This window comes from Estrella lausannensis (genome assembly GCF_900000175.1).
Lineage (GTDB): Bacteria > Chlamydiota > Chlamydiia > Chlamydiales > Criblamydiaceae > Estrella > Estrella lausannensis.
The window spans coordinates 57,672-173,014 of the sequence record NZ_CWGJ01000001.1; the positions used below are offsets into that span (position 1 = coordinate 57,672).

89 protein-coding genes and 2 tRNA genes (2 of these 91 cut by a window edge) are annotated in these 115,343 nt (G+C 48.4%); 42 read left to right on the forward strand and 49 right to left on the reverse strand.

Annotated features, from left to right (window positions below; genetic code table 11):
- From ELAC_RS00235 to ELAC_RS00275, 9 genes are all read right to left on the reverse strand, one after another.
- Positions 1 to 323, reverse strand: the 5' portion of a protein-coding gene (locus tag ELAC_RS00235) for a hypothetical protein (RefSeq protein ID WP_098037266.1). It extends 541 nt beyond the left edge of the window; the window shows 323 of its 864 coding nt (coding positions 1-323); the start codon lies at positions 321 to 323; its stop codon lies off the left edge, out of view.
- Between the two features lie 5 nt (positions 324 to 328).
- Complete coding sequence (locus ELAC_RS00240; protein WP_158227762.1) at positions 329 to 1,081, reverse strand: PulJ/GspJ family protein; 753 nt, start codon at positions 1,079 to 1,081, stop codon at positions 329 to 331.
- The gene (locus tag ELAC_RS00245) at positions 1,068 to 1,613 is read right to left on the reverse strand and encodes a hypothetical protein (RefSeq protein ID WP_098037268.1); all 546 of its coding nucleotides are present in this window, start codon (positions 1,611 to 1,613) and stop codon (positions 1,068 to 1,070) included. Before ELAC_RS00245 ends, ELAC_RS00240 begins: the two co-directional genes overlap by 14 nt.
- Positions 1,594 to 2,271, reverse strand: coding sequence for a type II secretion system protein (locus ELAC_RS00250; RefSeq protein WP_098037269.1), 678 nt, complete (start codon positions 2,269 to 2,271; stop codon positions 1,594 to 1,596). The genes ELAC_RS00245 and ELAC_RS00250 overlap by 20 nt, the downstream gene beginning before the upstream one ends.
- A 3-nt stretch (positions 2,272 to 2,274) precedes the next feature.
- Positions 2,275 to 2,673: a type II secretion system protein gene (locus ELAC_RS00255; RefSeq protein WP_098037270.1), complete on the reverse strand. Its 399-nt coding sequence runs from the start codon at positions 2,671 to 2,673 to the stop codon at positions 2,275 to 2,277.
- Between the two features lie 21 nt (positions 2,674 to 2,694).
- Positions 2,695 to 3,876, reverse strand: coding sequence for a type II secretion system F family protein (locus tag ELAC_RS00260; protein ID WP_098037271.1), 1,182 nt, complete (start codon positions 3,874 to 3,876; stop codon positions 2,695 to 2,697).
- A 3-nt stretch (positions 3,877 to 3,879) separates the two neighbouring features.
- Positions 3,880 to 5,415 (reverse strand): type II secretion system ATPase GspE, encoded by a 1,536-nt coding sequence (gspE, locus tag ELAC_RS00265; RefSeq protein ID WP_420810319.1) that lies wholly within the window; start codon positions 5,413 to 5,415, stop codon positions 3,880 to 3,882.
- A 97-nt stretch (positions 5,416 to 5,512) separates the two neighbouring features.
- The gene (locus tag ELAC_RS00270; RefSeq protein ID WP_098037273.1) at positions 5,513 to 8,053 is read right to left on the reverse strand and encodes a type II secretion system protein GspD; all 2,541 of its coding nucleotides are present in this window, start codon (positions 8,051 to 8,053) and stop codon (positions 5,513 to 5,515) included.
- Positions 8,054 to 8,151: 98 nt separating this feature from the next.
- Positions 8,152 to 9,591 (reverse strand): hypothetical protein, encoded by a 1,440-nt coding sequence (locus tag ELAC_RS00275; protein WP_098037274.1) that lies wholly within the window; start codon positions 9,589 to 9,591, stop codon positions 8,152 to 8,154.
- A 401-nt stretch (positions 9,592 to 9,992) separates the two neighbouring features.
- Between ELAC_RS00275 and ELAC_RS00280 the strand changes: the two genes are divergently transcribed.
- Complete coding sequence (locus ELAC_RS00280; protein WP_098037275.1) at positions 9,993 to 10,391, forward strand: hypothetical protein; 399 nt, start codon at positions 9,993 to 9,995, stop codon at positions 10,389 to 10,391.
- Complete coding sequence (locus ELAC_RS00285) at positions 10,391 to 11,095, forward strand: hypothetical protein (RefSeq protein WP_098037276.1); 705 nt, start codon at positions 10,391 to 10,393, stop codon at positions 11,093 to 11,095. Before ELAC_RS00280 ends, ELAC_RS00285 begins: the two co-directional genes overlap by 1 nt.
- 74 nt (positions 11,096 to 11,169) lie before the next feature.
- On the opposite strand, the gene ELAC_RS00290 is transcribed toward ELAC_RS00285, so the two are convergent.
- Positions 11,170 to 12,816, reverse strand: a complete 1,647-nt coding sequence (locus tag ELAC_RS00290; protein WP_098037277.1) for a TrkH family potassium uptake protein — start codon at positions 12,814 to 12,816, stop codon at positions 11,170 to 11,172.
- A 12-nt stretch (positions 12,817 to 12,828) separates the two neighbouring features.
- Positions 12,829 to 14,202, reverse strand: a complete 1,374-nt coding sequence (gene trkA, locus ELAC_RS00295; protein ID WP_098037278.1) for a Trk system potassium transporter TrkA — start codon at positions 14,200 to 14,202, stop codon at positions 12,829 to 12,831.
- Between the two features lie 561 nt (positions 14,203 to 14,763).
- Between trkA and ELAC_RS00300 the strand changes: the two genes are divergently transcribed.
- Positions 14,764 to 19,872 carry an RHS repeat domain-containing protein gene (locus tag ELAC_RS00300; protein WP_098037279.1) on the forward strand — a complete coding sequence of 1,703 codons (5,109 nt, stop codon included), beginning with the start codon at positions 14,764 to 14,766 and terminating at the stop codon, positions 19,870 to 19,872.
- A 280-nt stretch (positions 19,873 to 20,152) separates the two neighbouring features.
- On the opposite strand, the gene ELAC_RS00305 is transcribed toward ELAC_RS00300, so the two are convergent.
- Complete coding sequence (locus ELAC_RS00305; protein WP_098037280.1) at positions 20,153 to 20,827, reverse strand: hypothetical protein; 675 nt, start codon at positions 20,825 to 20,827, stop codon at positions 20,153 to 20,155.
- Between the two features lie 197 nt (positions 20,828 to 21,024).
- Here ELAC_RS00305 and ELAC_RS00310 point away from each other — a divergent pair.
- From ELAC_RS00310 to ELAC_RS00320, 3 genes are all read left to right on the forward strand, one after another.
- Positions 21,025 to 21,098, forward strand: a tRNA-Arg gene (locus ELAC_RS00310).
- Positions 21,099 to 21,731 carry an MBL fold metallo-hydrolase gene (locus ELAC_RS00315; RefSeq protein WP_098037281.1) on the forward strand — a complete coding sequence of 211 codons (633 nt, stop codon included), beginning with the start codon at positions 21,099 to 21,101 and terminating at the stop codon, positions 21,729 to 21,731. It abuts the tRNA gene before it with no gap.
- Between the two features lie 103 nt (positions 21,732 to 21,834).
- Entirely contained in the window at positions 21,835 to 22,428 is a 594-nt protein-coding gene (locus ELAC_RS00320; protein WP_098037282.1) for a peroxiredoxin, read from the forward strand.
- Positions 22,429 to 22,437: 9 nt separating this feature from the next.
- Here the strand turns inward: ELAC_RS00320 and ELAC_RS00325 are convergent, their stop codons facing one another.
- From ELAC_RS00325 to ELAC_RS00355, 7 genes are all read right to left on the reverse strand, one after another.
- The gene (locus ELAC_RS00325; RefSeq protein WP_098037283.1) at positions 22,438 to 22,833 is read right to left on the reverse strand and encodes a hypothetical protein; all 396 of its coding nucleotides are present in this window, start codon (positions 22,831 to 22,833) and stop codon (positions 22,438 to 22,440) included.
- A gap of 101 nt (positions 22,834 to 22,934) precedes the next feature.
- The gene (locus tag ELAC_RS00330) at positions 22,935 to 23,591 is read right to left on the reverse strand and encodes a hypothetical protein (protein WP_098037284.1); all 657 of its coding nucleotides are present in this window, start codon (positions 23,589 to 23,591) and stop codon (positions 22,935 to 22,937) included.
- Positions 23,592 to 23,688: 97 nt separating this feature from the next.
- On the reverse strand, positions 23,689 to 24,258 hold the full coding sequence (locus tag ELAC_RS00335; protein ID WP_098037285.1) for a hypothetical protein: 570 nt from the start codon (positions 24,256 to 24,258) through the stop codon (positions 23,689 to 23,691).
- A gap of 222 nt (positions 24,259 to 24,480) precedes the next feature.
- Positions 24,481 to 25,767 (reverse strand): phosphopyruvate hydratase, encoded by a 1,287-nt coding sequence (gene eno / locus ELAC_RS00340; protein WP_098037286.1) that lies wholly within the window; start codon positions 25,765 to 25,767, stop codon positions 24,481 to 24,483.
- A 68-nt stretch (positions 25,768 to 25,835) separates the two neighbouring features.
- Positions 25,836 to 26,951, reverse strand: coding sequence for a ribosome small subunit-dependent GTPase A (gene rsgA / locus ELAC_RS00345; RefSeq protein ID WP_239414274.1), 1,116 nt, complete (start codon positions 26,949 to 26,951; stop codon positions 25,836 to 25,838).
- On the reverse strand, positions 26,948 to 27,694 hold the full coding sequence (locus ELAC_RS00350) for a TrmH family RNA methyltransferase (RefSeq protein WP_098037287.1): 747 nt from the start codon (positions 27,692 to 27,694) through the stop codon (positions 26,948 to 26,950). Before ELAC_RS00350 ends, rsgA begins: the two co-directional genes overlap by 4 nt.
- Positions 27,691 to 28,932 carry a CCA tRNA nucleotidyltransferase gene (locus ELAC_RS00355; protein WP_098037288.1) on the reverse strand — a complete coding sequence of 414 codons (1,242 nt, stop codon included), beginning with the start codon at positions 28,930 to 28,932 and terminating at the stop codon, positions 27,691 to 27,693. The genes ELAC_RS00350 and ELAC_RS00355 overlap by 4 nt, the downstream gene beginning before the upstream one ends.
- Before the next feature lie 99 nt (positions 28,933 to 29,031).
- Here ELAC_RS00355 and mutL point away from each other — a divergent pair, with 99 nt between their 5' ends.
- The 4 genes from mutL (at position 29,032) to ELAC_RS00375 (ending at position 34,760) form a co-directional block, all read left to right on the forward strand.
- Positions 29,032 to 30,831: a DNA mismatch repair endonuclease MutL gene (mutL, locus tag ELAC_RS00360; RefSeq protein WP_098037289.1), complete on the forward strand. Its 1,800-nt coding sequence runs from the start codon at positions 29,032 to 29,034 to the stop codon at positions 30,829 to 30,831.
- Between the two features lie 4 nt (positions 30,832 to 30,835).
- Positions 30,836 to 31,954, forward strand: a complete 1,119-nt coding sequence (locus tag ELAC_RS00365; protein WP_098037290.1) for a M24 family metallopeptidase — start codon at positions 30,836 to 30,838, stop codon at positions 31,952 to 31,954.
- A gap of 91 nt (positions 31,955 to 32,045) precedes the next feature.
- The gene (locus tag ELAC_RS00370) at positions 32,046 to 32,972 is read left to right on the forward strand and encodes a hypothetical protein (protein WP_098037291.1); all 927 of its coding nucleotides are present in this window, start codon (positions 32,046 to 32,048) and stop codon (positions 32,970 to 32,972) included.
- Between the two features lie 198 nt (positions 32,973 to 33,170).
- Positions 33,171 to 34,760 (forward strand): AAA family ATPase, encoded by a 1,590-nt coding sequence (locus ELAC_RS00375; RefSeq protein ID WP_098037292.1) that lies wholly within the window; start codon positions 33,171 to 33,173, stop codon positions 34,758 to 34,760.
- 12 nt (positions 34,761 to 34,772) lie between these two features.
- Here the strand turns inward: ELAC_RS00375 and ELAC_RS00380 are convergent, their stop codons facing one another.
- Together ELAC_RS00380 and ELAC_RS00385 are read right to left on the reverse strand one after the other, a co-directional pair.
- Entirely contained in the window at positions 34,773 to 36,899 is a 2,127-nt protein-coding gene (locus ELAC_RS00380; RefSeq protein WP_239414276.1) for an ATP-dependent helicase, read from the reverse strand.
- A gap of 351 nt (positions 36,900 to 37,250) precedes the next feature.
- A complete protein-coding gene (locus ELAC_RS00385) occupies positions 37,251 to 40,862 on the reverse strand; it encodes a proline dehydrogenase family protein (protein ID WP_098037293.1) in 3,612 nt (1,203 codons plus the stop codon).
- A 250-nt stretch (positions 40,863 to 41,112) separates the two neighbouring features.
- Between ELAC_RS00385 and ELAC_RS00395 the strand changes: the two genes are divergently transcribed.
- The 4 genes from ELAC_RS00395 to ELAC_RS00410 all read left to right on the forward strand — a co-directional run bounded on the left by ELAC_RS00395 (position 41,113) and on the right by ELAC_RS00410 (position 44,891).
- Positions 41,113 to 42,363, forward strand: coding sequence for an exo-beta-N-acetylmuramidase NamZ family protein (locus ELAC_RS00395; protein WP_098037295.1), 1,251 nt, complete (start codon positions 41,113 to 41,115; stop codon positions 42,361 to 42,363).
- Positions 42,364 to 42,506: 143 nt separating this feature from the next.
- The gene (locus ELAC_RS00400) at positions 42,507 to 42,800 is read left to right on the forward strand and encodes a co-chaperone GroES (RefSeq protein ID WP_098037296.1); all 294 of its coding nucleotides are present in this window, start codon (positions 42,507 to 42,509) and stop codon (positions 42,798 to 42,800) included.
- A gap of 22 nt (positions 42,801 to 42,822) precedes the next feature.
- Complete coding sequence (groL, locus tag ELAC_RS00405) at positions 42,823 to 44,505, forward strand: chaperonin GroEL (protein WP_098037297.1); 1,683 nt, start codon at positions 42,823 to 42,825, stop codon at positions 44,503 to 44,505.
- Between the two features lie 137 nt (positions 44,506 to 44,642).
- Positions 44,643 to 44,891: an FmdB family zinc ribbon protein gene (locus ELAC_RS00410; protein WP_098037414.1), complete on the forward strand. Its 249-nt coding sequence runs from the start codon at positions 44,643 to 44,645 to the stop codon at positions 44,889 to 44,891.
- Positions 44,892 to 44,894: 3 nt separating this feature from the next.
- Here ELAC_RS00410 and ELAC_RS00415 read toward each other — a convergent pair whose 3' ends face one another.
- Positions 44,895 to 47,822 carry a hypothetical protein gene (locus ELAC_RS00415; protein ID WP_098037298.1) on the reverse strand — a complete coding sequence of 976 codons (2,928 nt, stop codon included), beginning with the start codon at positions 47,820 to 47,822 and terminating at the stop codon, positions 44,895 to 44,897.
- Between the two features lie 181 nt (positions 47,823 to 48,003).
- Here ELAC_RS00415 and ELAC_RS00420 point away from each other — a divergent pair, with 181 nt between their 5' ends.
- Together ELAC_RS00420 and mntR are read left to right on the forward strand one after the other, a co-directional pair.
- Positions 48,004 to 49,089 carry a hypothetical protein gene (locus tag ELAC_RS00420; protein ID WP_098037299.1) on the forward strand — a complete coding sequence of 362 codons (1,086 nt, stop codon included), beginning with the start codon at positions 48,004 to 48,006 and terminating at the stop codon, positions 49,087 to 49,089.
- Complete coding sequence (gene mntR / locus ELAC_RS00425; protein ID WP_098037300.1) at positions 49,086 to 49,532, forward strand: manganese-binding transcriptional regulator MntR; 447 nt, start codon at positions 49,086 to 49,088, stop codon at positions 49,530 to 49,532. Before ELAC_RS00420 ends, mntR begins: the two co-directional genes overlap by 4 nt.
- On the opposite strand, the gene ELAC_RS00430 is transcribed toward mntR, so the two are convergent.
- Entirely contained in the window at positions 49,465 to 50,328 is an 864-nt protein-coding gene (locus tag ELAC_RS00430; RefSeq protein WP_098037301.1) for a 50S ribosomal protein L11 methyltransferase, read from the reverse strand. The genes mntR and ELAC_RS00430 overlap by 68 nt on opposite strands.
- Before the next feature lie 520 nt (positions 50,329 to 50,848).
- Here ELAC_RS00430 and ELAC_RS00435 point away from each other — a divergent pair.
- On the forward strand, positions 50,849 to 52,234 hold the full coding sequence (locus tag ELAC_RS00435) for a Na(+)-translocating NADH-quinone reductase subunit A (protein ID WP_239414278.1): 1,386 nt from the start codon (positions 50,849 to 50,851) through the stop codon (positions 52,232 to 52,234).
- 248 nt (positions 52,235 to 52,482) lie between these two features.
- Complete coding sequence (locus ELAC_RS00440; RefSeq protein ID WP_098037303.1) at positions 52,483 to 54,666, forward strand: YjbH domain-containing protein; 2,184 nt, start codon at positions 52,483 to 52,485, stop codon at positions 54,664 to 54,666.
- 51 nt (positions 54,667 to 54,717) lie between these two features.
- Here the strand turns inward: ELAC_RS00440 and hemB are convergent, their stop codons facing one another.
- Both hemB and ELAC_RS00450 read right to left on the reverse strand, forming a co-directional pair.
- The gene (hemB, locus tag ELAC_RS00445; protein ID WP_098037304.1) at positions 54,718 to 55,743 is read right to left on the reverse strand and encodes a porphobilinogen synthase; all 1,026 of its coding nucleotides are present in this window, start codon (positions 55,741 to 55,743) and stop codon (positions 54,718 to 54,720) included.
- Positions 55,744 to 55,973: 230 nt separating this feature from the next.
- Positions 55,974 to 57,542: a hypothetical protein gene (locus tag ELAC_RS00450; RefSeq protein ID WP_143406391.1), complete on the reverse strand. Its 1,569-nt coding sequence runs from the start codon at positions 57,540 to 57,542 to the stop codon at positions 55,974 to 55,976.
- A gap of 90 nt (positions 57,543 to 57,632) precedes the next feature.
- On the opposite strand from ELAC_RS00450, the gene ELAC_RS00455 reads away from it, so the two are divergent.
- Positions 57,633 to 58,394 (forward strand): glycosyltransferase family 2 protein, encoded by a 762-nt coding sequence (locus ELAC_RS00455; protein WP_098037306.1) that lies wholly within the window; start codon positions 57,633 to 57,635, stop codon positions 58,392 to 58,394.
- An 86-nt stretch (positions 58,395 to 58,480) separates the two neighbouring features.
- On the opposite strand, the gene ELAC_RS00460 is transcribed toward ELAC_RS00455, so the two are convergent.
- The 3 genes from ELAC_RS00460 to mutY form a co-directional block, all read right to left on the reverse strand.
- Entirely contained in the window at positions 58,481 to 59,590 is a 1,110-nt protein-coding gene (locus ELAC_RS00460) for a hypothetical protein (RefSeq protein WP_143406392.1), read from the reverse strand.
- Between the two features lie 323 nt (positions 59,591 to 59,913).
- Positions 59,914 to 60,996, reverse strand: a complete 1,083-nt coding sequence (locus ELAC_RS00465; RefSeq protein WP_098037308.1) for a hypothetical protein — start codon at positions 60,994 to 60,996, stop codon at positions 59,914 to 59,916.
- A gap of 101 nt (positions 60,997 to 61,097) precedes the next feature.
- A complete protein-coding gene (mutY, locus tag ELAC_RS00470; RefSeq protein WP_098037309.1) occupies positions 61,098 to 62,132 on the reverse strand; it encodes an A/G-specific adenine glycosylase in 1,035 nt (344 codons plus the stop codon).
- Positions 62,133 to 62,311: 179 nt separating this feature from the next.
- Between mutY and ELAC_RS00475 the strand changes: the two genes are divergently transcribed.
- On the forward strand, positions 62,312 to 62,728 hold the full coding sequence (locus tag ELAC_RS00475; RefSeq protein ID WP_143406393.1) for a hypothetical protein: 417 nt from the start codon (positions 62,312 to 62,314) through the stop codon (positions 62,726 to 62,728).
- Positions 62,729 to 62,803: 75 nt separating this feature from the next.
- Here ELAC_RS00475 and ELAC_RS00480 read toward each other — a convergent pair whose 3' ends face one another.
- The 3 genes from ELAC_RS00480 to ELAC_RS11965 form a co-directional block, all read right to left on the reverse strand.
- Positions 62,804 to 63,994: a glycosyltransferase family protein gene (locus tag ELAC_RS00480; RefSeq protein WP_098037311.1), complete on the reverse strand. Its 1,191-nt coding sequence runs from the start codon at positions 63,992 to 63,994 to the stop codon at positions 62,804 to 62,806.
- 164 nt (positions 63,995 to 64,158) lie between these two features.
- Positions 64,159 to 64,614: a hypothetical protein gene (locus ELAC_RS00485; RefSeq protein WP_098037312.1), complete on the reverse strand. Its 456-nt coding sequence runs from the start codon at positions 64,612 to 64,614 to the stop codon at positions 64,159 to 64,161.
- 386 nt (positions 64,615 to 65,000) lie between these two features.
- Positions 65,001 to 65,135, reverse strand: coding sequence for a hypothetical protein (locus ELAC_RS11965; RefSeq protein ID WP_275425079.1), 135 nt, complete (start codon positions 65,133 to 65,135; stop codon positions 65,001 to 65,003).
- Positions 65,136 to 65,655: 520 nt separating this feature from the next.
- Between ELAC_RS11965 and ELAC_RS00495 the strand changes: the two genes are divergently transcribed.
- Genes ELAC_RS00495 through ELAC_RS00505 form a run of 3 tightly spaced genes read left to right on the forward strand, consistent with a single transcriptional unit; the run spans position 65,656 to position 69,145 of the window.
- On the forward strand, positions 65,656 to 67,833 hold the full coding sequence (locus ELAC_RS00495; RefSeq protein ID WP_098037314.1) for a GreA/GreB family elongation factor: 2,178 nt from the start codon (positions 65,656 to 65,658) through the stop codon (positions 67,831 to 67,833).
- 8 nt (positions 67,834 to 67,841) lie between these two features.
- On the forward strand, positions 67,842 to 68,459 hold the full coding sequence (rdgB, locus tag ELAC_RS00500) for an RdgB/HAM1 family non-canonical purine NTP pyrophosphatase (RefSeq protein WP_098037315.1): 618 nt from the start codon (positions 67,842 to 67,844) through the stop codon (positions 68,457 to 68,459).
- Positions 68,447 to 69,145: an NYN domain-containing protein gene (locus ELAC_RS00505; RefSeq protein ID WP_098037316.1), complete on the forward strand. Its 699-nt coding sequence runs from the start codon at positions 68,447 to 68,449 to the stop codon at positions 69,143 to 69,145. The genes rdgB and ELAC_RS00505 overlap by 13 nt, the downstream gene beginning before the upstream one ends.
- Before the next feature lie 13 nt (positions 69,146 to 69,158).
- Here ELAC_RS00505 and ELAC_RS00510 read toward each other — a convergent pair.
- Positions 69,159 to 69,231 (reverse strand) — tRNA-Ala (locus ELAC_RS00510).
- A 254-nt stretch (positions 69,232 to 69,485) separates the two neighbouring features.
- Between ELAC_RS00510 and ELAC_RS00515 the strand changes: the two genes are divergently transcribed.
- Positions 69,486 to 70,691, forward strand: a complete 1,206-nt coding sequence (locus tag ELAC_RS00515) for an amino acid aminotransferase (RefSeq protein WP_158227763.1) — start codon at positions 69,486 to 69,488, stop codon at positions 70,689 to 70,691.
- Positions 70,688 to 71,758, forward strand: a complete 1,071-nt coding sequence (locus tag ELAC_RS00520; protein WP_098037318.1) for a rod shape-determining protein MreC — start codon at positions 70,688 to 70,690, stop codon at positions 71,756 to 71,758. Before ELAC_RS00515 ends, ELAC_RS00520 begins: the two co-directional genes overlap by 4 nt.
- Before the next feature lie 93 nt (positions 71,759 to 71,851).
- Here ELAC_RS00520 and ELAC_RS00525 read toward each other — a convergent pair whose 3' ends face one another.
- The 3 genes from ELAC_RS00525 to ELAC_RS00535 are packed head-to-tail and all read right to left on the reverse strand — an operon-like array spanning position 71,852 to position 75,245.
- Positions 71,852 to 72,979, reverse strand: a complete 1,128-nt coding sequence (locus tag ELAC_RS00525) for a hypothetical protein (protein ID WP_098037319.1) — start codon at positions 72,977 to 72,979, stop codon at positions 71,852 to 71,854.
- Between the two features lie 11 nt (positions 72,980 to 72,990).
- On the reverse strand, positions 72,991 to 73,389 hold the full coding sequence (locus ELAC_RS00530; protein WP_098037320.1) for a hypothetical protein: 399 nt from the start codon (positions 73,387 to 73,389) through the stop codon (positions 72,991 to 72,993).
- 41 nt (positions 73,390 to 73,430) lie between these two features.
- Positions 73,431 to 75,245 carry a hypothetical protein gene (locus tag ELAC_RS00535; protein WP_098037321.1) on the reverse strand — a complete coding sequence of 605 codons (1,815 nt, stop codon included), beginning with the start codon at positions 75,243 to 75,245 and terminating at the stop codon, positions 73,431 to 73,433.
- 123 nt (positions 75,246 to 75,368) lie between these two features.
- Between ELAC_RS00535 and ELAC_RS00540 the strand changes: the two genes are divergently transcribed.
- The gene (locus ELAC_RS00540) at positions 75,369 to 76,943 is read left to right on the forward strand and encodes an ADP-ribosylglycohydrolase family protein (RefSeq protein WP_098037322.1); all 1,575 of its coding nucleotides are present in this window, start codon (positions 75,369 to 75,371) and stop codon (positions 76,941 to 76,943) included.
- On the opposite strand, the gene ELAC_RS00545 is transcribed toward ELAC_RS00540, so the two are convergent.
- Positions 76,926 to 79,247: a nitric-oxide reductase large subunit gene (locus tag ELAC_RS00545; protein ID WP_098037415.1), complete on the reverse strand. Its 2,322-nt coding sequence runs from the start codon at positions 79,245 to 79,247 to the stop codon at positions 76,926 to 76,928. The two genes, ELAC_RS00540 and ELAC_RS00545, sit on opposite strands and share 18 nt — an antisense overlap.
- Positions 79,248 to 79,438: 191 nt before the next feature.
- Between ELAC_RS00545 and ELAC_RS00550 the strand changes: the two genes are divergently transcribed.
- The 5 genes from ELAC_RS00550 to ELAC_RS00570 are packed head-to-tail and all read left to right on the forward strand — an operon-like array spanning position 79,439 to position 83,850.
- Positions 79,439 to 80,308 carry a sugar phosphate nucleotidyltransferase gene (locus tag ELAC_RS00550; RefSeq protein ID WP_098037323.1) on the forward strand — a complete coding sequence of 290 codons (870 nt, stop codon included), beginning with the start codon at positions 79,439 to 79,441 and terminating at the stop codon, positions 80,306 to 80,308.
- Positions 80,293 to 81,402 (forward strand): CDP-glucose 4,6-dehydratase, encoded by a 1,110-nt coding sequence (rfbG, locus tag ELAC_RS00555; RefSeq protein WP_098037324.1) that lies wholly within the window; start codon positions 80,293 to 80,295, stop codon positions 81,400 to 81,402. The genes ELAC_RS00550 and rfbG overlap by 16 nt, the downstream gene beginning before the upstream one ends.
- A complete protein-coding gene (rfbC, locus tag ELAC_RS00560; protein WP_098037325.1) occupies positions 81,399 to 81,968 on the forward strand; it encodes a dTDP-4-dehydrorhamnose 3,5-epimerase in 570 nt (189 codons plus the stop codon). The genes rfbG and rfbC overlap by 4 nt, the downstream gene beginning before the upstream one ends.
- Positions 81,956 to 82,924 (forward strand): NAD-dependent epimerase/dehydratase family protein, encoded by a 969-nt coding sequence (locus ELAC_RS00565; RefSeq protein WP_098037326.1) that lies wholly within the window; start codon positions 81,956 to 81,958, stop codon positions 82,922 to 82,924. Before rfbC ends, ELAC_RS00565 begins: the two co-directional genes overlap by 13 nt.
- The gene (locus ELAC_RS00570; protein WP_098037327.1) at positions 82,903 to 83,850 is read left to right on the forward strand and encodes a glycosyltransferase family 2 protein; all 948 of its coding nucleotides are present in this window, start codon (positions 82,903 to 82,905) and stop codon (positions 83,848 to 83,850) included. Before ELAC_RS00565 ends, ELAC_RS00570 begins: the two co-directional genes overlap by 22 nt.
- A gap of 20 nt (positions 83,851 to 83,870) precedes the next feature.
- Here ELAC_RS00570 and ELAC_RS00575 read toward each other — a convergent pair whose 3' ends face one another.
- The gene (locus ELAC_RS00575; RefSeq protein WP_098037328.1) at positions 83,871 to 85,787 is read right to left on the reverse strand and encodes an acyl-CoA dehydrogenase family protein; all 1,917 of its coding nucleotides are present in this window, start codon (positions 85,785 to 85,787) and stop codon (positions 83,871 to 83,873) included.
- Positions 85,788 to 85,955: 168 nt separating this feature from the next.
- On the opposite strand from ELAC_RS00575, the gene ELAC_RS00580 reads away from it, so the two are divergent.
- Positions 85,956 to 87,284, forward strand: a complete 1,329-nt coding sequence (locus tag ELAC_RS00580) for an NFACT RNA binding domain-containing protein (protein ID WP_158227764.1) — start codon at positions 85,956 to 85,958, stop codon at positions 87,282 to 87,284.
- A 125-nt stretch (positions 87,285 to 87,409) separates the two neighbouring features.
- On the opposite strand, the gene ELAC_RS00585 is transcribed toward ELAC_RS00580, so the two are convergent.
- Positions 87,410 to 88,099, reverse strand: coding sequence for a response regulator (locus ELAC_RS00585; RefSeq protein ID WP_098037330.1), 690 nt, complete (start codon positions 88,097 to 88,099; stop codon positions 87,410 to 87,412).
- Positions 88,100 to 88,453: 354 nt separating this feature from the next.
- Between ELAC_RS00585 and ELAC_RS00590 the strand changes: the two genes are divergently transcribed.
- From ELAC_RS00590 to ELAC_RS00600, 3 genes are read left to right on the forward strand one after another with little or no spacing between them, the layout of a single operon-like run.
- Entirely contained in the window at positions 88,454 to 91,171 is a 2,718-nt protein-coding gene (locus ELAC_RS00590) for a bifunctional acetate--CoA ligase family protein/GNAT family N-acetyltransferase (protein WP_098037331.1), read from the forward strand.
- A 4-nt stretch (positions 91,172 to 91,175) separates the two neighbouring features.
- Positions 91,176 to 92,498 carry a tetratricopeptide repeat protein gene (locus tag ELAC_RS00595; protein WP_098037332.1) on the forward strand — a complete coding sequence of 441 codons (1,323 nt, stop codon included), beginning with the start codon at positions 91,176 to 91,178 and terminating at the stop codon, positions 92,496 to 92,498.
- Positions 92,495 to 92,827, forward strand: a complete 333-nt coding sequence (locus ELAC_RS00600) for a hypothetical protein (protein ID WP_098037333.1) — start codon at positions 92,495 to 92,497, stop codon at positions 92,825 to 92,827. Before ELAC_RS00595 ends, ELAC_RS00600 begins: the two co-directional genes overlap by 4 nt.
- A gap of 4 nt (positions 92,828 to 92,831) precedes the next feature.
- Here ELAC_RS00600 and rsmD read toward each other — a convergent pair whose 3' ends face one another.
- The 8 genes from rsmD to ELAC_RS00640 form a co-directional block, all read right to left on the reverse strand.
- Entirely contained in the window at positions 92,832 to 93,401 is a 570-nt protein-coding gene (gene rsmD, locus ELAC_RS00605; RefSeq protein ID WP_098037334.1) for a 16S rRNA (guanine(966)-N(2))-methyltransferase RsmD, read from the reverse strand.
- A gap of 101 nt (positions 93,402 to 93,502) precedes the next feature.
- Positions 93,503 to 93,952: a YiiD C-terminal domain-containing protein gene (locus ELAC_RS00610; protein WP_098037335.1), complete on the reverse strand. Its 450-nt coding sequence runs from the start codon at positions 93,950 to 93,952 to the stop codon at positions 93,503 to 93,505.
- 81 nt (positions 93,953 to 94,033) lie between these two features.
- Positions 94,034 to 94,456 carry a hypothetical protein gene (locus ELAC_RS00615; protein WP_098037336.1) on the reverse strand — a complete coding sequence of 141 codons (423 nt, stop codon included), beginning with the start codon at positions 94,454 to 94,456 and terminating at the stop codon, positions 94,034 to 94,036.
- Positions 94,457 to 94,470: 14 nt separating this feature from the next.
- Positions 94,471 to 96,312 (reverse strand): DUF4864 domain-containing protein, encoded by a 1,842-nt coding sequence (locus tag ELAC_RS00620; protein ID WP_098037337.1) that lies wholly within the window; start codon positions 96,310 to 96,312, stop codon positions 94,471 to 94,473.
- Positions 96,313 to 96,584: 272 nt separating this feature from the next.
- Positions 96,585 to 97,628 (reverse strand): tetratricopeptide repeat protein, encoded by a 1,044-nt coding sequence (locus ELAC_RS00625; protein WP_098037338.1) that lies wholly within the window; start codon positions 97,626 to 97,628, stop codon positions 96,585 to 96,587.
- A 193-nt stretch (positions 97,629 to 97,821) separates the two neighbouring features.
- The gene (locus ELAC_RS00630; protein ID WP_098037339.1) at positions 97,822 to 98,331 is read right to left on the reverse strand and encodes an NUDIX hydrolase; all 510 of its coding nucleotides are present in this window, start codon (positions 98,329 to 98,331) and stop codon (positions 97,822 to 97,824) included.
- Positions 98,332 to 98,443: 112 nt separating this feature from the next.
- Positions 98,444 to 99,373: a DMT family transporter gene (locus ELAC_RS00635; RefSeq protein WP_098037340.1), complete on the reverse strand. Its 930-nt coding sequence runs from the start codon at positions 99,371 to 99,373 to the stop codon at positions 98,444 to 98,446.
- A gap of 72 nt (positions 99,374 to 99,445) precedes the next feature.
- The gene (locus tag ELAC_RS00640) at positions 99,446 to 100,642 is read right to left on the reverse strand and encodes an MFS transporter (RefSeq protein ID WP_098037341.1); all 1,197 of its coding nucleotides are present in this window, start codon (positions 100,640 to 100,642) and stop codon (positions 99,446 to 99,448) included.
- Between the two features lie 613 nt (positions 100,643 to 101,255).
- Here ELAC_RS00640 and ELAC_RS00645 point away from each other — a divergent pair.
- The 6 genes from ELAC_RS00645 (at position 101,256) to ELAC_RS00670 (ending at position 107,278) form a co-directional block, all read left to right on the forward strand.
- Positions 101,256 to 102,902 (forward strand): glycoside hydrolase family 3 protein, encoded by a 1,647-nt coding sequence (locus ELAC_RS00645; protein ID WP_158227765.1) that lies wholly within the window; start codon positions 101,256 to 101,258, stop codon positions 102,900 to 102,902.
- Between the two features lie 172 nt (positions 102,903 to 103,074).
- Positions 103,075 to 103,530, forward strand: coding sequence for a hypothetical protein (locus tag ELAC_RS00650; protein WP_098037343.1), 456 nt, complete (start codon positions 103,075 to 103,077; stop codon positions 103,528 to 103,530).
- A gap of 76 nt (positions 103,531 to 103,606) precedes the next feature.
- A complete protein-coding gene (locus ELAC_RS00655) occupies positions 103,607 to 104,053 on the forward strand; it encodes a hypothetical protein (RefSeq protein WP_098037344.1) in 447 nt (148 codons plus the stop codon).
- Positions 104,054 to 104,337: 284 nt separating this feature from the next.
- Positions 104,338 to 105,204: an MNIO family bufferin maturase gene (gene bufB, locus ELAC_RS00660; RefSeq protein WP_098037345.1), complete on the forward strand. Its 867-nt coding sequence runs from the start codon at positions 104,338 to 104,340 to the stop codon at positions 105,202 to 105,204.
- Positions 105,198 to 106,082, forward strand: a complete 885-nt coding sequence (locus ELAC_RS00665; RefSeq protein WP_098037346.1) for an HvfC/BufC N-terminal domain-containing protein — start codon at positions 105,198 to 105,200, stop codon at positions 106,080 to 106,082. The genes bufB and ELAC_RS00665 overlap by 7 nt, the downstream gene beginning before the upstream one ends.
- Positions 106,079 to 107,278 (forward strand): MFS transporter, encoded by a 1,200-nt coding sequence (locus tag ELAC_RS00670; RefSeq protein WP_158227766.1) that lies wholly within the window; start codon positions 106,079 to 106,081, stop codon positions 107,276 to 107,278. Before ELAC_RS00665 ends, ELAC_RS00670 begins: the two co-directional genes overlap by 4 nt.
- 28 nt (positions 107,279 to 107,306) lie before the next feature.
- Here ELAC_RS00670 and ELAC_RS00675 read toward each other — a convergent pair whose 3' ends face one another.
- Positions 107,307 to 108,701, reverse strand: a complete 1,395-nt coding sequence (locus tag ELAC_RS00675; protein ID WP_098037348.1) for a hypothetical protein — start codon at positions 108,699 to 108,701, stop codon at positions 107,307 to 107,309.
- Positions 108,702 to 109,287: 586 nt separating this feature from the next.
- A complete protein-coding gene (locus tag ELAC_RS00680) occupies positions 109,288 to 110,535 on the reverse strand; it encodes a C45 family autoproteolytic acyltransferase/hydrolase (RefSeq protein ID WP_098037349.1) in 1,248 nt (415 codons plus the stop codon).
- Positions 110,536 to 110,668: 133 nt separating this feature from the next.
- Between ELAC_RS00680 and ELAC_RS00685 the strand changes: the two genes are divergently transcribed.
- Positions 110,669 to 115,030, forward strand: a complete 4,362-nt coding sequence (locus ELAC_RS00685) for a hypothetical protein (protein WP_098037350.1) — start codon at positions 110,669 to 110,671, stop codon at positions 115,028 to 115,030.
- 6 nt (positions 115,031 to 115,036) lie between these two features.
- Here the strand turns inward: ELAC_RS00685 and ELAC_RS00690 are convergent, their stop codons facing one another.
- Positions 115,037 to 115,343, reverse strand: the 3' end of a protein-coding gene (locus tag ELAC_RS00690) for a hypothetical protein (protein WP_098037351.1). 2,663 nt of this gene lie beyond the right edge of the window; 307 of the gene's 2,970 nt are visible here — the last part of the coding sequence; the start codon falls outside the window, past its right edge; its stop codon occupies positions 115,037 to 115,039.

Genomic DNA, 115,343 nt, shown 5'->3' on the forward strand with positions numbered 1-115,343 from the left:
AGAACCGGTATGATCTCTTTGAGAAGCTTCTTGCTGAAATTGCGATTTTCTTCTCCCTCAGGACTCTCGGTCAAAAGGGGTGTCAGCCCAATGAAAGCAAATCCCTCCCCTGAGTTCGCTTTAGTGCCTCCCTGCTTAGAATCCATCGAAGTCTCTTCATAGAGCGCATCGTAAAATCTCTCATCGAAGCGGTTTTTACTCACGTCGGAATAGGACTCCAGTTGATTTCTGAAAAGAACAACCGATTTATAGCTTTCCATCTTCGCGTATGTCATAGCGGCCAGGAGAAGAAGCATGGAAATGACAAAGAAAAGAATCTGCATCTCTTTTACCCTCCCCTGTCGTATACCACAACCTGCCTGGAGTAGGGCAAGGCGTAGGAGAGAGTCTTTTTCTCGGAAACATCCCCCTTTTTGGTCTCTAACTCAATCTTAAGGAGGGCGGGGAGCATTCCGTACTCATTTTTCCACTCCTTTAAAAACCCTCCCTTGACCTCGGGATCTTCGAGTATAACCCCTCGTAAAATACGAGGTTTGTTTTCTTTGAGGGGAGATCGGTCTTTCTCCGGAGGGTTGTAGAAGGAAAAGGAGATATTCTCCACGTTGCTAAGCAACATCTCTCGCTTGATGGGCAAAGCCCCCTGGCCCCATCTTGAAGGTGCCGGCACAGTAGCCAGCATCAACCTTCCTTTCTTGTCCACATAGAGCCTTCCGAGAACAATATTGGAAAATTGCGGTTCGATATCCACCCCTCTGTCATAGCTAAACAATAAGTAAGGGGTGCCGCTTTTGGAAATCTGATCCTGATACCCTGTAAGGAAGTAAAAATCTTTCTCTGCTTCTTTCGGAGATACAGCTCGAGGCACGATCTTCATCAAACGGCTCTGTAGGAGCCTGAGTGAAAAGACTTTTTCCTCCACCTTCTGGATCTCCGCATCCAGGCGAACGGCCTTTTGGTAGAAGTAAAACATGGCTGTCATAATGATCGACGACAGCGACAAGGCGATCAGCACTTCGATCAGAGTGAAAGAAAATTTGCGCTTTCCCGACAGTTTTCCAAGGAAGGTGCTATTGATTCTCATCGGTTGCCTCCTTGTCTTTTCCGCCAAACTCTTCATCCCTGCCGCTTACTTCAGGCACTTTCCTCAGGGCTAAAAAGCTAAAGGTGTAGGTAGCCTCGTTTCTTCGGATTCGCTCTTTATATAGGGGGGAATAAAGAATGTGAAGAGTGCCTTTTACATAGAAGAGTGTTGAAGACTTGGGAGGTTTGGGCTTGTGATTCTCTGTGAAGCGCACAAAGACCTTTTCTATAGCTTCAGGGGTAATTCCTGCTTTGGATATCTTCTCTTTGTTCATCTCAAAAATCCCTTCATCTTCTATCAGACGGAAGGGGACGCGATTTTCGTGAAGTTCTGTCAGAAGATCAACAATCAGATTCTGTGCGGCGAGGTCGACATCAAGCTCCAAAATCAGGGCTCTTTCCTCTTTCAAAATCAGCAGGTGGGGATACACGAGCGGGATCGCTGAAAGGGCGAGGATGCCAAACGCAATCATCACTTCCAGGAGCAAAAAGGGCAAACGCCGAAAGGGTCTTTTATGGAGAATTTTTCTCATCGGGCTTTTTGCTTTCGGATTTTCCTTCTACGGCAGTCCCTCTTTGACTCAACTGAGCGACCTCCTCCTGCATCATCCTTACGACCAATTCCCCCCCTTCGTTGTCTTCCTCAATGATCGAGCGTGCCTCCTCCATCGTCGAAACAGAACGTATGTAGGAAGGGTAGCCGGAGAAGGCAATATAGCGGCTGAGAGCTGAGTCTTCTTTTGAAGACAGCGCCGTCGAGATCCTTAATATACCCTTGGGTAGACTGGAGCCGGATGAGAGAAAATGCAGGGAAAGCTGCCCTTCCTCCCTGTCAGCCATGCCGTCATCGAATTCGACAACATGGATGCTTTTGAGCCGTCTTTTCTTATTTAAGTTACGCATGAAAGAATCCGCTTTTCCGCCCTCGACAGATATCCAATACAAGATACCTTCCTCATCGGCCTGGAATTTAAGAGTCGTGTCCGCGTCGAGTATGAGGAGGAGGTCTTGAGCCATCCTTGCCGCCTTTAGCACCTCTTCGGCTTCCGAGAGAAACAGTTGCTTTTGCCGGGCCGCATGAATGCCAAAAGCGACAAGAGAGCCAACAAACGAAAGGACGGCGATCACTATCAGCATCTCGATCAGCGTGAGACACCGCCTTCCAATTCGTTGACCGTTCCTGAAAATCATGCCTTATTTATTCTTGCTCTTATAAGCATCAAGATTTTTTGATTTCACACGGATGGCTTTGTTGTCATCCAAATCGACTTCCAGATCATCTCCCCAGCCGTCTTTAATCAGCGCTTCAGGATCCTTGACCAAGGAATCTTTCCTGATGATCTCTTTCCAGTCTTTTTCGATGTTGTCCAAAAGTTGCGGCTTTTCAGCAACCTGCAGGTTTAAAATCGTCTCTACCTTGTCGATGGATGTCTCTGTCTTGAAGGCCTTACCCTTTTCGAGTCCCCCCTGATATCTGAAGCCGATGACAGAAACGATGAGGCCGATGATGAAGATAACAACCATCATCTCGACCAAAGTGATGCATCGTTTGGTTTGTTTATATAGTTTCTTTTTAAAAAGTGACGAAGACATCTTCTTTTCTCCTCTAATGAATCAAGACAGATTGGGAATATCCGTAAGGGGCAGTAAAACAGCCAACATGATCAAGGCTACAATCGATCCCATCACAACCAAAATCGCAGGCTGGGAAAGGGCCATGATCCTGTCGATCAATTTTTCGACCTCATCTTCGTAGATATCCGCTATTTTATTAAACATCGTTTCCTGTGCGCCAGCCTCTTCCCCTACCGCCAGCATTTTCGCGACAAGTCCGGGCATCCATTGAATTTTCGCCAGTTCCCGGCTTAAGGAACCTCCCTGGACGATCCTCTCTTCTACCTTAAGCATATCCTCCTCAAGAGGCTTGCTTGCGAGAACCTTGGACGAGATGCGGAGCGACTCGATAATTGTCAGACCTCCCGCCATGAGAGTGGCCATCGTTCTTGAAAACCTGGCCAAAGCGGAATTGATGATCAACTTCCTCACGAGCGGTAAACGGATGGCAAGGCGCTCCATCGCAAGACGGCCCTGCTCTTTTCTAAGCTGCCTCCAGCCAATGAAAATGGCGGCACCGGAAAGAGGCAGATAAACCCACCACCAGTTAGTCAGAAAATGGCTGACTCCAATCACAGCCTCAGTAAACCCATTCATCTCCCTTCCCTCGAAAAGCCCTTCGATGGAGGGAACGACATAGCCAAGCAGCACCCCGATGACAATCAGCGAGAACATGGAGAGGACGACAGGGTAGATCATCGCGGTCATCAGCTGCCGCTGCAGCTTCTCTTTTTTTCCAAGGTAGGAGTTCAGCCGTTTAAAAACCGTCTCCAAAGAACCGGATTGCTCGCCAGCCTTGATCATCGCGACATAAAGGGTGTCGAAGCTTTTCGGATACTCAGACATCGCATCGGAGAGCGGAGTCCCCGACTTAATGCTTTCGCAGAGGGAGAGGAGGACCGGATGGTATTTCTCCCCGCGGGACTGCTCCTCTACGGTGCTTAAGCTATCATAAAGAGGCACTTTTGCGCTGACAAGCTCGCCCATTTCGAGGGTAAAAGTCTTCAGATCCGAAAGGGAGAAGTGGCTTTTGCTTGCTGTCTCTTTCTTCGCTTCCAGCTTAATCAAGACAAGCCCTTGAGCCCGGATTTTTTCGCGAGCCTCTTTTTCGTTCATTCCGTCCTGAACGCCGGATACTTTCTTTCCCTGAGAGTCAAGGGCTTGGTAGGTGAATAAAGGCATATGTTACCCCTCGCCTTCAACGCCACGTGTGGCACGCAACACTTCTGCAATGGTTGTAACACCTTGTCTGACGAGTTCAGCACCGTGCGCGAGGAGAGACACCATGCCGCTTTCCAAAGCCAGCCTTCTCAATTCGATAGCGTCAGGACTTGTCACGATTTGTTTATGAATCACGTTATTGACAACCATCAGTTCATAAATACCGTGCCTTCCCCGGTAGCCCGATCCATAACACCTCTCGCATCCGGCCCCCTCAGAAAAGTGAGCCCTATTCAGCTCGCTCTCTTTTAAACCGATGCTTTTAACCTCGCGAAGCGTAGGTTCGACTCTCCTCTTGCAGTTGTTGCAAATCGTTCTGACAAGTCGCTGAGCGAGTACGCCCGCGATAGACGACGAGAGAAGATAGGGCTCAATTCCCATGTCGACAAGCCTTGTGATGGCCGACGGTGCATCGTTGGTGTGGAGGGTGCTTAAAACAAGGTGACCCGTCAGTGATGCCTGAATGGAGATCTCCGCTGTTTCTGCGTCGCGGATTTCACCTATCATCACGACATCAGGATCCTGTCTCAAAATATGCCTTAAGCCCGAAGCGAAACTAAGTCCGATTTTGTGTCTGACTGCAATCTGTGCTATCCCTTTCAGGTTATACTCAACAGGATCCTCGACGGTCATAATATTGATTTCATCATCGGCCATCTCGCAAATGGCGCTATAGAGGGTCGTCGTTTTACCGCTTCCTGTCGGCCCTGTGACCAAGATGATTCCTTCCGGCAGCGAGATGAGCTTCTGAAACTCTTCGAGCACTTCGGGAAGCATCCCTATTTTGTCCAATCCAAGGACGACGTTTCCCTTATCAAGTATACGCAAGACGATGCGCTCGCCGCCGACTACAGGGACAGTACTCACCCTGAAGTCGATTTCCCTTGGCCCCATCTTTAACTTGATCCTGCCATCCTGGGGAAGGCGGTGCTCGGCGATATCAAGCTTTGCCATGACTTTAATACGGGTTAAAAGAGGAGCCTGAAACTCCTGGGAAGGAGCGTGCCGGCTCTGTAAAACACCGTCAATGCGATACCGCACTTTCAGGCCATCGGCTCCAGGCTCAAAATGAATATCGGAAGCCCCTTGCTGAATCGCCTCCGTCAAAATGAGGTTGAGCAGCTTGATGATAGGAGACTGCCCCAATTTACGGTCCAAAAGATCGTAGGATTCGATCTCTCCTTCCTTGACAAGATCCTCGCTATCGCCCCTAAGATCGGCGATCAGCTGGGAGGCGGCCCCCTTCTCCTGATTATAAAAATGCTGGATGGCGTGGAGTATAATCTCTTTCGGGGCAAAAACCGCCCTTACATCGAGGCCTAAAATAATTCGGATCTCCTCAAGAGGCTCTAAATGCAAAGGGTCATTGATCGCGACGATAACAGTTTCCTCTTCGACGGCAATCGGGAGCACCAAGTTTTTCTTGGCGAAGGCGTAAGAGACCTTTTCGTAATAGGATCTGGGCAGCGCGCTTAAAGGAAGGGTATCTAGCACCTCCATTCCGAATCTTTCGGCAAGGGCCCTTCCGCCGTCGTCGCTAGAAAGCATTCCTCGCTTGACAAGCTCATCTTTTCCTGCCGCTGTCTCGCTGGGTTCTTTAGTGGCCATAATACTCACCGGGCCTGTAATAGAACCGCTCTCTTTCCCTGCCAAAGAGCATAGTCATATACCCCTCCATGAGCCTGTTTTTTTCACACTCCCGCGCAAGAACAAGGCGCTTGAGAAATCCTGGAGTATCACCCGGACGGCGTGTCATCTCTTCGCAGCGGAGGCGTGCAAAATCTTCCTGAGGATCGGAAATAATTTTAGGTGTTAAGAATATAAACATCTCCACAGATGAGTCTTTCAAAACGGTGTTGCTGAAAAGCTTGCCGATACCCGGCAACTCACCGAAAAAGGGAATGCTGTCTTTTTGATCGGATGAGATTTTTCTGCGAAGTCCGCCTAAAATGACAGTCTGCCCATCGGGTATCCTGACAACGTTGTCAATATGCCTTGTGATCACATTCGGACGGGACGGGTCGGATCCGGGCTGTATCGTCTGGAAGAAGATATCGGTTTCCAAAGAAACGTAATCTGCTTCTTCGCCGAATGGGATGCCCTCTTCGTCGTTGCGCATATGGACGGTCGGCGTGACATCAATCGTAATACCGTACTGAGCACGCGTGAAAGCATCCTTCAGAGTCACACCCTTACTAGTCTCCACCTCGAAAATACCCGTGTTGAGCGAGATTTCTTCGTTGATGTTGATCGTCGCCTTGGTCTGGTTCATTGTAACAACGGACGGGCTGGCATTGATTGTGACGTCGTCGCACGACAGCAAAAATTTATAGGCCAGATCGTAAGCGGGCATCCAGGAGTGCTTCATCTGACTTAGGAAAAAGCGGAAAATGCCTTCGTTCGCAGTGCTTGTTTCAATATCGTTGAAACTCACTCCTGCCTTATTGGTTTGGGAGGCATTTGTCCCCATGCGCAAAAGCGTCATTCCAAAGGAGTTCTCCTTCTCCATCCTCTTCTCAAAAAGCAAAACTTCTACCTGAACCATCTTTTTAGGGACATCCAGCTTTCTGATCAGATCTTTCAACTTGGGAACGGCAAGAGCCTCCACGACCATGACAATAGCTCCGGTCTTCGGATCGACAAAAAAGTTCTCTCTGCCCTTATTGGGATCGGGTTTTGGCTCCCTCGGTCTATTCGGCTGCACCGGAGCCGGGTTGACGGCGTAGGTGCCTTCCTCAAAGAACTTCTCATGGTATAGCTGCTCCGGCAGCTTGTCGCGGTCAGGATTATTGATCTCGGTGATGGCGACATTCTGCCTTTGGCTGGCCTTTTGACTTGCGTCTCCACCGGCAGGATCTGTCAGAATGACGTTACTTGAAATCATCTGTAGATAGACTTTCTCTAAAATAGCGGCCAGTTCGCCCGGATCTGTGTGCTTGCAGTGGTAGGTAAAGACTATCTTCTCCAGCGACTCGCCAACCTCTGACTCCACCTGATAGATGATATCTTCGCCTTTTTTGATCTCCTCTTTGGTTCCGATCAAGATGATCGCCCGTGCAAGATGGGAGAGTCCAATCACTTTCAGGCCGGCAGAGTCCTGCCTTTCGGAGCGCCCTCCATCGTTTACGCCTTCTCCCTGGGAAATAGTATCGGGAATCACCGAAAACTGTCCGAAGATCTCCGTCAGAACTTTTGCCATCTCTTGAGGATCGGTTTTTTTCAGCGCGATGACCTTGTACTCCCGCCCTCCTGTCGTCTTCTCGATAAAATCATAGAGCTTGAGCAGCTCCTGAACAGATTGGACAGGACCAGTAATCAAAATGTCGCGTCCGATGGTCTGAAGATCAGTTGTCGATCGGTCGGCGAACTTGTCCAGAAACAGAAAGACCCTTCTCACTTCCAGAGGATTGGGGGTGAGGATATAAAGTATACGGTCGTAGGGAGCCAGCAACTCCAGCGATTCTCTCTTGTTCGTGAGTTCTTTAACCGTGGAAAAATCCTCTTTAGTCAAGTAGAGAGAGCGCAGGTAAGGGTTCAACTCCTTGATCCCGACCCCGTTTTGAGCCAGAATTGTGGTCAGCATCTCTGTCCAGGAAGATCTTGGAATGGCGATGTTGGAATTGACACTGATGGGGATGGAGGCTATATCGGGTGTGATCAGATAAACGTAGTCTGAAGAGCCGTAGTCGATGACAAGATCACCAAGCGTTGTATCAGGCTGGTGCCACAGCGCATAATCTTCCTGCTGATTATGCTCTTCCGCCATCTTGCGCCAGCTCTCCTCTAGAACCTGGATATTGCTCCTGACGAGTCTGATCTCCTCTAAAAGCTGCTTCCACTCAGCGTCGGAAACTCCTTTTTGGTAAAGATCTTCCGCCTCTCCATAGAGCTCGCGTAAAATTTCACGATGCTCTTTCAGTTCATTGTTGACCTGCAAGAGAAACTTCTGCATTTCCGGGCTTAAATCTTTCGACGCACTTCCCTGAGAAAGACTGGCTTTCTTTTCAGCGATCGTCTGCCCCGAAAGGGCATGAAAAGGAACCAATAAAAGGAAAGCAGCGGCAACCGTCTGGCTCGCTAGCTGCCGAATCGGTAAAAGAGAGTGAAGTTCTGTTAGAATTTTTGATTGATTGGTCATGCCGGTGCAGTTGTATCCTCTATCATGATTCACATTCCGGACAAAGGAGAGGGGATCTTAGCATTTCTGCCCTTAAACTGATCTGACAAAGTCTCAATTTAAGGTATCGGACCTTTACTTCCTTCACGCGCGGTGTGGCTGTTTCTCTGTTTGATGATGTTTTCAAGACGGCTGCTTGCAAAGGGTTGTGGGATGGAAGTTGCACTCTTGCCTATGCTCTCTTTGGATCTTTTGAGAGGTTGGTAGACGAGCCCTTCCTTCTGAACCGGCAGCTCGATATCCTGAACAAGCGTTCTCGCAGGGTTATAGAGAAGCCCTTTCATTACCTGCTGGTCATCCCTTCTTTCAATCCCGTCGAACACGAATAGTGTGCCTGTCATTCTTCTTTCGACATATTGGTCTATCTCTTCAGCCGTAGTCAGCTTTTTCCACCCCTCATCTGTCATGATGAGCCAGTCATGGGGGCTCAGGAGCATTTTTTCACTTTCGACTTCGAACACGTACTGGGATTTTGTCCTGGCGCCGATGAATTTAAATTCTTGCTGGATGTCATTGGGCAGCCATGTTTCCATTGACTTGAGTAGGTTGAGAGCGAGCTTTTTCTTTCCTTCAACATCCCAAAGCTCCAAGTTCATGAGCCGCTCATCCACTTTTTTAACTACTAGAATAGGGTATTTCTGCGTCTCTTTGCTTGGTTCGGCATTCTCAAAACGGCCATCTTTCCAAACCAGAATATCCCCGGCATCGACATAAACCGAATAAACTTCTTCTTTTTCTCCAAAATCGATGCGGCTCTTTCCGGCCCTGTCCTTATATTCCTCGCCGCCGTGCCTCTCTAAAAACTTATCCTGACCCATCCAACGAGCACGCTGCCTTGCCAGCAAGGTTCCGTCCACTCTCCATTTTCCAAGCTCCCAGCCGCTCTGCAAAGTCCTCGCGAGCTCTTTTTCCTGCAGCTGAAACTTAGCAAGCTGGCTTGGAGAGGAGACTTCATTTCCCCTTTCATCAATCATGCCGACGTTGATCGTCGCTTCATTATCTTGGGCTCCGGGAATAATCCAGAGAGATGTCTCTTGGTTGCCAGGGCTGAATACATATTTGCCCATTCCCTCGCCGCCACGATATTGCAAGAAAAGTTTTTCTTTAGGTTTTGCCGAAATGATATCTTTGGAACCCTCAAGCGAAAAATGAAGAAGGGGGCTTTCCATTTTAACATCCGGGCGGCCATTTTGCCCAAAATAGGTCAAATGCGATTTAAGATCGGGAAGATGCATCCTGGGAGCTACATAAGTCAGAGCAAACACTCCCTCGCCAAATGCCGCGTAGGCATTTTCATCTTTCTGAAAACTATTCCTGGGAAGCGTCGTCTTTATCTTGGACACCTCAGGCAGCGCCACATCACCTCTGGCCAAGATAAACAATAAAGAGGCCGCAAGGGCAAAAATAATTGCCAGCGCAGCAAAGACCTTAGGAATCTGTTCAAAAAGATCCTGGAAGAGATCCTGACGGATGTGAAATGACCTAAAGCGCGAAACCATAATAAGAAAGTAACATAGGACTGTTTTTAGATTCTATACCGAATAGGCCCGAAAAAAAGAGAGCGCTCCCTTTGCCAAAAACCCAAATTTGGGCCACGTTCGGAATAGGCCATCGGCTTGTCCAATTATTAATTAATTATAAACAAATTAAAATTAAAGAGCAACCAACAGACCAACAGAAGAAAAAAACTGAACTCGTTAAAAAACTCTCCATGCGACTTGGTTGATCTCGATTGGATTTAGATAAACTTTATCATATTCAAATCGAAAAATTGTCGCTCCCCGCCACATCCTTTTTTTATGCCAATTGATGCAAATCGCAAACGGTTAAAATATTTAATTGATCTCTGATCATCTTTTTCTTAGGATGGCAAAAACTGCAACCACCAAAAGAGGTACCTATGGCAGACGAAGGAATGCCGCAAAAAGAAGAGAAACCAGAGCCAAAAGCCAAACCCGAACGTCTGGAGGATGTTTACCAGCTCGCTTCCTCCAACATGAAAGACACTCTTGCCTACATCGCCATGATCGTTGGCATTCTGATGCTTTTCTTCGAACCGTTCTACGGCGGAGCTATCATCGGAGCCATCGCCGGCCTCTATTTTACCAAGGAGATCATCACTCCTTTGAAATCCTTAGAATCCTTTATCGAAAAGCAAGGGATGGTAAGGAGCCTGATTTTGGGCGGTGCTCTGCTTGGCATCTTTATCGAAGCGCCAGCCATTATCATTGGAGCGGCAGTCGCCGTCGGACTCAAGCAAATCATTGTCAATGACAAAGAATCCGACAAAAAAGAGTGATGGAAGAAATCCGGGCCATTCCACTGCTTAGTAAAGCAGAGTGCGAAGAGATCTGGGCAATAGTTAAAAGTTTGAGACCGCTCTGGACGGATAGAGGAGGAGGAGTCGCTCCCTTTTACACGCTCGGAGCGGCTTGCTATCTTGACCACCCGGAAAGAAAAAAATCTCCCTATCGGAATATCGAGGCTGCTATCAACCCTGTATTGAAGCTGCACTTTTCCTCCCTTCTGGACAAGGTTAAAACCGCCTTGGAGGAGACAACGAATAGCAAAGCCTCTTTCGACCACCTCCATGCCCTTCCGGGGTTTCATATCTTTCTTTACCATCCCCTGTTCGTAAAGCCTCAGGCCCACCTGCATTTCGATTTGCAGCAGCTCCAGGTAAAGTGGCCTTTCAAGGAGGTGGACAGAATTCATCCGTTAAGTTTCACCCTCCCCATTACACTACCTCGTTGCGGATCTGGTTTGAACTACTGGGATATCCACTGGCTTGAAAACAAAAATCGGGCCGATACGGAGATAGAAGCCCTCGCTGAGAGGACACCGATGCACTTTTTACCTTACAGTGTCGGAACGATGGTCGTGCACAGCGGACAGTTTCTCCATCAGATTGCCCCGTGCCCGGGAATGACAGAGGAAGACACCAGAGTCACACTTCAGGGACACGCCCTTTATTGCGATGGTGTCTGGCGCCTGTACTGGTAAGAGACTGTACTAAAAAAATCATACAACTTCAGGTTTAAGACTGTCTCAACAGGGGATGCTGCTTGCCTTCCTCTTTATTTATTGCGCCAGAAAGCGGGCACCAAAATCGCCAAAATCGCTAAAAATTCAAGACGGCCCAAGATCATTAGAAATGATGCCAAACCGATAGCCCTATCGGAAAGGGGTGCAAACGACTCGGCAGGTCCGACGATCCTAAAGCCGATCCCGGCATTATTGATCGTTGCTGTCACAATCCCAAGCGCACTCTCCGGGTCAATGCCGTCAAGCACAAGTAGGTAAGTGGAAAGGGCCGTGAAAGCAATGACTATCAGAAAGAAGCAAAGGACCCTGATCACCGCTTCCCACTCGATTTCGCTATTGCCGATGCGGAAACGACGTACCGTTTCCGGCCGAAACAGCGATTCTACTTTGAACTGAGCTACACGGAACAAGATATAGAGGCGCATCGTCTTGATTCCCCCTGCGGTAGATCCTCCCATTCCCCCTAAGAACATGGCAACAAGAATCACGACCTGCGCTGGATACGGCCACAAATCGAAATTGGCTGTTGAAAATCCTGTCGATGACTGTGCTGAGACGACATGAAAGGTCGCCACCCGAACAGCGTCGGTTAAAGACAGAGATTCGCCTGTCCTGCCATCGAGCAAGAAGTTGGGAGTCCCTACAATTTCGACAGAGCAAAGTGCGGACTGAACAAAGATCAACCCCAAAAAAAGAAAAAGCTCCCGGTCATAAAGCTTAAAGAATTTGCCGGTCAGGAGGTAAAAATAGAGTGTGAAGTTAATGCTTCCTAGAAGCATGAAGATAATGCAAACCCAGTCGGTGGCCGGATTGTCATAGAACCCTATACTGGTGTTCTTGATACAGAATCCCCCGGTTGAAACATTGGCGAATGTAATCATGAGGGAATCAAAAAAGGGCATTTCGTCATTGGTCAGCATTAAAAAGAATACTTGAAGCAACGATATGACAAGATAAATCTTCCATAAATTCATTGCCGTCTCCTTGATTCTCGGAGTGATCCCCTCCTTGACAGGACCTGTCACTTCCTGATAAAAAAGCTGCCGGCCGCCCACTCCAAGAGCAGGCAGAACGGCAACAAACAATACGACGATGCCTCCGCCTCCGATCCACTGAGTCAAGGAACGCCAAAAAAGGAGCGTCACTCCCAGCGCCTCAATACCTTCAAACAAAACCTTGCCCGTTGCCTTATCGATGACGGGAGCGACAGTGCCATAAAAGACATATTCGATGTCCTGCGCCCCTTCCACAATTTTTCTGTAGGGAATTTCAGCACCCGTCTCGTCATATTTTTTAGGATAGAGAACCGTCCCGCCCGTTGTGGTGAAACCCGATGTCGCCTCAAAGTAGGCCTGAAAAGGATTGGAAAGGGTCCCGCTGAAAAGGAAGGGTAGCGAGCCGAAAAAGGGAATCAGAAACCAGATAGAGACAACAACGAGCAGAGCCTCCCTTCGGTACATGATCCCATCGGTTTTGCGGCCTAAGAGATAGAGTCCTCCGCCAAACGCCGCTGTGACAAGCCAAGTGATTAAGAAGGCAACGGTTGAATGAGGCTGCGGATGCCCCTCTGCTGCGGCGCCAAACTCGTAGTAGGCTGCCATCACGAGCGGCAGAGTGAAAACCAGGCTGAAGCCTAAGAAAAAAAGTCCTAAGATTTTCGAAATATCACGCCAAAGCATCCGCCACCTAGTTTAAAATATGCCTTGCATTTCGGGCACATGCTTAGGACTTGTGATCACGATAACAGAGTCTCCCGCGGATATAATCCGGCTGCCGTTGGCTATCATCGTCCTGCCCCTGTTCTGTATCATCGCAATCAGAAAATCCGATGGAAAAAGCGGCCCTAGCTCGGAAAGGGGCACTCCGATGACGGGAGAGTCATTGCGCACATTGATCTCGATGATCTCAGCCTGATTATCGTAGAGGGATACCAGCGAGCGCACCGTCCCGGAAAATACACGGGATAAGACTTGGCTCGCGGCGGAAACAATCGGTGAGACCGTATGGTTAATTCCCAGCTGACTGGCTATCGACCGATACCCGCTGTTTGTGAGCAGGGAGACTACCCTTTCCTGACCAAGCTCCTTAACCATCAGCGAAGCCATCATATTGACTTCATCAACGCCGGTGGCTGCCACGAAAAGATCCTTGCTCGCCACTTTCTCCGACTTAAGGAAATTGACATCCGTTCCATCATGATTGATGATCGTCGATTGCGGCAGGACCTCGGCGAGACGGGCACATCTTTCAAAATCTTTTTCGATGATCGTGGTTTCAATGTTTTGCATCTCCAAGAGCTTGGCCAGGTTGAAAGCCGTCAGCGATCCGCCGACGATGAAAGCGGATTTCATCGGTTTGGAAGGAATACCAAAAAAGTGGTGAATCTCCTGAATCGCCTTAAGTTCGCCGATAAAAGTGACTTCGTCGCGCGGTAAGATTCGATCATTTCCGTGTGGGAAAATCACTTTTTTTTTTCCGAGGGAAATCCCTGCGCGTCTCTCATCTGTTTCTCTTTGAATCAGGCCGATAATAATCCCTTCCGGCAGCCGCAGTTCGGCAATCGGTTTGTCTCCCCTTCGCCACTTATCCGGGACAATAATCGTCCTGAGCTGAACTGCTCCGTGGGCAAAATTTTCAACAAAAACCGAGCTTGGGCTCAGCATATATTTCACGATATCATGGGCGACTAAAAGCTCAGGGCCTATGAAGTCATCGACGTCAAAGATCCTTCCGAAGTCAAGGCGTGACCTGTTCAACAGCTTGCTGTCCCGGATACGGGCCATAGTTTTTGGATATCCAAGCTGCTTGGCCATGGAACATGTGACCAGATTCAACTCGTCGTTATCCGTGGCGGCAATGATCAGATCGGGGGATAATTCAAAAAGCGAGTCCAGAAGCTGCCAGTCAGAACCTGAGCCCACGCGGCTCGATACATCGAGGTATTCCGCTGCCGCCTGCAGGCGGAGAGGTTCTTTATCGACAAGAACGACATCATGCTCTTCTTCCGATAAAAGTTTTGCGATGTAGGAGCCAAATGTACCTGCCCCAACGACGATAATCTTCATAAAACCGACTAAAACCCTGCAACGCTCTCCGATGTCTCTGTTATAGTGGGTTCCTCATCTTAAGGCAAGATAGAGAATCTGCAAGGAGCAGGCATAGGCTACTCTTCGGCAAATTTTTTATTTCAAATCCAAAAAGGGTGTGCTATGAGAACAGCAACAAGATTATTGATCCCCCTATTCCCATCAGTGCCAACTAAGGAGGAGAAATAAACATAAGGCAGCGCATTCAAAAAAATATTGAACGGTCTCTAAGACTCAAAATATCTCAATTTCTTTCGCAAAGCATAACTTCCCGAGACTCTAGGAGGACCGTCCACAAGCTGACATCGTACGATTTGAGTTTTGGACAGTCTCTAAAGAGGGCAAGTCACCTCATATTTCTGATATCAGATGACTTGCAATCGTTAAATCGTGAGAGACCCTTATCATTAAAAATAGATTTTGATGCACATTCGGTAAACAGCTGTAATTTATATCTTAATAATTCCTAGGCCGTTGCGAAAATATCCTCAATATTCGTATCCTTAGCTGCTTAATATTTAATAACATTAGAAGATTATTATGGTTCGTTCAGTATTATGGCTATCCCTCCTGCTTTTGCTCAGCCAGACAGGATGGGCGGATGATGCGCCAGCATCTGTATCTCAAGAGTGCGTCACCCCTCCGGGATTTATATCCGGACAGGTCGACTGCATCACGGGGACTTACCACGAAGAGTTCGAAGACCTGCATATGCCGGGTTCCTACCCTTTGTCCATCAAACGCAAGTTTACAGACCTCGGCACCGGAAGGCGCTACGAAAATCCCAACTGGAGATTCAATCATGAAGGTTTTTTCACGGCGCAAGAGGATGAAAGTTCAAAATCGGCCAGCTTTGCCAAGACTGTCTATGAATTTGATCAAAACAACCTCCTCAGCTCAATACGTCTGCTGAGCCCCGATGAAACCCTTTGCGTCCATGAGCTTACGCTTGACCGCTCATCTCGTGGAGAACTTGTCCTCAAAGCCGAAGACGGCAGGCAAGTCCTCTATCGCTACTCCGTCAATGACCCTTCAAGAACCACAGACAATATCCTGATTGACGAGGTTATCCTTCCCGACGGACGTTCTCTAAAGTACGACTACCGCAAGCACCCTCTCGAAAGGAAATATCTCATCTCCAAAATCCTGATGCCGGGAGGGGGGTTCATTGAAACGGACTATTACGACAACAAATACAACAACGTTGGAGGGGAACTTGTCACCATCGAAAACCCTCTCTCCGACTTCCGCATAGGAAAGGTCAAACAGCAAAAAGCTCCTATCGGCCCAGGAGGCGCTTCTCAAATTTTCCAGACATTTTTTTATGAAACAGGGAAAACCATCGTCAAAGATGCTGCCGGTAATGAAAAAATTTACCTGTATAGCCCGAATGGGCTCCCCCTCGCGCTAGAGTGGTGGGAAAGAGGAAAGGAAGGCAAAAAACTGGTCAAAAAGATGGTGCTATACTGGACACCCTCTGAAACTTACCCTCCCAAGCTGAAAAGCTATACGCTCGAAAACGACAGGGGAGAGGTGCAGTTTTGTAAGACATTAAAATACGATCCATTCGGAAACGTTATCCAGGAGACATACTTCGGCAATTTAACGGGTCTCTTTCCCGATGCGCTGACAATAAGCGCCGAAGGAGAACCCTTGGGAACAGACCTTGAGAAGTGCCAAATCACTTACCGTTACACCATCCCTGATGAGAACAATCCCTCCAGACTGGCTGAAAAAATTGACGAAAGAGGCCTCATCACGAGGTATTTTTATCAGGATAATTCAGACAAAATATCACAGCTCATTTTATGCAATAAAGAGCGCAACTTCATTCGCCAATTTTTTCAGTATGATGAAAACGGACTCCTGATCGAGGCTGTAACAGATGACGGTCAAAGCGATGAGAAAGAGGATGTTTCTCAAATTTCCGAGCGAAAAATAACCCGATTCAAAAGAAACAGAGGAAAGGAAGCCTTTGGAGCAATCGTCGAGTCTCTCGAGACCGCATTGGACGTAGGCTGCGGGAGCGAGGTTTTTGTGAAGAAAACTCTCTTTTCCTATGACCACTTCGGTAATCTTGCACGCCAGGAAGTAGTGGATGAGGAAGGAAAGCTGCTGGTTGTGAAAGAGTGGGAATATGATCTCTTGGGTCGCCTGCTCCGCTCCTTCGACTCTAGCTACGGGGACAAAATATACGCTTACAACGATGCGGGGAAAGTAGAAGAGGAGATTGATCTTCCGGCCGAGGGAGATCCAGTCAAAAAGACATTCGTCTACGATAAGGCGGGCCGGTTGATTAAAACGACTGAAGAGCGAGACAGCAAGATTCAGACAGAGTCTTATATCTACAACCCGCTAGGACAAAAAGTGGCTTCCGTTGATGAATATGGAAACGAAACATTTTATGAATACGATGGGATTGGAAACCTCAAAGCCATTTCTTATCCCCTAGTCGCCGCAGATGACGGAAGGCTCCTAAGACCACGCGAGGAATATGAATACGATCTCCTCGGAAACCGTATCAAAACTCGCGATCCCAATGGATACGAAACCCTCACTCAGTACAACATCAGAGGTAAGCCTCTAAAAATAACCTATCCCGATGGATCAAGCGAGGAAATGAGGTACACAAGGGAAGGGTGCCTGAAAGAGAAACGACAAAGAAACGGACTCAAGGTTCTCTATGAATATGATCAGCTAGCCCGAGTCGTCAAAAAGGAGCTTATCTCAGAAGGCGGGGCAACGCTAAGCGAAAGCGCCTACCGCTATTCATCGTTTCATTTAGTCGCAGGGGATGAAAAGGGATCAGAAAGCCACTACACCTACGACCCCCAGGGCCATCTGCAATCGGTTCTCATCTCAGGTCCTAAGGGATCAAAGAAGATAGAATATGAATACGACAGCCATGGAAGAGTCATGGTTAAAAAAGAGTGGGCTGACAATTCCTTCCAGATGGCAACCTACACAGAAAGGGATGAGAGGGGTGAAATCACTTGTGAACGAATCGAGGACTTCACCGGACGGATCTTGAAAAATGATCATTTTAAAATCCCCCACCTAAACGATCCCAAAGAGGCCGCGTCCATCACAGAACAGATCATCCAGACTCAGGGGTGCCGGCAAATATCAAAAATATGTGTAGACAAGAGCGGCAACCTCACAGAAATGGTGCTTGATGCCTTAAGACGGCCAATCAGCAAAACAACAAAAAACAGCTTTGGGGAAACAATCGAAAGAATCGAGTATGCCTATGACCTCTCGGGCAATAAGACGCGCGAGACTCATGACGTACTCTTTCAGGGCACCAAAAGGGAAGAGTTTACCATTCTCTCTCGTTACGGGCCCATGAACAGGATAGAGGAAATCGAAGAGATTTCTGAAAATGGATTCGTCAGGAAGACGGAATATGTCTACAGCCAAAACGGTCGCCTGGAGACGATTTTAAAACCCGATGGGGAGTCTGTTTCAACCTTTTACAATGAATGGGGAAACCCGAGAAGGGTCAAATCATCAGACGGCACAATCGACTACGCCTTCGAGTATGATTTACAGGGTAACATCATCGAGGCGATCGATTTGGTCAAGGGGACGGCGACATTAAGAGAACACGATGACGAAGGGCTTGTGATCCGCGAGGTGCTGGGCAACGGCCTGTCCATGCAGTACGCTTACGACATTAAAGGAAGAAAAACGAAAATCACACTTCCCGACCTGACCGAAATCGCCTATGAATATGACGCCCTTTCCCTGAAAGACGTCAAAAGGATAAACCGGTTTGGAGACGTCCTCTACAGTCACAAATACACCTCGTTTGATGAAAAAGGTCGAATCCTCTGCGAGTGCCTTCCAGCGGATCTGGGGGAGAGGAGGACTGAGTACGACGGCAACGGAAATGCCGCTTCCATCGACACACCGTATTTTTCAGACCAATTTATCGGCTATTCCGAAGAGGGTGGAAAACCAACCAAAAGACGCATTAAAGATGCGGGGGGATTGACGGAGATAGACTACGCTTACGACGTCAAGGGGCAACTAACCCTCGACACCACCTGGAGACGCGATGAGTATGCATACGACACTTTGGGCAACCGAGTCAAAGAGTCGGACGGAGCGTATGGATATTCGGGCGGCAACCTGCTCTCTTTTTCCGGAGGTAAAAGCTTCAATTATGATGCCAACGGCAACATGGTTTCAAGAAAGGATCCTGACGGTTCGGAATACCGGTTCATCTATGACGCGCTGAACAGGCTGACTAAGGTGATTAAAGACGATCACCCCGTTGCAGAATACATCTATGACCCTTTCCACAGAAGAATCGCCAAACTGCTGACCGAAGAAGACGGGCAGCGGCACACGGTGAAATACCTCTGGGAGGGCTCTAACGAGATCGGCTCCGTGTCCGACGAAGGCAAGATCTCTGAGCTACGCATACTGGGCATCGGCAAGGGCGCGGAAATCGGGGCAGCTCTGGCGATCGAGATCCACGGAAAGCCCTACCTTCCCCTCCACGATCTCACGGGATCGCAAAGGTGCCTGGTGTCTTTCAAAGATAAAAAAGTGGTGGAGTACTACCGGTATAACGCTTTTGGAGAAGAAAATGTCTTCTCTGAAAACAAAGAGCCGCTGTCGCCCTGGCGCTTTGCAGGTAAACGCCAAGACAACGAGACCGGATTCATCTATTTTGGAAGAAGGCTTTTAGACCCTTCTGCGGGACGCTGGATTACGCTCGATCCGCTGGGATACCAAGATGGTCCAAACCGCTATCTGTATGTCAAAAACAGCCCTGTCAACAATCAGGATTTGCATGGCCTTTTTGTTCTGGGAGATTTCTTCACATCAGTATGGGAAGGCTTGCAATATCTTTTTGCCTTCAAAAACGAGATCGTGGAAAGAATCCAGACAGAGGCCAATTACCCACGATTGGTCGAGGCCGAAATGACAACCCTGATGGAGGCAACGATCGGCAAAGGGCTGCTTGGGCTGGCGGGATTTTATGGGGAGAAAGGGGAAGAAGGCGTGTATGGCCAGGGGGAGGCAGCCTCCAATGTCCGCATCACTTTGATCAACGGCATCTCCAATATCCGCTCCTACTTGAGCGAATCGATGGAACACATCCTTAGAACTCATGGCGGTGCCAATATCCACTACATTTTCAGACCGACAGAAGGCTGGTGCTGGGATTTGATGAAAGCGTTCCTGACCAAAATGGGATTAGTTTCAACTTATGCGGAGAGGCTGGCCTCCAAATGGAAGAGCCTCATCCGAGAGATGGGAGGAGTGGAAGGCGGCGGCCTCATCATTCACTATTGCCATAGCCTAGGGGGATCCGATACTGCACAGGCGGCTAACCTTTTAACTCCGGAGGAGAGAAAAATGATCAGGGTTTTCTCCTTTGGCTCGGCAACGATGATTCCTGCAACCGCGGGGTTCGAGAGCGCCACAAACTTTGTTAGCCTAAGAGATGGTGTATCTCTTTTTGACCCCCTGGGAATAATGTACGGCATCTTCAACGACAACAGTAATGTCGTATTCGTTGGGACAATCTTCGGCCCTCCGCTCATCGACCACATGCTCGGCTCGGAAACATATTCCGAGATTCTCCGCATGCTGGGCCTGATGTTCATGAAGACATGCGGCAAGGGAGCGTAAAAATGAAAAAGATGAAACTGTTTTCCGCATTTTCTTGAAGGACTCGACAGGGATGGTTTTTAAGAGAAGTCCCCTGTCTTGCCTACCTATGGGCGCCTCTATAGCAAAATCATACGATCTGTTTGCTGAATTGGTTTTTGGGCGAGGAGAGAGGTTTCGGCAGTGAAACATTGCAAGTCGCCTCCCATTTCTAATATGAGGCGACTTGTCATCTTTCAATCCCGGGGCTTTCTAAAAAGCCAAAATCCCAATTTTTGAGATACTTTCGGTATAAGCTAATTTACACAGTGGCGGCAGCCAAAATTGTTGATTCGAAGAGATTTTCGGTTTTCGTCGGCTCGCTTGCCCGATCTATCCAGAAGCTGTAGACATTTTTGGCCTCGGTGGCGGTATCGAAAAAGAGGCTGGCCCAGCCATAGATTTTTAAAGCGAGAAAGATCGCGCCAAAGACAGGTCCGCCAACGATCGTGCCAATAATGGTGAAAACAATGGGGATAATTTTCTTCATCGTTCCCAACAAGTCTTTGTTATAGACTGCCCGGCCGATGCCGAGAGACTTTTTAGCGATCTTGATGATTTTGAAGGGAACTTTCATCTCCGGAACCACCTTCGGAATCACTTTGAAGACCCATCGTTTGGCCAAGCTGCCGATACGGGAAGCCAGCTCTTCTTTCGTCTCTTCGTGTTTGGACTTAACATCAACCGGGTTCGCATCTTTTGCCAGACCATCCTGGTCGGCCTTCTGAAACTCTTTTGAAGTCCATTTATTCACCAGTGACCGGAACACCGGAAAGGCGCCAGCGCCCATGATAAAGAAAGATTTCACCCCTGCGATGGCCGACTCCGCAACGACTGCTACCTTCTTGTGAAGGTTCAGCTCTGTGAACTTCTCTGCAGCCAATTTGAAATCATCAGAGAAAGGACTGTAGTGATCGAGGCATCTTTCTATACTCATACAACCAGGAAAAATTTTATAAATTGCATCGATCTTATTGTTTTTTTATTAAGATTGTATAAATTAACCGAAAATTTTCACTCAATTGATCAATCAATAGATTGATAACAAAAAAAAAAAAAAAACTCTTTGGCAAAAGGAAATCGCCGAGAGGGCTTGAAATTAAATCAGGGATCGTTAATGATATGACCCTTCCTGCACCGGTAGCTCAATCGGATAGAGTACCCGGCTACGAACCGGGCGGTTAGAGGTTCGAATCCTCTCCGGTGCAATGGTTATCGATTGTTTTACGACAGGTCCTTTCGAGACAAACGTCTATGTTTTAGGATGCGACAAGACAAAAGAAGCCGCTATTGTCGACCCTTCTTTTGATTCTCTGCCGCTGATCGCAGCATCCTTAAAAAAGCATAGTCTGATTCCAAAAAAAATTCTCCTGACTCACTCCCACATCGACCATATCGCTGATGCTGCCAGGGTTAAAGAAACCTACCACATCCCCCTTTATGTCCACCTGCTTGATGAACCTAATTTGATCTCTCCCGGATCCGACGGCCTCCCCCTATTTTTTCCGGTGAGAGGAACTCGGCCAACCGGCTATTTGGCAGAGGGAGACATCGTCGAAGTCGGCACAATGAAAGCAAAAGTCATTCACACACCCGGCCACACACCAGGAGGTGTCTGCTTTTACTTTCCTGATGAGGGGATTCTCATTTCAGGCGATACCCTCTTCCAAGGAACGATAGGGAACCTCTCGTTTCCCACTGCCGAGCCTGAAAAGATGTGGAACTCTCTTAGAAAACTAGCAAACTTGCCATCGACAACCCGTGTATACCCCGGCCATGGCCCCTCCACGACGATCGGCGATGAAGATTGGCTTGAAAGGGCAGAGCAGCTTTTCGGCTAAGTTGAAAAGAAGCCGCACCGAACGGGTCTCAAAATTTAGGATTGGGGCTTTGAAGCACTTTCGGTATATAATGAGCCAAAAATTTTAAACCAGGAGATCATCCATGCAAACACTGATAGGCAAACAAGCGCCCGACTTCAAAGCTAAAGCCGTGATTGAAGGCAAAATCGTCGATCAACTCTCATTGGCCCAGTACAAGGGAAAATACATCGTTCTCTTCTTCTATCCCCTTGATTTTACCTTCGTCTGCCCCACTGAACTGATCGCTTTCCAAGAGGCTCACGAAGAGTTCGCCAAAAGAGATGCCATCCCGATGGCTTGTTCTGTCGACAGCCACTTCAGCCACTTAGCCTGGCTCAACACTCCCCGTCAAAAAGGGGGAATCCAAGGTGTTCAATACCCCATTATCTCCGACTTAAATAAATCGATCGCCCGCGATTATGGTGTGTTGATGCAAGAAGAAGGCATCTCATACCGAGGCCTTTTCTTGATCGACAGAGAGGGAAAGATACGCCACATGGTCATCAATGATCTGCCCCTCGGTCGCTCGGTCAGCGAAGTGCTGCGTATCATCGATGCTTTGGCACATTACGAGGAAAATGGCGAGGTATGCCCCGCAAACTGGACGAAGGGCAAGGCCTCCATGAAACCGACACAGGAAGGACTAGAAAAGTGGTGCACGGCTGATATCGCCTAAGCTTCAAGCCTATTGTTTCTGATCTGTCATCAGATCGTAAAAATCCTGTTCCGAGGTAATGATCAGGGAGTGATGAAGGCTGCACACCTTCTTTGCAACCCGAATGACTTCCTGATCCCCGACACCCGGTATGCAGATGGCGGTCAGACGCTCAGGAAAATCATATTCCGTCAGCAGCTTCAGACCGAAAAAATAGTCGGCCAGACTAAAACCCTCCTCTTTCACTCGGAAAAAGATCAAATCATGCCGGTATAGAAGAACCTGCACGGCGCAGTAAAGCCCCTTGCTATCAAGTGGCGGCTCCCCGCATTGATCCACCAGATCTTCCAAGCTGCGGCAGATGTGTGCAGTTTTAAAGTCCCCCCGTTCAGCTTCGCCAAAGAGGGCAATGGGATGATGCAACATAGCTATCCCTCTCTTTTTGTTCCTATTATATCATTTTGATTGAAAGATGTGCAAAAATGAGAAGGCACAGCGAACGGAAGCTGTGCCTTTTTTGAAATGAATCATCTGGCTACGGGTTTAGCCTCTACAAAGCAAAGGCCATTCAACATCGCCATCATGTCGTTTCTGTACATGTCTAAGAAATTCCCCATGGTGAACGTGTAAAACTGAATGGTTCCTTCATTGCCGGAGTAGATATATCCGAGGTAACTGATCTTCGTATTCGTGTCGCCAATGACCCCTTCCCACTCCACAAAAAGAACATCTTTACCATCCACTTTACGAGTTTCTTTCTGTACGATTTTAACGTCTTTCATTCCTTTGGATGTCGCGTTGTAGACGATGACCTCTGGCATCATATCGATAGGAACCGGTGTCTGTTCAGGAATGATGAAGGCGTAAATCGCTTCTCCTTTACGCTTGAAGGCGAATTCGGCGGCGGGATTGGATATCTCCGTAGTCAGCTCCCACTTTGCCGGATCAAACTTCAGACAGTAAGGAACCTGCGAGCCTTTGAGTTCGCCTGACGAGCCGTCGACTTTAGCCGGCGCGCCGATCTTCATCTCCTGGGACAAGCCGCCTTGCTCTTTGACAGCTGGAACTAAGGCAGGAGCTTCCTCCGCATTCATATTATTTAGAGGAACCAATGCCAGGAAAAGAAATGCTCCCAGGGCAAACAGAATGAGATAGGGATTATAGGTTTTATCTTGAGTTACCATACACTCTCTCCTTAAAAAGATGTACCACTGCTGTAGTCATCAAAGCAACAAGCGTGCCAATAAGGGCGCTTTCTGAAAGCACCCCCTAAAGATCTGCTTAATTGTGAAAAGAAAGGCCCTCAAGCAGCTCAAGCATATCCCCTTTCACCGCTTCCGGATTCGCCACGGTGGTCCAGGCGCCGAACTGAATTGTTATTTCCGAATCAGAGTATGTGTAGAAAAGAAATACAATTCCTTCCCTTGTACGCCTGTTTTTTCCTGTTAGCTCAAAATAGTGAATGTCCCTGCCACAGACCTTGATGATCTTTTCATCAACGATCGATGCATGATCCACACCCTTCAGTGTAGCGGCCGTTAAAAGAAAATGAGGCATCTCTTCCATGGAAAAGGAGGAGTTTTCAGGCACGATAAAGGCGTTGATTGCGCCATCTTTTCCTTCGAAATAGTACTCGATGTTATCGAATTCCCGATCTAGAAGCGTCCACTTCGATGAATCGTAAGTGATACTATAGGGAACTTTAGATCCCTCCACCCTCATTCTTGGATGCTTTGAGCTCTCCGTCTGCTGCACATCTCTACGCGCCTCAGCAGAGTGAATGGACAAGAATCCGAAAACACAAAAGAGCGCCAGAATCCCTGGAAAATATTTTTTATTAATTAAAAACATACAACCTCGTATTGATTAAATCGAAACGCAATATTAAATACCGAATATTTCGACTAAATAAAGAGCGGTTTAATTTCAGGTTAATTTCAAAAAAAACAGACTTAACCGAAAATATACCGAAAGAGGGAACTTGAGACGCTCCTGCGAGCATCAAAGACGAAGAGAGCGTCCACAAACTGAAATCGTAAGATTTCAGTTTGTGGACATCTCCTGGAGGGGATTCTACGACTTGAAAAAGACAGCGTCTTCGCCCATCTCATCTTCGATGAAGAGTAGGCGATTGTACTTGGCGACTCTGTCAGAGCGGGATAGGGATCCGGTTTTGATCTGGCCGGCATTCATACCCACGGCAATATCGGCGATAAAGGAATCTTCGGTCTCCCCGGATCGATGAGAAACAACCGAGCGGAAGTTGTGGAACGAGGCAAGGCGCATCGTCTCCAGTGTTTCAGAAAGCGTGCCGATCTGATTGACCTTGATCAGAATGGCGTTGGCCGCCTTGAGCTCGATTCCCTTTTTCAAGAAGGCAGGATTGGTAACGAAGAGATCGTCGCCCACAATCTGAATTTTGCTACCAATAGATTGTGTCAAAAGCTGCCAGCCCTCCCAATCCCCTTCGCTCAAGCCATCTTCTATGGAGTCGATCGGATATTTGTTGACCAAAGAGGCAAGGTATTCGACCTGCTCAGGAGTGCTTCTTGACTTGTAAGAAGAGCCGGCCTTCTTGCGTTTCTTCTCGATGTAGGCTTTGGCAGAAGGGTCATAAAACTCCGAAGCTGCAGCATCCAGTGCTAGCGTGATATCCTCGCCGGGCTTCAAGCCGGAAACTTCAATTGCCTTCAAAATAGTATCCAAAGCCTCTTCATTGGAACTGAGGTTGGGTGCGAAGCCTCCCTCATCTCCAACGGAGGTAGCCAGCCCCTTCTCTTTGAGAAGCTTTTTCAAATTGTGAAATACTCGGCAGCCCCACTCGATGGCTTCCCGGAAGCTTTTGGCCCCCTTCGGCCTGATCATAAATTCCTGGAAATCGAGGGTGTTGTCCGCATGGGCTCCGCCATTGATGATGTTCATCATCGGGCAAGGAAGCACTGCCGCATTGACCCCTCCCAAATAGCGATAAAGAGGCAACCCGACCGACTCGGAAGCGGCTTTGGCAATTGCTAAGGACACGCCCAATATGGCATTAGCACCAAGGCGCCCTTTATTGTCGGTACCATCGAGCTCACGCATCATTTTGTCGAGCCTCGCCTGTTCAAACACCGATTCACCGACCAGAACGTCGGCAATCGGGCCCATGATATTTTCGACCGCTTTCAAAACTCCCTTGCCCATGTACCTTTGGGAGTCGCCATCGCGAAGCTCAAGTGCCTCATGCTGCCCCGTAGAGGCGCCTGAAGGAACAGCGCTTGTCCCCACAGCTCCATCGCTAGTTCCGACAGTGACCTGCACCGTGGGATTTCCCCGGGAGTCTAAAATTTCCAGCGCTCGAATAAAATGGATATAGGACATAGGCGACCCTCTCTTTCCGAACCCACTCCAGAATCGAGTGAAACCTTAGATTGGAATAGGTTCTTTGTTTATCTTCTCTTATACTCGTCTTCCAGAGATTCCATCAAGGAGGCATAGGACTGATAGCGGACAAAGGAGATAGCCTCATTTTCAAGGGCTTCCTTCACCGCGCAGCCCTCTTCATGAGTATGCGAGCAATCAGGAAAGTAGCACATACGGCCCGCCTCTTCGATCTCGGAGAAATAACCTTGCACTTCGTCTTTTCTTAAATTCCAAAGGCCGAAGCTTTTAATTCCCGGGGTGTCGATACAAAACCCGCCGCCCTCCAAGGGAACCAGGTGGGCGGATGTGGTCGTATGCGCCCCTTTTTTGGTCTTCTTAACCGTCTCGCCAACCAGCAAATCCAGGCCGGTGACCGCATTGATCAGAGAGGATTTGCCAACGCCGGACTGTCCCGAAAACACAGAGGTTTTGCCTTCCATCAATTTTTTAAGGGCGTCTATTCCCTCCCCCGTTTTCACGCTTACCTTGACTGTTTTAATTCCAGCCTTCCCAAGCGAAGAGAGCACCTCTTCCACAAGCCATCTCTCCTCCTCGGCCGCTTCCTCTTCAAGGAGATCAACCTTATTGATCACCACGATCGGCTCCATGTTTCCCTTCATACTGGCAATGATATACCTGTCTATCAGGGGAGGCTTGATCGCCGGCAGGCACGCCGAAGCGGTAATCAACACCTGATCGATATTGGCGGCAATCAGCTGCTCTTTCTGCCGGTTGAGGTTGTCGGCCCTGGAGAGAACGGATTTGCGGTTTTCGACAAAAGCGATCGCACCTTCCTTATCCGTGAGAGGCTCAAACCGAACAAAATCACCGATGGTGATCAGATTCTTTACCTTTTCACTATCTTGCTTTAAAACACCTCTCAGCACGCAATCATACTCCTTTCCCTGGGAATCGACCACAATGGATAAGGGTTTGATCGAAAGAACACGCCCCAAAGGCAGAGAGGACCACTTCTCCTGATCCTCTTCTCTTTTAAGAGCGCGCTTGTCGCGATCGGTTTTTTTATGCTGGGACCGGTCCTTCTGCGAGAGGATCTTTCTCTTCTCTTTCATCTCGCGTCGCGCCCTGTCTTCAAACCGGCTCTCATATTCACTGTAACTGTCGTGATCTTTTTGCTTCATGCCCTACCTGAAAGCTCGTACATCAAAATTGCGCCTGAAGAGGCGACGTTAAGCGACTCGGCTCCTTCCCGCATCGGGATGGAGACCTTCAAAGCGCTATCCACCATCTCCTTGGAAAGGCCCGCTCCTTCATTGCCGAGAGCCAGGGCGATGTGACTGTCCGGCACATTTCCCTGAGCCAAAGGCTCTCCATGCATGTCGGCAGCAAGCAGCTGCAGATGATGTTCAGACATAATCTCCTGCAACTTCGAAAAGTCTCCTTTTACCATCGGCAGCCTGAATGTTGCTCCCTTGGCGGCCCTTACGGCCTTGTCGTTGAACGGATCGGCGGTACCGGAAAGAAAAAAGACGGCATCCCAAGAAAGCGCAAAAGCGCTACGCATCAAAACTCCGACGTTGCCCGGATCTTGCAGCCTGTCGAGGACAAGGAGCCTGGTGATCTTTTCGGGAAGGGGAATTGAGGGCATCGGAACCAGAGCAACGACCCCTTCAGGATTATCTGTCGCGGTGATTTTCTTTAGCACAGCATCGCTGATCAGATACGACTCTTCGGCGGCAAAAGCCTCCAGCCACTTTTCTTTTGTGGAAAACACCTTTAGAAGCGGCATGAGCGCCCGGATATCCTCGATCAACTTCACTCCCTCAATCAAAATCTGATTGAGGCGTCTGCGTCTCTTGGGATCGTCGCGAATTTTGACTAAATCGATGATTAAAGGGTTGGCAGGGGAGGTGATTTCTCTCATAAGTCCTTTGCCTTCGGCCAGAGGGGATGTTTCTTAAGTTGAGCCAATACCTCACGACTTTCCTTGGCATTAACCATCACGGCGATCCGCTCTGCTTCTTTGATCAGAAGCCCCATCTCCTTTCCAGGTTTCAAGCCCTCATCCTGCAGCATCCTTCCTGTGACAATCGGCTTTTTGTCGACCAGGCGCTGGATATGGTCGCGATACTCCTCAACAATCCTTTTCATCTTGGCAAGCTCTCTCTCCCTCTCTTCATGGGGAAGAAAAGCGAGTTCGGTCTGGAGGATCATTTCTGCTCCTTTCCTCGAAAAGAAGGCGACCCACTCGACCAGGTTCTCCCCCTTCCTTTCCCGTAGAAGAGCTCTGACAATCGAGAGCGTCTCCAGCAGATCGGCATCCTCCCCGCTCACTTTCAGGTAACGCGCCAGCTCAAGCAGATCTTTCAGTTTCGATCCGGGAAACAGATGTGCGATATAGAGAATGGGGGAACAATTTTCAGGAAAATACTTGTAGGAGGAAACATTGGCTTTGAGTTCATTCAAATGCATCCCCTTCAGTGTGGGGAAGATCACAGGCAAAAGATCGAGCCTCATCATCTCAATGAAAGCTGTATCGAGGTGCTCATATTTGGCCATTTTCTGAAATTCCTGCCAAATGCGCTCCATGGCGACAGAAGGAAAAAGGGTATCGGCGTTAGCCCGGATGGCCTCTTGGGTGAGACGGTCGATAGGAAATCCAAAGCGCAGCGAAAAACGAAACGCGCGGACCATCCTGAGGCGATCTTCCCTGAACCGTTCATAGGGATCTCCGATCGTTTTGATCACTCTCTTTTTGATATCCTCGACGCCGCCCACATAATCGTAAATTTTTTGCTCCAACGGATCGTAAAACATGCCATTGATGGTGAAGTCACGTCTTAAGGCGTCCTCCCGTGGGGCGCACCACTCGATCCGACTGGGAGAGCGGCCGTTCTCATACTCCATATCCTTGCGGAAAGTCGCCACCTCATAGGCATGTCCTTCCATGAGGACAATCACAACGCCAAATGCGATGCCGACAACCAGCGTATTCGGAAACAAATCTAAAATCTCTTCAGGTGAGGCAGAGGTGGCTATGTCGATATCGTCGGAGTCATGGCCCATTAAATGATCACGGACCCACCCACCCGCAAAATAAGCTGTATGCCCCTTGCCGGTAAGCGTCTTTACGATTCGAACTGCGTTTTCATAGTGACTCATAACAGGAGAGTATACTCGATCCCGTAGAAAAAAAGAAAATGGCCTCTTTCGGAAAACATGCTATAATGACGCTTTTTAATAATAATCCGGTTCCTTTCCATGGCATCTATCATCCGTGTTCTAGACGAACTTACCATCAACAAAATTGCGGCAGGGGAGGTCATCGAAAACCCCTCATCAGTTGTTAAAGAACTGATAGACAACTCTTTAGATGCAGGCGCCCAGACTATCACCGTCGATATCCGCCAAGGGGGCCGCACTTTAATCCGCGTCATCGACGACGGGATCGGCATGACGAAAGACGATGCCATTCTCTCGCTGGAAAGGCACGCCACCTCCAAAATCCAAAGCGCAGACGATCTATTTTCCATTGACACTATGGGATTTAGAGGAGAGGCCGTTCCCTCCATCGCCGCGATCTCCCGTTTTTCAATCCACACGGCCAAAGAGGGAAAGGGAACGTTCCTCCTAGTGGAAGGAGGTAAGCTCTTTACGGTAGACGAAAGGAGTAAACCTCAGGGAACCACGATTGAGGTCCGTGATCTGTTTTTCAACGTTCCGGTCCGCAAAAAATTTCAGCGGGCGCCGACATACGACACATCGGAAGTGATCAAGACGGTATCCAAAATCGCCCTTGCCAATCCGGAAATCTCGTTCGAGCTCACTTCCGATGGGGAAACGATTCTGAAATCCCAGGCCATCGTAGAGGGAAGCTCGGAGGAGCGCTTCCGGAAAAGGCTAACTGATATCTTGGGGGAATCCTTTTTGGAAGACGCCTACCCCTTGCATCTTGAGTTCAAAGAGATCAGCCTTTATGGCTTCTTGGGCTCTCCCCTCTCCACCAGGCCGAACCGCCTCTCCCAGCATCTGTTCATCAACCGCAGGCCCGTCTTTTCACCCTTCATCGCCGAATCGGTGCGCGAAAGCTACGGATCTGCACTTCCCCAAGGTAAATTTCCCATTTTTGCCCTGCACCTCTCTGTTTCCAAAGATTTGGTCGACATCAACGTTCACCCGCAGAAAAAAGAGGTGCGTATCCGCCACTTCGACCTGTTCAAAGAAGCCATCCGGAAAGCGGTGCGTGAAGCTTTGTTCGGACATACCGAGGAGCCCCCCGTGGCGCACTCCCTCTTCTTCCAGCCGGCCTCCCTGGAGCGGAACATCCCTCCATTTCAATTCTACTCGGCTGAAACAAAAGAGCCTTTGCCCTTTGCTGAACAGAAGATGGAGTCCCCATTCACTCCCTTCCGCTTTACCGAGGCATCTCCTCAGAGGGAAGAGTCACTCCCTTTTGCCAAAGAGAAAACGACCATCTGCCCCCAGAGCATCCTCTTCACATCCAACGATATTGCCATTGTGAAGGGGGGGATGACTGAGGGAGAGGAGGCCCTTTTCACGCTGATTGATCTAAAAGCGGCGCGGGAAGCAATCCTGATCAAAGCCATTGAAGAGAAGACACGCCCCCCGGTTGAGCTGCTGCTTGTGCCATACAACATCGAGTTGACGGCCGATGAGGCAACGCTCTTCAAGGAGGCACTACCCGCACTCGAGAGCATGGGTATTATCGTCCGCCAGATCGCCAGCCAGGATTTCTCCTTGGAAGGACTGCCCGCCTTATTTGGCGACATTGAAATCGAGGCGTTCGTCGGTGATCTTTTGGAAAGCATCAAAAACTTCTCCGAGACATCCCTGAAAGAGAAATTGGCGGTGCGGGTAATCCGTTCAGCGCTCAAGTCGGGATCTGTCAGTAAAGTTCTTCCCGTAGGGGAAGTGTCCCTGCTCCTCGGAGAACTCATCCGTCTGGGTTGCCCGCGCTACTCCCCATCCGGCAAGCCGATCAGCGCCCCTTTTGACACCCACTTTGCCAAAAAAGCTATCGCTAACTTCCAAAGAGGTTAATACCATGAGCAAAAAAGCCGAAATGCCCTTCGCGGCACGCCTGTCAAAACTGCAAGAGCTTGTCAAAGAACAGGGAGTCGATTCCCTGCTGGTCGAAGACCTCGTCAACATCCGCTACCTGACCGGGCTGAAAGTGTCTGCGGGAGCGCTGGTTGTCGGCAAGGACACCCAGATCTTTTTAGACGGCAGATATTTTGACATGGCGATCAAATCAAGCCCCGTTCCTGTCAGCCTTCTCACGCAAACCACCCTTTCAGACGGTTTTAAAAAGGGGATATTCGGCCAAGTCATCGGCTTTGACAAAGAAAGCACTCTCTACGCCCGCTTTGAGAAGCTGTCCCAGATGGCAGAAGGGGCAAAGAAAAAAAGACAATTGGTACCGCTTGAAAATCTGGTTTTGAGACGCCTGCGCTCAATCAAGTCGAAGGAGGAGGCCAAGGCACTTGCAAAAGCAGCTGAAATGGCTGTGTCAGGATTCCGCTACGGGATGGGGCTTCTTAAAAAGGGAATCTCTGAGCTAGAAGTCGCCCGCGGCATCAAAACATTCTGGCTGAGGGAAGGAGCCGACAAAGAATCCTTTGAACCGATCATCGCTTTCGGAGAAAATAGCGCCTGCCCCCACCACAAACCCTCGGGCAGAAAATTAAAACAAGGGGATATTGTTCTCTTCGACCTGGGGGTTACCCTCCAAGGATATGCCTCTGACCTGACCAGAACCTTCTTTTTCGGCAATGCAAACCCGCAACTTAAACACATCTATCAAGTGGTTTTAGAGGCGCAGGAAGAGACTTTAAAACTTTGCAAGCCAGGCACGCCACTGCATCTGCTCGATCAAAAAGCACGCTCGCTGATTACAGAGGCCGGATTCGGCCCCCAATTTTCCCATAGCTTAGGACACGGTATCGGTCTGGAAGTGCATGAGCTCCCTTCGTTGCCCAGAGTGGCTCTTACAAACAGCCCCGAGGAAGTCTTGGCTCCCGGGATGGCGATCACGATTGAACCGGGAATCTACCTGCCAAAACTTGGCGGGGTAAGGATTGAAGATACCGTGATCATCTCGGAGAGGGGACATAAAAACCTCACCAAGCTGCCCAAAGAAATGATAGCCCTTGATATTCCATAAATTTAGTTATATCCAATTTAACAACTTTTTTATTAAATAAATCCCCGTTGTGCTATGGTTTTAAGAATAAAGTTTAAAAAAGGGAATTAATATGTCATCATTTTCTACTTTACTTCCATCCTTACCCAAAGAATATGATCTCGGAAACAATATCATCCTCAACGTCCACGACACAGGCCTTTTGGCCCTTAAGTATCAAGATCCGCATCGGGAACAGGGGTTGAAGAAGTTAGTCGACTACACCCAAAAACTACAGACGATCATTCCCCATCTCCTGGCTGAATCCAATCCGAGAATGAAGATGATTGGAAATCCGTTCTGGATTAAAAAGCCGGTCAATAAAGGCGGCATTCCCACCATTTTTCTTCGCGGCAACCCCAACAGAATCAATAAAAAGACTCATGGGGAAATGGCGCAGCTTCATGTCAAAACGGCAACTGGCCGCCATCTCTTTGAAGCAGGCTATATCGACAAGAGAGGAACGTTCCCCCCTTTAAGAGTTCTCCCTCAGACACTGCACAAGACCGCGGAGAGGATCAAAGAGGTGGGCCTCGATACCCTCTACCGTCAATTCAAGCAAGAGGAGAGAGAGGCGCTTCGGGCAGAAAAGGAAGCGTCAGCCCCTTTAAGCCCAAGAGAGATCAATGATGAGGTGAACGGAAACGAGACGGACCGAGAGGAGATCGACACCAAAGCCAAAACCGTATGGCAGGCTGTGAAGGATATCTTTAAGGCAATCGCAGCCTTTTTTGTCTTCGTCTGCACCTTTGGCCAAGTAAAGCTTTTCGCTGAGTCTCCCCCCCTTGTGGATCAGGAAATGCCTCTCATCCAGCTCACGCTCAAAAACCGGGTGCGTAAGGAGAACGAATCTCCTGACACTTCTGCTTCTTCAGAAGAAGAAGACCGAGGAACTCTGGTGATCAGGGAACTTGGAGATCCTTCCGAGGAACTGAAGATATTGCTTGGAACATCTTCCACCGAAAAATCCCCACTGGTCGGCGGTCTTACCGGCGTTTAAAAATATTTCAACTTCATTTTCGTTTCAAAAAACCCGCTGAATAGCGGGTTTTTTATTTTCAGCGACATAAATCAAAACACGTCGATTTATTTAAAATTAATACTTTAAACACTATAATAGTATTAAGTCTTAATCTAACCCGGGGTGTTTATGAGTTTTGGATCATCCGATCATCTAGGACCAATACCAGGCAGCCATTTGGGACCACTACCAGGGCCATCCCATCAACAAGAAGTCCAAGCCCTCAGTCCGCAAACGACACCCGTTGCGTGGGCAAGCGCTCAGCCGAAGGGCAGGCTCCCCAACGGCCATTCAGCATCAAACCTCACCGGGGCTTCCCTTAAACCACAAGTGCGCTCGCACCCCCAGTTTCTTGGGCAAAAGCACGCCAACCTAGGCGGCCTTGGCAGCAATTGGGCCGGAGCCAAAGGTAGCCTGGAGGGATCTCAGGCCAAAGGATCCACGGGTTCGAAGCTGCAGGCGCCAGATGAAGAGCCTGAGCTGATTTTGGAAGACTTAGGGAGCTCCACCCCGATAGGAGAAGGAGTACATCACACAGATCAAGGCCCGAGTTTAAACCCGCAGCAAGATGAGCTGGAGACGCACCAGACTGAAAGCGGACAGCAAACGCCCCTTAATACAGGAGGGCATGAAGAGCCGCAGGCCGAGATACGCCTAAGAGATACATCGGGCGATCCATACGATCATGTTGACCAAAGCGATGTCGATTCAGCGAGAAGAGATATCGATGCCTCCGTGCAAAGGGCGGATCAAGAAGAGCTCGGAAAAAAAGATTCCATGTCAATGAAGGACAAACTCAAAGCACTTTGGAAAACCGATTTAGTCAAAGGTATCGTTTTCGCTGCCGTTGCCACTCTTGCGTTGGTCGCCATCGTCGGCCTGGCCGCAGCCATTCCCTTTACCGGTGGCGGCTCAGCTCTTGCCTTGGCGGGGCTCCTCTTTGTCGTTTGTCTGGTCTTTCAGGCAGCCGTTGTGGGGTCGGTCGTCTCGTTTGCGTCGGCGGGGCAGGGAGATCCCAATCTGGCCGGTTTTGGCGGCACTTACCAGAAGCTGCAAGAGGAGATGAAGGAAAAAGAGGCGGATCCCACCTACAAACCTTCTTTTGCCGATTTCTACGCTAACCCAGATGTCAAATCAGTGGTGGATGGCAAGGATAAAAACTATGAACTGCAACAAGAAGCCCGCCCTCGCATGAGTGGGTTAAAAGAACTCCAGGCCAAACTGACACAATTCGAAGCGCAAATCAAAGAGCGGGAACAGGAAAGAGATGCTTTAGAGAGGGTCGGCAAGCGCAAAATCGATGAGAACAATGTCAAGCTGACAGACCTTAAGCAACAAGTCGCTGAAAGGGCGGCTCTTGAAACGGAGTTGCAAGAGTGTCAGCAGCAATTAGATGCGCAATACGATGCTATAAATCCTCAAGATGTGGATCTAAGACTGATCGACCGGCTCAATGAGCGGATTGGATCGCTTGAGCAAAAGTTGGTAAGCAGTGCGCAATCAAATCAGGACAACCTGGCCGAGATTGGCAAATTGGAGAGCGCCAACGCGAATTTAACGTTAGAAATCGATACCATGAAGGGCGAATACAACGGAAAAATAGCTCCCATGAAGCAACAGGCAAAGCAGGACAAGGATGCCATCGACACGCAATTCAAGCAATTCCTGAAAGACTTCGACAGCTTGGATAAATTGATTACCCAAAAAACGCCCGAAGGACAGCAGAGCCCGTCTCCGCAACAGACTCCGCCGCAAACGACCACTTAACAGGACGCTTCCTTACAATTTCTTCAACGGGGCAAACTTGGCGACCAGGCTCTTGAGAGAGCGATCCTGGGTGAAGTAGACTTTATAGACGATGCCGAGCGAACCAAGCTGTACATCCCTGATCTCTCCGACTCCAAAATCCTTATGAATCACCCTGTCACCGACTCGGTAAGCCCCTTCCAAGGTCTCCCCGGTATCCTCTTCTGCAATTTCAGCCCTGGCCGGCGCCCTCTCTTTTTTTCCTGCTTTGACAAGCTTGTCGGGATCGATTTCACGGATGAAACGGCTGGCTCTTTGCGTCCGCTCCTGCCCCCAGATAGAACGAAACAAACAGCGGCAGAGTAAAAGCTTCTCCTTGGCGCGAGTCATCCCGACATAAAAGAGGCGCCTCTCCTCTTCCAACCTCTCCTGGCTTCCGCGGGAGTTGACATGGGGAAGTAAATCCTCTTCGACGCCGACGATAAAAACCGCCGGAAACTCAAGGCCTTTACTGTTGTGCAAAGTCATCAGCCTCACTTTCCCTCCCACTTCTGCTTCTTGGGAAGAGGGCTTTAGTGCCAGCTCCTCCAAAAATGTGGTCAATGTGCCGCCGCCTTTCATGTCCCACTCAAGCCCTTTGGCAAAGAGTTCATTTAAGTTTTCCTGCCTGTCTTCGAATCCCTCGTCCCCCTTCAAAAACTGCATATAGCCGGTGTCGTGAATTGCAAAAGAGAGCAGGTCGGCGATAGCCCCTCCGCGCTTTTCCCTGAGCCCATCGATAGCCTGGATATATTGAACAAGGCCTTCTCGCTGTTTCTTAGGCAAGGAAAGAGCTGCGCTCCCTGAAACGATCTGCTTCAGGAAGGGGATAATACCCAATTGTTGAGCCTCAAAAGCCTCTTTAATCTTGGCTAGCGATGCCTCGCCAATCCCTCTTTTGGGAAGGTTGACTGTGCGCAAAAATGCCAAAAAGTCCCGATCCGACTCTGCCATCTTCAGAAAAGAGAGAACATCTTTGACCTCCTTTCTTTGATAAAAGGAGATGCCCCCGATGATAGTGTAGGGAATGGAGTTCAAAAGCAGCTCGTCTTCGAGAGCCCTTGACTGTGAGTTAGTTCGATAGAGGACCCCCACTTCATCGTAGGAAACGCCCTGCAGGCTCAAGGACTTGATCTCTCCGGCAACAAAAGAGGCCTCTTCACGCTCGTCACCACCGACAAATTGTGCAATCTTCTCACCTTGTCCTAAACGACTCCAGAGTCTTTTCTCATAGCGCTCTTCATTGTTCTCAATCACCGAGTTGGCAGCTTCCAGAATGATTTGGGTGCTGCGGAAGTTCTCTTCAAGACGTATCACCCGGGCATTTTTGAAGTCGCGCTCAAACTGCATGATGTTGCGCATCGTCGACCCTCGCCAAGAGTAGATCGACTGGTCGGGATCGCCGACGGCAAATACATTCTCCGATGCCCCTGCAAGCAACTTGACCAGCTCGAACTGCGCATGGTTGGTGTCTTGGTACTCGTCGATCATGAAGTAGCTCCACCGCGCCTGATAGGCAGCAAGAACCTCCGGGTATTCCCTTAAAAGAAGGGCCGGCAGATAGATCAAATCATCGAAATCGACAGCTCCATAATTCTTTAGCTTCTCCTGATAACGCCGGAAGAGATCGACATGGACAGGATCTTCATCTTCAGAAATTGTGAGCGAATTCTTGCAGCGGGAAATGAACGCCCTGACGGTTTTCATATCTCCAGCTGCCACGAGCATTCCGCTTTCTTTCATACACTCTTTGATCACTTTTTCCTGATCTTCGTCATCGTAGATGGAAAAGGAGGGGGTCATCGAGAAGGCTTCCGCGCTTTCCCTTAAAATCCTAGCTCCCAGACTGTGAAAAGTGGAGATTAGAACGTCAAGGTGCAGCATTTTACGAATACGTTCCTTCATCTCGCCGGCGGCTTTGTTGGTGAATGTCAATCCCACAATTTGGCTGGGCTTGATTCCGCTTTGAATCAGGTGAACTATGCGCGTTGTCACAACCCGGGTCTTGCCGGAGCCGGCGCCGGCAAGCACCAGCATCGGTCCCTCTCTGTGGAAGACCGCTTCATTCTGCTCTTCCGTAAGCTCCATTTTCTTTCCTGTCGTTAAAAAAGCCGTCTGCATTCTCTTTCTCCAAAGAAGTGACCCGTTTCAAAAGGGGTATACCGAAAGCCTATCAAAATTTAGGCATTCGACTTTAAGAAACGCGAAATTTTGATAGAATTTCGGTATATGTGCGCCAAATGAACCGTTGGTGTCTGTCTTATCTTGAAAACGACTGTTATACCGAAAGTGTCTCAAAATTTGGGATTTTTAAGGCGATTTCCGTATAGGGCGTGCTATCAATCGACCCACCAGCTTAATTCGAATTGAGCGAATTCATTTTTACCAACTAGCCCAACTTTGGCGAATTTTTTTAGCAAGTATAGCCCAATTCAACAAACAAAGCATACTGATTTGAGTTGAGGACACTCTCTACGGAAGGGGCTTTCGCACCTCTGCCTCCCGGGCGCCTAAATTGCCATACCGATGATAATCGAAGCTTATCGCTTCTTCGCGGAGATATTTTACAAGCTCGACTCTTCCATTTGCAAGAGGCTTTCCTGTCATGGACACCACATTTGCCTGGGCGAGAGCTTCCCGGCAAAAGGGAGATGGCTCATCGACAAACCTTACACGCCTGGTGCTTTCCTTAGCTAGCCGGGCTATAAAGACCGATTCGTCCTCAAAGCGGAAAGTAACCTCTTTGAAGCCTGTCAGATCTAACACGTGACGCACTTTTTCCTCCGCTTTCCGATCGATGCTAACGATTGCGGGAGCAGAGACTGTCAACAGCGCACCAATCACCTGCAGAAGAGAAACTACATCATCATCTAAGGCAAACCGGACAAGCAGATCCTTTCTTGGAAGATAGCGCAACTTATTGTCTTGCCCACGGAGTTTGACCGGATCATGATCCAGATTAAAGTAATTTTTATGGTAAAAGGCATAGTTAGCGAAAGACGCGCGTAAAAGACTTTTCCCCTCTTCCGTCAAATTTTCTTTTCTTAAACGCCTTTCCAATTCGACGACAGAACGCCCTACCGGCTCCATCTCTTCCGGTAGCTTAAGCTGGGCAGCTGTTTGGAATCCAAAAAGATAATTGGGGCCGCCCGCTTTGTATCCTGGGCCAAAACAGGAATCTTTTGTACCGCCAAAAGGTTGCCTTAAGACAACAGCGCCGGTAATTCCGCGGTTGACATAGAGATTACCCGCGATGATTTTGTCTTCCCAAAGGGCTTGTTCCCGAGGATCTAACGACTGCAAGCCAGCTGTCAATCCATAGGGTGTTCCGTTGGCAAGACGGATGGCGTGGTCTAAGTTGTCTGCGCGCATCACAGCCAAAAGAGGGCCGAAAAACTCGGTTTTATGGGTAAAGCTCCCCTCCTTCACGCCAATTTTAATGCCTGGAGTGACGATGCGCGGATTTTCAGGATCCTGCTTAGGATGTAAAAGCCACTCCTCTCCTTCCGCGATCTGGGTTAAACCTTTGAGCAAAGCGCCTTCTGGAGCGCGGATGAGCGGTCCTACCTTGGTCGAGAGATCCCATACATCACCGACATGAAGGCTTGAGGCCGCATCTTTCAGTTGATTTAAGAAATGGGGATCGTCATATACTTCCGCTTCCAGTATAGCCAAAGAGCATGCGCTACACTTTTGGCCCGCATGGATAAAGGCCGAGTGGATAATATCCCTGATGGCAAGATCTCGATCCGCCATGGCCGTTACGATGATGCTGTTTTTTCCTCCTGTTTCAGCCATCAGGTCAATACCGGGTCGCATCCGCATAAAGAGCCTTGCCGTCTCGGTAGATCCTGTCAAAATGATCGTCTTGACTCTGGGATCTCGGATAAGAAGCGAACCGACAGGCTCGTCATCGCACGCAATGAATTGGAGCGTAGTTTTCAGAACTCCAGCCTTCCAAAACAGGCTGGCAAGCGTCCAACCGACCAAAACTGTTTCCGGCGCCGGTTTGAAGATGACACTATTTCCGGCAGCTATGGCCGCGGCGATGCCGCCCACGGGTATGGCGCAGGGGAAGTTCCAGGGAGGAGTTACCAGCACTGTGCCCTTGGGAGAAAGCTTTAAATCGGAGAAAGCTTCTATCTCCTCTTGGCAGCGGCGATAATATTCAATGAAATCGATCGCTTCGGATACTTCGGCATCTGCCTCTGACGGGGTTTTGCCGCCATCGGCCATCATAACGCCGATAAGATCCCCCCGCGCCCTCCGGAACTCCTCCGCAACCCTTCGAAGCATCTCCGAGCGCATTGAAGCCTTTACCGAAGAAAACTCCCCGGCGGCCGATTCAGCCGTCTTTAGAGCCTCCTCCACATCCTCTTTGCCTGCCAGGCTATAGCGATAAATTACCTTCTCCGTAGCTGAGGGATCGCACCCGGGCCGACTCTCTTGCTTGAGGATCTCTCTCCCGCCGACACATAAAGGAACATCGATGGAGGGCATGTTCTTCCACTTGAGCACGACATGCGATAAAAACTCCCTACTTTCCCTAAGCGACCAGTCGGTATTCGCTTCATTTTCAAATCGGTGTTCAGCGACGGGATGGTCCGGCGGCGATAAACGGTTCTGCCGGCGTCTTCTGTCGTGGCTGATCGTATCCACTTTATTGACAGAATCAAGAAATAGCCTCTTCTGCTCTTCAAACGCAGGCGTACCCGGTGCGATACCGAAGGAGTGCCTCAGGAAATTCTCGGGTGCCGTGTTCTCATCGAGCCTTCTGACCAAGTAGGACACTGCGGAGACAAAGTCCTCTTCTGTCGCAGCGGGGCAGTAGAGCAGCATTTTTCCTGTTTCTTCCTGGACAACTCTTCGCAGGTGATCCGCCATTCCCTCCAGCATTTCAAATTCGACAAAATCCCCGACACCCCTCTCTTCCTTGAGCACCATAGCGTAGGCAATATCGAAGATGTTGTGGCTGGCTATGCCGATGCGGACCGCCCTTGCGTTTTCCAAATTCAATCCATACTCAACCATCTCTTTAAAACTTGCATCGACAGACCTTTTATCGGTGTAAGGGGCCTGCTGCCAGTTTTGAAGCGCCGCCTCTACTTGCTCCTGAGCAAGATTAGCTCCCTTGACGATGCGGATTTTAATGGGAGCCGCCCCCTTAGCCACCCTTTTTTTCGCCCACTCCGTCAGCTCCTTTTGCACTAAAGCTGAATCGGGAAGATAGGCCTGCAGAACGATTCCGGCAGAAAGGGAGTGAAACTCCTCTTCATCGAGAACTTTTTTAAACAGCTCTACGGTGAGGTGCAGGTCGCGATACTCTTCCATGTCCAGGTTGACAAATTTCTTAACCGCCGCCTTTCCCGGACGAAGATACTCATGGCGGCTTGCCTGCCGGTAGAGCTTTCTCAATCTTTCCGCAAGCTGCTCGATGGTGTCATCCCAAGAGATTAGGTTGATCTGGCTGAAGATGCTCGAAATTTTTACGGAAATATACTCCACTTCAGGCTTTTTCAAATCGTCCAGGTAAGTCTGCAGGCGACGCCTTGCTTCCCCTTCTCCCAAAATTGCCTCGCCGAGATGGTTTAAATTGACCCTGACTTGAGCCCCGGTTCTTCTCTCGATGTGCCGTTTCAGCTCTACAGCCTCTCCGGGAAGTATGACGTTAGCCGTTTCCTCCCTGACCATCTTCCGCAATAGAGGAACAAAAAGGTCGGGCAGAAAGGTACCCAATTTTTTAAACAGAAAGAGGCCGCTTCTCTTCAGTGGAGAAAGAAATCCTGGAACGCCAAGGGTGTCAATTAAGAATTTGACTTGCGATGCGCATCGCTTCGCGGCATGGGGGCGAAAACTCTGGTCGGCAATTGAGGTGGTGAACACTTTCCCGGTTGGCTCGTCCATCATTTTGGAGAGCTCCCTCTGCTGTTTACTCTCAGAGCGTGTGATGCCGGCGTTAGCCCGTTCGAGGAGGGATGCCGCGAGAGCCACGGCCGCATCAGCTCTCTCTTCTCTAGTCAAGGCCCTCCCTTTGATTTTCTCAAGCAGTGGGGAACTCTCTTTTATGCCCAAATCGTGTGCCATACCTACCGTCATGCTAAATGAGTTGGAAGTCTTAGAGCTTGTCCTAAAACTGAAATCGTATGATTTTTTTGCCGAATTTGGTTTTAGTACAGGCATCAAAGATGCGGCTCTGAATTTGCTGAGATGCCTCGAGCCGCATCATATTGACTTAAGCGATATATTTCCACTTTGATATAACTTACCTTTGGATTACTCTCTGACCAATCCAGACATGCGGCCAACCATAAATTGAACCGGGCTACTTTAAGCGATGCGGGCGATATACCTTCTAATCCTTTTACTTGCCTTTTGTGTTCTAAATGAACCGCTGGCTGCAGCCGTCAAACCGGGAATTGACGTTCTAATATCAACATCGGCCCTGTCCAATCTGAAAGGAAAAAAAATAGGCCTGGTGACTAATCACACAGCCGTTTCCCGCAACATGGAACACACCTTCGATCTGTTAAGATCGCGGGAAAAGCTGGTCGGTTACAAACTCACCGCACTCTTCGCGCCAGAGCACGGACTGTTCGGCAGCCAACATGCCAGTGAAGATGTCAAAAGCTTCGTGTCGAAGTACGGAATCCCGGTCCACTCACTACATGGTAAAACCAGAAGACCCACCGATGACATGCTGAAGGGCATTGATCTGATCATATACGATATTCAGGACATTGGTTCCCGATCATACACCTACACCACCACCTTATACTATGTAATGGAGGAGGCCGCCAAGCGCGGCATCGGCGTCATGGTCCTCGATAGGCCGAACCCCATCGGAGGCAAAATCGTCGATGGCCCCATGCTCGACCAAAATTTAAGATCCATGGTCGGATATATCAACGTTCCCTACTGCCACGGCATGACAGCCGGCGAACTGGCCCTGTTTTTCAACAAAGAATATGCTATCGGCTGCTCTTTGCAGGTCATCCCCATGGAAGGGTGGAAAAGAAGCATGACCTTCGACGAGACCGGTCTCCAATGGATTCCCACCAGCCCCCAGATTCCCGAGGCAACCACACCCTTTTTCTATCCCATGACGGGAATTTTAGGAGAGCTGTCGGTAGTCAACATCGGAGTCGGCTACACCCTTCCCTTCAAAGTGGTGGGAGCACCCTGGATCGACGGAAAAAAATTTGCTAAACAATTGAACGACAACCATTTTGCAGGAATATATTTTGAACCTTTCTGCTATAAACCCTTCTTCGGCAAATTTGCAGGGCAGGACTGCCAGGGTGTGATGATTGTCATCAAAGACAAAAAACGGGTGAAACCGGTCAGCGTCCAATTTCTCTTGATCGGCACCTTGAAGGCGCTCTACCCCGATCAATTCAAGGAAGCTCTTTCGCAGAGCAAGCAGCGGCGCCAGATGTTCGACAAAGTCAGCGGCAGCAGGGCTATTTTTGAGATGATGGAGACCAAACCCTTTATCATCTGGCCTTTGATCAGCTTTCAGGAAAAAGAGCGGCTCGCTTTCCTTGAGAAGAGAAAAAACTACTTATTGGCCGAATACCGGGATTAGTAAAAAAAGCCGAGGCACCTCAATTTGGCAGTCAAGCGCTTCATTTGCTAAAAAAGCAACTCAAAACCTTGACATAAAACCTTTCTCATCCCTACAATTCCAAACAAAATACGGCGTCTGCAAACTGAAAAAGGAGACCTTTTATGAGTACAATCAAACCCTTAGGTAACCGCGTCTTAATCAAACGATCCAAAGCAGCCCAATCCAAAGGGGGCATTCTGCTGCCTGATTCCGCTCAAGAAAAGCCTAAAGAAGGCACCGTCGTCGCCGTGGGACCCGGTAAGATGACAGAAGAAGGTAAGCGTGAAACCATGATCGTCAAGAAGGGCGACAGAGTCCTGTTCAGCTCCTACGCAGGAACGGAAGTGAAACAACCCAGTGAAGATGAAGAACTCATCATCATGTCCGAAGATGAAATCCTCGGCGTCCTAAGCTAATCAACGAAAAGGGAGCCCAAAAATGGCTAAAATGCTGCAATTTAAAGATGAAGCGCTGAAAAGCGTTGCCAAAGGCCTTAGGACGCTTGCCAAGGCTGTGAAAGTCACGCTCGGCCCGAAAGGAAGAAACGTCGTTATCAAAAAAAGCTATGGCACACCCACTTCCACGAAGGACGGAGTCACTGTCGCCAAGGAAATCGCACTTAAGGATAAGTTTGAAAATATGGGCGCGCAGCTCGTCAAAGAGATCGCCTCCAAGACAAGCGATGTAGCCGGAGATGGCACAACAACAGCTATCGTGCTTGCCGAAGCCATATTCAACGCCGGACTGAAAACAGTGTCGGCCGGGGCCAACCCGATGATGGTTAAGCACGGCATCGACAAGTCCGTCGAAGCTGTCTGCGAAGCGCTGACAAAACTGGCTAAACCGGTCAAGACGCAAGAAGAAGTCAAGCAGATCGCCTGCATCTCAGCCAACAACGACCACGAGATCGGAGCCATCATCGCCGAGGCTATGGAAAAGGTGGGCAAAGACGGAATTATCACCGTCGCTGAAGCCAAAGGGATCGATACCATCCTGGAAGTCGTCGAAGGGATGCAATTTGACAAAGGGTTCCTCTCCCCCTACTTCATCACCAATCCCGAAAACATGAGCGCTGAAATCGAAAACGCCCTCATCCTGATCACCGACAAAAAACTGTCGACTGCCAAAGATATCGTCCCGATTTTGGAAAAAATAATGGCCAAAGGGACGAAACCCCTTCTGATCATCGCTGATGACGTCGACGGAGAGGCTTTGGCGACACTGGTTGTCAACAAGCTGAAAGGTGGCATGCAAGTATCCGCCGTCAAAGCACCTGGCTTTGGCGACAGAAGAAAAGCGATGCTGCAAGATATCGCCGTTTTAACAGGTGGCACAGTCATCACCGAAGAGACGGGCATGAAGCTGGAAGACGCGGATGTCCAACACCTCGGCAAAGCCAAGACAGTCAAAGTCACCAAGGAAGAGACCACCATCATTGACGGGATGGGCGCGCAGAAAGAGATCGAGGACAGAATCAGGCAAGTTAAAGCCGAGATTGCCAACTCGAAGTCCGACTACGAAAAAGAACAACTAGACCAAAGACTGGCCAAACTGGTAGGCGGCGTTGCCATCGTCAGAGTGGGCGCAGCAACTGAAACGGAACTTAAAGAGAAAAAGGCGCGCGTCGAAGATGCCCTGCATGCGACAAGAGCAGCTGTGACCGAAGGGATCGTTCCCGGCGGCGGCGTAGCCCTCTTAAGAGCCATCAAATGCCTTGAGAAGATCTCTCTTTCGAGCGACGAACAGCTGGGAGCTGAAATCATCCGCAAAGCGGCATTTGCACCCGCCACTTCCATCGCTTACAATTGCGGCAAGGAAGGCTCGTTGATCGCTGAAAAGATTTTCGAGGGAAAAGACGCTTACGGATACAACGGTCTGACCGATGAGTTCTGCGACATGCTGAAAGCAGGTGTCGTCGATCCAGTGCTGGTGACCAAGAGCGCCCTCAGAAACGCAGCTTCGATCTCGGGCTTACTGCTCACAACAGCCTGCATGATCACCGACAAACCCAAACCCAAAGAAAAAGGCGGGATGCCTCCAAGCATGGCCGGTATGGGCGGCATGGGCATGGGCGGCATGGGCATGGGTGGAATGGGCATGGGCATGGACGACATGATGTAATCCATTCACTGCCCAGAGTCCGTCCACAAGCCACCTAATTACAGATTATGGACGGACTCTTAAACAAAAAGAGCGTTTTTAAAAAGGAATCCCTTCTTAAAAACGCCCGTTTCTTTAAACCCTTAAAGAGTCAACAAATGCCTACGTACGGATACCACTGCCAAACTTGCGGCAAGTCAATAGACCTCTTCCAGAAAATCACGGACAGCCCGATCACGGAGTGCCCTCATTGCGGCAAGAATACTCTGCAGCGCGGCCCCGGCGGCGGATCGGCCATCGCATTTCAAGGTTCCGGCTTTTACATTACCGATTACCCAAAAGGTGCGTCACCGCTAAAAACCAGCTGCTGCCCCTGTGGCAAGGAAAAGACAACCTGCTCTTCTTAACGGCTAGCTAGCCTTAAAGGACGAAAGAACCCTATCTTCAAATTCCCACTGTGCCCTGTAGCCCACGATTCTCTCATACAGCGACAGGATAACTCCTCTATCGCTGGCCTTGACCTTTCCGGAGAGTTCTTTAGTCTCATTTTCCAGATCGACAAAAACCTCGTCGATCGTGATATCGGCTACAAACGCTTGGTCGGCATATCCCATCTGAGAGTAAGCATAAGCCTCCTGAAATATTGCCTCCAGAGCATCTGCCTCAGCATCATCCAAAGCAACAATTGCCTTCAGTTTATCCATCGCCTTCTCAGAAACTCTCATCCTCTCCTGATGCTCTGCATCCAGCGTTTCAAACGTTCTGAATTTCATTTCAAAAGCAGCCGACCGGATTACCCGCAGTGCCTTCAATCCCTCTTTAACGGCTTGGCTTCCTGCCAAAGAACCTTGCAAGTAATGTGCTTTGTCCGCCTTGCAAAGGGCTTCCTCGAAATCTTCAACACCTTCCTCTAGGTCTGCGCCCTGCGATTTCCAAAGAGAATAGAGAGTCTTCATCCTCATCAACGCTTCACTGTGGTTGATTAACCCTTCTTTAACTTGTTGACGGATCATTTCAAGCTCGCCTTTCACTCCCTGTGAAAAAGGCAGGATGCTGCCCGGTTCAAGTTCCTCTCTTGGCGCCAAAGGCAACTCTAGAATCTCTTCGACCGTCATGTCGGTGATAAGCTTCACCGCGTCCTCAGCTTCCATAAGAAATCCGGCAAGCCTGGTACCTAATTTATTCTCAAAGGCTAGCGTCTGGATTCGGTGAAGAGCTTCGTTAGCCTTGATATAACGCCTTGCGTTAAGGCCGGTGCTCCAGTCGTCTGGATTTTCCTGGACCTCTTTGTCCATCAAATTGATGGTGATCAAGCAGTCCGCAACTTCTTCCAGCACATGCAAGACAGACAAACCGGTCAATCCCTCGGCATCCGCATCTCCAAACACCGATATGGCTGATATGTCGGTGCCTTGGTAGCCGGAGAGCTGGGCGTCACGATCCAACTCGATAAAACGGGCAAGCTGGTAGAGTCTTTGCTCGGCCAGCGCATAAGGCGATGGCAAGGAGGAATTCAAATTCCACTCTTTGTTGTAGCGACGCACTGAAGAGAGCATATTCAGCATCTCCTGGCGCTTTTGCTCCAGCTCCAAGCCGTTGGTCTGCCAGTTCAGTTCCGCAACCCACTTTACGATCGCATCGCCTTCTTCCATGAAGAGGGCCGGGGCGTTAAAGGCAATTTGCTCCACTTCCACATTAGCCATCGAAGGAGAGGAGGTAACGTAAGTGCTCTCTTCAAGAGAACCCATGGTAAAATCGAAGGAGGAATAAAGTTCCACCTCATCAAGATCGTTCACCTCAAGATCGTTCACCTCGGCTTTACCGGAATTTGAGCCGTAGAGGAGTTCTGCATCGTCTTTTGTCAGCGTAGCGAGAAACTCATTGATCACACCAATATCAGAACCCATCTCCTGCATCAGCTTCATACGCGCCTTAACGCTTAAGTCGCTGAAAACGACTTCGGCCGGTTTGACAACAACTTGACTCTGCTGCAGCTGTTCATGCGCTTTTTTGCTCTTCGCTAAAAACTCTTCGCTTTTAGCCATCAGCTCTTCCATGACACTGCCGTAAACGGGCTTGAGATTTTTCACCTTTTCTTCATGCTCTTTAGCCAGCTGCTGCTCAGTTACTTTAAGCGCGCCCGCGACTTCGCTCTTGTTGGACTCAATCATCGGCTTTACTTGCTTGACAGCGTGGGGAACGAGCTCCGACAATCCGGGTTTAGATTTTGCAGCCTTCAGCTTGTCTGCCAGATTGGATTTCTGCTTTAAGTTGGCGGCGAGCAAGGAAAAATCGCCTTCTTGCACATTCAGCTTCTTTGGCTTGGGCAAGGGACCTGGATTTGGCTCAAATTTGAAATCGCTTTTGGGTTTGGGGGGCTCTGGCGTCTCTTCCATGGATTCGGCGAGCTGGGTATTTGCCACTGTCTCCTCTTGTTCAAAAACGAGCTCGTCATCGAGTATCGAATCTAAGGAAAAGGAAAATTGGCTCTTCTTATAGGCCTCTATCTCTTCGGCAAGAGCGTCCAACTCATCGAGCATCGAATCCAAATTCAGCGATTTTTGCTGATAAGCTTCCATATCCAAAGCAAAAAATTCTTGCTCATCTTGCATTGGGGCGAGGCTGTCTAGCGAATGTTCCATAAAAAATTCGGTGGCTGCGCCTGCTGTAATCGGTTTTGTTTCAAAACCGAATGAGAAGTCGCTTACCGGATCCACTTTTTCGGTTCCAAGTTTTTTGGTAAGAACTTCGGAATTTTTCTCCACCTCAGCCAGTAGCGCTTTCAAATCCTCTTTAGTTTCAGCCTTTGCCGCTTTCCTCGATGACTCCGGTTTAGCCCCATCCGATCTTTTTCTCTTCTTCGGGTTGACCAGTTTTTTCCTGTCTTTAACTTCAGGAGGCGTCTTCTCAGCGGGCTTCCCGTTATCTTGGGTGTAATTTTTATGATTGGCGATCAACGAGGCACGGCCCGGATCGAAGATGCACATCACCGGAAGGGTGACGATGCCGATCACGCTTTCGGCAGTGCGCGTTAAGTGAACTAAGGATGAGCTGATCTCAAGGTCTTTAGGAAGGGCGATCGAAGGAATAAAGAGTGTCGCGATGAAATTATAGGGCAGAAGCACTGTGGCAACCACTAATTTCGACCCAAAGAGAATTAAATGAGCGATCGCATCGATCACGGAAGCGACTGGGGTTACCATCACGCCGATCACCCTGGCACCCACTTTGCCTATCACGGGGTGATTCTGGGACTGATCCCATGCATCTAGCGTTTTTGTCAGTCCTTGCGCGAGCCCAAAACTCTCGCATCGCGTCAATTCTCTTTCTTGAGTCATAAAAATCCTTTTTTATGAGTCAATTATAACATCAATGAAGTTTAAATATGATTAACAGTTTATTAAGATTTAATAAACTATAGCGACAAATAATTTGAAAAAGAAAGTGCTGGCCCAAAATGTAGCATTTGCTACATTGTAAGATGTATCATAAGCTACAATCAACCCCTGGAGAAAACAGATGACACCGACAATGACTCAATGGATAAAAGCCGAGACAGACGACCGATGGTTTATCAGCCGGTTCGCAAGAGCGGCCCAGGCTATCACCAAGAAAAAGGGAGGATTAGCCGGCACCCTGATGGTTTCTTCCGCCCTCGCGGCCAAAGTATACGGACTCGCTGTCGCCTATTTTACATCTGAAGGATCTGTCCGAGCATTAATCGATCTGGCCCATCACAACACGACCGGCAACACAACCGATATTGTCTATCTGCGCTCTTTAGGTGATAGCGGCGGCTGGAGCGCGCTGGCTGTGTTCTCACTTTTTGGAACGGGTGCGCTTCTTCTCAAGCTCGTGAGGGAAGGAGAATATATCACAGTCAAGAAAGCCTTGAAGACATGGATTGCCACTCAGCACGCTGCCATCGCGGAGGATCCCGCTTCCGCCAAACACCTTTATCTGAAGATCAACGACCTCCTCGATGCCTATCAAAGTCAGTGCCTTTTTCAAAAGAGCCTTGTTGCAAGGCGCATCACAGCCCTTGACATCCTGGAAAAAAACCCACTCCCCTCCGAGTGCTCTCTCTACCGCAAAGATAAAGCGTTGAAAAAAGTTTTCTGCGATATCAAAAGAGATCTTGAAGAGGCTACCTCGATAAAGTACTATTTTCACCGGATCCACGACGGACAGCGATCGGTTGCCAAAAATGGCATCAGCAAAAGGCTTGGCTCGCTCATCATGGGGGTGGCAATCCCCATAATCCTTATGGTCACCGCGATTTTTTCTTACGTTGGGGAATTCGGACTTGGCAAAGAGCTCTATCTCGACAAAAAGGAGCTGACGGACACCGGACACTTCGGCGAGTGGCCTCTCAATGCCGTCGAAGCACTAGCGACAGCGTTTTTCTTCCACCTGTGGTATATGGTGAACGAGGGGGACTTCGTACGGACAAAAAAAGCTTATAAAACATACCTGCAAAGCTTGAAGGAGACCCGATCAAGCTATAACAGGGTCGCGGAAATTGCCAATGAAGAGTTGAAAGAGCTATCGCCAAGTTTAGGATTTTTCAAGCTTCCCGGAGAATACCAGATAGAGAGGATATGAAAAAAAAACAATCCAGGGCGAAGGCCTTCATCGAAACAAGAAAACAGCACCTTGCGGAAATTGCCGAAGATTACGTCGAGATCGTCTTTGACCTAATAGAGCAGAAGGGAGAAGCCAGAACCTGCGACATCGCCAAGCAGTTAGGGGTGTCGCATGTCACCGTCATCAGGACTGTCAAAAGGTTAGAGAGTAAAGGCCTTTTTCAGACCGAGAGCCACAAGCCCGTGAGATTGACGGAAAAAGGGCTGGAGCTGGCTTCCTTCAGCAAAAAAAAGCATGAGTTTTTGCTGCAGTACCTGCTTCTTTTAGGAGTTCCTGAAGAGATAGCCCGCATTGACGTTGAAGGAATGGAGCACCACATCAGCGAAGAAACCCTCAAAGCCTTTCAAACCCACTTTCAGAAGATTCAAGGTTGTCTTTTGCCGCCGCAAACTCAAAAATAAGGGCCGACCACTCTCCGGAATCCACAGTCGATTGCAGCCTGGGCCCAAATGATTGGATCCAATTGCAATAAGATCGCGTGTCTTCTTTCAAAAGTCCCGATGCGATGAGTGTGAAGGCCGGAAGTTTTTTCAGATAGTTCCACGGCAACGCCTGACGCTGCTCGCTCTCTATCATGTTAATTAAGATGACCGGACTGGCTGGGGGGCTGGCTGTAACGGCCTTCCACATCTCCTCAGGAAGATGTACTGACGCCTTACCTTCAAAATGATTCAAGGCGATATTCTCTCGGGTGTGTACAACGGCCTGCTCGTCGATATCACACGCCTCTACCCGGCTTGCGCCGAGTTTCATCGCTGCCACCGTCAAAATACCGCTTCCTGAGCCGATATCAATGCAGTAATTGCCTCTGCAGTAGCGAACCATCAGGTTCATCATCAGTTGCGTCGTTGGATGGGAGAGATCACCGAACCCCGGTCCGGCCTTTAAGAAAAAACTGCCCTCAGCCTCAATTTCCAGTTTGCTAAATTCAATCTCATACACTCCCTCATGCGCCACCCCCTTGGCGAAAGAGGCCCACTGGGCATCCCAGTCAATCGTATGGGAGCTTAACTCTTCGAAGGGAAGCTGCATGGCTTTTAAAATCTCTTGTGCTTTTTGAGTGGAGAGAATTCCGACCTCTAATCCGCTTTCGCTCTCCGAAATCCAAAGGGGTTGGACGTCTATTGACAAAAGCTGCTTCTCCAAATCACTGAAGCGCTTACCATCCATTCCGACTACTCTTAAAAAACGCTCCATGGCACCGCACTTAAATATGTTCTGATTCGGCTGATTTACTATGCCGCAAGTGTCTCAAAATTTGTGGTTTTAGCTTTGAGAGAGCTAAATTCTCAGATACTTGCGGTATAAATTCAACACCAAAACATACATTTTAAATTGTAATTCAGGCTCTTTACCGCAAGCTCGTCCAAATTTGGGTTTGCGCGCCGGGAAAACTCACCAGGGTCGAAAGATGATGGGCGACTTCATCCTTCTAATATTAGGCAACTTGCATTTTTATAATTCCAAGACTTTCTCAAAGCCCCCCTGCCAAATTTTGCTAGGCTTGCGGTATAAAACACTCTTTACGAAAACGAATCCGAGAGATAAGTTGGTACCTGGACAAGGAACTTATCGCCCCCTGATTATGACGGGCGAATTTCTTAAAAGCTTATCCGGAAATCATTAGCCCTCGGAAAGGCCTCCCCTGGGAAAACACCGGCACCTTAAGCTTTTAAAGTTAAAAGGCCAAAAGAAGAGTAAAGAACAGGAGTTCATCGTGCACATCAAAATTTCCAAGGGTCTCGACATCCCTATCAAAGGAAAACCCTCCGGAACCCTGAAGAGCCTAACACCGACAGGCCAGAGCTCCAACTCACTGGAAATAAAAAAAATTGCCCTCGATCTGAGCGTGTTTGAAGACGTGCGCTTCCATGCGCTGAAAAAAGTGGGCGATGAAGTGCGGATCGGTGAAGCGATCGCCCAAGATAAAGCCGCTCCCGCAAGAGTTTTCGTTTCTCCGGCAGGCGGGATCATCTCGGAAATACGCCGCGGTGAAAAGAGGCGCATTCTTTACGTGGTCATCGATGTTGCGGCAAAAGAAGAAAGAATTGAAAAGCAACCGCTCAAACTCGAGACAGCCAGCCGGGAAGAGATCCTGGAAAGAATTACCGAACTCGGCATCATGCCACGCATCAGGCAGCGTCCCTTTGATGTTCTGGCCAATCCGACCAAAAAACCGGATGCCATTTTCGTGCGTGCAGTCGAATCCGCCCCTTTCACACCCTCGGCTGAAATGCAGATCCACGGCAAAGAGCAAGACTTTCAGAAGGGCCTCGAGGCGCTGACAAAACTGACCGACGGCAAAGTGCACCTTGTCTACCGTCATGACACAAGTGAAAGGGCGTTTCTCGAAGCGAAAGGAGTGGAGCGGCATACGGTGGAAGGGCCACATCCCATCGGACTCGCTTCCGTACACATCCATCACATCGCCCCAATCGGCTCCTCCGAAAAAGTTCTCTGGGTACTTTCAGCTCATGACGCAGTCATGATAGGCGCCGCGGTGCAACGAGGAGTCTATGAAATTGAAAGAGTTGTAAGCGTGGCCGGACCGGGCATCATCGATGGGCAATCGGGCTACTACAAAGCGCGGGAAGGACTCCCCATCAATGTGCTTACAGCAGGGCGCCTCCCTAAAAAAGAGATGCGTCTGATCAGCGGCGATCCGCTTATGGGAAACCGCGTCGGTATCGAAGACTTTCTGGGATTTTACGCGTTCACCTTCACAGCGATTCCAGAACCCACTAAAAGGGAGTTTCTCCATTTCTTTCGCCTGGGTTCTAAAAAGTTCTCCTTCAGCGGCGCCTATCTCTCCGGACTCTTTAATTTGGGCAAAGAATACGATTTCACCACCAGCCAGCATGGTGAAAAGAGAGCGTTTATCGACCCCACCCTTTATGATGAGGTCCAACCATTGCCGGTACCGACGATGCCTCTCGTAAAAGCGATTATGGCTGATGATTTAGACCTTGCCGAAGAGCTGGGGCTGCTCACCGTAGCAGCTGAGGACTTCTCCCTCCCTTCCTTTGTCTGTCCATCCAAAATAGAGATGGTAGGCATCGTGAAGCAAGGGCTCAAAAATCACGCTCAGGAACTGCTCGGCTAGAGACACTCTATATACCGAAAGCTTCGGATGGGAAGAAGCCTACCCTTGATTTTCTTCCCACTCCTCTTTATCCTCCCCTATTAAACCGAAAGCATCTCTAAATTTGGGCTTACTCAAAGTCCAATTTTGAGAAACTTTGGGTACACCCCATGCCACTCATCGAAAACAACCAGTGGTATAGGGCACCTGTTGCGTTACTTTTGCTACCCTTATCCAAGAGCCTGTTCACCCTAAGACGCTGACGTTTCATGGCAAGAACCTATCACAGCAAATGCGTGCATTACTTTAAGGGTTCACTCTCATCGGCTCTTTTTATTTTTTTTCTCACGCTCTTTTCCACATGGAACCAAAAAAATTTCGCGGATGCCGACTTGCTGTTTGACGATCTGGCCATCGTCGATTACTGGAACAGGAAGGTCAACCAAACCTTTCCGGTCCACTACAACGCACTCCTGGAGGGCGGTTTATTCACCATGCCGACAGCACGGGTGGGAGACGATGGCGAAATGGCGCTCGGCTACGCCTGGCTTGATCCCTACTGCATCTATAGCGCGAGAGCCATGATCCACCCCAACGTGGAAATCACCATGAACTACCGGGTATTCAGAGGGATCGAGGACCCTGTGCTGAGCCCTTTTGGGTTCGGAGACCTCTCCGATAAGGGAGCCAACGTCAAATTTGCCATCCTTAAAGCGGAAGACTCCGGATATGAACTACCGGGGATTGCCATCGGCTTCCAAGATTTTTTAGGAACCAGGGCCTTTAAAAGCCGCTACCTCGTCTTCACGAAAGTTTTCATGGAACAGGCCATCGAGCTCACTTTCGGGATTGGTCAGTGGCGCATCCGAGGGCTTTTCGGAGGAATTTCATGGATGCCTTTTCGCTCATGCGATATGCCCCTCCAGCTCAATTCGCTCATTCTGTCGGCCGAATGGGACGCCACTCCCTATGAAAGCAAAAAAATCGAACCGCATCCGGATGGGCGTGTGAAAAAAAGCCCCATCAATTGGGGTGTTAAATGGCGCCTCTACGATATGGTCGACCTCTCCATGAGCTATATCCGCGGCGATGCTCTTGCCTTCCAGGCCTCTTGCTACTACAACCTTGGACACACCAAAGGCTTTGTTCCCAAAATCGAAGACCCGATACCTTACCAGGCGCCGGCTATCCGAGAACCCCTTGGCCCCTTGAGGCCGACGGGCATCTTTGCCGCGGAAATCGCATCGGCATTTCAAAACCACGGCTTCAACACGCTCAGCATCCGCGTGGAGCGTGGTCCCTGCAAAGAGAAAATTTTAAGAATCGAGGCCATCAATGAGTCTTGGAGGCTGGAACCCGACGCCAGATTGAGACTTGCCCATCTTCTCGGCGCATTGGCCCCTTCTGATTTCGATAGAGCAGTGGTCGTCATCAGTGACGACCTGATGGCTGTGCACGAATACTACTTCTACCTCCCCTACGTGCGGAGCTATGTAGCAAAAGAAATGGGATTTATAGAGCTCAGCATCGCAACCCCCCTTAAGGAAGTCTCACCGCCCTGCTTCGGACAGACAATCTACCAGAAAAAACGCGATCTGTTCGATGCCTTTCTCCTCCCCGATTTTCACTCCTTTTTCGGAAGCGCCCGGGGTAAATTTAAATACTCTCTGGGCGTTGCCCTTGCCCTGGACGGATTCTTAGAAGGCGATATCCATTACTCTTGCGTGCTGACACATCGCCTCTTTGCCGACTTGGAAGACATTCAAGATGTCGACCGGCTCAATCCCTCGCAAATCATCAACGTAAGAAGCGATATCATCAGCTACTTCAAGCAGGGAGGGCTGCAGCTTGAAGAGCTCTACCTCAATAAAGTATGGAACATGGGCCGGGGATTTTATTTTGAAGGAGCCGTGGGCTATTTTGACCGGATGTATGGGGGTCTATTTGGAGAGGTGCTCTACTACCCTGTCGGCAGCGCTTTTGCCATCGGATTGGAAGGCTCGGTCGTCAAACGAAGGACAACGAGCGGAATCGGCTTCAGCGACAAAATTCGCAAACTGCACGGCTTCACCCCTGAATATGTTCCCTTCTTAGGCACGCAAGGATTTGTAAACCTCTATTACGACTGGGCCGAGACCCAGCTGCAGTTCGGGATCAAAGCCGGAAGATTTCTGGCAAAAGATCTCGGTATCCGCTACGAAGTCTCGCGCTATTTCGACAGCGGGTTAAGGCTCACTCTTTGGTACACAAGAACCAACGGCCATGACAAAATCAACGGAGAGACCTACTACGACAAAGGGGTCATGATCTCCATGCCCCTCGATATTTTCTATACCCACTCTTCCAGGAAGCGCTTCTCCTATGGAATGTCCGCCTGGCTCCGCGACGTCGGACAGTTCGTCACCCTCAAGGAGGGCCTGTACGAACGTATTAACGACCTAAGACAAAATTAAGATGCCTCGATGCCAAATTTTGAGACGCTTTCGGTATACATTCGTCACACCCTACTGGATCAGGGGTAAAACACGCTTGGCGGCATAGGTCAAAATGAAATCGGCTCCGGCTCTTTTGATGGAGGTGAGCGACTCTAAAAAGACGTCGTCGCCTTTGATCCATCCCGCCCTTTCACCCGCGATCACCATGGCATACTCGCCGCTGACATGATAGGCTCCGACAGGCAGATGAGTCCTCTCCTTGATTTTGGCAATCACATCGAGATAGGGCAGCGCCGGCTTAACCAAAAGCATATCGGCACCCTCGGCCTCATCCAGCTCAGCCTCTCTCAAAGCCTCCCTGACATTGGCAGGGTTCATCTGATACGTTTTTTTGTTACCGAAGCGTGGTTTTGAATCCAACGCATCGCGGAAGGGACCGTAGAAACTGGAGGCATACTTCGCTGTATAAGAAAGAATCGATACCTGCTCAAAGCCTTCTTGGTCCAAAGCCGATCGGATTGAGGCGACTCTTCCATCCATCATATCGCTTGGAGCCACCACATCCACACCGGCTCTTGCGGCAAGCAAGGACATTTCCGATAGAACTTCGACAGTTTCATCATTAACAATATCCCCGGACGCGTTGACGATTCCATCGTGACCATGATCTGTATAGGGATCGAGAGCGATATCGGCCATGACAAGGATTTCAGGGAATTCCTTTTTGATGGTGCGGATAGACTCTGCCAAGAGGTTATCCGGCCGCAGGGCTTCACTCCCCCGGCTGTCTTTCATCTCCTGCGCGACATACGCAAAGAGATCCACCGCTCGGATGCCAAGAGTGCAAAGCGCTTCAATCTCCCTTAGCGTATGATCGAGTGAGAGCCTGAAGATTCCCGGCATGCTGGTGATCTCATCTGTACGCCTGTCTCCGGGAGCTATAAAAAGAGGCACAATCAGATCTCTCGGATGAAGCCGCGTCTCCTGGACAAGGCCTCTTATGGCATCCGATCTTCTGAGCCTTCTTGGACGAGAAGGCATATCCAGTTTGTTCAAGGCTTGTGTTGATGCTGATTTGCTGAGTAATTGCGTCATCTTGAACTCCTTGCATTTGGCAAAAACACCATGCAAGAAAAGTCTAAACAAAACAATAAAAATTCATTCCTCAACCCCTTGGGAATAGGATTTGGGAACTACATCGAAAAAGTCTCAAAATGTGAGATTAGCAAAGAGAGAGCTCCTATACCAAATTTTGATAGGCTTTCGGTATAAACGGTAAGTGAGCTAAGAGACCATCTGCTACAACTTCACCCGTTAATTCAGGGTCAATCGCGGTGGCTCAATTCTCCAACGAGATTGTCTTCGTGAATCGTTTCAAGCGCTACTTGATAAATCGCATTTCGATAAGCTCGACCAAGCCAAGCATTCTCCCTGCTAATACCGGGCGACCCTTCATCTAAAAACTTATTCACGAGCGACGCTTTGTAACTTTGCATCAAAAGCGCGAAACAGCCTCTTAGATGTTGCTCCACATCACGATCGTTTATATTCTTATCACGCAGGAATTTTTTAGCGATTTCCTGCAAGAGAGGTTGAAAGGTTTCCAGGGCGCAAGAGGGCGATTTATACCACTTCCACCTCGATAACGGAGACTCTTCGTCCACAAGCGGCTTTTCGGTTGTGCCCAAGGAGTAGTTAATTTTCAGCAAAAACATCCGAAGATCGTCTGTTGTGGTGTTTGCAGTCTTTTCGGCGAATTTCGGAATCTGAAGCAGGATTATACGGGCGGCGCGGTTAATAACTTTGGCCAGCGAGACATTAGAAAATCCAACAGAACATTTCTTGTTCAAAAGAGCTGGATGATTGGGATTAATCAGCGCTGTTGTTTCCAATCCTGCAACTCTCTTTAGGGATTTCGCTACAGCTTGGGTTTTAGGCAGCGTGTCATTTTCTGCAATTTGAGTCGTGTCGATATAACGAATGTTAGCATGCCCTTCTAAAGATTCAGACCGATCTCCCCAAAGGAGCATGTGGTGCCCGACACTCCCTCCAGGCAACGCCCAGCCGAAGGGCAGCATAAACCCTTCGTTGTTGAGTATATAACTCTTAATAATCTCTCGAAGCTTACGCTCCAGGTTTGGATAATACTCTGACTCGTCTGTCTTGATAACTCGGATATTATCAAGATATTTCTCCGTTTCAATCTGAGACAAAAGTTTGATATATCCGGGAGCGAGAACCCGGGTCAGATAGTCGATGGTGTCTGAAAAAACAGCGATTTCCCCTGGATTGATCTCCTCTTTGAGTCTGTCTAATACCTGCCTGCCCTCGTTCGACTCCAAAAATGTAAGGAAGGAAATCTGGGTTAAAAATCGGTTGCCCCCTTCGTTTCGTGGAAAGAGTGCTGCATCCACACCCGCAAATTCGGGTTCAGCTCTCATTCTTGGCATTAAATTAAACCGCCGCTCTTCGGCAACAAGGGAAGAGTGCGCCAATTGTAGCTGCTGACGTCGAAGATTATGTCTCCCCGCCTGAGGGAGGGGAGTAGTTCCCAGGATCTCGTAAAGTTCGGTCATAGCATTGACTATAATGTCGATTATATTCTTCAGACAGAATGAGCCGCTTTTCTCGTCTTGAAACACTCCTTTCTCTTGCTTCTCTTTGATCTCCTCGACCATATCCTTAATAAGGGTGATGGAAGACCCGAGCCGCCGTCGTTCAGTTTGGAGATCACTGATCTCGCGCGGTCTAAAAAGAGTGTTCAAAAGGCAAGATATCTTTTCACTCTGGTGCTGTTGCCTCGAATTGACAACCTCGTTATCCTCAAAGACGCCTCCGCCTGCTAAACCGGATCGTGCATAACAGCTTTTGAACGGGCTGCTAAGTGATTGCATATAACACCAAAAATTAATTTAAAGATCGATTATACAAAAAAATCATCTAAAACGAAATATTAAAATTAGGTATTCAACACTTTAAAATCTATGGAAAACTTAAAAAATATCAGTGTTACCATTTTAGTCAAAAATGGCGAAAGATATCTAACCGATGTTTTGGAGGCGACCAAGGATTTTGGGCAGGTCGTTGTCTACGACAACGGCTCTTTGGACAAATCCAAGGAGATCGCCGCGAGTTTTCCCAATGTACTCCTGCTGGAAGGTCCCTTTTTCGGATTCGGCCCCACACATAACCTAGTTTCTGAAAAAGCGGATCACGACTGGATATTTTCTCTCGATTGCGATGAGGTGATGCCGCGGGAGTTGGTTAAAGAGCTGGATAACTTAGCCCTTGACAAAGACACTGTCTATGCGGTTTCAAGAAAAAACTATTTCCAGGGAAAATGGATCCGCTGGTGCGGCTGGCACCCCGATTTTCAATACCGCCTCTATCACCGGCAAAAAACGTCCTTCACCGAAGCGGCTGTTCACGAAAGCGTGAAGACCGAAGGCTTGAAAATCGTCCGCCTCCGCTCCTCTCTCATACACTACCCCTATCAGACTTACTCCGATTTTTTGCAGAAAATGCAGCATTATACGGAGCTATTTGCCAAAGAACGCATGGGAAAAGTCTCCAGCTCGAAAGGAAAAGCTCTCCGGCACGGCCTCTTCGCGTTTTTTAAAAGCTATGTCCTTAAAAGAGGTTTTTTAGGCGGGTTCCAAGGTTTTTATATTTCACTCTATAACGCCGAAACAGCATTCTACAAGTATCTGAAACTGGAAGAGAAAAACCGGGAACTGCTTAAGTGACGATCTCAAGGCAGAGTGCCTGGAAGGTGATGCATCAAGGCTCCCCTTTTCAGGGAAGCCTTGAGCCAGTGTGAGTGAGGGCGGGCCTATTTTTTGATCGCCGTGATCTCGGTGCCGTAGGTTTGGGATCGGAATGTAAAATAGACAGGCTTCGCGCCGAGCGAAGGAAAGTTGGTGTCATACAGCCCGTTAGTCACTTCATCTTTCTTACCATCATATTGCCGCTCAATAGACTCACTGCTTTTCAAAGGCCTCAAAAAGAGGTGAAATGGCAGCCTGGTGGCATTGTCAAGAGTCACCTCAAGACACATGCTGCTTTTGCATTTAGCCACTGCTCTCAACTTTCTCTTGGCAGGAACTTTGCTCAGCGCGCAGGGGAAAAGAAAGCTCGGATTGTCCGCACCAAATTTTCCGACTTGAATGCGGAAAATGTAGGGAATCTTATCCAGGCATTTCACCATCTGGGGCGGCACATCATGGAGCATAGCACCCAACCAATTACTATCTAAACGGGGGTTTTGCTCAAATTTCTTGATCCATTGCTTATAATATTGCCCAGGCCTCACACTCACGCCACTATTGGCAACCTCGACGAACTGCTTCAGAATGGAGTCGGGAGCCTCTCCATGGAAATCATCAGCCTGCAGCTCAAGTGGCGATTCTTCAAAAAATGCTGCTGTCTCGTCGCTCTCTTGGACAAGCGCCGAAAGCGGCAGAGCAGGAGAGGGTGATTCAATATCTGCTGCGGCACCCACGGTGTCATCGGGAAGATAAAGATCAGAGCCTTCACTCTCTTCCGCATCATCTTTTTCTTCCACTGGTTGAGCCGAAGGGATAGCGGCTGCCGACGCAGGATCGGTCACGGGCATTTGCAACGGAGCGGGCGGATAACGATGAACCGGAAAGGGCACTTGCACAGGCATCTGGCAAGGTTCGCCGTAGACAGGAACCCGGCACACCCGCCAGTTACCGTCATCACACCTGCAAAACTCCTCCCTCTCGCCGATGACAGGTCGAATCCACTGCATCAAAGGGGGATTGCTCCAACCAGGATACATCGGCATCGGCGGGGCCATGAAGTAGGGATTGGGTACAGGAATTTGGTTGTTGTATCCGGGCATTGGCGGTTGATTGTAGGGATATATTGGCACGCCACGACTAGCATAACCTGACGAGGAATAATCATTAGGTTCCATAATTACCTATTTTGTTAAAAATTTTTCCACAGAGTTTAACAAAAAACAGCAATTAAATAAACGCAAATTTATTTTACTACATAACACTAAATTTATAATTCATACTAAAACTGGCTGAACTTATTTTTTTAGCAAAGAAAAATCCTAGAGATCTAACGATCCTAACTCACCTAATATTAGAAATATAAAACTTCCTCCCTCTAGGAGAGATTACCCTTTACCAAAACCCAATTTGAGACACTTGCGGGATCAGTGTTTGACAAAAAAAACGCCCGAAAGGATCGAGATCCTAACGGGCGCTATTAGTTTCCAGGGCAAAGAACTTATTTTTTATCTGCCTTGATCGTTACTCCATAGGGGCTCCAGAAATTCAAGTGAATGCCGTCATCGACAACAGCATGGGTCCTTGTGGGAGCTTGAGTTTTCTTTTTATGACTGAGAGAAGAGGCTACTGAGGGATACATAGTTTCGTACAGCTTCTGCTCTACGTTTTCCCTATTATCTCCGAGCACTCGGTCCCTGAAATTATCATTTTCCTTCAGCGGCCTTAAGAACATGTGCATAGGTTCTCCGTCCTGCACCAACGTCAACTCAAGACACATCCTGTCTTGATTCTCAGCCACTTGCTTGGTGCTCATGTTCCCTTTACAGGTAACCATGCAAGGAAACAAGAACGTTGTTCGCCCTCCCTTATCTTCCTCTTCCTTCGGCTTGACGAAATAATGAAGCTTATCCAAATTCTTCAGCATTCCTTGGGGAACGTCGTGCAACATGGCATCTTCCCACTTCTTTGGATTTGTAGTGTCATCCTTGAAATCTCGGATCATCTTTTGATAATCTAGGCGATTTACCGTGATCACTTCCGATTGAGCTTTCGTCACAAACTGCTGCAGAAGCTCTGCCGGTTCTTTCTGCCTTTGCAATGCAGGCTTTTCAACTGCCACCGTCTCCTGAGGCGCAAAAAAAGCGTCAACACCATGGGAGGTTCCCGTCAAAGTGTCCAGATAAACCGAGTTCGTCACGTTTTCGAGGGCGCGGCCCACCTGATCCGATGGAATATCGAAATCGCTGTCTTGCGAAATTTCTTCTGTCGGCTCATCAGCATAGTAGTTATTTGCCTGATAATAAGTTGGCACCGGCATATGAACAAGCTGGGGGTGACCATAGACGGGAACATTCTCCGGATAGAAAGAGCCATCTGCACCTTGAACCAGTTCTGTTCTGTAGCCAACGATCGGTGTTTGCCACACAGGAACCATCTGCGTCGGCATCGGCGGCATATAGCCGAATTGGGGTGCATAGTGCTGGAACATGTGGGTCATAGGATGGGTTGCTCCAGGCTGTTGCTGAGCATAGGGGGTATATTGTTGACTGGCGCCAGTCATTTCTGTTCTTTGCGGGATCATACTTTCTAAACTCCTTTTTAAAAGCTTAGAAACCATCTTCGCAAAAGACTGTTAAGTTAGTGTTAAAGTAAAATTAATATTATATTAACAAACCAACATCCTTATTTAACATTTAACAATCTGAGAATGCGCCGATATCCGGAACTGAAGGGAAATTCTTTCAGATCAGGGAAGGACACCCACTGAAATCCTGCCGGCAGTTCAGGACCCTGGGCATAGACCTTCACAGGATTTAAAGTCACGCGAAACCGGGTGTAGGTATGCTCCACTTCGGGAAGAGCAAGCTGAAAACCGGCATCAATTCCAAATTTTTCTTTCAAAAGAGCGACTGCCACTGCCCCCGAAATGGGTTCTGAAATCTCGATCGAAGGCAGGGCATAGAGATCTTGCATAATTCCTTTCTCGACCTCCCGCCGGATGAGCAATTTACCGCTTTGTTCGACGGCAAAAACAGCCCGGCGCAGAAAGACAGTTGCAGCCCTTTTTTTAATGAAAGGGATCTCTCCTTCTTCCCCATGAAGGTATGCAAGACACCCTTTTTTAACGGGGCAGGCTATGCAAGAAGGCTTTTTCTTACAAACTGTCGCTCCCAGCTCGATCAAAGCCTCCGAGACAATATGGGAATTTTTTTTAGGCAAAATTTCTTCGACAGCCTTTAAAATAGCTCTTTTGGTGGAAGCGATTGAAATCTCTTCCCGGATTCGGAAGAAACGAGTGATCACGCGGATGACATTGCCGTCAATTGCGGGGGAGCGCTGTGAAAAGGCAAACGATAAGATTGCCCCCGCAGTATACTCTCCGATGCCCGGAATAGAAAGAAGCTCTTCTTTGGTGGCCGGAATTTTGCCCCCGAACCGACTCACCACGTCCTTTGCTCCGCGATGCAAGTTGCGCGCCCTTGAGTAATACCCAAGGCCTTCCCAAGCTTTAACAACTTCATCTTTTTCAGCTTCTGAAAGCGCCTCTATTGTAGGAAATTTTTCAATCCATCGATCGAAATAGGGGATCACGACCTGTGCCTGAGTCTGCTGAAGCATCACCTCGGAAATCCAGATCCGATAGGGGTCTTTAGTCTCCCGCCAAGGAAAAGCACGTTTATTGATCTCAAACCACGCAGCTAGCCGATCCACGTCCATTCAAACAACCTAAAATCTTTCACAAAATAGGCGATTATAAACCAACCGGAAAACAAATCATACGATTTCAGTTTGTAGACAGCCTCGTAGAGAAAGCTAAAATTTTGAGACAGACCAAGGATATAACGGGAGGGTTGGCACGAAATATGCTCCAAGGAGGCAGAAAATTGGAGAAAAATATGGATTCCCTGCCTGTCACCCAAGAAAAGCTCTACCTAGAATTGACCCTTCTGGCCAAGGACATGGAAAATTACTACCACATCTTGCTTAAAGAAAACGATTTAATTCATCAGAAGGAAAATGGATGTCTGGTCGAACTTAAAAACACCATGGCTTTGACCGAAGAAGCCTTGAACGAACGGCTGGAAAAAGCTCTTTACGCAGCAGCTCTTTATCTTGCGTTGAAAATCAAAGAACGGTCCAGCAGCAGTAAAGAAACTTTGGAGCTCGACGCCCTTTGGAAGATTTTAGACCACCCTCTGCTTGACGAACCCTTTGTCAAAAAGCAACTCAGCGATCTTAATCTCTTGAAAGAACGTTTGGCTCTCCTCACCACCTGGAATCGGGAAATCAAAGAGAAGGGACCCTGCCCCTGAAATGCACATTCCTCACCCTACGCAATGGGGGCTGTCTCTAAACAGTTCAGAAAGCAAAAGGCGGTGGCAAGCCGCTCACCCCTTCGACGATTTCTGGGCATTTAAGATAGGGGTGAGCTCTTCAATAAGCTGCCGTGCGCGGGAATCCCAGGTGTGATGCTTAAGCACTTTCGCCCTTCCGGCCTTCGTAATCGCATCCCTTAAAGAGTCATTCGACAAATATTCATTGATTTGGTCGTTAATTTTGTCCATCTCGGGATAACTGAACATGGCGATCTCTTTACCATTCTCAAAGTTCTCCTTAAAGAAGAGGTTCTCGTCCGTCAGGGGGAGGGCGCCGAGCGCCAGACTGACTAGTACTCTCTCATGGGAACCATTGCGGATCCACGGACAGATGTTGAGCACGATCTTGCTCTGTTTGATGATTTCCATGGCCTGCCCGTACGGAACCGGTTCATGGAAAATGATGTTGGGCATGTCCTTTCCAATGAAATGCTTCCAACTCTTTCCTTCCACCCCGGCTCCGAAAACATGAACTTCCGCATCTTTGACCGAGCGGAGAAGCTGAATGCGGCTAATCCCTTTCAGGTACATTTCCAGATCATCGAAAACAGTAGGAAAGTCAACCTGCCTCGGATCGATCGCGCCCTTCAGCTCTATCTGCCGGTCGAGGGAATAGACAAAAGCCTGCACATACCAGGTTGAATTATCCGCCATCGTTGCCTCGATCGCCTCATTCATCGCTTCAAGGATGATAGGAGGGTACTTCTCCTTCCACTCATTGCGCATCTCCTCATAATCGATCAAGGAGTTCAGCATCACGACGTCGTAGGTCTTCAGCGGTTCCGGATCAGGGGAGAGCTCCCTTTCCACTCCATGCGGGACAAAGAGCACATTTTTGCTTTTGACTCCTTTAAAGAAGTCGCATGTGTAGCGGTCGGTGCAGGAAATGATGGTATTGGGGCTTTGGATAAGGGGAAAAAACTGATTTTGCGAATCGACCAAAAAGGCGACATGGGGAATGCCAATCAGATCGCAGAAAAAACGGCCCTCATCATCGGGTAGAAGTCCGTTGAAGGAAAGGGTGCAGTCGGGTTTGTTGCTGAGCAATCTGTCTAAAAAAGGCTTCGGATTATTCCATTCGGCCTCCAGAATCGTCGATTCAACACCCTGTCTCGTGAAAGCCTCTGCCAATTTTTCCGTAAAATGGTGTAAAACGCCGTATTGGCTGCGCGGCGGCATGAAGAGATCGATTTTTCCAACCATACAAAAGACCCGCTCTGTGATTCAGTATTATCGACTCCCGTTTTACCCTCAGCCCGCTTCCCTATCTTCCGGAGTGGTAGATCGGCTGCAGAACTGAATGCGGCTTAAACAGGAACCTTGGATAACCCGAGTCTGCTGAAGAAAAATTTAAAAGCCAAACATTTTTACTGCATGGAAATCCAGTTTCTTTTTCCTCTGATTTTCTGCGCCTTTTGGGAACGCTTCTCGTGTTTCTTCTCTTGTTTCCTCAGAAAAACCTGTTCTTGGCCGGGGCCTAAAATATCGTTCACCTGATCGATCATTTCATGGGCTTTGGCCACAATCTCTTGCTGCCTGCGAAGAGGCCAGTTAGACAAGTCTTTAAGCAGATCTTGCAACCCTTGGGGCAATACAGTTCCCTGGCTCACGATTTCCGCCAGACGTGACTCGATCTCAGCCTGCTTGGCGCGAATGGTTTCGATCATGCTGCCCACTTCGGCATCGCTGACCGGAGGGGTGGCTACCGGCTCCTCTTCTTTTTTGCCGGAAGGCTCCAGCGACAAAAAGGCGTTCGGCTCCTTTGCTGGTTTCTCCTTTTTCTTAGATGCTCCTCCAAAGAGGCTCATCGGATCCTCAGGCATAAAACTACCCTTCCATCCCCATGGCTAAAAACGACTTAATGAACAAGACTGTTCTACTACTATTTTAATAAAATTTTTATAATAATTCAACAACACCTATTTATCTGAAATACAACTATTTACACACAATCCCGCTCCTTGAAAATTTTCTGAGCTGGCCGCGTGCCGCAAAGGATTCAATTCCCTATTTTTTTCAAGGAGATGAGGCGCATCTAAATGAACCAATTCAGGCATTTCCTTTTAGAGAAAGTTTCAACTAATCTTTATCGTAAAAGAATTGAAATAAAAAGCAGGAAGAGTCTATATTTTTACCGGAACCCAATTGGGCAAATCGGATGCAACAGCTTCAGGGATATTTTAAGGATAATTTTCGACACAACGCGGCCCTAGCGCACCCCTTTGCCCGAAACCAACGCATCCGTACAGCTCCTTCCCCCCAGCGTCACAGCCTTTCTCACTACCACACCAAAACACCGCATTATTTCCTCTTTGAACACAAAGGTCAGCTTGACACTTTTCATTTGTATTGATCTCCTCATTCCCGGTCTTTTCGGAGGCAATCCCTTACAAAGCGGAATTGCCTCCGAAAAAGCCGGGAATGAAAGAGGCAGATAAAAAAAGAAAATATACGACACGCATATTTCTTATGCCTTGCCCGGAAGCGTCCAGTTTACAAATCACGTGATTTGAGTTTGGAGACAGGCTATGAACGATATTCAAAAATCAAGGCCGCTTAAATAGAAACGGAGAGGCGTAGCGAGTTTCGGAGATTATACCGAAAGTATCTCTACTAGCTTGTACTAAAACTCAAATCAGTATGCTTTGATGCTGAATTGGCCTATATACCGAAATATTTTCAGCATATGGATCCGATATTCTGAAAATTTTTCCGGAGTTTGCAGGACAATTCGGCAGGCAAATCATGCGATTTCAGTTTTAGTACAGGCTCTAAGAGACTGTTTACGGATTTAGTAGTTCTAGGATGCGTTAAGGCAATTTGAATGGGATGGATTCCCGATATAGCTATAAAGGTAGTTGAAGATGAGTTATCAGAAAGAATTCGAGCAGCAGATCGCAAAAAAAGACTTCAATAAGATATTGACCCTCTGGGAAGAATATTGCACCAACGAATCGGTGGAAACTGAAGAATTCTTAAATATCTTAGTCTCCCTTGAAAAAAGCGAATTAGCCGCCCGCTTCGGGAAGTTCGTGGAAATGGGACTTCCGCTCTGGCAAACCATCAAAAACGAGGAAGAATCTTACGCTGTATTGAGAAAGCTGATCGACCTCGAGACCACAAACAGCGCGATACTCTCCGACTCCGCCATGAAGGCCCTCGAGAAAAAATATGCCAAAGATCCTCTTTTCCAAGAAAGGATCAGGCTGGTCGGCCTGCGTTCTAGACAAAACTTCCAAGGATCACTCTCCAACTACGATCTGCTTGCCCATATGGCTCCGGGAAAATGCGTTTTCCATACGGGCGGATGGGGCACGGGCGAGATCATTGAAGTTTCCCCGCTCAGGGAACAGCTCTCGGTGGAATTCGAAAATGTCAGCGGCCGAAAGCATATCACCTTCGAAAACGGGTTTAAGACGCTGAAGCCTCTTGCAGATGACCACTTCCTTTCCAGACGCTTCATCGACGCTAACAAGTTTGAGGATGAAGCTAAAAAGGATCCGGTCAAGGTTATCAAAATTCTTCTCAGGGATTTAGGGCCTAAAACAGCTTCTGAAATCAAAGATGAGCTCTCCGAGCTTGTCATCCCTGAAAACGAGTGGTCCAAATGGTGGCAGGGAGCGAGAGCTAAGCTGAAAAAAGATACGATGATCGAATCCCCATCCAGCATCAAAAACCCCTTCATTTTAAGAACCAAAGAAGTTTCCCATGAGGAGCGTCTCCACCAAGACATCCATAGCCACCAGGAGATCCAGAAGATCATCCAGACCTCCTATAATTATGTGAGGGACTTTCCCAACATGATGAAAAAGGATGACGTTAGAAACTCGCTTGTAGAAAAGCTGGAAGCGCTCTATTCGGAAAAAGGACTTACCAAGTCAGAAGAGCTGCAAATCGCAATCCTCCTCGAAGAAATCCCGGGATCGAACCCCAAAAGGGGAAAAAAGGACGTGAAGAGCTTCGTACGGGACGAGGCCGCCATCGCCACCCTCATCGAAGAAATAGAGATTCTTGCATTTAAAAAAAGAGCATTGACAGCGATACGTGAAGTCAGAAGCGACTGGGTAGAACTCTTTTTGAATTTCTTCTTCACCATTCAACAGGCGCAGCTACGCGACTACATCTTAAGGGAGCTATCCTCAGGAGAGCCGAGAGAGCATTTCCAGAAAAAGATCCAGCAGCTGATCGACAACCCCTCCCAAAACCCTGAAGCTTATGTCTGGTACTTTCAGAAAATCATGGCCGAAGAAGAGGGTGAGCTTTTATTCCAAAGCAAGGAAGGCCGCCTGCAGCTTCTGGAAGCGTTCCTGATCTTGCTGCACAGAATCGAATCCATGTCTGAGTGGAAAGATTTGGTGAAGAAGATGCTGATCATCATCTCCGGCAAACGCTACGCCACCATCCGAGCCATCTTAGAAGGCGCCTCCCTGGAGTACGTCAAAGAATTCCTTCTCCTGGCCTCCAAATGCCACTCCTTCACAGATCACGACATGAAGATCCTGAAGTCTCTGGCCCAGGTTGTCCATCCAATCCTGTCGCCCCACAAGAAAAAGAAAGACAGGGTTCTTCTTGACGGAAGGATTATCTGGACAACCGAAGAAGGATTCAAAAAAACAAGAGACCGGCTGGAGCACATCGGCACAGTGGAAGTTGTCGAAAACGCCAGGGAAGTGGAAGCAGCAAGAGCTCTCGGCGATTTAAGGGAAAACTCTGAGTATAAGTTCGCCGTCGAGCGCCGTAAGCACCTCCAGAGCGAGCTGAAAAGGCTGGGCGAGCAGCTGAACCGGGCCAGGGTGATCACTCCGGCGGATGTCGAGATCGACGAGATCGGCATCGGCAACAGAGTCGAGATCGAAAATCCACGAGGGGAACGCTCTTCCTTTACCATCTTGGGCCCTTGGGATGCCGACGCGGAAAACAACATCATCTCCTTCCAGTCCAAACTGGCCGAGGCAATGTGTGGCAAGAAAGCCGGCGAACCATTTGTCTTCAAGGATGAGGAGTGGGTCGTGATTTCCATAGAAAGCTATCTGGAGAGGTAAACCACCAGATGACGGTCATCCTCGCAACGAAAAATCTCCATAAGATCCGCGAAATCCGGGATATTCTTTCTTGCGTTAAAGATCTCGACTTAGTCACTCTGCTCAACTTCCCCAGCTACCAGCCGCCAGAAGAGCTTGGCAAGTCCTTTGAAGAAAGGGCTGCTGCCAAGGCTCTTGGGGCAGCGAAAGCAATGAACAAGTGGGCCATTGCCGATTCAACCGCTCTTGTCATACCCGCTCTGGGGGAAGACAGCGTCCTGCTGTGCCAAAAACACCCCACTTCAACAGATAAGGAACTAAGAAGACAGCTCCTTATCCTGATGAAAGGAATGGAGAGCGAAAAAAGATACGCCTATTTCCACTGCTGCATAAGCCTCGCCTCTCCTGAAGGAGTTCTCAGAACCGCAACTGCCAAGACGGAAGGGATCATAGTCCAGGAAGAAAGAGGAAGCTCAGGGTTTGGCTTCGACCCACTCTTCATCAAGCATGAGTACGATAGAACGTTTGCCGAAATGGATGAAAAGACCAAAAATCGCATTTCACATAGACGAAAAGCGCTCGACAGGATCATTCCCCTTCTCGAAGGAAGAAAACAGGCAGCAAAAGAAGCCTCATGCCTGTCTTGATCGATGGCTACAATCTACTTTTTTCCTATCTTCTCTCGCATGGCGAATTAAAACAGGAGCGGGAAAAGATGATTGTCTCTTTGGCTGAACTGCTCAAAAAAGCGAAGAAAGAAGCCACTGTCGTCTTCGACTCTCATAGTCCTAAAACTCCCGCCACGAGAGGCCATTTTGGCTCTTTGGAAATCATCTTTACAGATCAGGGCGAAGAAGCTGACGATTACATCCTGCGCAAAATAAAAGCGTCTAAAAGGCCCGCTCTCTACTTAGTGGTGACCGGCGACAAAAAACTGGCCGAAAGAGCAAGGCGCCTCCTGGCAAAGACAATCAGCATCAAAGAGTGGCTTCAGCTGACTGTCAAACAAGCGGAAAAGCAGGCTCTTCTAGAAAAGGAAGAGCGAGAAAAGCCCCCGTCTGTTGCAAAGCCGCCGCCCGTGCAAGAGAAACAGGTGCAAGAGCGACAAGAGAAGAAAAAGCCCCTTTCGGAAGAGGAATATTTTCTCCAAGCATTTGAAGAGCGCTACCGACAGTTTGAAGCCGTCAAAAAACCCGAGCAAGCCAAACAGCCTCGTGCCGTTCAAAAGAAAAAGAAGCCTGTTCCGACCAGAAAAGCTCAAGAGCCGCGCTATGCTTCCGAGGAGGAGAGGTGGCTTAATGTATTTTTAAGGAGAATGAAGAATAACGAGTGACTTCTTGAAGGAATGGAGCGTAACGGAGTCGAACCGTTGACCTCAACAATGCCATTGTTGCGCTCTACCAACTGAGCTAACGCCCCTCAAGCTTGGCGCCCATTCTAAAGGAAACGCTCTTTTGGGGCAAGAGGGAATATTGAGCGGACCGCAAAGGGCATCCCGATAGAGCACTTCCTTGAAATTATACCGAAAGTGTCTCAAAATTTGACTTTGAGAAAGCCCCGATGCCGAATTTTGAGACACTTTCGGTATACATTTCATTTTTCGGTATAAATTCTCATGATTTGATATAAAGATTAAGTTTTGACGACCTCTTCTCACGCAAAGGAGAATTCTCTTGGTATCGCTATTTGACTCGCTAGAAGTTCTTCCCGAAGATCCCATTCTGGGATTGGCCCCCCTTTACAAAAACGACCAGCGAAAAGAGAAGGTCAACTTAGGCATCGGCACTTACAAAGACGAACAGGGAGCCTCCGTTGTTTTCTCAGCGGTCAAAGAGGCTGAAAAAGAGCTCCTGGGCAAGAAGCTGGATAAAGAATACCAGCCGATCGACGGCGATTTACGTTTTAAAGAGGCTATTGCCAGTGTCCTGTTTGGAGAGCACGCTCCTGCCGTAAAAGACACGGCAGCCATCATAGAAACCCTCGGCGGCAGCGGTGCCATCCGTTTAGCCGGAGACCTCCTCATGCGGAGCGGGATCGAAACCGTATCGATACCGGATCCATCGTGGTCAAACCACTTCGGCCTCCTAAAAAATATTAAAAATCTGCCAGCCTACCCCTACTACGATACCAGGGATAACACCCTCTCTTTTGACTTAATGCTGAAGGCGCTAAAAAATCTGCCCGACAAATCCGCTGTTTTGTTCCACGCCTCCTGTCATAACCCCACAGGAGAAGATCTCTCGCTAGAGCAATGGGAGGAGCTTGAAGCGCTCACAGGGCAAAAAAACCTACTGCCCCTTTTCGATTTCGCCTACCATGGATATAAAGCGGGAATCGGAGAGGATCTGAAACCTCTCCTCCATTTTTTCAAAAAAGGACGCGAATTCCTGATCTGCTACTCCCTCTCTAAAAGCCTTTCACTATATGGAGAGCGTGTGGGGGCTTTAGTGGCTGTGACAAGCTCGAGGGATGCTAAGAAAAAAGTGTTAAGCCAGGTTAAGAACCTAATCCGCCAAGCCTACTCCTCCCCGCCTCTTCATGGCGCACGCTTAGCGGAAACGGTCTTTCTTTCGAAAGAGTTAAGATCTTCGTGGGAAAACGAGCTTGCGACTGTCCGGCAGAGGATTCTCTCAATGAGAACCGCGTTTGCAGCCAAGTGGGAGGCTCTCTTTGAAGAGAGATGCTTTGATCATGTCAAACGCCAGCATGGACTCTTTTCGCTGACCGGCCTGACGAAAATCCAGGTCCTGGCATTAAGAGAGGAGTTTGCCATCTATATGCCGGACAACGGCAGAATCAACTTTGCCGGATTGAATGAGGGAAATCTCGACTACACCCTAAACTCCATCGCCCACGTCAAGAGAGCATCCCGAAAATGAGAAAGAAAAGCTCTCTCAAGCCGGCTCTGCTATTTTTGCTTTTGATTTTATCTCTTCTGAGTATCCCGGCTGCCAAGTCATCGGCATTCAAGGGATCGATCATGGAGGGATTGACACCCTTCTGGAGTATGCTGCAGCCAAAAAATGAGCCGGATGTAAAGAGCAAAGATACAGCGCAGAAGGCCGAAGAGTTGAAAATTGAGATTCGTGAGCTGCGACAGGAAATTAAGCATCTGAAAGCTATCCTCAAAGAAGAGGAGATAGGAAAAACAAAAGTTTATCCTGTAAACAACCCTAGGCAAAAGGCCGCTGCGGCACGCATTATCTTCAGACCGCCCCTTTTTTGGTCGAGTTTTGTTTTGATAGACAAAGGAGACGCGTTTAACGAAGCAGCCGGAAGAGCTGTGATCTCCAAAGGCAGCCCTGTGATATCCCAGGGAGCCTTGGTTGGGGTCGTCGACTGGGTGGGCAAAAAGATGAGCCGAGTCAGGTTGATCACAGACGAAGGCCTCCAGCCTTCTGTCAGGATTGTGCGCGGCGAGGAAAAGGATAGCGCCCTAGATGGACTTGCCCTGAGGCTGATCCTGGAGCTTGAGTCTGAAGCAGGCGAGGCGGCGCGCTCCTTGTCGCAACAGCTTAAAAGCTATTTAAAAAGGCACAAAAAAAGTGAAGAGACCCTTTTTCTTGCCAAAGGAGTGCTCCAGGGGAGAAGCCAGCCTCTTTGGAGATCCTCCAGCCTTGAGTTAAAAGGGTTTGGTTTCAACTACGACTTTTCCGATGAGGAGGGTCCGGCCAGAGATTTGCTCACAGGAAAAACCGACAATCCCCAGGAAGAGGCTGTACCGATCATCAAAGCGGGCGATCTGTTGGTTACAAGCGGCCTCGATGGGATTTTTCCGGAAGGCATCCCGGTCGCTTATGTGAAACAAGTCGATAAACTCAAAGAAGGCGATTTCTATTTTTCCATTCGGGCAATCCCATACGCCCCCCATATCAACCAGTTGGCCGATGTCTTTGTCTTGCCCTCTCTCTCTCTTCATGAAGAGAACATTGTCCAGATTCGGTGACTGTGCCTACTGTTTATTTGGCGACGCCTGTAGACTACCTCGTCCACTTAGATCGTTCAAATACTGCCGGCTGATTATACTCCTCGCCTTATTTCAAGGCACTTTCTTGGAAGAGTTCATCTCCGCCGCTTTTTTCTCTACCCATTCTTGTGAAAGAAAGTGGTCCGGAAGATCGCTGCCTCGCTTTATCTGTGACTCCTTCAGCTTTTCTACAAAATTTTCATCCTGGGGATAAATTTGCGTATAAGAATCGGCTCCCATCTTATATTCCAACCCGAATCCCTTGGAAGCTGTCATAATTTCATTGACGGAGTGATCCTGTGCGTCAACCATCCATCCAAGACAGGCTAAACGTCCCTGCTCAAGCTCAGCCTTCGAATCCATTCCAAAATAGAGTCCCATGGTGAGAATCTGATCCAGAGTACCTGATATACCGGCCGTTGCGGGAGCGCTTATATTCTCCGTGGCAGTGAGATATTCATGGGGAGAGGTCTTCTCTGAGTTGGTCGTGGGTCTGTACCAGTAACTTCCTGGAGTCCATTTAACCGGCTCTTGCTCACCTTTTTCGTAATTTTGTTTCATTGCCTCAGGCATATTTGTGGTGCTGGGGCTCAACTCTCCTACGGCATGTCGCTTTTCCCTTTCACTCAAGTCAATTCTTCTCTCTGAATTGATGGGGTTATTTTTTTCCTGAATCATTTTTTCTCTTTCTTGCTGAGGAACAAATGCTCTCAATCCATCGTTGCGCGTACTGTTGGCATATTCCGTGTAGTAGTAAGGGGGCAAGTTATTCTCGACAACAACCTCTTTTAACATCGCCATGTTCACTTCAAACCCAGCCCCCTTATCCTGAAGCTTCTGGTTGACTTTCTCTGTAAGCGAATAATCCTTTAAAATGGCGTGGGTGAAATCCCAGGTGGTTTTGTAGGGAAAATACATCTTTTCTCTGAGATTGCCCTCAGTAATGGCTTTCCTTATGGTGAGAGGACTCATTCCAACGTTGCCGGCTTCATGCGATATTCCCTTTTGAACTGCACCTGTTGCAGTTGTTTTGCCATTGGCCGTCGTCTCTGCTGTCTGCTTTGTTTCGGAAAAGATGTCGACTAAATGGCCGTTTACTCTCTTCGTGATCTCGTCTTTTTTCATATTTTCGGGCATTGTTTCTGTGATACGCCCTTCAGCTTCCAGCTGAACTTCGGCATAAGCCTCAATAAAGTGCAAAAGTCTTCCACTCAGCGTACCGGCAAATTGGAGAGCGTCTTCGCCGCTCTATAGTCTTTCATGCAGGCTTCCTTCAACTTGCCCAGTTCGTCCTTGGTCATTGTCTGCTGAAGATGCTCCGGAACATCTACCTTAGGAGCACTATATTGATAGCTGACCTTCCCTTTCATTTGTTTGACCATCGATTGGGCCTGTTCAGGACTGATGACGACTTTAGAGTTTGAAGAGGAAACTACTTGGGCCTGATGAAGGGGCTTTTGATTCTTAACTGCATCGACGGCCTTATCCACAAAGGTTTTAGCAGATTCTGCCTTTCCCGTTCCCTGCTTTGGTGCCTTTGGGGGCAAAGCGGAAAACTGGCTTGAGGCAACAGGCAAATTAAAAGAATTGCTTTGGATATCCGTTCCCATGCAATAACCTCTTTAAACTAGGCATTTAAAGCCAAAAATCCTCAAGATTTGATCAGTATAGGGATGTTCATCTCCTTCGCCTTGTTCAAAGTCTTTTGAAGGTGCTCCATTTTCTTGGGATCCTTTTGACAGCTCTCTAAAGAAGCCTGACTTATGATCAGGGCACTGACCTCAGACGGCCTGTTCTTCCTTTCGTCCTCCTTTTCCAAATGGATATTCAGCTCGTTGTAAGGCAAGCGGCCATGCTGATCCTGAAAACTGGGACGCATTGTCTCGGAGAGTATTTCATCAGGCCCCAGGATAGGTCTGAAAGCCCTTCTGAATACGGGGAAGGATTCCCCTTTTTCTGATGTTTTGTCTTCTTGTTCTTGAATATTTGAAATCAGATCGAGACTCTTCTTTAACTCTCCGACAATGTCAGAGCCCTCTCGTCCGAAAATTTTCTGATATTCCGCCTCTTGTCTCTTTTGAGATCCCCATTCCTTATTCTGATAGTGGTCAACCATCTGTTTGAGGGTGAACTCCGGAAGAGACAATACATCTACAAAAGAGCCCATTTGGCCGGGCCCTCTTAAGTGTTCATGTTTTTTTTCTATCTTTGCTAAAGAAGTCTTCACACCTTCTTGAGTCATTAAATTTTCATTCAACGCTTTAAGCAACACCTCTTGCCTTTCCCGGACAGCTGTACGCTTCTTTTTTGAGAGCTTCTCTGTCGGGATCGCTCCCAACTCCTCTTCTATCCCTTTCTGCTCCACTTTGAGCTGCTCTTGAAAAACACGGAGTCGTTGCGCCTTCATGTAATCATTTTTAACGCCTCCCATGCCGGCATTTTTAGATAGCTGCTCGACATAGGCATTCACAACCGTCAGCTTCTTATAGGTAGCGTTGAACTCTGTTGTGAACAGCCGCGCTTCCTCGCCATCTCTTGAAGGATTATAGGTTGGAGATTGAATGTCTGTAGGGTTAGTGAGGTAGATGTTTTTAGGATCGACCGCCATGACAAAACCGATCGTTTCGTTTGCCATGTAATAATCGATATCATCCGAGATTACCGAGGCGCAGAAATTGGGCCCCCACAATTTGTGTTCATCAAACATCTTGAGCAAGCTTTCTCCCTTTTCCATGCCGCTTGCTCGGACGATAAATTTGTAATCTTGCCCTCTCAGATCAGATGCCTGATAGGCTACCCCTCCTATATTTAGTTCCATTTTGGGGTAGGAATCCGGGTTGAATTTTCTTGCCATTCGCTCCATCATCTCGTAGCCGATTTTAGCCTTGTTGAGACTGGGGAGTTGTCTTTCGGCAAGTCTTATGAATTGTTCTTCCCGTGGTGAGAGTGTATTGCTTCCGAAATCTAAGTTATCCATCAGATGATCGATGGAAATGAACTTCCCGTCTGTTCCAAATTCAGCATTTTCCTTTTCATGAAGAGCTTTTTGCACAGCCCTCTTTTGCTGAAGCTCCGCTTGTTTGGCGGACGATGTCAAAAGATCGACTGGAGCATCACTCTTACTGGCAGTTGCAGACTTATCGAGTGACATACTTTCGGAATTAGCTTTCGTCTTCGGAAAGGCATCCTTTACTTTTTTAGGAGCCTTACCTCCTGAGGATACTTTCTTATTCTTGAGAACAGGAACTTGGGTCTGAGCCGGCTCTGCGAGAGGATCTTTACCCAAGAGCGTTTTTTGCAAAGCTTTCATCTGCTGATCCGCCTGACTAACAGGGGACGTCTCCTTCGGAGCCACCTTTTTACCCCGCCAATTTTTTACGGTGTCTTTGCCCTCTTTCACCTTAGACGGCTTAGAGTCTGAGGCATTACCAACAAATGCTCTGATAAAAGAATTGATTGGAGACATAAAAACCTCCCACTGTTATTATAATTATAATACAAAACAAATAATTTTAAAAAATAGTAAATAAAAAAATCAAAAAAACTATTATTTAAAACAATCTTTATTATTTTCTATTTTGGAGGAGTTATGGATCCAGCTGAAAGAACAAGTTGTAATCATTCCGATTCTTATCACTTGTTCCATGGAGGCTGTCCTGATCTGGATCAAAGTGCGAACAAAAAATATCGAAAACAAACCATTGCGCTGGGAGTTTGCACATTAGGAATAGCTCACGCTATTTATTACACCTTTTGTAATGCTGAAGAAAAACCGACCCTGCAGGACAGAACCATAGCCCCCCTCGAAAGTGACGCGGAGGAATCAGCAAATGATGATGCGACGCCCCAGCAGAAATTGGCCCAAAAGGTCACGAATTCCATGCTTTTGTCCGCTATTGGCGACACTATAGGATACGGTTCGGGCCATAATCCTTCACAAAACGATTTTCCGTGGGAGTGCTCCGGAAGTTGGCACAATCAGCAAAACGCTCTGAACAGGTATTACGAAGGCAGCATCCGCAATATTCATTTTCGGACACCCAAGGATGAACAAAGGTGGATCGTTTCCGATGACACAATATTCCAGCTGATTGAAGCGGAAAGCATCCTTAAAGTTCTCAGAAAGGACCGTTCCGCAGGCTATTTAACTATCGTAGACCGCATCGCCAAAGACGCTTCGGCAAGATTGGAAGAGGAGTTTAGCAAAAAAACTCTCATCAGAAGTTTCGGCTCCATGACCTATCAATGCCATATGCACTACAAGCAAGACATCGATCATTGGAGGGAACTGATAGAATACAATCCCAAGGCGATGGGCTGCGGAGCCTCAATGCGCGGGGGTGTTTTCGGTCTGTTTTTTCCCGGAGAGAATAACAGGGACATGTTAATTCCACTGACTCTTTTTGCCGGAACGATTACAACCCCCAGCACCATGGGCATCTTAGGAGGGCTAGCATCAGCCCTTTTCACGGCCTACGCGCTTGAAGATAAACCCGTTGGTTCTTGGATCCCTCAGATGCTCGAGGATTTCGAGAAAGCAAAAAAATTCCTTGAGATGGTTGCAAAGGATAAAAGCTTTTCGAAGGCGGAAAGAAATTTCGCCGCCCAGTGCATCGAACCTGAGAACTGGAATAATCCACTGGGGCAGTGGATCGAATACTACCAGCTTCTATCCGATTCAAAACCCGTTTTGCCAAAATTCGATACCTTTCCTAAAGATTTGGATGAAGTTCAAAAATTTCACAGCAAATTTTTATACAAAACAGATAACTATCAATCTCAAATTTTAGGCAAGCATGCGACCAATTCAGTGATTTTGGCCCACCACGGCTTAATGAGTGCCGTGGCTTTTTTACTCTCCACCCATGAGCAAAATAAAAAGCTCACGAAAAACCCAGGGCTAATGCGTCCATCAGATTTACAATCGCTGATGGATAAAACGCCTAAAGCTAAGTTAGAACAAGTAGTGGATCATCTGATCAAGATCACTGGAATGCATGGAGGCGATACCGATTCCACCTGTTGCATCGCCTTAGGAATTTATGGCGCTTTAGCCGGGACAAGAGGAATAGCGCCGCATCACCTCCAAGAGCTTGAATACCGCCAATTGATAGAAGGTATTGGCGATAAGGCCGATGAGTTACTTTCAGGCGAGAGGCTTTGAGTCGGCGGAGGCACTTGTACCGCCGGAGTCCTTCCAGGCATGAATATAGGTGAGCAGGATCGCGTAGGCAGTAGGGATCACCCCAAACACGATGAACAAGGCGTCCGCTGCGAGCCTTGCCCACTCCAGCTGATGGAAAAGGCCTGACATGATGAAGTTCAGATGTCTGGCATGCCAGTAACCGTTCACCATCGAATCCCAAAGCTGCAAGACTCCTGACGGAAAGAGATCGATCAAAACCATCAGCGCCATCCCGGCATTTAAGCCGATAAAACCAACCTGCACAAACCGCTTTGTTTTATTCCACACTTCCTCGGTTTGCATATTGCGCATGCAAAACATTGTCACGGCAAGTGAAAGCATGCCAAACACACCGAACATCGCAGCATGGCCGTGGTTAGGTGTTAGATTGGTTCCCACCTCAAAGTAAGAGATGATCGGTAAATTAATCAAAAATCCGAAGATGCCGGCACCTACAAAATTCCACACACCCACCGCGATCAGGAAGTAGATAGTCCAAAGCTGGCGGGTGGCTAAAAAACGCCCGCAATCGATGCATTTCATCTTGGTCACACGAATGAAGTCCCAGGCATCCAGTGTCAGAAGTGTCAAGGGGACCACTTCCATTGCCGAAAAACAGGCCGAGAGGGCCATGTTGAGGTTGGTTTGCCCGGTAAAGTACCAGTGATGCCCGGTGCCGACGACGCCGCTGCCTAAGTAAAGGATGATATCCAGATAGATCACTCGCTTGGCAGTCGTGAGCTTTGTGACACCCATATGGACAAAAATTGTTGCCGTGAGCACCGTTGCGAATACTTCAAAAAACCCTTCCACCCATAGGTGAATGATCCAAAACCGCCATGTGTCGATGACGGTAAAGTTGGTGTGCTGATCATAAAAGACAGCCGGCACGTAAAATACAGGGATTGCCGCGGCAGCTAAGAAGAAAAGAAGGCTGAACTCTTTAAGTTTAGGATTGGAAAATGCCGGTCTTAAGGAGCGGAAAAGAAGCCATAGCCAGAAAAAGAAGCCGGCGATCAGGAGGTATTGCCAAAACCGTCCGAGATCCAGATATTCCGATCCTTGGTTTCCAATCCAGAACCACAACTCTCCTGGAAGCAGTCCATGGGCGCTTAAAAACTCGCCAGTCATGCTCCCAAGGACGACAACGACGAGAGCCCCAAGTAAAATCCTGATCCCTACGTGCTGATAACGCGGTTCACTGCCGGATAAGAGCGGAGCTATGAAAAGACCTCCTCCGACCCACGCTGTCGCGATCCAGAAAATTGCCAGCTGCAAATGCCAGGTTCTTCCCAGGTTATATGCAACCCAATCAACTACTTCGATGCCATAGAATGATGTTTCCACCCGGTAGTGGGCGATCAGACCGCCGAAAAGAGACTGCAGGAAAAACAGCGCCGCCACGACAACAAAGTAGGGCATCGTAGCCCTTTGTCCTTTGGTCAGAGGAATAGCTTCTAAATTGGTTTCATGAACATGACGAGGCGCTTGCTTGGAGTCCCATCCAAGGAAATCAAAGCGACCGAAGAGAAACAGCATCAGGCCTGTGGCTCCTAGGAGAAAAATCAGGCTCATGGCGCTCCAGAAATAGGCGTCAGCGCAAGGAAAATTTCCGATCAGAGGATCGTAGGGAAAATTGTTAGTGTAAGAGCAGCTCTCCCCAGGACGGTTCGCGACCGCCGACCAGCTGGCCCAGGAAAAAAAGGCAGTGAGGTTGTTTAAGTCTACTTGATTTTGGATGTAGTTCTTGGGCAGCCCCGGCGCTTCACCTTCAGTGAAGTACTTACTCCAATAGGTGAGCGCTTTTTTGTGAGCTTCAACCTCTCCCGGAGTATAGAGGAGAGTATCTTCTTTTTCATCATACCGGTTCTGCTTAAGAATCAGTGGCACCGACTCCTTGATGCCAAGCTTTTCTTCCTCGGTGAGTTCGGAAAACGCTTTTCCCCATTTCTTACCGGACAGATAATCCAATACGGCCAGCCCCTGCTGATGAAGATACTCTGCCGTATAATCCGGTCCCAGATAAGCTCCATGGCCCCACAGCGTGCCATGTTCCATCAGATTGTAGCGCAAAAAGGCGGACTGTCCCTCTTGAATATTCTCTTTGGTAAAGAGGATCTCTCCCTTCTCATCAACCACCTTTCCCGGTATGGGAGGGGCATTCTCATACGAAAGAGAGGTGATAAACCCCAAGATGCCAAAGCCGATCAACATGACAACGATGACCGCATAACGCCACCAGTACGAAAGCTCTTCTTCTTCTTGCTCGGGAAGGGTATGCATAAAACTCCAATTTTTTTTTGACACCATACAAAGATAGACTTTCAAGGTCAAGTCAAGGACCCCTCCACTTTCAATAATTTCTGGAAGTAAAGAGGCCAAGCATAGATAATGCACTCTTGTCATTCCACCGCAGCAAATTCAAAATTTGGATTTCGAGTTTGTTTCGGTATCGTCTCGTGATGAGGTTTTGCATGGATACCCGGTCAAAGACTCCCGTTTTCATCCTCTGCGGAGGGCTTGGCACCCGCATTAAAGAGGAAACAGAATTTAGGCCTAAGCCGATGGTTCCGATCGGAAAGCATCCGATCATCTGGCACATCATGCACCTCTACAGAAGGTTTGAGTTCAAGCGTTTTATTCTCTGCACGGGTTTCAAAAGCGAAGTCATCAAATCCTACTTCCTTAACTACTCATCCATGCACAGCGACTTTACCGTTGATCTTGCGTCCAACAATCTCGTGATCCACTCGACCCATCATGATGAGGATTGGGAAGTTACCGTCGCTTACACAGGCGAAGAGACTATGACGGGGGCGCGTCTGGCGATGGCAGCCGAAAGATACCTCGGAGATGCCGAAAATGCTGCCGTAACCTACGGCGACGGCCTTGCCGATGTCGATCTCCATCAAGAGCTGCAATTCCACCTGTCCCACGGAAAAATCGGTACGCTGCTTGGAGTGAACCCGCCATCGCGCTTCGGCGAGATTCTTCTTGAGGAAGATCGGGTCGTCGAATTCAACGAAAAACCCGCCTTTCGGGAAAAATGGATTAACGGAGGCTTTTTCTTCTTCAAAAGAGCGTTTTTTGAAAAATATCTCACCAAAAAAAGCGACTGTGTACTCGAAAGAGCCCCTCTTGCCAAGCTGGCAGGGGATCATGAGCTTTGCATGTATAAGCATCGCGGTTTTTGGGCCTGCATGGACACCCAAAGAGACCGAGACGAGTTGAATAGGCTCTGGGAGTCGGGACAAGCTCCCTGGGTGCCCAAGCTTCCCTTCCTGAATACGGTGGAAAGCTCCCTGATGCCCGCTAAAGAGAGCAAAGAATGGAAACAGAACTGAAAAGAGTTTTCAGAGGCAAAAAAGTCCTCATCACCGGCCACACAGGATTCAAGGGATCATGGCTAACACTTCTCCTCTCCCATTTTGGAGCTCAGGTAAGCGGCATCAGCTTGCCGCCTCCCACCCTGCCCAGCCATTTTGAACTGGCCGGAATTAAAACGCTGGTAAGCAGCCACCACACCCTCGATATCAGAAACGAAACGGCTCTGCGGGAATTGGTGTTAAAGCTTCAGCCCGAATTCATCTTCCATCTGGCGGCGCAGCCCCTGGTCTTACGCTCCTATGAAAACCCTCTTGAGACATTCGCTGTCAATGTCCAGGGAACGGCTCACGTGCTTGAGGCGGCAAGGCAGATTAGCTCCTTGCAGGGCGTTTTAGTGATTACAACAGACAAAGTGTACGAAAATGACGAGAGGGGCCATCCCTTCCTCGAGAGCGATCCCCTGGGGGCATCAGACCCCTACAGCACCAGCAAAGCGATGACGGAGCTTTTGACAAAGTCCTACCACGCCTCATTTTTTAAAAGCCGCAATGTTGGAGTCGCCACAGCCCGAGCCGGCAATGTAATCGGCGGTGGAGACTTTGCCGCGAACAGGCTGGTTCCCGATTGCATCCGGGCCCTTTTGGCAGGCAGACCCATTCCCTTAAGAAATCCTTGGATGCAAAGACCTTGGATGCACGTTTTGGATCCATTATTCGGTTATCTGATGCTGGGCGCAAAGCTTATTGAGGATCCTATCAACTTTTCTACCGCTTTTAATTTTGGCCCGAAAGACCCTACTGCCCTGACATGCCAGGCTATCGCGAACAAGCTGATTTGCCTGCACGGCAGCGGCAGCGTCAACGAACTCAGCCTGCCGCAAGCTCCCAAAGAAAAAAGTACCCTGCAGCTCAATTCAGAAAAAGCCAAAGCCCATTTAGGGTTTACGCCGCGCCACTCCATCGATTCTGCCTTGGAAGACACCCTTACGTGGTATAGTGTCATGCCCAAAAAACTTGAGGAAAGCACCATGCTCAAAGCGTCGATGCGCTCGATCGATCGCTACCTTTCCATGGTTGAAGACAAGAAGCTGTGCATGGAGGTCCTCCGATGAAAGTGATCCAACTGCCCATTGAGGGAGCGTTTACTGTGGATCTAGAGCCTTTCGGCGATGAGAGAGGTTTTTTTTCCCGTCTCTTCTGCAGCCGCGAGTTTCAATCCAAAGGCCTCGAAGAAAAAGTCGTTCAGGTGAATAACTCGGGCAGCAAGCACAAAGGCACCTTAAGGGGCCTGCACTACCAGCTTCCTCCATTCGAGGAAACAAAACTTGTTCGTTGCATCCAGGGATCCATTTTCGATGTTGTCCTCGACCTGAGGAGGAGCTCGCCCACCTTCGGTCAATGGCACGGCGAGGTGCTCTCCCAAAAAAACAGGAGGATGCTTTTTGTCCCCCGCGGCTGCGCCCATGGATTCATCACTCTGGAGGATGATTCGGAAATCATCTATTTCGTCTCCGAGTATTATTCAAAAGAGCAAGAGCGCGGCATTCGCTACAACGACCCCCGCTTCAACATTCAGTGGCCGATCGAGCCGACAGTGATCTCTGAAAGAGACCTCTCCCATCCCGACTTCTCCTCTGAACCTATCCTGGATAAAGAGAAAACCGCATGCGCATCGTAATGACCGGAGCGAGCTCTTTTACGGGGATGTGGATTGCGGAAGCACTCTCGAAAAGAGAACACGATGTCATTGCCTTTTTAAAACGGGATCTAAACTCCTATTCCGGCATCCGTAAAAGCCGTGTCGACAGATTGAAGAAATCGGCAGTCATCAAAGAAGGCATCTCGTTTGGCGCAGCCGCATTTTTCAAGGCGCTCGAAGATACAGCCGGCCCCATTGACCTTTTTTGCCACCACGCAGCCGACGTTGCCGACTACAGAAGCCCTGAGTTCAACTATGTCAGGGCGCTTGAGGCCAATACATACAACCTTCCCGGTGTACTGAAGGCACTGGAAGCTAAAGGTTGCAGGCACATCATCCTCACCGGGTCCGTCTTTGAAAGAGGGGAAGGGGAAGGCTCACAGAAGCTTGAAGCGATGTCCCCTTATGGACTCTCCAAAGGCCTCACCTATGAAACGTTTCGCTATTTTTGCCAAAGACATGAATTCTTCCTAGGCAAATTTGTCATACCAAACCCTTTTGGCCCCTATGAGGAAGATCGCTTTACCTCCTATCTGATGAGAGAGTGGCTGCAGGGAAAGACACCTATTGTCAAAACCCCGGACTATGTCCGGGACAATGTTCCGGCACCTCTTCTGGCAAGCGCTTACGTCGACTATGCTGAATCTTTTATCGCCTCAAAAGCCGACGAAAGATTCTCGCCTAGCTTTTACCGCGAGAGCCAGGGTGATTTTACCCTTCGATATGCTCTCGAGGCAAAAAAAAGGCTAAACCTCCCCTGTCATACCGCTTTAGCGCAACAAACCGATTTTAACGAACCTTTAGTCCGAGTCAATAAACACCCTCTCGACCGGGATAAACTCCAATTTGACGAAGAAGCCTTTTTTGACGAGAACACCCTTTGGTATCAACGCCTCTACCAACCTGGTTCCTTATGCGCAGCACAGTCATCTTAATCACCCACAACGCAAAGCACCATCTTCCCCAATGCCTTCCAAAGATCCTCTCTTCCACTATTAAACCGCGTGTCCTCCTAGTAAACTCCTCCTCGACCGATGGCACGGTAGAAGAGGCGATGCGCTATGGAGTGGAAACGTTTGTCATTCCCCGAATCGAGTTCAATCACGGAGCGACCAGGGAACTTGCTCGTAAAAGAGCTGGAGGAGATATTGCCATCTTCATGACTCCCGACGCTTATCTTGCATCTACCGATGCGTTGGAAAAACTCATTCAGCCTCTGATAGAAGGCAAGGCCGAAGCCTCCTACGCGCGTCAGTTGCCGCATAAAAACGCCCAGCGGATAGAGGCCTTTCAGCGCTCATTCAACTATCCGGATGAGAGTCATATCCGCTCGATCGCAGATGTAAAGCGGTTTGGCATCTACACTTTTTTTTGTAGCAACTCTTGTGCTGCCTACCTCAATCAAGCACTTGATCAGGCGGGTGGATTTTCTCCGGTTCTTTTAGGGGAAGATACTTTGGCGGTAGCCAAAATGCTGCGTCTTGGGATGCGTATAGCCTATGCTGCCGATGCACTTGTCCACCACTCCCACAGCCACAGCATCAAGCAAGAGTTTCAACGCTCTTTCGACACAGGACTGGCAAGGGCCTCTTACGCCACACAACTCTACTGTCAGGGCAGCGACGAGGAACTTGGAAAACTCTATGTGAAGCGGTTGATCGGCACACTCTCTAAGGAAAACCCTGCCTCTCTTCCCTATGCCCTGCTGCATACGATGGCCAAAGCCGCCGGCTACTACATCGGCAAGAAAAGCTTGAATGCCACTCCCTCTTTCTTAAAATTGCTATCAAGCCAGGATTTCTTCTGGAATTCCATCTATAGCGAATGCCTGAAGAGTTCATGTGATACGTCAGGGTTTTAGAGGGTTTCAGAGTAAAACAGTTACTCCTTCTTACCAATCCAGATAATTCCCTCTTCCAGCCACCGCATCTCGTCGGCAAGGACCTTTTTGGCCAGCGCATTCGTCTCTTTATCATCGTTGTCTTTTAAGAGCTGGAATCTCTCCTGGATCCTTCTTTCGGAAATCGTGGCGAAATAGTTGGCCAAAGCAATCGGGGTTTTATCACCGTTCAGCTCCTTTGATTTGGCAAGGGCAAAAGAACAGGCGGCGGCAATGGCGAAAAGCTCTGTCCCGATTTCCATCATTCTACCCAAAATAAGCTGCCTTTTCTCTAGTCCAGCCTGATACTTCATCATACTTGTGAATAAGCTATGAGCCAGTTTTTTGGACGCCTTTTCGATGAACTGAAAATGCGGCTTTAACTCTTTAGCTTCTTCAAAATCTGTGGAAGAGGCAAACAGCATATTTTTGGGGAGCCAGACAGCATAATGGAGCAGTGCCTTAAAGGCGGTAGTAACCTTGTCGCCGATTGAACTCTTCGGGCTCATGAGCGCGCCAAGACGCACAAAATGCGGGTCCATCGCTTCCCTTGCCAAAAAGAGCTTCATGATTTCCGATGACCCTTCCAAAATGGTGTTGATGCGGCAATCACGCATTGCTCTCTCCACAGGGAAGGGCTCTTCACCTCTCGCCCTCAAAGAGCGCGCCGTCTCAAAGCCGCGTCCTCCTCGGAGCTGCAAAGTCATGTCTGTTATTTTCCACAAACTTTCGGTGCAAAACAGCTTAGCCATCGCCGCCTCGATGCGGATGTCCATTTTATGCTCGTCTGCATACGCAGAGGTCAGATAGGTAAGGGCCTCCATCGCGAATGTCGTTGCCGCGATATAGGCGATTTTCTCCCTGCCCGGTTCATGTTGCCCAATCGGCTGTCCCCACTGGTGCCTCGACTTTCCAAACCGCCTCGCGATGGACAGGCACTGTTTAGCGCCCCCCGTGCAGGCTGCGGGAAGCGTAAGACGTCCTACGTTGATCGTACCCAGGGCCATCGCCAGGCCCCTTCCCTCTTCCCAGATCAGGTTTTCTTTAGGGATTTTGACGTTCGTGAAGCGAATCATTCCGTTGTAGATACCTCCAAGCCCCATGAACTCGCAGCGATGAGTCACTTCAACACCGGGTGAGTCCATTTCCAGGATGAAAGCCGAAATCTGAGTTCTCTCCTTCCCTTTGATCACCTTGGGCTTTGTTTTAGCCATGACGACAATCACATCGGCGATCGTGCCGTTGGTACACCAAAGTTTGGTCCCATTCAAAATATAATGAGAACCATCGCTGGACAGGTCGCAAGTCGCTTCCATCCGGGCAGGGTCTGATCCGACATCCACTTCAGTCAAGGCAAAAGCGGAGATTTCGCCTTTACGGAACCTGGGAAAGTACTTTTTTTTCTGCTCTTCTGTTCCATACATCAAGAGAGGCTGCGGTACTCCGATCGACTGGTGAGCTGAAAAAAAACCGGCCGTTGCACCGCAATACGATGAAACTTTCATCACGACACGGTTGTAATTGGTCTGAGAAAGACCCAGCCCGCCATATTCCTTAGGTATCTTCATGGCGAAAATACCCATCTCGCCCAACCCCTGCAGAACTATTTCAGGTATTTCCTTCGTTCTATCTACCTCTTCGGGATCCAAATTTTTCACAAGGAAGGCTTCGAGTTTTGCGATAAACTCATCCCCTATCTTTTTATCTTCGGCCGATTGCATAGGAAAAGGCATCACCTTGCTTTTATCGAATTCTCCGATGAACAGCTTCCCTCCAATGCTTTTTTCGCGCCCCACCTTTTCACGCGCATCCTCAGTGACGCGCATCGCCTCCTGCTTGCCTTCGCTCATGCCTTGCGCTGCCGCGATCAGGGGGTTTTCATCATCAGTTTTTTTGGAAGATTGAAGATCTGTGCTCATTGGATTCCTCTTTATAAAGCGGATGCTTGGAATGTTCCCCAGCAGATAGTATATAGTGCTCTAAGAGACTGTCTTTAAACGGAAGCGCTATAGTATCTCATACGGGTTCCTTCCTTCGTTGTTAGAGACTGTGGCAGCAAAATCTTTTTTTGGCAAATGGACAAGAATATGACTGCAAATTATCGGGTGCCGGCTCCCCTTGATGAAATACGTAATGCAATCACAGGCAAGGAGATCAATTTCTTGAACCTGTTGACGGAAGAGACTCTCCTTATTCATTTCATCCACTCAACAGCCCTTCTGCTGTCATTTCATCCGCGCTTCTTCAGGTGCCATTTATCAGAGCGCCAAACGCAAAAGCAGAACGCTTTTTCTAAAGAAATGACTGAAATGACAAGGGGGTTTTCTGTCCTGGATGTAAAACAGGAAGGCCCCGCACTCCTCTTTAGCCTTAAAAAAGAACAAGAAGAGCTCACCTTGGTCGCCGAATTTTCCTTAAAGAGGAAGAACCTGCTCCTCTTGCAGGGAGAGACAATCAAGCTCTCAATGCGCTCGTCAACGAAAGGATCTTATAAACCTCCCTCCTGGATACTACCCACCTTTGATGAAAACCCTTTGTCTAAGGAACTGGACAAGACATTCCAATTTTTAGAAGAGAAAGAAGCGCTGCTGGAACATGCGAAAATGAGGATGCTCGCGCTTAAAAAAATCGAGGCGAATCTGGAGGCTTCAAGGAAACGCTGCCTCGACTGGCAAATGAAAGAGAAAGAGGCGCTCCTTCTAAAAGCCCATATCTATCAAGTTGTCAAAGGACAAAAAGCGATCGATGTGACCGACTGGGAAACGGGCCGGACGATTACCATTTCTCTCATGGGAAGAGACCGCGAAGAGTCCTTGAAAAAGGCCTTTCAAAGCGCCAAAAGACTTAAGCACGGTCTGGAAGAGCTTGAATCGAAAAGTCTCGTCATAGCCCTCTCGATTAAGGAAACGAAAGAACTGATCGAAGCCATCAGCGATGCCTCTTCCCTCAGGGAACTCTCCTCGTTTAAGAGCCTGTACAAAAATATTGGCAAAGAGGCGGGCCGCTCGAGGGCGCCCCGGGAAAAACTCCCCTATCGGGAATACCTCTCTCAGGGGGGACTGCACATCTTGGTGGGGAAAAGCAGGCAAGACAATGACCAATTAACTTTTAAAGTAGCCTCTCCGCATGACTTCTGGCTTCATGCAAGCGACTTCGCCGGCTCCCATGTCGTGATCCGCACAAAAAAGCAAGAAGAGCTCGATGCTAAAACAATCGAAGAGGCTGCCCACCTCGCCATCGAATTCAGCCAAGCGAAAGGTAAAAGTGCTGCCGATGTGGTAGTGACAAGGCAAAAACACTTAAGACGCATCAAAGGAAAGCCCGGACAGGTGATGATCAGGGAAAAAAAGGTGATAAGAATCGTGTTCGATAAAAGAGTTCTGGACGCCGTCTTGAAGCGAAAGCCTCAGAAATAGCCTCTGAATTAAATTTTAGAGAGTATTGTACCGAAAATTCTCAAAATTCGGCATGAGGGCTTTAAGCAAGCCCTCATGCCAATTTTTGAGAATTTTCGGTATAACCGAATCTCTTAAAAAAGGCTTTAATCCTCTTCCTTAAATCGATAGCCGACGCCGCGCACCGTCTCAATCCATTTAAAGTTGGGCCCAAGTTTTTTCCTAAGTGCCGCGATGTGGACGTCGATGTTCCTGTCGACAATAAAGGCATCGTCATTTTGCACATCATCGAGAAGCTGGTTTCTTGTCAGCACCTTTCCACGATTTAAGACCAGCCTCTTTAATATGCCGAATTCAGACAGAGTGAGTGAAATCGACTCATCGCCCCTTTTGAGAAGGTAGCGTTCCACTTCCATCGTGTAGTTTCCAAAAGCTATCTGCTTGGGAGCCTTTTCCTGCTCTTGCGCCCTTCTAAGAACGGCTCTGACTCTGGAAAAAAGCACCTTCGGCGAGAAGGGTTTTGTCACATAATCGTCCGCACCCAATTCAAGGCCGAGCACCACATCAATTTCTTCACTCTTGGCCGAGATCATGATCACAGAGATGTTTTTCAGCTCGTCATCATTTTTCATCTTCCGGCACACATCCAGTCCGCTTTGTCCCGGGAGCATCAGGTCTAAGATGACCAAGTCGGGCTTTTCCCGTTTGACAGCAAGAAGGCCGTTGAGTCCATCGACTTCAACATGGACTTTGTAGCCGGACATCTCCCCTTGCAATTTGATCAGGGAGGCGATGTCTTCTTCATCTTCTATCAGTAGAATCGTTGGCTTATACATAGGCTGCTTCTTTAGCTCCCTTCTTAGGACAAATCGTTAAATACAATACACCTTATTAAACTTTAGATTAGCCAAAAATCATAAATTTTTAGCAAGCCATTTTTGATTCATTCACTTTTTCTTAAATTTATACTTTAGAATCCCCGAATTATACTCTAAAAAAAGGAAATGAAAATTTTATTGGGATAGGTTCTTCTTTTTTGACAGATCTATTATACCACAAGTATCTCAAAATTTCTCTTGGGTTTTCCTTGGGAAAAATGACCCGATGGGTAAACTGGGGTATACCGAAAGTATCTCAAAACTTGGCATGTGGGCTTTGAGACACTTTCGGTATAAAACAGAGGAAGAACCATGCAACACACCGATCCTTCGCAAAATTTCATCGGTCTTCAGGACGAGCCGCTGAAGAGTTTTTTCCATCCGGCCAGTGTCGCCCTCATCGGTGCCAAAGATGATCTTGGATCGGTGGGCAGGACACTTCTTTTGAACCTGATTGCCACCTACAAAGGAGAGATCTACCCCGTCAATCCGAAACGGGACTCTGTTTTCAACCTAATGTGCTACAAGAGTTTAAAAGCGATTGCCAAACCTATCGATCTGGCCATCATCGCCACTCCCGCCAAAACAGTGCCCTCCATCATGAAGGAGATCGCTGACACGGACTGCAAGTCGGTTATCATCATCTCCGCCGGATTTAAAGAAACCGGGCAGGAAGGGCTTAAGCTGGAAGAGGAAATTCTTTCGATCGCCCTGAAAAGCGGTATCCGCATCATCGGGCCAAACTGCATCGGACTGATGAATCCAATCACAGGTCTAAACGCCACCTTTGCCAAAGGGATCGCAAAGCCTGGAAACTTGGCCTTCATCAGCCAGTCAGGGGCCATGTGTACGGCAGTGCTCGACTGGAGTTTCGAGGAGAAAATCGGCTTCTCCGCCTTCGTCTCCATAGGCTCCATGTGCGACGTAAGCTGGGGCGACCTGATCCACTACCTTGGTAACGACCCTAACACACGCAGTATCCTGATCTATATGGAGACAATCGGCAATCCCCGCAACTTTCTCTCGGCTGCGAGAGAGATTGCTCTAGAAAAGCCGATCATCGTCATCAAGGGAGGCAGGTCGCAGCAAGCCGCCAAGGCCGCCGCATCGCACACAGGATCTCTCGCCGGAAGCGACGACGTGTTTGAAGCTGCGCTTGAGAGAGTTGGGGTATTGAGGGTAAACACGATATCCGAACTCTTCGATATGGCGTCGCTCCTTGCCAAACAACCTCTTCCCAAAGGCCCCCGCCTTGGCATCATCACCAACGCCGGCGGACCCTCCGTTCTCGCCACGGACGCTGCTGTGCTGAACGGCGTGAAGATCGACAAAATCGGGGATGAAACGGTGAAGAAGCTCGACCCCCTGCTCCCGAAAGCCTGGAGCCGGGGTAATCCCATCGATATTCTGGGGGACGCTGACCCCAAACGGTATTTCGAATCAGTCAGCATTGTCGCAAACGACCCGTCGGTTGATGGCCTGCTCGTGATTCTCTCGCCGCAGGATATGACCGATCCGACAGGCTGTGCCGAATCGCTTCGCCACTTTGCCAACATTCAAGACAAGCCAATCATTGCCAGTTGGATGGGAGGAAGCTCCGTAAAAGAGGGAATGCGCCTTTTGAATCAGGCCAACATCCCCACCTTTGCCTATCCCGACGATGCGGCAAGCTCGTTTGCAAAAATGTGGAGCTACACCTCAAATCTCTCCGCCCTGTACGAGACGCCGACCCTATCCGATGAAGGACACACCTCAAAGGAACCAAGACAAGATATTGCGATCAAGATCATCGATGAGGTGAGAGGTGCGGGAAGAGCGCTTTTGACAGAAGAGGAATCCAAAAGACTGCTGCAAGCTTATGGGATACCGACTGTGATCACCCTGATCGCGCTAAGCGAAGAGGAGGCGATTCAAAAAGCCAGCGAGGTAGGATACCCTTGTGTGTTGAAACTGCTGTCTAAAAAAATCACACACAAGACCGATGTCGGAGGGGTCAAACTCAACCTTAAAGATCCTGAAAGCGTCCGAAAAGCATTCGGGGAAATCCGCTCCGGAGCTGAAAAAGCCGAACCCGGGGCATTTGAAGGGGTTACGGTGCAGAGAATGGTCAAGCATTCCGGGTTTGAACTCATCTTGGGATCCATGAGCGATCCGCAATTCGGCCCGATCGTCCTCTTTGGAACGGGAGGAGAGCTCGTTGAGATCTATCGCGATAAGGCGCTCGGCCTGCCGCCCCTGACTCATAACCTCTCCAAAAAACTGATCGCGAAAACAAAAATTTCCAAAGCTCTTGAGGGATATCGGGGAAGACAACCGGTGAACATTGATGAGATGGCAAACCTGATCGTCCACTTTTCCCAGATGGTCGCAGAAAACCTCAGGATCAAAGAGTGCGACATCAACCCCCTGATTGCCTCTGGAGAGGAGATCATCGCCCTGGATGCGCGCGTGGTTCTGCATGACGACAGCAAAAATGAGGGAGCCACTCCTCCTTCGGCTATCCGTCCCTATCCTAAGCAATATATTGAGGAGGTGTCGTTGAAATCGGGTACAAACCTAAGGCTGCGCCCCATCAGGCCCGAAGACGAAACGATGATCATCGCGTTCCATAAAGACCTCTCGGAAAACAGCGTCCGGCAGCGCTACTTCAGTTTTCTCAGTTTAGACAGCCGCATCGCACACGAGCGCCTGATCAAGATTTGCTTCAATGACTTCGACCAAGAGATTTCCATTGTGGCCGAAAGCGGCTCATCCCAAAAGGAAATCGTTGGCGTTGGCAGACTCTCCAGGGTGGGGACATTGAAAGAGGGAAAATTAACGCTGATCATCAAAGACGCCTGGCACGGCCAGGGGCTTGGCAGCATCCTTGTGCCCAAACTGATCGCGATTGCCAAAAAGGAGGGATGGAAAACCATCGCTGCTGACGTCCTCGAAGAAAACAGCGGCATGCTCCATATCCTCGCAAAAAACGGGTTTCAGGACAAAACTCAAGGAAAAGCCTCTGTTAAAACCCTTGTTTTGAGTTTATAATCCTATGTTCTTGGTAATTTTTAGCTTCCTGCTTTTCCTTTTTGCCGGTTCCGCCAGCTGTGAAGAAGAGACAGCCAACGCAAATTTCGAGAGAGGGGAGGCCGCAGATGCGTTTGTTGCTTTTCAACGCGATAAAGAAATTCAGGATGCAGAAAAAATCCCCTACGCAAAAGCTGCCTTCTATGTCAGGCGGTTTGATATCGCAAAAGCGGTTCTCTCAGGCATTCCCCTGGAGGAGCGGCTAACAAAAAATCTGGAACCGCTGCTGATTGAATGTCTTTTCAGAACTGCAAACAAAGACGAGGCCGCAAAGGAGGGTAAACTGATCCTTGATGCTCCTTTGAAAGAGAAGGTGGCTGCGGCAGCGGTTTTTGCCTATTTCGGAGAGGGTGATCGCGCGAAAGATCTGCTCGGTGAAAGCGTCAGTCTGACTCAGCCGGCTTTTGTCGTCAATTACGTCAAGATCTTGATCTACACTCTCCAGTATGACAAGGCGGAATCGATCATTAAGGAGAATATGCCCATCTTCGAATCGACTGGGGAGGGGCTTTTGACCTACGCCGAGTTTTTGGCCAGGCAATCCAAGATGGAAGAGGCGATCGGCGCCGCGGAAAAAGGGGCTCTTCTGGAACCGGACAATCCCAGGATTACTCTTTTTCTAGAAGAGAGAGAAGACAGACTCTCGCTTCTTAAAGAAAAGACAGCTTTAATCAAAGAGAGAATAAACGGCGGGACAAACCTGACCCTTAAATTGTCATACCTGCGTATGCTGGTCAACATTGTCCTGCTTGAAATCCGCAGCGGAGCCGGTGTTGAAGAGGATCTGAAAGAAGCGAATAAGGTTCTGGAGGAAATGAATGAACTGAAGGAGCTGCCAGAGATCTTTCTGCTCAAGGGAATCGTGCTCTGGTATGAGGGGTTGAGACAGGCCGGCAAATCATCCATCGTCAAGTCGCTCGGTCTCGATCCCTCCTACGGCCTCGCTTCCCAAATCCTTGCGGCCTTCTACCGGTTTCTGAAAGACCTCTCATCGGCGAAAACGACTCTCGAGGAGGGAAAGCCCTATAACCTGCAGAACGCCTCCTATTTCGGCCAGCTTTCAAGAGTGTACTTAGATCTTGGCGACCTAAAAAATGCGCTGATTGCTATAGAATATGCTATCGCTGTCAATCCCAATAATGCCGAGTTAATGTCCACCAAAGGCAAAATTTTATTGCAGATGAATGAACCGGAAAAAGCAAAAGAGACGATTGAAAAGGCGCTTTCAATCAACCCTAAAGAGCCTCTCGCCATCGAAATCAAAGGTAAACTGAAGGATAAACCATGACCCCTCCAATATGCTACGGCTGCGGCAAGTCCGTGGAGAGTGAAATGACAGGCGGCAAAATCCCCTTCAGAGCCGTTTGTCCAGCGTGTTTAAGATCCCTGCACTCATGCCTGGCCTGCCGGCACTACAAAAGGGGAGCTCCAAACGACTGCGATGTTCCTGACATCGAGCCGGTCAAAGAGAAAGACGCCCCCAACTTTTGCGAAGAGTTCTCCCCCTTGTTTGCGGTGAGGGAGAAAAAAAACTCCGTTTCAGACATCGAAAGCAAGCTCTTTGGCTCCACGGGAAACATCAAAAAGAAAGACCCCAAGGATCTGTTCAAGGATTGATATTCTACGTATTTTGAAAAATATAGAGAACGCTCTTGCCAAAGGGGCGCATCTCGACAAACTGCAGCCCTAGCCCTTCCACCTCATCTAAAGAGGCTTTTCTATCTTCCTCGATGATTAGAAGCCCTCCCTTTTTAAGAAGGGAGCCGGAAGCCACGGCTTTAAGCACCTCATGAGAGAGCAGGCCATTTTTTGACTCCTCCAGATAGGGTGGGTCGGCGTAGATAAAATCAAAGGAGTCGCCCCCTTCCGCCAGACTTTTAATCGCCTTGAGGCAGTCCTTGCGAATCAGCCTGGCCCTGGAAACCACTTCAAGGCTTTTAATATTATCTTCGATGCAATTGACGGCATACTTGCCGTTTTCCACCAAAACGGCGCTAACAGCCCCTCTGGAAAGCGCTTCAAGCCCCATCGCTCCGCTGCCGGCAAAAAGATCGAGAAACTTAGCCCCTTCAATGGAGTGTTGTATCATATTGAAGACAGCCTGTCTGACCATGCCTGTGGTTGGCCTTGTGCTCTCTCCCCTGGGAGTTTTTAAAACTCTTCTTTTGAATGTACCCGAAAAAATGTGCATGACTTGTTGTTTGGATTAAAGTTTGATGACATGGCCTAAGAGCCTGTATTAAAACTCAAATAGGTACGCTTTGCTGCCTAATTGAGTTTGTGAACAGTCTTCTAAACAGCTACTTTTACTGCTGCGAAATCACCATTATAGTCGACAGCGAGATGGCCGTCTTGGAAAATTTTCGCAGAAAGACGTATACGGCTCTTGCCAAACTTTAAATAACCCTGTTCAAAGCGCTTCCAAACTTTACTATCGTCCTGTGCGGCTATGCAAATGATGTCGGAAGTTACCGGCCGAAGATAGAGGATGTGGCTTTCGGAGATAACCAGATCAGCCTTTCCTCTTAAGGTTACGGAATTCAAAAATGCAAGGCTCCAGCAAGAGAGCGTAGCGATGGTATGCAGACTGCCTCCGAAAGCCGTTTTTTTGTGATTGATATTCTCCTGCAAGGGAGCGGTAAGAACGACCCGGTTTAATGACGCCATTTCCACTTGCACCTTCATACATCTGGTAAGGGGGATATTGTCATGGAGGTATTTTTGTAGCTCTTCATGGTTCATGAAATATACCGAAGTGTCTCAAAATTTGGGGGTTGGCAAAGAGAAAGCTAAATTTTAAGGTGCTTTGAACATAATCCGTCACTAATAACGCGCATCATTTTTATAGAGAGGGTAGGCTACTATACTCTCGACGAGCCATTTTTTTCTGTTTCTTACCAGATCAATGTGGATAGCCATTTTTTCCCCTTCCTTCGAGCCAATCTCGCCCTCATAGACTCCGCGCGTTTCGTTTGCCTTGGTCACCCCCATACGCACTGTTTTATTCTCCCTCAAGGCAGGAACGTTGGAGAGGAAAAGAAGAAAATCGGAAAAGCACATGCAGTTTTTGAAATTGGGTGTTGTCAAAGAGGAGTAAACTTCGTAGAGATCCCCCTCTCGTATGCCGATGATCACTTCATCGACTGTATGTAAAATTCCATAGGTATCATAGTAGGCGTCTGCCGAGGAGCTCCCCGAAGACACTAAGCAAGCGAGGACCAGTAGGAGATGAAGTATCGATTTCATAAGTTCAACTTCTCCTATGGCATTGATTCAATCAAGAAGCTGTGCTTGCCTCTTCTGTCCGAGATGAGCAACTCGTACTTGCCGGTAGCCAGGCTCCCATCAGGGATGGTGATGAAGAGAGGCAATGAACCCTTTCCCCCTTTATCCAGCACAAATTTTTTCTCACCCAAGCGATGCCCGCTCTCGAGATGAATCAGCTGTATTCCCAGCACTTCTCCCTTTGCCGCCCCTTCAAAATTCAAGATGGCCTGCAGGGTGCTGAGGGAGCTCTTGACTCTATAAGTTCCCTGCGCCGACTTCTCGCCATTTAAAAGTTCCAGGGCAAGATCCAGATTAGCGCCTTCAACCTCTTCCTCGCTGTCATCACTGGAAATATCAAGCACTTTGATTCCAACGACTTTCCATTTGCTCTCTTCTTTGACTAGATCAAATTCCAAAACCTCGGGGGAACTCTCTTCGCCTGAGACAAACTCGACTTTGACAATGGCCTTATCATTAAGTGTTGCCCTTTCAAACAGCTTGGCAGTCCATGAAGACTTAAAAAAAGGGGACACCTCGACAAAATTCTTAAACTCTTCAAACGATGTGACCTTCTTAAAATCTTGGGCCATCGAAAGATCGTACGCCTCTTGCAGCTTCCCCTCCTGGATGACTCTCAGCAGATGCGAAACGAAACGTTGGTCTTCTTCAGCGTTAGGCTGCCCATCTTCCAGAACTTGCCTGACTTCCATTCCCCAAATTTTCCATTCGTCATTTTCTTTAAAAAGAGTGAAATCCACTGCGTAGACGTCTCCAGCTTCCTGAATTTCGACAAGAGCTTTCCCAATATTGCGGTCGATCCATTTCTTTGTTTTCGATCCCTCGTTTTTTTCGAAAAAGGGATGTTCTTTGATAAAGGAGTCGAATTCAATCTTTGAAGTGCCGGCTTTAAACGCTTTGCTGGTCAACTCGTAAGCCTCTTCCAACTTTCCCGATGAGAGAAGGGCGAGCTGTTTTTGAACGGCTCTTTCAATACTTTGCAAATCCTCGGACGATATCTCTTTGGGGTTCTCAACCGGGAGAACCTGCATACTGAAAATTTTCCATCTGCCCTTATCCTGAATCATCTCATAGACTAATTTCATGCTTTTCGAGGGTGTATAGACGGCAAGCTCCACCGTCGCCTGCCCCCCTCTTGAGTTGACTTCTATAAACTCCTCATGGCGGCTCTCCTGAATCTCGGGAAACGAACCTAAAAATCGTTTAAAATTATCGATCGGAGTCGCTGATTTAAACTCGTCGGCCGTTTCCTCAAAATAGGCGTTATCCAAAGCACCGTTTCTTATAGCCCTCAACTGGGCCATTATCGGCACTCTCACCTCTTCCAACACTTTCTGCTTCTCTAGGGCTTTAACAGAAGCGCCTGCCTCAAAACGGTCGATTTTCCATTCGTCATCTTCCTTGACAAGCCAAAGAGTGAAAGGGGCCTGAAATCCATCTGTAGTTGTGATAAACCCCTTCAGCGTGCCTTTACCCTCTGCCGCTTCATTGGATTGGATGTGCAAAGAGCCCATCTTCTCAAAGAGCAGGTTGCCCTTCACCGAGGCAACAAAATTTTTCAGGGATGTTTCCTTTTGAAACCCTGCCGAGGTATAAGTGTAGTAGGCATTTGTTAAATTCCCCGTCCTGACTGTTTCCAGATACTCTTTGGCAGTTTTCAGAAGTTCATCTTCTTCCTGGGACCAATTGTAATAGGTAAAAACACCTCCTATGAACAAAAGAAGGAGAAGGATAAGGCTATAGGGAGAACGCCTCTTTGCAACCTGAACATTTGAATTTTCAGCATCATTTTGATCGGCGTGACCGCTTTCGTCCATAATACAACCTGCATTTCGATAAAAAATCGCCCACCGCACAAACCACGTCAGGCCGGTGTTCTTTAAGCAATATATTTGAGTTATACCTAAAGTGTCTCAAAATTTGGCCTGGAAACTTTGCGAAAGACTCAGAACCAAAAGATCACAAGTCAGCTAATATTAGAAGCATGAAATGACTTATATCGAAAGTACCTCAAAAATCAACATGAGGGGTTAGACAAAGCCAAATTTTGAGACACTTTCAGTCTACTGTTTCAAATCACGAACAAAATTTAAATCGAATTCCATGAACCGTAATACTTAATCAGCTCTTCGGCTTTTGTATAATTTGACGCTCTCAGCTCCTCATATATCCGAAGCCCCTTTCCATTCATGCCCTGCGAGAAATAGAGTTTGCCCAATTTGAAAAGACTTTCCTTATCGTCGGGTCTAAGCCTGATGATCGCCTCCCACTCCCCGATCTCTTCAAGCGGCATGTTCAGATCGTGATAGCTGTAGGCCAATTGTGAGTGAACCCAAGTATCGTTCGGAGCATAGCTCTCCAAAATTTTAAATTCCTCTATTGCCCTTTTGGCGATTAGGCTGAATTTTTCTTTAAGAGCCGGAGTGTATTTATTTGCCGGGATCCATATCTCGCTGTCGTATCCTTCCGACTCCCTTGGGTCATGGTAGAGATTCGAAAGGTTGATATAGGCGCTTGCCAAAGATGCGTGTACCTCCAGATTGGTCGGCTCACAACGGATCAGCTTCAGATGCTCTTCGATTGAGCGCTTGAGAAGCATCTCTTTCATCTGATGGAAGTCCTGCCAAAAAAGGTTGCAGCTAATTTTTTCGCAGGTTGGTGAAAAAGCACTGAAAATCATGGGAGGCTTAAAGAATGCATACTCCCTCCTGTTCAACGCTGCTGCCATTTTACTAAAGGCAGTCGCAAGAGCATAGTGATGCTCGGGTATTCCCTCCCGGTATTTGATCAGGCTTTCTGCGCCCCGGGCAAACCGTTCAACAAAATCATCAAACTGTTCCGGCTTTTTGGCGATAAGATATGTCTTCAGTATAAAATAGGAAAACACGGTCAGAAAAATCAAAGACAGGGCAATCGCGACAAGCGAGGACTGTAAAAGAAAACCGAAGAATCCGAGCAAAAGCGAAACTTCGGTGGAAAGTAAAAGAAGAAAGAAGAGATTAAATCGCACGTACGAATTAACAACCCGGTCAAGACGCGGAACTAAAGATTGGATGACTTTTGTAAGCTCTTTAACAAATACTTCCTGGTCGAAACTTAAAAAATTGTCGCCATCGGCCTTTGAAGCAACCATAACCACTCTCAATTTCCCGCTTGGGATCCAGACTTTCAGCGCTTTGCAAACAACACAATATCAAGCGCTTGTAACACAAAACAAAACTTAGCCAAGTATAATAATACTTCTTAACCAAGTTCTTATACTTAAAGAGAGAGATCAAGACAATCTTTTTTTGAAAAGATTTGAATTAATTTATTCGGAACAGATTTTAGCCAATTTCACGGGGTGAGAAGGCAGGAGAGCAGCGCAGATATCTTTCTAAAATAACCTTACCACCTTCAATTAGGGGCAGATGTGCACTTGCTTCAGGGGTTTCCCAGCGATAGCTGCGATGCTCAGGAGAGAGGGTAATAGAGGGTGGTTTCAAAAATGGAACTTCAAAGCAGTGATAGAGATAATCGATATCTCTCTTACTGATATAGAGTGTAAACAGCAGTCTGGGACAGACCCCGTTGACAAGTCGAATCCCCGTCTCTTCGAACAATTCCCTTTCAAGGGTCTCTAGAGGTGTCTCACCTACTTCCATCTTGCCAGCCGGGGGAGCAAAAAAGCCGGCCTTCCCTTTCCCTTCCGCCCCTTCAAGCAATAGAAGTTTTCCGTCAGAGACCACGTGAGCGGCGGCAACTGCAGCTGTTTCCTCAAATCCCTCGGGGCGAGTGTCAAAAATACGGATTTTTCTTTCTGGATTCATGGCATTGGAGCCGGTCTTGAAACTCAAATAGGTATGCTTTGCTGCAGCCTAAGGCTTTACGCCAAATAGAGCAAACTAATGATACGACGTAGCTTCAAGACAAATTCTTAAAACTGAATATTCCTCTCAAGAATATCTTTTATACAGCCTCCTGAAGCTGTTTTTGCCTCTTTTCCCGCGCCAGGACCGCCAGCTCTTCCTGGTAGAAAATCGTAAGTCCTACGAAGACGATTCCGACAGAGGCGATGAACGGTGTCGTCACCTCTTCACCGAGGAAGAGGAAACCGAAAAGTGCTGTGAATATGGGTGTGGTAAAGCCGGCAAACGACATAAACGTTGCTGAGAAGCGCTTCAGAAGATATCCGTAAAGGTTGTAGCAGACCAAATTGGAGATAACGATCAGCGCAAGCGCCGCTTCAATAAAGGGCAGCCACGACTGCACTGGGTAGGGGTTCCAATCCTCGCTTATGTAGGAGTGTACTAGTGCCATGGCACCGCCTGCAAGCATGCTAAATCCATTGGCGATCATGGGAGAGTGTTGTCTTTCATTCACAACGACACGTAGTAAGATCCAGCCATACACGCTGCAGATCGTTGCCATCAAGACAGAGAGCTCCGCCCAGGAAAAGACAAAAAGGAGACCACCTTGAAGCTCCTCCTGCCCTTGTGCGAAAAGAATCGGCGCAAAGCCTCCAACGCCCACGACAAGTCCCAGCCACTTCTTCAGCGACAGTTTTTCAGAGAAGATAAAATAGGATAACAAGGCCGACAGAAAGGGGGAGAGACTATAGATAAAGCAGGTTTTAAAAGACGTGAGATACTTAAGGCCCCAAAACTCGAACACATTTGTCAGGTAGATGTTAAATAGAGCCAGCTTCAGAAAGGGAAGCCAATCTTTTCGGATATCGAGTTTCTCAGGATTTTTATACCACTGATAGGCCAGAATAAGGATTCCGGCGAGGAACATACGGCTTCCGACCAAGAAAAAGGGAGAGGCATATTCTAGCCCGAACTTGGCAATTACAAAGACACTGGCAAAGAGAGCATATAATAAAAAAACAAGAGCCATAAAAATCTATTTTTAAAAATAAGAATATTTTATCTCTTCTAAAATTAATTTAAAAGAAGATTTTCTGAATGTCTAGGCAAGCACCTGCGTTACAGGTTCCTCGGCCACCTCTTCTCGTTTACCGGGGAGCAATATTCCAGCGAAAATGGCGATCAGGAAAGCCAGTCCCAAAATGGCCATCGATTTAGCAGGCGCATCATCTGTAAAAAGCTTGGTGAGAAGACCGCTGCCTCCCTGCCCAACGCCTTCCGCGATGATCCAGACAAAACCCATGAGCATGGCGCTGACAACACCCGGTTTTTCCGGCATTAGTTTATAACCATAAGCTACCGAGACAGGGTTGATCACTCCGATCGAAGCACCCAGCAAGGTCAAGGCGACTGCGAGAAAAACAGGGTCCAGATCCCGGAAGAAAAGAACCGAGTAAAAAAGGAGCGCTCCGCAAGAGCAGGCTGTGATGAGTACGTTCTTATAGGAGAAACGGTCGGCCAGCCATCCGCTGGGTATGATCATCAGAGCTCCTCCCATGCAATAGAAGAAATGACCTCCCCCAAGGGCTATGCCGTTTTCATAACCTCGCGCTTTTAAAATATCAGGGAGAAGAAAAATAAATGCCCACACGACAGTTTGGCTGGACAGCTGCAGGAAGTAGAGGAGCGAAAGCTCCCTGTGCCTGAAAAAATCGCGCAAGGTGCTCAGGGAAATCCCTCCCCGCCCCTCTTTTTTCTCCGTTTTTGGCAGAAGGCCGAAGTAGACCACGCTGAGTGATAGGAGGATAAAGGGAAGGATTAAAACCCAGGTGTTGCCACCCAGGGAATTTAAGGCAAAAGTATATCCAAGCTGGCTGACAGCCATTCCAAGAGAGCCTCCCGATGCAAAAATCGCAATCAGAATGCCTTTCTTTGTTTTACTGAAAGACCCTGCAAGGCTGACAGCCGCCGGGTGAAAAGCACCCGAGGCTATGCTGGCGATGAGCAGAATGCAAAAAAGCGAGACCAGACCGGAAGCAAAAGGGAAAAAACAGGGAGCGGAGACACATAAAAGGGACAATACGATCAAAGTGTTGCGATACCCTCTGTCAGACATCTGTCCAAACAACAGCTGCAACCCCTCTCCTGTCATGACGCACACAGCTGTCATTATTCCAACAACGGCCAAATCCAACTCAGCAATTGTTTTGTAGACAGGCCACACCCCTATCATGAAATCCACTAAAAAATGCGACAGCCACAGGATGAAAAGCGGAAGGCCGATTTTTTGCGATGACATACATTCCCTCAAATCATGCGTAAAAATTTTACACTAATCCGCCATAAAAATAAATCTAAATCAGTCACAGCTAATACCATGTGACTGATAGACAGCCTCAAAGAGTCTTGCTGCCACCCCCTTTTTCCCTAAACAAACGATCCGTCCTCGCCCTTCCCTCCCAAAACCGAGGGCCCCTCGGACAGAAACCTGCTAAAACCCTGATACTCAATCTTCACCCTGTACTTATTCGCTTCGAGTTGTTATAAAAAATTTAATTAAATAATCGACTTAACAAAACAACGCGCAAGTATATACCGAAAGCACCTCAAAATTTGACCTGACCTTCAGAGGGATCTATGATTGTAAGTACATTTTTAAATCGCCAGGCGACTGCGCCCGTCGCAAGATTTGGTGAAACTGCCATTAAACTTTCCGGAAAAGTTCGCTTCTACCACCTGCTCGACTCCAAAAATCCAATCCCATACCTAAAGGCGAAATGATGACTGATTACAGAAAGCTCCTCGGCAAACGGCCATTCGTTCGCCACAACTGCCTGCCTTATATTCAAAGCATTACCCACAAAATCTTTCAAATTAAGACAAGCCCCAGGATATGCCCCCTCGGAAATAGATTGAGCTTCACATTCCTGAAGCTAATGCATTGGCTCGCTTTGATGCTCTCTGCCAACTCGTGCTATGGTGGCTTAATTGACGAGCTATCGCTGGAGGAGAAGGTAGGCCAGTTATTGATGGTGCATTTCTACGGACAGTCCGCCAACAAAGATTCCGACTATTTAATCCAAGACATCGGTGTCGGCGGGATTGTCTATTTCAACTGGTGCAATGAGCTGAAAAGTCCCATGCAGGTGCAGCAGCTGTCTAACACTTTGCAGGAGACGGCCAAGGCAACTTTGCACGGCATCCCCCTATTCATCTCCGTTGACCAAGAGGGCGGACCCATTAACCGCTTGAAAAACGGCTTTACCGCTTTCCCGAGCAACAGCGCGGTTGCCAAAACTAAAAACCCCTCTCTTGCCAAAAAAGCTGCGCTGGCAATCGGATCAGAGCTAAAAGCGGTGGGCATCAACATGACGCTGGGTCCTGTTGCAGACGTCAATGTCAATTTGGAAAATCCCATCATCGGGGTGCGTTCATTTGGTAAAGATCCACAAACCGTTGCCCTTTTTGCGCAAGAAGCCCTGCAGGGATACAAAGATGCCGGAGTCATTGCCGTTCTCAAACATTTTCCGGGCCATGGAGATGTAACTGTAGATTCCCATCAGTCGCTGCCTGTCATAAAGAAAAGTTTTGAAGAGCTATCCAACATCGAATTATACCCTTTTAGGGAACTGAAAGATAAGACACCCGCCATTATGACAGCGCACCTGATGGTTCCTTGCTTAGACCCTTCCTTTTGCACCACCCTCTCGCCCCTGATCACGACCGATCTGCTCAAAAAGCACCTCGGCTACTCCGGCCTTGTCATGACTGACTCTCTTGTTATGGGAGCCCTTTTGGAAAGCTGCCCCAACCACGTAGAGGCATCGATCAGGGCCTTTCTTGCCGGGGCAGACATCCTGATACTCGGCGGAAAGCGGTTTATAGACGAAACAGGTATCGAGTTTAATCTGGACGATATCAGAGAAATCCACGAAGGGTTGGTGGAAGCGGTTTGCCAGGGGCGGATACCTCTCAGTAAAATCAACGAGTCCGTTGAGAAAATTATCCATCTGAAAGAAGAGTACCGTCTTTTTTCCTTTGATTTGCCGGACGAGCGGGCAATCATCGAGGACGTGCAGACCGAAGCGAGTCGTTTGCTCGCCAAGGAGATTGCCGGGCTTTCACTAAAAACCGACGGGCATCCCGGCAGTTTTGCCATCCCCTTCTCTAACGCCACCATCGCTGTCTTCGCCCCTTCCATCGTACAATTCGATCTGGGTCGCACAAGCATCGTGAACTTAGGAAAAAAAACGACCCTATTCTACTACCCCACCCTTGATCCTACGCCGATGGATGTAGAAGCTGCGCTGCAAGTTGCCGCGGAATCAGAAATTTTGGTTCTTTGCACCTATAACGCATGGAAATACCAAGCGCAGCTCAACGTGGTCAAAGCACTCGCCGCACTAAAAAAAACTTTAATCATCTTGGCGCTACGTGACCCGCAAGATATTAGTTTTATTGGTGACACGAAAATGGTCATCACGACCTACAGCCCTGACAGCAACTCAATTCAAACCGCGATTGAAATGCTTTCAAGTAAACGTTACCAATGCGATTAAACAATAAACAAAAACGCGAATTTAATCTTCAAACACATAAAAAACAAAATAAATAAGCGCGTTTATAAAAAGAGAGGTTTCCAAAAAAAACTTGCGGGCAAGATTTCCTTTTGCTACAAGTCAAATTAGAATTTACCAACGCAAACAAATAACACTTTAAGGAGTGATTGCTATGAATAAACGCGACTTAAAATCCTTAGCTCTTATGGGAATCGCAAGCGGAGCGCTGATTGCCTCGCAGGCTGGAGCCGAAGAGATGACAATCAACGTGGAAACAACACTTGCAGCAGGATGCGGCGGCGGCGGCGCATGCGGTGGAGCAACTCCTCCCCCTCCACAACCGGGCAAAAATGGATCCAACTCCAACTATCAGCCAAGCAAATCTGGACACAGCTGCGGCGGACAGAGCAACTACAACTCTCAGCCCCAAAACACCAATAAATCCAATCAGGGCAGCAACTATTCCCAGAAGAATACACGCTACTCCAGACAGATCGCCGAAGGCGAGGAAACAGCGCCACCTGCAGGCGAAACAGTACAGCCGCCCAAGAAGGAAGGACAAAACGGTTGCGGCCAGCAAAACGGTTGTGGCGGCAAGAAACCTTCCCAGTACAGAACACGCAGCTAAACGAGACGTGTCTATTCCCGAAGCGTCTAAAGGCGCTTCGGGTTAATTCAACAGCAATCCAAGGGAGATGTGAATAATGAAAAAGCGTGATTTAAAGAAGCTGGCGCTATTGGGTCTTCTCAGCGGAGCCATGCTCTCCAAAGCTCCTCTTGCGGCAGCGGCAGGCCAAACGCCATCGACCACCAACGCCATCGAAGCTACGATCCAGGCAAACAACGAATCGAACATGAACTACCACCTCATGACCGAGGATGAGCTTCTTTTAGAATTAAGCCCTGAAGGAGAGGCCGATTACGACTCCTTGACTCCCGAAGGCAAGCAAATGGCCCAGCGGGTTGCCTCGCAAATGTGCAACGGAACAAATGAGTGCAAGGGACTTAACGCCTGTAAGACAGATAACAACGACTGCGCCGGCAAGGGTGCTTGCAAAGGGCAGGGTAAATGTGCCTTTTCAGACAAGAATTTGGCCGTAAAAGTCGTAAAAGAAAAGATGAAGGCGAAGCGAGCCGCGTTATCGAAGTAAGATAGTAGTCCTTTCCGCTTAAGTTTGGGCTGCATAAGCAATATTTATGCTCGATACCGGGCGTTACCCCGGGGCTTTGGCGCGACTGGAAGCTTAGCGACAAACAGAGGTCTTCTAAATACCCATGTGAGTGCGGTATTTTTTTTTAATGCTGCCGCACATCACAGACAAAGTGAATTATACCGATCAATACCCAAAGTGTCTCAAAATTCCAAATTTTGAGACACTTTGGGTATATTTGCCACACTACAACGACGCACGATTTGCCTCAAAACGAGTAGAAAATGAAACGACAAGAGATCCCCAACTTAGGGATAGGCATAGGACTACGCCCCTTCCACTACAATGATATTTTCACCTTAAAACCCGCCATCGACTGGTTCGAGATCATCAGCGAAAACTACATGGTCGAAGGCGGCGCGCCCCTCAAAAACCTGGAGAGGATCATGGAGCACTACCCCGTTGTGCAGCATGGAGTCTCCCTGGGAATAGGCAGTCCGGCCCCTCTGGATTACGACTATCTCAAACGTTTAAAGAAACTGACGAAGATCACGAAAACACCCTGGGTTTCCGACCATCTCTGCTGGGGACGAAGGCCCGGCGCCCATTATCATGACCTCCTACCGCTCCCCTACAAAAAAGAGGTCGTTAAATATGTCGCCGAAAGGGCCGCCATTGTCCAGGACTTCCTTGAGCTGCCTTTCGCCCTGGAAAACCTCTCGTCCTATGTCGCTTTTGTCGATGATGAGATGCCGGAGTGGGAATTCTATTCCGAAGTTGTCGAGAAAGCAGACGTCTTCATGATGTTAGACGTCAATAACGTCTACGTTTCATCCAGAAATCACGGGTTTGAGGCCGAAGAGTACATAAAAAACATCCCGATGGAAAGAGTGATCCAGATGCATATCGCGGGCCACACCGACCATGGAGACTATATCCTAGACACTCATGATAATTACGTGAAAGACGATGTTTGGAAACTCTACGAGATGGTCTACCAAAAAACAGGAGGAGTCTCCACCTTGCTCGAATGGGATGATAACTTCGTCTCTTTCGAAGAGACTTGGCAGGAGGCATTGAAGGCCAGACAATATCAGTCCTCGCTTCCAACTAAAACAAAAAATGAACCCCGGTGCGCACTCACATGCTAAAAGATGTGGAATCCCCCGCCTCACTCACTAAACTTCAGGCGTGGTTTGGGAATGTGATAACCCAGCCGATCGATGAATCAAGCAGCATCAATCCGCTGGCACCTTCCGGAAAACCGATTGAAGAGGAGGCTAAAGCTTTCATCAAGCCCAGCAAAACGCTCTCTCCCAAAGAGCGCATGCAGATCTACAATCAGCAGTACTGGTGGCGGCTTCTCAATATCATGCATGAAAATTTTCCCTTAGTCACACGCCTCTTCGGTTACTATGACTTCAACCAGACAATTGCCATTCCCTACCTCGAAAAACACCCCCCTGGCCACTGGTCTTTGGCAGTACTGGGAGAGACATTACCTCAATGGATAGAAGAGAAGTATCAAGAAGATGACAAAGCCCTTGTACTAGACGCAGCGCGGCTCGACTGGGCATTCAACATGAGTTTTTCGGCACGGGAACTCAAGCCGATTGATATTATCAAAGCGACAACAGAGGAAGAAGGAGGCCGTCTGCTGACTGAAAAAGTGATGCTCCAGCCTCACCTCTTTCTACTAGAATTAAAGTACGACCTGATTCCTTTCCGCAGTGCCCTCTTGAAAGAGGATGGCGATCATTTTGTGGACCACGACTTTCCCAAACTGAAAAAGCAAAAGAAGCATCTCGTTATCTACAGAACACCGGCTATGTTCATCGAATGGAAAGAGATCTCTGCCGAAGAGAGCGTGATTCTTGGAAGATTCAGGGAAGGCAGATCCATTGAAGATGTCTGCAGCTGGCTCGAAACTCAGCAAGGCCCTCTTCTGGCGGAAGCGGAGAAAAACCTTCTGCACTGGTTTCATGAGTGGACAGCGCTTAACTGGATCGGGCTGGTGAAATCCTCTTGAGACCGCTCACCGCATTAAATCTGACGCAGTTTTTCGGTGCTTTCAACGATAATCTGTTTAAATTCGCTTTGGTGTTTCTCTTTATCGATATCGAGGGGAAAGAAAAAAGCCACGAAATCTTAAGCTTGGCATCCGCCCTGTTTGTCTTGCCCTTCATTCTCCTGGGCGCTCCGGCGGGCCAGCTTACAGACAAATACAGCAAAAGCCGGTTTATCACACTCACCGCCCTTCTGGAACTAGGCATCATCTCTGCGGCATTTTTTGGAGTCGCCTATCGGCTAAAAGGGCTATCGTTTTTCCTTCTCTTCATGATGAGCGTCCAAAGCGCCCTGTTTGGCCCCGCCAAATACGGCATCATTCCCGAGTTGGTTGCTCCACAGGACATTTCAAGGGCCAACGGAGTGATCACGTCCTCCACCTTTTTGGCCATTATCTTTGGGAGCGGAGCTGCATCGCTGATATTAGACCTCTCAGGAAATAACTATACCCTCTTGATGCTGATTGCCATCTTAATCTCCACCTTGGGAGTTGCCGCCTCGCTTTTCATCCCTCATACGGCTCCGGCCAAGCACGATGGCCATTTCGACCCGTTCATCTTCCGCACCATAAGGCACGCCCTGTCAGGGATGAAAGAGAGAGGCCATGTCCTTACGGCAGCCCTGGCATCAGCCTATTTCCTCTTCATAGCCTCCTACATGCAGCTTAATATGATTCCCTTCGCGGTCGAGTCTCTCTCTCTTGATCCAACAGCCGGGGGCTACCTTTTCTTTCTCACTTCTCTGGGGATTGCTTCGGGCGCCTATGCAGTGGGGAATTACTCCGCCGGCAGGGTACATCTCGATTGGGTCGCCCCTTCCTGCATGTTGGTTGGAGCCGCTCTCATCTTACTTGATTTGCTATCGAATCATCTGTGGCTGGAGTTAATCCTCTTGCCGCTAGCAGGCTTTTTTGGCGGAATTTACCAAATTCCGATCGATGCCTACATCCAAGTGGCCAGTCCAAAAGAAAAAAGAGGGCTATATATCGGCACGACAAGCCTTCTCGGGTTCGTTGGAGTGCTGGTTTCTTCTGTGTTGATCTATGGACTGAAAGAGTGGGTGGGGTTTGCGGCAGATCAAGGGTTTACCTTGATGGGAATCGTGACTGTCTTAGTCGGTATTATTCTTCGGGGCTATTTAAAACTTCCCCGGACGTAAAGATCCGGGGAAGTTTCATCAGCCTGCATTAGAAAGCGTAGATAGCTTCCATTTTGAACTGGCTGTAGTAGTGTTTTCCAAAGTGGGAGAACACGGGATTGATCTGGTGCGACCACTCATAGCGGGCGTTGAGGGTGATCTCATCCGTGAACGCATACATGCCGTCGAATCTCCAGCCTTTGAAGTTGGTGTTTCCTGTGCCGTCAGTGATTAGCAAGTCGTCGTAAACGTTGCCGTTGCCGATTCCGGACATGTCAAGGTCAGGCACAACAAATGCTTCTACGTACTGATACATCATCTGGAATGCCCAGTCGCCGGCTTTTTTAACATCGCCGACGCGCATGGCTGCGTACCAGCCCATGTTAGCATCGTTCAGGTAAGCATGGGAGCCACTCTCTTCGTTTTCAAATTTGAAATGAGGAGCTTCTGTGTTGATCAAGAACGCGGCAAAGAAACGAACCGGTTTGCAAAGATATCCGCCAGTCAGGCAAGCAACTTGGTCCTTTTTCATGGAGTAGCCTGTCGTCCACTGGGAAACAACAAACTGTGTTCCGAGCGGATTTCTCACGTCGCAGTCTGAACAGCCAGAAACTTCATCGGTGCAGCGGTTGTGACCTTGCTTTCTCCAGTCGATGATGCTGTATTTGAAGTCAAGACCCTGATCGTAGACGTTCAAGACACCGAATTCTGCAACCCAGGCAAAGTGGTTAACTTTGTAGTCGACCACAAAACCGGCGAGGTGTGCATAGTAGTCAAACATTCCATCCAGCGAGCTGTTATAGCTTAAGAGGATACCGTCGAAGCGGCTCAAGAACTGCACTTTGGAGTCGAAGACGTGATAGAGATTTCTTCTGCCGATCTCAATGTCGAACTCGGTGTCATCGCAAGAGTAGAGATTGTAGCCGAACCAGGCCTGCTTCAAGCAAAAATCGCCGCATGTGCCGCTGCCGTGCATTTCTTCGCAGTAGCAAGCTTTATCACCGTGGTGGTTGTTGTCGGAGCAGTTTACCTCATCGTCAAAGCCTGCCTTGTTGTCATACTGAAGCTCAAGAGTAGCCCATGATTTTTTGATATCGTAGTCAAGGCGCAGGTGCGCTTCGGCGTCAAAACGGTTCATGCCACGGCGAATCCCTTTGGAATCTACCGCATCGCCGCCCCAGAGGTTAATTCCGTGGTAGACTTCTTTTTTGCGTCTCCAGTCGACACGGACATCTCCGCTGAGCAAAAGAGCGCTTTTCGATTCATCTCTCTCTTCATCCCTTCTTGATCTCAGGTAGGAGCGCAAGGCGTCCCAGTCCCTCTCTTCTAAGTCTTCCTGATATTGGTCCAGACGTCCTCTGTCTTCGGAATCGGCTGCGTAACCGCTTCCGCATAATACTGCGAAAGTGGCAGCAAACAAAATCATTAGTCGATTGAATTTCATGTCATGCTCCATCAATATGACGAGTTATTAAACTGACCTGTTCAAATGGAAGGTGTGGAAAGGAAGATTGACGTCTGATCAAATCGTCTTCAGCTTATCTGGCAGGATAGTCTCAAGCGTGTTTCGAAAAGTACTGAGCAATAATCTTTTAGACCGCACCCACAGTTTGGAATAGGATACTAAGAGAGAAGATCGGAGGGAAAATCAGAAAATTCCGGTCAGCCTCTTTTTTCGGAAGAATTTTTACCCCTCAAAGGGATAAATGTCAACTGAATAGAAAATGCGAAATTCCTGATGAAGCGCAGCAGGAAGTGTAAAAAATCGTATTCTCATTTTTTAACCCCTGCGGCTTCCTTATAAATTTACATGGCTTAGCGACACTTAGAAAGAGTTCAAAAACTCAAATCAGTCCACTTGCGGCGGAAAATTCCTGCGGTTGTGGGCGCTCTGTTTGATGACGACCCATGCATGAAACAGAGCAAGAAGCGGCAACCGCGCCCTGCCTCCTCATTTATACCGAAAGTGTTTCAAAATTAGGCTTGTGGAAAGAGAATACCTCTAGGCTATCAACCCGAAACCAGGTATCTCAAAAGAGATTTTTTGCTTCAAATACCACCTTCTTTTTATCGCGGAAAGCGGCCCATTCCCTGTCAAAGGAAACTTCTAAAACACCATCCTTAGGGCTCATGGTGATTCTCTGAATGGTATCTCCCTCGCATGCCATGTGTAAACCATTGCGCATGGCGGTGAAAACGGGCTGTCCTTCCGCCATTTCACTTTCAAATGTCCGCTTTAAAAAGTTTATGCGCTCGATCGAGGTCGTATCGGCGATGGTCGATTCAAGTACCAAGTCGGGATTTTGCCAATCGACGAAATGGTTTGTGGCAAAGAGTCGATTTTCCACGGGAAAAATTTCCTGCACCGGATTCGGATGCTGAGGATCCAACTGCCAGAGAGCGATCTCTTTTTTATCTGCTGCCATCAGATTGATGGACGATGCGATAGGGGTTTGGAGAAGGTAATTTCTTGCCTGTTCGATGGAAAGTGCGTTTTCCAAAAGGTCTCTCACCGCCAAATTATAGGGCAGCCCCGAAGCGATCGAAGCTCCCGACTCGCAGATGGCGACCGACAGATTCTCACTCATCCCTGTCAAGCTGCCCACCATGCCCGGAAAATCCACCGTAACATAAGAAGTCCCTGAGGGAGAGAGGCGACGGCTTAAAAAGGAATAGTCCCCGATGTGGCATCCGTTGATGTCCGGCCAGTCGAGATTGCGGCCAAGGTAGGCGCTCTCGCCTGTTTTATAGCCAACAGCGCTGCAGCCAAATGCCTGAGACTGCCCGGCCATGCCCATTTTTTTATAGGTATCCAAAAAGATATGGCCATTGATCATGTCGTCCATCGTCAGCGTCGTGCCCCGGTGGCCATAATAGTCGTTGACGGCCTGGACTATCCCCTCCATTTCCCTTTTTCGCCCCTCCGGTATGACAATCTCTTTCTGTCTTGCAAGCAGCCTGTTTTTCGAGGCATCTTTGCAGAGATTCAGGCTGAAGATCAGATAGGGTTTTACATAGTCATCCCAAAGCTCGCATGAGGGTTTGTACTCCCTTCCTTGTGTGCAGCAGGCAGGGGCTGCATTTAAAGCCTGCAGGAGGGGTTTGATATATTCCCTGAAAAGCTCCAGGATTTCTCCTCCCAGCAACATGCCTTGCGCATATCCCTGTTTGTAGGGGTCGCTCGTGTAGTACTGAACCACGGGGATTCCCTCTTCCTGAAAAACCCTGCCATAGGGAAGCTCCAAATTCATAAAACGCGACTCTTGGACACTATGCATCTCACAACCTCAAATGGTTATTTATTAAGAAATAATTAAAAAAATATAAATAAAATTCAACTAAAATTAATTTTATCTTTTAACAATCAAGTTTATAATGGAGATAGGTAATTTTTAACACGTAGGTGTTATTATGCGTACCGAACACAGCCCCATCTTCTCTAACTTCCAGCGCCAAGTCTTCGAGAGCACAGTAAAAAATCCCCCCTCCACTAAAATTGGACAATTTTTCAGCAGGGTAAAGTTGTTCTTTGGGGCGATTTCCGCCGCTTTCTCTCTGAAAAATGCTTCCCTGCCTTCCCATATCCGAATGCAAGAAAAAACGCAGCGCGCCGAAGATATTCAATCCCTGTTCAAGGCGGCGATGCATCCCGAAACCTGCATTACATCAAAAGAGCTATCCTGTCTTAAAGCGGAAACCAAAGCAGAAGAGTGGTTTAACGCCCAACTGTCAGCCACCGATTACAAGACATTCAAAGGGCTTTCCGTCTTCCTCAAAGATAATCGTGGCAGCCGCGGTGTTGTGGATCGAATCGCCCAAGAGATAGAAACCGAAGGGGGTTTTCCCCTCTCGAAAGATGAAATCAAGGCCATTGTCTACAGGGGAGCGGAGAAAGTGGCGAGAGAAGTCTATCTCATGGACGATGAAACCTTGAATGCGATGAGAGGAACCCGGGAAACCAAAAAGATGAACGAGCTGGAGGAGATGCATCAAAGCTTCGTCACCAGAACAATTCCCTCATTTAGCTGTCCCGCCAACCTACTCGAGCAATCAGAGCTTCAGCAGATGCAAAAGTTAATCCCCAAACATATCGCAGCCTTGGAAAAGACCAAGAAAAATCCAGAGGGTTTGGCGGAGAAAAAAAGGGAGCTGGAGGTGATCAACGCCATCTTATCCGATTGGGATAATCGCAGAGATGTCGAGGGACAAGTCACAGTTGCATCGAAGAAACAGCACGTCGCAAACATCAGCGAAGCTAAAGTCGAAGCGCTTGAATTTGCGCGCGATGAGCTGCAAGTGAGTTTAAAGAACGAAAAATCACCTGCAAAAAAAAAGGAGATCGCGGCAAATCTGCGGGAGATCAAGGGAATTTTAGAAGCCAAAAAGAGTTATGCCGGTGTTATGAAGGCCTATCAAAAGAACATGCACCATGCCCTCACTAAAGTCAGCCCTCAGTATGTGGACTTAAAAGCTCTCTCCGCCATCCCGCCCAATTCCGATAACAAGGAGATCATTGTAAGGGCATGGAGCCGTGTCCTCGAAAGAAATCTCGCAATCTCGCAAAAGTCAACCAATCCCCAAGTGCAAATCGTCTCTGAGAATAAATACCTAGAAGCTCAGCAGCGCCTGCAGATCCTCGCCCAAAAAAAACCGGGTGGTGAGCTGTTTCAAGCGATTTTAGAAAAGCATGGCATTGCTCCGGTCGGAGTGGACGGCACGGAAGGGAAGCCTCCGGTATCTTCCACACAAAACTATCTTAAACTCGTCGACCAACAACGGGCGGAAGCATTGACAAAGAGGGGTGCGGCCGCCCAACTCTCTCCCCAGGATGTCAAAAACCTACGTTTGCTCTCGAAAATGCTGAGATGGGGCCGGCTTGAGAATCACGATAAGATGAATCAGGTCAGCGACAAGGAAAAGAAAGATCTCGAAAAATTCCTTTTTTCAGCGCTAAACAACAAAAACATGAATGAGAAGATCTTAGCCGTCAGCAAAAATAGCATTCCTCTGGGAATCGATGAGGAGGCGGTCGAATTCATCAAGAGTTTCACGTACAAAAGCAAATACCACACGCAATTCGTCCGAATCACCAAGAAAGCGGAAAATGTGGCGGATCACTTAGATCGCTTAAGCGAGCTGCCGGACAACAAAAAATTGTCCCTGCGCGATTATGGGGTTTTAAAACAGGCGGCCGATCTCGCAGGTAGCTTTGAAGGGCTGGAGAAAGCGGGGCTTCTTAGAGAGGGCAGTTATCTGAAGCTGCTCGGCGACTACACCACAAAAGCCAAGGACACCATCGAGGAGATTAATGAGCAGACACAGCTTCAGATGAATGATCTTGGGACCTACAAAAGCGGCGACATCGCTGCCTGGCACTCCTATAAATGGCAGCAGTTTTTAGTCAAAAAACCCACCCATGAAGTGGAATTGATGCGCCAGTGGATTACCGACATCGGCCACGGTTCGTTCATCTACAGATCCAAACCTGATGAGGACGGAGTTTCCAAAACGATGCAGTCCCATATCTACGGAACGTATGAAAACGAAACTCTCGACTCTCAGCAGATTGCTTTCTCAGAAATCTGGCGGTTGGATTTAAGTAAACTGACCGACAACTCCTCTCCTGTCTATAAACTGCTTGAAAAGGTCTATGCCTCAAAAGGGCTCGACGCCAAGGAAGAGATCCAGAAGATGTATGAGGATGTCACCCGTGAAATCCATGAAGACCGCAAAGAGAATTTGCAGGATATGGAAAACGAGGAGGCACGGCGCTTTGCGGCTGGATGGGCTGACTACGGCTTCAGGGGCGGACACAAACGCAAAGCACCCCGGAGTGATAACTTTAGTAAAGTCCACGATCAATTTGTCAACGGCCCGAAAACCCCCGGAGAGAAGAAGTGGGTCATCTGCTCGGAGTTTGTCACTAAAGCGACAATCGCCTCTCTCATCGAGACGGACAAACAGCTGGTGCAAGTCATTCAAGACTATTTGAAAGAGAACGCCGATGATCCGATCGTCAAAAGCATGGCGGAAGAGATTCTTAACGCCAACGAAAAAGATGGTCTGCATCTGATCGATCTTCCCTACGATAAATCAGAGAGGCTAAAACGGGTTCATCCAGGAAGAATGGTTCAGCTTCTGCATGACAAAAACTGCATCACTAAGGTTGACCCTCCCCCCGTAATCAAGGGCATCTTTACCGATGAAACATTCAATTCAGGCCTCAAGACAAAAGACCTCACGATGCAGCAAAACACAGCCGAAAGATACATCAGGGGAGGTAACTTCAAGAAGGGGCTTGCCATGTTGGATAAAATGGCTAAAGCCGGGGCGCCCGAGTCCTACTATGCCTCAACCTTTGCCCAGTTTGGCCTCAAACCGGGCGATTGGTCGGCGATCGCCAAACAGAAGACCAATATCAAAGATCCCTTCTTCAACTCCAACATCCATTTTACACAGCTGGAGGTCGATGCGCTGAGAATTATCGGTAAAGTCGATACCGACTACAGCGGCAAGACGAAGCTGACCACGGAGGAGAAGCAAACCCTCATGCGCTTCTATGCCCATATCGCTCAGAACGAGCAATTCAACAAGAAAATCGGCGAATTCGCCCGGGTGCAGGGAAAACACGATCCCCAAATGAAAATGTTCAACTCCAACGCATTTCGGCATATGAGGGAATTCTCCTTCAAAACCCGGCAATTAGACAAACTGGAAGAGATCGCTCCCCGTTTCAATAAAGTGTGGGAAGCAGTCCAAAACAAGAAAGAGGATGATTTAAAAGACCACGAAAAAATCACCCTTCACGACTATAGAATGATTGACAGCTTTAGCAATATGGACTCGTTCTTAAGCTGGGCTGAGAGGCGCGGGCTGACGGAAAACAATTTTTTGGGCAGGATGAAATCGCAAGTCGACAGCCTCGATGAGGGAATGAAAGTCATCAATGCCCGGTTCAAAGAAGAGGTCACATACGATACCGGCGACATCATCTTGGATGTAATGGAAAAGGCCGAATTCTACGACTCGAAACCCTTTGATCCATTCAATAAGGTCGACTGGCTTCTGAAAGTCCAAAAAGGGCTTATCGGCCACAAGTTCCAGCATGCGGCGCTCGCCATTAAGAAAGAGGGCAACATCGAGATGGCGGAGATGGATGTCTCCTATCAAAAGCCTATAGTCGAGGTGGGTAGACTCTGCATCGCAAATGTCTACAGGCTCGATATGGGTAAGATGATGACGAAAAGAGGGCTTGCCCATATGAGGAACCGTGAGAAGAACATGGGAGGCACATCAATAGATGCTATCGACAAAAAGGTTGCCCTTCATGTCGAAGACAGGTTCAAAACGATTCTGGCGGAAGTGATGAACGATGAAGAACTCTTTAAAGAACTCTCCAACTCCGCCTTCAGACAGGTCACGACAGTTCTCAAGGCGACTACGAAATCCACCCCGAACGACCTCTCTCAACTCGGCTTTGAATCGCCTCAGGAGATTATTTGCACCGAGTTTGTCGCCCGCGTCTATGGACATGTGATCCACCGCGTGAATGAAGAGATGCAAGCTGAAATCAAGAAGAATCTGATGGAGAACAAGGGCTTAACGAAGCAGCACGCCGAGACGCTGTCCAAAAAGATCCAGGTTCTTGAAAACCCGGTTCAGAACGCCAACTTACCCGCCATCCACGGTGATCGTCTCTACAATCTCTTCGAACAGTATATCCATGAGGTGGAACCGCCTGACTTCATTAAAAAGATTCAGGTTTCTGTCTGACAGTCTCTAAACCCGGCGCCTCAGCTTATCGCTAGCCGGTGTCGCCCGGTACTCGATCGGATTGATGAAGACGCCCCAATCAGGCTCCCTTCTCGATCCGTTGAGCCACATATTCCAATAGCTCATCGGCTCCCCGGCAAGCCCCAGATCGTCCATCCTCCACAGCTCGGGCTTTCCTGTCCCGGGATTGACGATAAAGGCAAACATGTCGCGCGACCAGTTGGTATCGGCGAAGAGAATGGGCGCCGGAAACGCGTACCCTTCCCTTTCCATCGCCTCGCGCACATACTTTTGGACGTTATGTTCAAACGAA

Coding starts and splice junctions, on each gene's coding strand:
- ELAC_RS00585 (WP_098037330.1), bottom strand. CDS start 88,099: ATGTATAAGCCAACGATTCTACTGATAGAAGATGAAGAAGACATCGCC.
- ELAC_RS00575 (WP_098037328.1), bottom strand. CDS start 85,787: ATGAGCACAGATCTTCAATCTTCCAAAAAAACTGATGATGAAAACCCC.
- mntR (WP_098037300.1), top strand. CDS start 49,086: ATGAAAAAAAAACAATCCAGGGCGAAGGCCTTCATCGAAACAAGAAAA.
- ELAC_RS00455 (WP_098037306.1), top strand. CDS start 57,633: ATGGAAAACTTAAAAAATATCAGTGTTACCATTTTAGTCAAAAATGGC.
- ELAC_RS00675 (WP_098037348.1), bottom strand. CDS start 108,701: ATGAAATTCAATCGACTAATGATTTTGTTTGCTGCCACTTTCGCAGTA.
- ELAC_RS00635 (WP_098037340.1), bottom strand. CDS start 99,373: ATGGCTCTTGTTTTTTTATTATATGCTCTCTTTGCCAGTGTCTTTGTA.
- ELAC_RS00665 (WP_098037346.1), top strand. CDS start 105,198: ATGCTAAAAGATGTGGAATCCCCCGCCTCACTCACTAAACTTCAGGCG.
- ELAC_RS00325 (WP_098037283.1), bottom strand. CDS start 22,833: ATGTTGCATCATCCCATTGCCCTCTTTGGCGAAGCTGAACGGGGGGAC.
- ELAC_RS00540 (WP_098037322.1), top strand. CDS start 75,369: ATGGATCCAGCTGAAAGAACAAGTTGTAATCATTCCGATTCTTATCAC.
- ELAC_RS00550 (WP_098037323.1), top strand. CDS start 79,439: ATGGATACCCGGTCAAAGACTCCCGTTTTCATCCTCTGCGGAGGGCTT.
- ELAC_RS00270 (WP_098037273.1), bottom strand. CDS start 8,053: ATGACCAATCAATCAAAAATTCTAACAGAACTTCACTCTCTTTTACCG.
- ELAC_RS00480 (WP_098037311.1), bottom strand. CDS start 63,994: ATGGTTGGAAAAATCGATCTCTTCATGCCGCCGCGCAGCCAATACGGC.
- ELAC_RS00485 (WP_098037312.1), bottom strand. CDS start 64,614: ATGCCTGAGGATCCGATGAGCCTCTTTGGAGGAGCATCTAAGAAAAAG.
- ELAC_RS00395 (WP_098037295.1), top strand. CDS start 41,113: ATGCGGGCGATATACCTTCTAATCCTTTTACTTGCCTTTTGTGTTCTA.
- rsmD (WP_098037334.1), bottom strand. CDS start 93,401: ATGCACATTTTTTCGGGTACATTCAAAAGAAGAGTTTTAAAAACTCCC.
- ELAC_RS00535 (WP_098037321.1), bottom strand. CDS start 75,245: ATGTCTCCAATCAATTCTTTTATCAGAGCATTTGTTGGTAATGCCTCA.
- ELAC_RS00655 (WP_098037344.1), top strand. CDS start 103,607: ATGAAAAAGCGTGATTTAAAGAAGCTGGCGCTATTGGGTCTTCTCAGC.
- ELAC_RS00350 (WP_098037287.1), bottom strand. CDS start 27,694: ATGAGAGAAATCACCTCCCCTGCCAACCCTTTAATCATCGATTTAGTC.
- ELAC_RS00320 (WP_098037282.1), top strand. CDS start 21,835: ATGCAAACACTGATAGGCAAACAAGCGCCCGACTTCAAAGCTAAAGCC.
- ELAC_RS00305 (WP_098037280.1), bottom strand. CDS start 20,827: ATGAGTATAGAAAGATGCCTCGATCACTACAGTCCTTTCTCTGATGAT.
- ELAC_RS00335 (WP_098037285.1), bottom strand. CDS start 24,258: ATGTTTTTAATTAATAAAAAATATTTTCCAGGGATTCTGGCGCTCTTT.
- ELAC_RS11965 (WP_275425079.1), bottom strand. CDS start 65,135: ATGAAAAGTGTCAAGCTGACCTTTGTGTTCAAAGAGGAAATAATGCGG.
- ELAC_RS00400 (WP_098037296.1), top strand. CDS start 42,507: ATGAGTACAATCAAACCCTTAGGTAACCGCGTCTTAATCAAACGATCC.
- ELAC_RS00385 (WP_098037293.1), bottom strand. CDS start 40,862: ATGGCACACGATTTGGGCATAAAAGAGAGTTCCCCACTGCTTGAGAAA.
- gspE (WP_420810319.1), bottom strand. CDS start 5,415: ATGGAGGTGCTAGATACCCTTCCTTTAAGCGCGCTGCCCAGATCCTAT.
- ELAC_RS00680 (WP_098037349.1), bottom strand. CDS start 110,535: ATGCATAGTGTCCAAGAGTCGCGTTTTATGAATTTGGAGCTTCCCTAT.
- ELAC_RS00465 (WP_098037308.1), bottom strand. CDS start 60,996: ATGATCCCGCAAAGAACAGAAATGACTGGCGCCAGTCAACAATATACC.
- ELAC_RS00640 (WP_098037341.1), bottom strand. CDS start 100,642: ATGTCATCGCAAAAAATCGGCCTTCCGCTTTTCATCCTGTGGCTGTCG.
- ELAC_RS00380 (WP_239414276.1), bottom strand. CDS start 36,899: ATGCAGACGGCTTTTTTAACGACAGGAAAGAAAATGGAGCTTACGGAA.
- ELAC_RS00620 (WP_098037337.1), bottom strand. CDS start 96,312: ATGGACGAAAGCGGTCACGCCGATCAAAATGATGCTGAAAATTCAAAT.
- ELAC_RS00625 (WP_098037338.1), bottom strand. CDS start 97,628: ATGGTTGCTTCAAAGGCCGATGGCGACAATTTTTTAAGTTTCGACCAG.
- ELAC_RS00365 (WP_098037290.1), top strand. CDS start 30,836: ATGAGCAAAAAAGCCGAAATGCCCTTCGCGGCACGCCTGTCAAAACTG.
- ELAC_RS00685 (WP_098037350.1), top strand. CDS start 110,669: ATGCGTACCGAACACAGCCCCATCTTCTCTAACTTCCAGCGCCAAGTC.
- ELAC_RS00300 (WP_098037279.1), top strand. CDS start 14,764: ATGGTTCGTTCAGTATTATGGCTATCCCTCCTGCTTTTGCTCAGCCAG.
- ELAC_RS00240 (WP_158227762.1), bottom strand. CDS start 1,081: ATGAGAATCAATAGCACCTTCCTTGGAAAACTGTCGGGAAAGCGCAAA.
- ELAC_RS00505 (WP_098037316.1), top strand. CDS start 68,447: ATGCCTGTCTTGATCGATGGCTACAATCTACTTTTTTCCTATCTTCTC.
- ELAC_RS00595 (WP_098037332.1), top strand. CDS start 91,176: ATGTTCTTGGTAATTTTTAGCTTCCTGCTTTTCCTTTTTGCCGGTTCC.
- mutL (WP_098037289.1), top strand. CDS start 29,032: ATGGCATCTATCATCCGTGTTCTAGACGAACTTACCATCAACAAAATT.
- eno (WP_098037286.1), bottom strand. CDS start 25,767: ATGTCCTATATCCATTTTATTCGAGCGCTGGAAATTTTAGACTCCCGG.
- rfbG (WP_098037324.1), top strand. CDS start 80,293: ATGGAAACAGAACTGAAAAGAGTTTTCAGAGGCAAAAAAGTCCTCATC.
- ELAC_RS00370 (WP_098037291.1), top strand. CDS start 32,046: ATGTCATCATTTTCTACTTTACTTCCATCCTTACCCAAAGAATATGAT.
- trkA (WP_098037278.1), bottom strand. CDS start 14,202: ATGAAGATTATCGTCGTTGGGGCAGGTACATTTGGCTCCTACATCGCA.
- ELAC_RS00330 (WP_098037284.1), bottom strand. CDS start 23,591: ATGGTAACTCAAGATAAAACCTATAATCCCTATCTCATTCTGTTTGCC.
- ELAC_RS00475 (WP_143406393.1), top strand. CDS start 62,312: ATGGATTCCCTGCCTGTCACCCAAGAAAAGCTCTACCTAGAATTGACC.
- groL (WP_098037297.1), top strand. CDS start 42,823: ATGGCTAAAATGCTGCAATTTAAAGATGAAGCGCTGAAAAGCGTTGCC.
- rdgB (WP_098037315.1), top strand. CDS start 67,842: ATGACGGTCATCCTCGCAACGAAAAATCTCCATAAGATCCGCGAAATC.
- ELAC_RS00580 (WP_158227764.1), top strand. CDS start 85,956: ATGACTGCAAATTATCGGGTGCCGGCTCCCCTTGATGAAATACGTAAT.
- bufB (WP_098037345.1), top strand. CDS start 104,338: ATGAAACGACAAGAGATCCCCAACTTAGGGATAGGCATAGGACTACGC.
- ELAC_RS00520 (WP_098037318.1), top strand. CDS start 70,688: ATGAGAAAGAAAAGCTCTCTCAAGCCGGCTCTGCTATTTTTGCTTTTG.
- ELAC_RS00530 (WP_098037320.1), bottom strand. CDS start 73,389: ATGGGAACGGATATCCAAAGCAATTCTTTTAATTTGCCTGTTGCCTCA.
- ELAC_RS00450 (WP_143406391.1), bottom strand. CDS start 57,542: ATGCAATCACTTAGCAGCCCGTTCAAAAGCTGTTATGCACGATCCGGT.
- ELAC_RS00415 (WP_098037298.1), bottom strand. CDS start 47,822: ATGACTCAAGAAAGAGAATTGACGCGATGCGAGAGTTTTGGGCTCGCG.
- ELAC_RS00460 (WP_143406392.1), bottom strand. CDS start 59,590: ATGGAACCTAATGATTATTCCTCGTCAGGTTATGCTAGTCGTGGCGTG.
- ELAC_RS00355 (WP_098037288.1), bottom strand. CDS start 28,932: ATGAGTCACTATGAAAACGCAGTTCGAATCGTAAAGACGCTTACCGGC.
- mutY (WP_098037309.1), bottom strand. CDS start 62,132: ATGGACGTGGATCGGCTAGCTGCGTGGTTTGAGATCAATAAACGTGCT.
- ELAC_RS00315 (WP_098037281.1), top strand. CDS start 21,099: ATGGTTATCGATTGTTTTACGACAGGTCCTTTCGAGACAAACGTCTAT.
- ELAC_RS00275 (WP_098037274.1), bottom strand. CDS start 9,591: ATGGTTTCGCGCTTTAGGTCATTTCACATCCGTCAGGATCTCTTCCAG.
- ELAC_RS00615 (WP_098037336.1), bottom strand. CDS start 94,456: ATGAAATCGATACTTCATCTCCTACTGGTCCTCGCTTGCTTAGTGTCT.
- ELAC_RS00420 (WP_098037299.1), top strand. CDS start 48,004: ATGACACCGACAATGACTCAATGGATAAAAGCCGAGACAGACGACCGA.
- ELAC_RS00565 (WP_098037326.1), top strand. CDS start 81,956: ATGCGCATCGTAATGACCGGAGCGAGCTCTTTTACGGGGATGTGGATT.
- ELAC_RS00495 (WP_098037314.1), top strand. CDS start 65,656: ATGAGTTATCAGAAAGAATTCGAGCAGCAGATCGCAAAAAAAGACTTC.
- rfbC (WP_098037325.1), top strand. CDS start 81,399: ATGAAAGTGATCCAACTGCCCATTGAGGGAGCGTTTACTGTGGATCTA.
- hemB (WP_098037304.1), bottom strand. CDS start 55,743: ATGACGCAATTACTCAGCAAATCAGCATCAACACAAGCCTTGAACAAA.
- ELAC_RS00280 (WP_098037275.1), top strand. CDS start 9,993: ATGGCAGACGAAGGAATGCCGCAAAAAGAAGAGAAACCAGAGCCAAAA.
- ELAC_RS00260 (WP_098037271.1), bottom strand. CDS start 3,876: ATGCCTTTATTCACCTACCAAGCCCTTGACTCTCAGGGAAAGAAAGTA.
- ELAC_RS00545 (WP_098037415.1), bottom strand. CDS start 79,247: ATGCATACCCTTCCCGAGCAAGAAGAAGAAGAGCTTTCGTACTGGTGG.
- ELAC_RS00290 (WP_098037277.1), bottom strand. CDS start 12,816: ATGCTTTGGCGTGATATTTCGAAAATCTTAGGACTTTTTTTCTTAGGC.
- ELAC_RS00255 (WP_098037270.1), bottom strand. CDS start 2,673: ATGTCTTCGTCACTTTTTAAAAAGAAACTATATAAACAAACCAAACGA.
- ELAC_RS00440 (WP_098037303.1), top strand. CDS start 52,483: ATGGCAAGAACCTATCACAGCAAATGCGTGCATTACTTTAAGGGTTCA.
- ELAC_RS00570 (WP_098037327.1), top strand. CDS start 82,903: ATGCGCAGCACAGTCATCTTAATCACCCACAACGCAAAGCACCATCTT.
- ELAC_RS00590 (WP_098037331.1), top strand. CDS start 88,454: ATGCAACACACCGATCCTTCGCAAAATTTCATCGGTCTTCAGGACGAG.
- ELAC_RS00610 (WP_098037335.1), bottom strand. CDS start 93,952: ATGAACCATGAAGAGCTACAAAAATACCTCCATGACAATATCCCCCTT.
- ELAC_RS00430 (WP_098037301.1), bottom strand. CDS start 50,328: ATGGAGCGTTTTTTAAGAGTAGTCGGAATGGATGGTAAGCGCTTCAGT.
- ELAC_RS00245 (WP_098037268.1), bottom strand. CDS start 1,613: ATGAGAAAAATTCTCCATAAAAGACCCTTTCGGCGTTTGCCCTTTTTG.
- rsgA (WP_239414274.1), bottom strand. CDS start 26,951: ATGAAGCAAAAAGATCACGACAGTTACAGTGAATATGAGAGCCGGTTT.
- ELAC_RS00600 (WP_098037333.1), top strand. CDS start 92,495: ATGACCCCTCCAATATGCTACGGCTGCGGCAAGTCCGTGGAGAGTGAA.
- ELAC_RS00285 (WP_098037276.1), top strand. CDS start 10,391: ATGGAAGAAATCCGGGCCATTCCACTGCTTAGTAAAGCAGAGTGCGAA.
- ELAC_RS00250 (WP_098037269.1), bottom strand. CDS start 2,271: ATGATTTTCAGGAACGGTCAACGAATTGGAAGGCGGTGTCTCACGCTG.
- ELAC_RS00650 (WP_098037343.1), top strand. CDS start 103,075: ATGAATAAACGCGACTTAAAATCCTTAGCTCTTATGGGAATCGCAAGC.
- ELAC_RS00410 (WP_098037414.1), top strand. CDS start 44,643: ATGCCTACGTACGGATACCACTGCCAAACTTGCGGCAAGTCAATAGAC.